The following is a 105,881-nucleotide window of genomic DNA, read 5'->3' as shown; positions in this document are numbered from 1 at the left end:
GGCCGGTTCCATCGGGCGTTGGCGGAGGTTTATGCCGGTGGTGCGTCGGTGGACTGGCGGCCCGCGTTCGCCGGTCGGCCGGGGCGTCTGGTCGACCTGCCCACCTACCCGTTCCAACGACAGCACTACTGGCCGCAGCCGTCCGCCCCGTCCGGCCCCGCCACGGCGGCGTCGGGGGCGATCGAGGTCGACGAGGTCGACGCCCGGTTCTGGGCCGCCGTCGAGGCGGAGGACCTGACCGCCCTCACCGCCGAGCTGGCCGAGGCGACCGACGCCGACGCGGTGCCCGAGGCGGCCTTCGCCGACGTGCTGCCCGTGCTCGCCGCCTGGCGGCGGCGTCACCGCGACCAGGCCACCGTCGACTCGTGGCGGTACCGCGACGCCTGGCTCCCGGTCGCCGAGGCCGCCGGGAAGCCCGCCCTCGCGGACACCTGGTGGCTCGTCACCGGCCCCGACGACACCGAGGCGGAGCAGGCCGCGTTCTGCCGGGACGCCCTGGAGCGGCACGGCGCCACGGTCGTACCCGTGGTTCTCGACGCCGAGCGGACCGACCGCGCCGCCCTCGCGGCCCGGGCGCGCGACCTCGCCGGGGCCGGCCCCGTCGCCGGGATCGTCTCCCTGCTCGCGCTCGACGAGACGCCGGCCCCCGCGCATCCGTTCGTGCCCGTCGGTTTCGCCGGCACCGTCACGCTGACGCAGGCCCTCGGCGACGCCGGCGTCCGCGCGCCGCTGTGGTGCCTCACCCGGGGCGCCGTCTCCACCGACCCCGCCGACCCGCTGCCGCACCCCGTGCAGCAGCTCGCCTGGGGCTTCGGGCGGATCGCCGCCCTCGAACACCCCGACCGCTGGGGCGGCCTCGTCGACCTGCCCGACGACCTCGACGACGCGGCCGGCCGGCGGCTCGCCCACGTCCTCGCCGGCACCGACGGGGAGGACCAGGTGGCGCTGCGGCGCGTCGGCGCGTTCGGCCGCCGGCTGCTGCGCGCCCCGCTGGGCGACGCCCCCGCCACCCGCGACTGGCGGCCCACCGGCACCGCCCTGGTCACCGGCGGCACCGGTGCCCTCGGCGGGCACATGGCCCGCTGGCTCGCCGCCAACGGCGTGCCCCACCTGGTGCTGCTCAGCCGCCGCGGCCGGCAGGCCGAGGGCATCGCCGAGCTGGAGGCCGAGCTGACCGCCCTCGGCACCCGGGTCACCGTCGCCGCCTGCGACGCCGCCGACCGGGCCGCCCTCGCCGCCGTCATCGACGACCTGCCGGCCGAGCACCCGCTGACCACCGTCGTGCACACCGCCGCCGTGCTCGACGACTCGGTGATCAGCTCGCTCACCCTCGACCAGGTCGACTACGCGCTGAGCGCCAAGGTCGCCGCCGCGGTCAACCTGCACGAACTGACCCGCGACCGGCACCTCGACGCGTTCATCCTGTTCTCCGCCATGGCGGGCACCGTCGGCAGCTCCGGCGTGGGCAACTACGCCCCCGGCAACGCGTTCCTCAACGCGCTCGCCGAGCACCGGCGCGGCCTCGGCCTGCCCGCCACCTCGATCGCGTGGGGCGCGTGGGGCGGCGGCGGCATGGCCGAGGGCGAGTTCGGCAGGATGCTGCACCGCCACGGCGCGCCCGAGATGCACCCGAGGCTCGCCGTGGCCGCGCTGCACCAGGCCGTCGAGCACGACGAGACGTTCCTGACCATCTCGAACATCGCCTGGGACCGGTTCTACGTCGCGTTCACCGCGACCCGGCCCGCGCCGCTGATCGCCGAGATCCCCGAGGCGCAGGCCCTCGCGGCCACCAAGGGCCTCGCCGAGGCCAGGGAGGCCGACGAGGCCGGCCCCGGCGCGTCCTTCGCCCGGATGGGCGCCGCCGAGCGCCAGCAGGCGCTGCTCGACCTGGTCCGCGAGCAGGCGGCCACCGTCCTCAAGTACGACGGCGGTCAGGCCGTCGACCCGCACCACGCGTTCCGGGACCTCGGCTTCGACTCGGTGACCGCCGTCGAGCTGCGCAACCGGCTCGCCACCGCCACCGGGCTGCGGCTGCCGGTGACCCTCGTCTTCGACTACCCGACCCCGACCGTGCTCGCCCGGCACCTGCACGAGGAGCTGGGCGGCGGGGCTGAGGCGGCCGTCGCCGCCGCACCCGTGGCGCTGGCCGACGACGAACCCGTCGCCATCGTCGCCATGTCGTGCCGGTTCCCCGGAGGCGCCAACGACCCCGAGGGGTTCTGGCAGATGCTGCACGCCGGCCGGGACGCCGTCTCCGGCCTGCCCGGCGACCGGGGCTGGGACATCGACCGGCTGTACGACCCCGACCCCTATTCCACCGGCACCTCCTACGTCCGCAGCGGCGCCTTCCTGTACGACGGGGCGGACTTCGACCCGGGGTTCTTCGGGATCAGCCCGCGTGAGGCGTTGGCGATGGATCCGCAGCAGCGGTTGCTGTTGGAGACGTCGTGGGAGGCGATCGAGCGGGCAGGGGTTGTTCCAGGGGTGTTGCGGGGTTCGCGAACAGGGGTGTTCGTGGGCACGAACGGCCAGGACTATGGGGCCCTGTTGTTGTCGGCCGGGGACGAGGCGGAGGGGTTCGGCGCTACGGGGAACGCCGCGAGTGTCTTGTCTGGTCGGGTGGCGTACGCGTTGGGGTTGGAGGGGCCGGCGGTGTCGGTGGACACGGCGTGTTCGTCATCGCTGGTGGCGTTGCACCTGGCGGTGCAGGCGCTGCGGCGCGGGGAGTGTGACCTCGCCCTGGCCGGCGGCGTGACGGTGATGGCGACGCCGGGCCTGTTCGTGGAGTTCTCGCGGCAGCGCGGGTTGGCGGCCGACGGCCGGTGCAAGGCGTTCGCGGCGGCGGCCGACGGCACCGGCTGGGGCGAGGGCGCCGGCATGCTGCTGGTGGAGCGGTTGTCGGATGCGCGGCGCAACGGCCACAGGGTGCTGGCGGTGGTGCGCGGATCCGCGGTGAACCAGGACGGGGCGTCGAACGGACTCACCGCCCCGAACGGCCCCTCGCAGCAGCGGGTGATCCGGCAGGCCCTGGCCTCGGCGGGCCTCGCCGCCGCCGAGGTGGACGTGGTGGAGGCGCACGGCACCGGCACCACGCTCGGCGACCCGATCGAGGCGCAGGCGCTGCTGGCCACGTACGGGCAGGACCGGGACGTGCCGCTGCTGCTCGGGTCGGTCAAGTCCAACATCGGGCACACGCAGGCCGCCGCCGGCGTCGCGGGCGTGATCAAGATGGTCCTCGCCATGCGGGAGGGCGTCGTCCCGGCCACGCTGCACGTGGACGCCCCGTCGCCGCACATCGACTGGACGGCCGGTGCGGTGGAGCTGGCGACGGAGGCGACGCCGTGGCCGGCGGTGGACCGGCCGCGCCGGGCGGCGGTGTCGTCGTTCGGCATCTCCGGCACCAACGCGCACGTCATCATCGAGCAGGCGGACGAGGTGGCCGGGCCTGCCGTGGAGGCGGCTCCGGGACTGGTCGCCTCGGACGTGGTGGTGTGGCCGGTGTCGGCGCGGTCGAAGGCGGCCCTGGCGGGTCAGGCGTCCCGGCTGGCGCGGCACGTCCGTGAGCACGGCGGGCTCGACCCGGCGGCGGTCGGCTGGTCCCTGGCGGCGATCCGGTCGACGTTCGACCACCGGGCCGCCGTCGTCGGTGCGAGCGTCGAGGAACTGCTTACCGGGCTCGACGCGCTGGCGGCAGGTTCCCCGTCGGGCAGCCTGGTGACGGGCACGGCGTCGGGTCACGGTGCGGGGCCGGTGTTCGTGTTCCCGGGTCAGGGGGCGCAGTCGGCGCGGATGGCGGCCGGTCTGGTGGGTCGTACGCCGGTGTTCGACGCGAGGCTGGCCGAGTGTCAGGCGGCGCTTGCCCCGTACCTGGACGTCGATCTGGTGTCGGTGCTGACCGGTGACGACGAGTCGTGGCTGGAGCGGGTGGAGGTCGTGCAGCCGGTGCTGTGGGCGGTGGGTATCGCTCTGGCGGCGGTGTGGCGGCACGTGGGTGTGGTTCCTCAGGCGGTGATCGGTCACTCGCAGGGTGAGATCGGTGCCGCGTGTGTGGCGGGGATTCTGTCTCTGGATGATGCGGCGAAGACGGTGGCGTTGCGGTCGCGGGCTCTGGCGGTGCTGCGGGGTACGGGGACGATGGCGTCGGTGGATCTGTCCGCCGAGGCGGTCGCCGAGCGTCTGGCCGCGTTCCCGGGTGTGGGTGTGGCGGCGGTGAACGGTCCGTCGACGGTGGTGGTGTCGGGGCCGCCGCAGCCGGTGGCGGATCTGGTGGAGTCCTGCCAGGCCGAGGGTGTGCGGGCGCGGTTGATTCCGGTGGACTACGCGTCGCACTCGCTGGCGGTGCAGGAGGTCGCCGAGCAGTTGCGCACGGACCTGGCCGACATCGCCCCGCAGCCCGGTCACACCCGACTGGTCTCCACGCTGACCGGCGACTGGGTCGACCCGGCCACGATGACGGCGGACTACTGGTACGACAACCTGCGGCAGACGGTCCAGTTCGACGCCGCCGTGCGGGTGGCGGTCGCGGCCGGGCACAGCACGTTCGTGGAGATCAGCCCGCATCCGGTGTTGACGATGCCGGTGACGGCGATCCTGGACGACACGGGCACTGCCGGGCACACGCTGGGCAGCCTGCGTCGGGGCGACGACGACCCGACCCGCCTGCTGACCAACCTGGCCACCGCGCACGCGATCGGCCTGCCCGTCGACCTCACGAAGGTCCTGGCGAAGACCCCGACCGTCGACCTGCCCACGTACGCCTTCGACCGTGCCCGGTTCTGGCCGAGCAGGGCGGCGGAGCCGGGCGAGGCACCCAGCGGAACGGATTCCGCGTTCTGGGCGGCCGTCGAACGGGAGGACCTGGCCGCGCTCGCGGAACTCACCGCGCAGAGCGCCACCGAGTCCCTCGAACGGCTGGGCGCCGCCCTGCCGGTGCTCGCCTCCTGGCGACGCCAGCAGCGGGACCGGTCCGCCCTCGACGACCTGCGCTACCGCAGCGTCTGGCAGCCGTACCCGGGCACGCCCGTCAGCTTCCTCCCCGGCGCCTGGTGGGTCGTCACCGACGAGCACCGCGCGGACGAGGGCGAGACCGCCGTGGCCGAGCTGGCCCGCCGCGGCGCCGACGCCCGGCTGGTGCTGCTGCCGGAGGCGCTGACCGAACGGGCGGCCGTCGCCGCGCACCTGGCCGCCGCCACCCGCACCGGCGACGGCGAACGCGCGCCGGTGGACGGCGTGCTGTCGCTGCTCGCCCTCGCCGACGGCCCCGTCGACGACACCCAGCCGGTGCCGCCCTTCCTGGCCCGATCCCTGGCCCTGGTGCAGGCCCTCGGCGACCTCGACGTGGCCGCCCCGCTCTGGTGCGTCACCCGGGGCGCCGCCGGCACCACGCGGGGCGCGACCCCGGCCCGACCGGAGCAGTCGCTGCTCTGGGGACTCGGCCGGGTCGCCGCCCTCGAACACCCCGAGCGCTGGGGCGGGCTGGTCGACGTGCCGGCCACCCTGGACGACCACGGCTGGGACCTGCTCTGCGCCGCGCTGGCCGGCCTCGACGGCGAGGACCAGCTCGCCGTCGACGGCGCCACGGTCCTCGTACGTCGGCTGGTCCGGGCGCCCGGCGGCGACGCCGTGCCCGACGAGCCCGACCACTCCGGCACGACGCTGGTCACCGGCGGCACCGGCGCCCTCGGCGCGGAGGTGGCCCGCTGGCTGGCCGCCCGGGGCGCCGAGCACCTGCTGCTGGTCAGCCGCCGGGGCGCCGACGCCCCCGGCGCGGCCGACCTCGTCCGGGAGCTGACCGCCGCCGGCGCGCGGGTGACCGTCGCGGCCTGCGACGTGGCCGACCGGTCGGCGCTGGCGAAGCTGCTCGGCGAGGTGCCGGCCGACGCGCCCCTGACCGGGGTGGTGCACGCGGCCGGGGTGCTGGACGACGGCGTCCTCGACGGTCTCACCGCCGACCGGCTCGCCGCCGTCCTGCGGCCCAAGGTGCTCGGCGCGCTGCACCTGCACGAGCTGACCGCCGCTCTGCCGCTGCGCGCGTTCGTGCTGTTCTCCGCGATGGCCGGCCAGCTCGGCGCCGCCGGGCAGGGCAGCTACGCCGCCGCGAACACGTACCTCGACGCGCTCGCCGAGCAGCGGCACCAGCAGGGCCTCCCGGCCACCTCGATCGCCTGGGGCCCCTGGGCGGCCGGCGGGATGGCCGCCACCGACCAGGCCGTGGAGGAGCGCCGCCGCCGCAGCGGCGTCGCCCGCCTCGACACCGCGACGGCGTTCGCCGCGCTCGCCCGGTGCGTGGCGCGACGGGAGCCGGCGACGCTGGTGGCCGGCATCGACTGGGCGCGGTACGTGCCGGGGTTCGTCGCCGTGCGGCCCAGCCCGCTGCTGACGGGCGTCGCGGAGGCGCAGCGGGCCGCCGCCGAGCGGGCCGACGACGCCGGGGCGTCGGCGGAGTCCCTCGCCGCCCTGCTCGCCGGGCAGACCGACGCCGAGCGGCGCAAGACCCTCCTCGAACTGGTACGCGGCCAGGCCGCCGCCGTGCTCGGACACGCCTCGGCGGACGCCGTCGAACCGGACCGGGCGTTCCGGGAACTCGGCTTCGACTCGCTCACCGCGGTCGAGCTGCGCAACCGGCTGACGGCGGCGACCGGCGTACGGCTGCCCGCCACGGTCGTCTTCGACTACCCGACCGCCGCCGGCCTCGCCGAGTACGTCCGGGCGGCGATCGTCGACGGCGGCGTGGTCGGCGTCGCGCCGGTCTTCGGGGAACTGGACAGGTTGGAAGCGGCGCTGGCCGGCTCGGTGCCGGACCGCAGCGCCCGGATTCGGATCACGGAGCGGCTGCGGGCACTGCTGGCCTCCCTCAACGAGGCCGACGCCCCGGCGGGCGGCGGGGACACCGTCGCCGAGAAGCTCCAGGACGCCACGCCGGACGAGGTCTTCGACTTCATCGACCGTGAGCTGGGGGTGTCCTGACGTGATCGCTGCTGCGTGCACGGCTCAACACAAGGAGAGCGCGGTCCATGGCTGACGAGGCGAAGCTTCTCGACTACCTCAAGCGGGTCACCGCCGACCTGCACCAGGTGCGGCAGCGCCTGCGCGAGGTGGAGGCCGGCGAACAGGAACCGGTCGCCATCGTCTCCATGAGCTGCCGCTTCCCCGGCGGGGTGCGGTCGCCGGAGGACCTGTGGGAGGTGGTCGCGTCCGGGCGGGACGTGATCTCCGACTTCCCGCAGGACCGGGGCTGGGACCTCGCGTCGCTGTACGACGCCGACCAGGAGCAGGGCGGGCTCGGCACGTCGTACACGGCGCAGGGCGGCTTCGTCCACGACCTGGCCGACTTCGACCCGGGCTTCTTCGCGATCTCCCCCCGCGAGGCCCTGGCCATGGACCCGCAGCAGCGGTGGCTGCTGGAGACCTCCTGGGAGGTCCTGGAACGGGCCGGCATCGACCCGCACTCGCTGAAGGGCAGCCGCACCGGCGTCTTCGCCGGCAGCACCGGCCAGGACTACGGCAGCGTGCTGATGGGCGCCGCACAGGGCCTCGAGGGGCACCTGATGACCGGCAACGCCGGCAGCGTCGTCTCCGGCCGGATCGCCTACACGTTCGGCCTGGAGGGCCCGGCGGTCACCATCGACACCGCCTGCTCGTCCTCCCTGGTCGCCCTGCACCTCGCCGCCCAGGCGCTGCGCCAGCAGGAGTGCACCCTGGCCATCGTCGCCGGGGTCACCGCGATGTGCACCCCCGCCGCGTTCGTCGAGTTCTCCCGCCAGCGCGGCCTCGCCGCCGACGGCCGGTGCAAGGCGTTCGCCGCCGCGGCCGACGGTACCGGCTGGTCCGAGGGCGTCGGCGTCCTGCTGCTGGAGCGGCTGTCCGACGCCCAGCGCAACGGCCACCCGATCCTCGCCGTCGTGCGGGGCAGCGCGGTCAACCAGGACGGCGCGTCCAACGGCCTGAGCGCCCCGAACGGGCCCTCGCAGCAGCGCGTCATCCAGCAGGCCCTCGCCAACGCCGGCCTCGCCGCCGGCGGCGTGGACGTGGTCGAGGCGCACGGCACCGGCACCCGGCTCGGCGACCCCATCGAGGCGCAGGCGCTGCTCGCCACGTACGGGCAGGACCGGGGCGCGGGCTCCGCCCCGCTGCTGCTCGGCTCGGTCAAGTCGAACATCGGGCACGCGCAGGCGGCTGCCGGCGTCGCCGGTGTGATCAAGATGGTGATGGCGATGCGGCACGGCGTCGTGCCGCCCACCCTGCACGTCGACGAGCCCACCCCGCAGGTCGACTGGACGGCCGGCGCCGTCGAGCTGGTCACCGAGGCGACGCCGTGGCCGGCCGTGGACCGGCCGCGCCGGTCCGCGGTGTCGTCGTTCGGCGTGTCCGGCACCAACGCGCACACCATCCTGGAGCAGGCCCCGGCCCCCGTCGAGGCCGACGCCGCCGCCCCGGCGGTGGAGCGTCCCGTCGTGCCGGTGACGGTGTCGGCCCGCGACGCCGCCGGGCTCGCCGCCCAGGCGGGCAACTGGGCCGCCCGGATCGCCGCCGACGAGACCCTGCGCCCCCTCGACGTGGCGTACTCGTCGGTGGCCTCCCGGTCCGCCCTGGACCACCGGGCCGTGGTCGCCGCCGCGAGCCGGGACGACCTGCTGGCCGGCCTGCGCGCCCTGGCGGCCGGGGAGCCGTCCGGCGCGGTGGTCGCCGGCCAGGCCGGGGACCGGGGCTCGCTCGCGGTGCTGTTCTCCGGTCAGGGCGCGCAGCGCGCCGGCATGGGCCGGGAGCTGTACGCGGCGTTCCCGGTGTTCGCGTCCGCCCTCGACGAGGTGTGCGGGCAGCTCGACGGGCTGCTGCCCCGGCCGCTGAAGACCGTGCTCTTCGCCGAGGCGGGCTCGGCCGAGGCGGAGCTGCTGGACCAGACCGTGTTCACCCAGGCCGGCCTGTTCGCCGTCGAGGTGGCCCTGTTCCGGCTCGTCGAGTCGTTCGGCGTCGTTCCCGACTTCGTGGGCGGCCACTCGATCGGGGAGATCACCGCCGCGCACGTGGCCGGGGTGCTGTCCCTGAGCGACGCGTGCGCGCTGGTCGCGGCGCGGGGCCGGCTGATGCAGGCGCTGCCGGCCGGCGGCGGGATGCTGGCCGTCAACGCGCCCGAGGCCGACGTGCTGTCCACCCTGGACGGGCTGACCGACCGGGTCGGGATCGCCGCCGTCAACGGGCCGACGTCCGTCGTCGTCTCCGGCGCGGTCGACACCCTCGACGAGGTGGAGCAGACCTGGAAGGACCGGGGGGCGCGCACCCGCCGGCTGACCGTCAGCCACGCGTTCCACAGCCCGCTGATGGAGCCGATGCTCGCCGAGTTCCGCACGGTCCTCGCCGGGCTGACCTTCGCCGAGCCGGTGCTGCCGGTGGTGTCGAACGTGACCGGCGCGCTGGCCGACGCCGAGGAGATCCGTAGCGTCGACTACTGGGTGCGGCACGTCCGGGAGGCCGTCCGCTACGCCGACGGGGTGGCCGCGCTGCGGGACGCCGGGGTGGGCACGTTCCTGGAGGTCGGTCCGCAGAGCGTCCTCACGGCGATGGCCGCGGACATCCTGCCCGGCGACGAGGGCGTGCTCGCCGTTGCCGCCCAGCGCAAGGATCGGCCGGAGGGGCACGCGCTGCTGGCGGCCCTGGCCGAGTTGCACGTCCACGGCGTCCCGGTCACCTGGGCGCGGTGGTTCGCCGACACCGGCGCGGCCCGGGTGGACCTGCCCACGTACGCGTTCCAGCGGCAGCGGTACTGGCCGGAGGCCGGCGTCGGGTGGACCGGGGACGTCACCGCGGTCGGCCTGCGCCCCGCCCAGCACCCCCTGCTCGGCGCGGCCGTCGGGGTCGCGCACGCCGAGGGTTTCCTGTTCACCGGCCGGCTGGCCCGGCGTACCCACCCGTGGATCTCCGACCACGTCGTGTTCGACACCGTGCTGCTGCCCGGCACCGGCTTCGTCGAACTCGCCCTCCAGGCCGGCGCCCACGTCGGGGCGGACCACGTCCGGGAACTCACCCTGGAGTCGCCGCTGATCCTGCCCGAGACGGGCGGCGTCGACATCCAGCTCTGGATCGGACCGGCCGACGAGACCGGCTGCCGCTCGGTGTCGCTGCACTCCGCCCCGGACGGCGAGCCGGCCGACAACCCCGGCGAGCGCGCCTGGACCCGCAACGCCAGCGGCGTGCTGGCCAGCGGTCCGGCGGCACCCGGTGGGCCGCTCGGCTGGTCCGACCTCACCGCCTGGCCGCCCCCCGGCGCGACCGAGGTCGCCACCGACGACCTGTACCTGAACCTCGCCGCCCAGGGCTACGACTACGGCCCGTCCTTCATCGCGCTGCGCTCCGCCTGGCGGCGCGGCGAGGACCTGTTCGCCGAGCTGGCGCTGCCCGAGACCCCCGCCGCCGAGGCCGGCGGGTACGGCCTGCACCCGGCCCTGCTCGACGCGGCCCTGCACACCCTCGGGCTCACCACCGCCGCCGGCCAGCCGTCGAGGGCGGACATCCCGCCCGGCTACGGCCGGCTGCCGTTCTCCTGGAACGACGTCGCCCTGCACGCCGCCGGCGCGGCGGCGGCCCGGGTCCGCGTCACGCACACCGGCACCGACAGCATCTCCCTGCTGCTGGCCGACGTCACCGGTGCCCCGATCATCTCCGTCGGCTCCCTCGTCCTGCGTCCCGTCTCCGCCGACCAGCTCCGGGTGGCCGGGGGCGGCGGCACCGAGTCGCTGTTCCGGATCGAGTGGGCGCCGCTCGCCCCGGCCGCCACCCCGGCGACCGCCGGCTGGGCGGTGGTCGGCGCCGACGCCGGCCTCACCGACGCGCTCGTGGCCGGCGGGACGGCCGCGGCGGCGTACCCCGACCTGGAGGCCCTGGCCGCGGCGCTGGACGACGGCGCGGACGTCCCCGGCGTGCTCGTCGTGCCCTTCCTCGAACCGCCCGGGCGGGACGACCTGCCCCGCGCGGTCGCCGCGACCACCCACCGGGTGCTCGACGTGCTCCAGCGGTTCCTCGCCGACGACCGGTACACGGACTCCCGCCTCGTGGTGCTCACCCGGGGCGCGGTCGCCACCGCCCACGACACCGACCTGACCGACCTGGCCGGCGCCGCCGTGATCGGCCTGCTCCGCTCCGCCCAGTCGGAGAACCCCGACCGGTTCGTGCTGGTCGACGTCGACGACGTGGCCGGCTCCGCCGCCGCCCTGGTGCCGGCGCTCGCCACCGACGAGCCGCAGGTCGTCATCCGGTCCGGCGTCGCCGCCGGCGCCCGCCTCACCCGGGTTCCCGCCGTGGCCGAGCCGCCGGCCGCCCCGTTCGACGGGGAGGGGACCGTCCTGATCACCGGCGCCACCGGCACCCTCGGCCAGCTCATGAGCCGGCACCTGGTGACCACGTACGGCGTCCGGCACCTCATCCTGACCAGCCGGCGCGGCCGGGCGGCCGGGGGCGTCGCCGAACTCTGCGCCGACCTGGAGGCGCTCGGTGCGACCGTCACCGTCGCCGCCTGCGACGTCGCCGACCGGGCCGCCGTGGCGGAGCTGCTGGCCGCCATCCCGGCGGAGCACCCGCTCACCGCCGTCATCCACGCCGCCGGCGTCCGCGACGACGGCACCATCCCCTCGCTCACCCCGGAGCGGATGGACGGCGTGCTGCGGCCCAAGGTCGACGCCGCCTGGAACCTGCACGAGCTGACCGCCCACCTCGACCTGAAGGCGTTCATCTCGTACTCGTCGCTCGCCGCCACCGCCGGCGGTCCCGGCCAGGGCAACTACGCCGCCGCCAACGCGTTCCTCGACGGGCTGGCCCAGCACCGCAAGGCGCACGGCCTCGCCGCGCTCACCCTCGCCTGGGGCCTCTGGGCCGACCGCAGCGGCATGACCACCGAGCTGGACGACGTCCACCTCAGCCGGATCTCCCGCTCCGGCGTCGCCGCGATGGAGGCCGAGGAGGGGCTCGCCCTCTTCGACGCCGCCTGCCGCACCACCGACGCCGCGCTCGTCCCGGCCCGGCTCGACCTCGCCGCCATGAAGGTGCAGTTCGCCGGTGGCACCGTCCCGCCGCTGTACCGCGCGCTGATCCGCAACCCCGCCCGCGCCGCCGCGGTGACCACGGGCGCGTCCCTCGTCCAGCAGCTCGCCGCCCTCGGCGACGCCGACCGGCTCGCCGCGCTGGTCGAGATCGTCCGGGGCCAGGCCGCCGCAGTGCTCGGCTACCCCGACCCGACCGCGATCGAGCCACGCCGGGCGTTCAGCGAGTTCGGCTTCGACTCGCTCACCGCCGTCGAGATGCGCAACCGGCTCAACAACGCCTTCGGCATGCGGCTGCCGGCCACCCTCGTCTTCGACTACCCGACCCCGCACGACCTGGCCGCCTTCCTGGGCACGGAGATCGCCGGCACCCCGGTCCCGGTCCGGCCCGCGACCACCACCGTCGCGGTCGGTGACGACGAGCCCCTCGCGATCATCGGCATGGCCTGCCGGCTGCCCGGCGGGGTGTGGTCCCCGGACGACCTGTGGCGCCTCGTCGCCGACGGCGTCGACGCCATCACCGACCTGCCCACCGACCGGGGCTGGGACCTGGACGGGCTGTACAGCCCCGACCCCGACGCCAGCGGGACGTTCTACGCCCGCGGCGGCGGCTTCCTCAGCGGCGTCGACCGGTTCGACTCCGACTTCTTCGGCATCAGTCCGCGTGAGGCCCTGGCCATGGACCCCCAGCAGCGGCTGCTGCTGGAGACCACCTGGGAGACCTTCGAGTCCGCCGGCATCGATCCCGCCGCCGCGCGGGGCAGCAGCACCGGCGTGTTCGTCGGCACCAGCGGCCAGGACTACGCCAACCTGCTCGCCTACGCGCCGGAGGGCACCGAGGGCTACGCGCTGACCGGGCTCACCAGCAGCGTCATCTCCGGCCGGGTGGCGTACACGTTCGGGCTGGAGGGGCCGGCCGTGTCGCTGGACACCGCCTGCTCGTCGTCCCTGGTGGCCCTGCACTGGGCCGGGCAGGCGCTGCGGCGCGGCGAGTGCGACATGGCCCTCGCCGGCGGCGTGATGGTGATGGCCACCCCGACCGCCTTCATCGAGTTCTCCCGGCAGCGGGGGCTGGCCGCCGACGGGCGGTGCAAGTCGTTCGCCGCCTCCGCCGACGGCACCGGCTGGTCAGAGGGCGTCGGCATGCTGCTCGTGCAGCGGCTCTCCGACGCCCGCCGGCAGGGCCGCAAGGTCTACGCCGTGGTACGCGGCTCCGCGATCAACCAGGACGGGGCGTCGAACGGGCTGACCGCACCGAACGGCCCCTCGCAGCAGCGGGTCATCCGGCAGGCCCTCGCCAGCGCCCGGCTCTCCACGGCCGACGTGGACGTGGTGGAGGCGCACGGCACCGGCACGACGCTCGGCGACCCGATCGAGGCGCAGGCTCTGCTGGCGACGTACGGGCAGGACCGGCCCGCCGAGCGGCCGCTGCTGCTGGGGTCGATCAAGTCGAACATCGGCCACGCGCAGGCCGCGGCGGGCGTCGCGGGTGTGATCAAGATGGTGCAGGCCATGCGGCACGGGGTCGTGCCCGCGAGCCTGCACGTGGACGAGCCGTCGCCGCACATCGACTGGTCGGCGGGCGCGGTCTCGCTCGTCACCGAGGCCACGCCGTGGCCGGCGGTGGACCGGCCGCGCCGGGCGGCGGTGTCGTCGTTCGGCATCTCCGGCACGAACGCGCACGTGATCGTCGAGCAGGCCGACGAGACCGAGCCGCCCGTGGACGCCGCCCCGGGGCTGGTCGCCTCGGACGTGGTGGTGTGGCCGGTGTCGGCCCGGTCCAGGGCTGCCCTCGCCGGGCAGGCCGACCGCCTCGCCGCGTACGCGCGGGAGCACGGCGACCTCGACCCGGCGGCCGTCGGCTGGTCCCTGGCGACGACCCGCGCGATCCTCGACCACCGGGCCGCTGTGGTCGGCGCGAGCGTCGAGGAACTGCTCGCCGGCCTGGAGGCCGTCGCGGCGGGTTCCCCGGCCGGCAACGCGGTCACGGGCACGGCGTCGGGTCACGGTGCGGGGCCGGTGTTCGTGTTCCCGGGTCAGGGGGCGCAGTCGGCGCGGATGGCGGCCGGTCTGGTGGGTCGTACGCCGGTGTTCGACGACCGTCTCGCGGAGTGTCAGCGGGCTCTGGCGCCGTACCTGGACGTGGATCTCGTCGCCGTCCTCACGGGGGAGGACGAGTCGTGGCTGGAGCGGGTGGAGGTCGTGCAGCCGGTGCTGTGGGCGGTGGGTATCGCTCTGGCGGCGGTGTGGCGGCACGTGGGTGTGGTGCCGCAGGTGGTGATCGGTCACTCGCAGGGTGAGATCGGTGCCGCGTGTGTGGCGGGGATTCTGTCTCTGGATGATGCGGCGAAGACGGTGGCGTTGCGGTCGCGGGCTCTGGCGGTGCTGCGGGGTACGGGGACGATGGCGTCGGTGGATCTGTCCGCCGAGGCGGTCGCTGCCCGTCTCGACGCGTTCCCGGGTGTGGGTGTGGCGGCGGTGAATGGTCCGTCGACGGTGGTGGTGTCGGGGCCGCCGCAGCCGGTGGCGGATCTGGTGGAGTCCTGCCAGGCCGAGGGTGTGCGGGCGCGGTTGATTCCGGTGGACTACGCGTCGCACTCGCCGGCGGTGCAGGAGGTCGCCGAGCGGTTGCGCGCCGACCTCGCGGAGGTCACCCCTCGGGCGGGTGATGTCCGGCTCGTGTCCACGCTGACCGGCGATTGGGTGCAGCCGGAGAGCATGACGGCGGACTACTGGTACGACAACCTGCGGCAGACGGTGCAGTTCGACGCGGCGGTGCGGGTGGCGGTCGCGGCGGGTCACACGATGTTCGTGGAGATCTCCCCGCATCCGGTGTTGACGATGCCGGTGACGGCGATCCTGGACGACACGGGCACTGCCGGGCACACGCTGGGCAGCCTGCGTCGGGGCGACGACGACCCGACCCGCCTGCTGACCAACCTTGCCACCGCGCACGCGATCGGCCTGCCCGTCGACCTCACGAAGGTCCTGGCAGGGACCGACACCGTGCCGCTGCCGACGTACGCCTTCGACCACCAGCGGTACTGGCTCGACGCGCCCGCGCACCGGGTGCAGGACGTCGCCTCCGCCGGCCTTCAGGACGCCGGACACCCGCTGCTCAGCGCCGCGTTGACCTTCCCGGACAACGAGCGGATGGTCTTCACCGGGCGGCTGTCGGTGCGTACCCACCCGTGGCTGGGCGAGCACCGGGTGATGGACAACATCCTGCTGCCCGGCACCGCCTTCGTCGAACTGGCCACGTACGCCGGGGAGCAGGCGGGCTGCCCGAGGCTGGAGGAACTGACCCTGCTCGCCCCGCTCGTCCTGCCCGAGCTCGGCGCGCTCCAGGTCCAGCTCCTGGTCGGCGACCGGGACGACGACGGCCGGCGCGGCGTCCAGCTCTACTCCCGGCCGTACCGGGACGGCTCGGACGAGATCCTGGCCGACGTCGCCTGGACCTGCCACGCCACCGGCCTGCTCGGCCCCCGTCCGGCCGACGGCGGTGCGCCCGCCTTCGACCTGGGGGTGTGGCCGCCATCCGGCGCGACCCCTGTCGACTCCGGCAGTTTCTACGCCGGCATCGAGGCGACGGTCTTCGGCTACGGCCCGGCGTTCCGCGGCCTGCGCGCCGCGTGGACGCGCGGTGACGAGGTCTTCGCGGAGGTGGAGCTGCCGGCCGACCACCACACCGAGGCGGGCCGCTTCGGCGTGCACCCCGCGCTGCTCGACGGCGCGTTGCAGGCCATGTCGATCGGCGGCTTCCTGGGCCGGATGGGCGACGGCGCCGACGCCAGCGTCCCCCGGCTCCCGTTCGCCTGGACCGGGGTCACGCTGCTGGCCGCCGGGGCGACCGCCCTTCGGGTACGCGTCGCCGCGGCCGGCGAGGTCGGGGTGTCCTTCCAGGTGGCGGACGCCACCGGCGCCCCGGTCATGCACGTCGACTCGCTGATCATGCGTCGGGTCTCCGGCGACTCGCTCGGCGCGGCCCGCTCCGGCCGGCACGAGTCGCTGTTCCAGGTGGACTGGCCGGCGCTGCCGCTGCCCACCGGCCCGGTGCCGGCGGCCGCCCGGTGGGCGGTGCTCGGCGGCGACGACCTCGCCCTCAGCGCCGCCTGCGAGTCGGCCGGCGCGCGGGTGCGTACCGACGTGGACCTGGACTCGCTCGGGGACCTGCTCGCCGGCGGCGAGCCCGCGCCCGAGGCGGTGATCGTCCCCGTCGGTGGGGCCGGCGACCCCGCCGACCCGGCGCTGGCCGGGCAGGCGCGCGCCACCACGCACCGTACGCTCGCGGGGCTGCGGACCTGGCTCGCCGACGACCGGTTCGCCGAGTCCCGCCTCGTGCTGGTCACCCGCGACGCGGTCGCGGCGGGGGAGCAGGACGCGGTGAACCTGCGCCAGGCCCCGGTGTGGGGTCTGCTGCGCACCGCCCAGCTCGAACACCCGGGCCGGCTGCAACTGGTGGACCTCGACGACGACCAGGACAGCGCGGCGGTGCTGGCCGCCGCGATCGCCTCGGGTGAGCCGCAGCTCGCCGTGCGGACCGGGCAGGTCCGCACGCCGCGCCTCGGGCGCGTCCCGGCCGGGGTGGAGCTGCGGCCCGGCGGCATCGACCCGGACGGCACCGTGCTGATCACCGGCGGCACCGGCGTGCTGGGCCGCCTGCTGGCCCGGCACCTCGCCACCACCCACGGCGTGAAACACCTGCTGCTGGCCGGCCGGCGCGGCGCGGCGGCCGAGGGCATCGCCGACCTCGTCGCCGAGCTGGCCGCCGTGGGCACGGCGGTGACCGTCGCCGCCTGCGACGCCGCCGACCCGGACGCCCTGGCGGCGCTGCTCGCCGGGGTGCCCGTCGAACGCCCGCTCACCGCCGTCGTGCACGCCGCGGGCGTCCTCGACGACGGGGTGCTGGAGTCGATGACCCCCGACCGCCTCGACGCCGTCGCCGTGCCGAAGATCGACGCGGCGTGGCACCTGCACCGGCTCACCGAGGGCATGGACCTCGCGGCGTTCGTGCTCTTCTCCTCGGCGGCGGCCACCCTGGGCAGCGCCGGCCAGTCGAACTACGCGGCGGCGAACGCCTTCCTCGACGCCCTCGCCGCACACCGGCGGGCCCGGGGGCTCGCGGGCATCTCCCTGGCGTGGGGCCTGTGGGAGCAGGCCAGCGGCATGACCGGTCACCTGGGCGACGCGGACGTGCGGCGGATGGCCGAGCAGGGCGCCGCGGGCCTGTCCACCGAGCAGGCGCTGGACCTCTTCGACGCGGCGTGGCGGCTGGACGCGGCGGCGGTCGTGCCGATGCGCCTGGACGTCGGGACGCTGCGGACGCAGGCCGAGGCCGGGTCGCTCGCCCCGATGCTCCGGGCTCTCGTCCGGGTGCCGCTGCGGCGCTCCGTCGACGCGGCCGGTGGCCGCACCGGCGGGGTGCCGCTCAGCCAGCGGCTGGCCGGTCTCGCCGGGCCGGAACGGCTCAAGGTGGTCCTCGACGCGGTCCGGGCGAACATCGCGGCCGTCCTCGGTCACGCCGGCGCCGACGCGATCGACCCCGGCCGCCTCTTCACCGACCTGGGTTTCGACTCGCTCACCGCCGTCGACCTGCGTAACCGGCTCAACGGTCTCTCCGGGCTGCGGCTGCCGGCGACGCTGGTCTTCGACTACCCGACACCGACGGCGCTCGCCGAGAAGCTGACCAGCGAGATCGCCGCCGACGCGGCGCCCTCCACCCAGCCCATCTTCCAGGGCATCGACGCGGTGGAGAGCCTGCTCACCACGATCCCGCTCGACGCGGCGGCCCGGGACCGGTTCACCGCCCGGATGCGGGACCTGCTGGCCAAGGCGTCCGACGTGGCCGCCGGGCCCGCCGCCGAGGAGGACCGGCCCGACCTCGAGTCGGCCAGCGACGACGAGATCTTCGACTTCATCAGCAAAGAGTTTGGAATCTCCTGAGATGACCGACTTCCGGATCGAGGAAGGTGTCACCCGATGAGCGACGACAAGCTGCGGTACTTCCTCAAGCGGGTGACCGCCGACCTGCACGACACCAAGCGGAAGCTGCAGACCGTCGAGGCGCGCGACCAGGAGCCCCTGGCCATCGTCTCGATGAGCTGCCGCTTCCCCGGCGGCGTCCGGTCGCCGGAGGACCTCTGGGAGTTGCTCGTCGACGGCCGGGACGCCCTCACCGAGTTCCCCGACGACCGCGGCTGGGACCTGGAGGGGCTGTACGACCCCGACCCCAACAAGCCGGGCAAGAGCTACACCCGCGTCGGCGGGTTCCTCGACGACGCCGGGGCGTTCGACCCGACCCTGTTCGGCATCTCCCCCCGTGAGGCGCTGGCGATGGACCCGCAGCAGCGGCTGCTGCTGGAGACGTCCTGGGAGGCCATCGAGCGGGCCGGCATCGACCCGCTGTCGCTGCGCGGCAGCCAGACCGGCGTCTTCGTCGGGCTGAGCACGTCCAACTACGGGATGGGCCTGCCGTACGTGCCCGAGGGCGTCGACATGTACCTCGGCACCGGCAACACCACCAGCGTCGCGTCCGGCCGGATCTCGTTCACGCTCGGCCTCAACGGGCCGGCCGTCACCGTCGACACCGCCTGCTCCTCCTCGCTGGTGGCGCTGCACCTGGCGGCGAACGCGCTGCGCCGCGGCGAGTGCGACCTGGCCATCGCCGGCGGCGTCACCGTGATGGCCACCCCCGGCGTCTTCATCGTCTTCTCCCGGCAGCGCGGCATGTCCGTCGACGGCCGGTGCAGGGCGTTCGCGGCCGGCGCGGACGGCACCGGCTGGGGCGAGGGCGGCGGCGTGCTCGTCGTGGAGCGCCTCTCCGACGCCGAGCGCAACGGCCACCCGATCCTCGCCGTCATCCGGGGCAGCGCCCTCAACCAGGACGGCGCGTCCAACGGCCTTACCGCCCCGAACGGCCCGTCCCAACAGCGGGTCATCCGGCAGGCCCTCGCCAACGCCCGGCTCGGCAGCGCCGACGTCGACATGGTCGAGGCGCACGGCACCGGCACCACCCTCGGCGACCCCATCGAGGCGCAGGCGCTCATCGCCACGTACGGGCAGGACCGCCCCGCCGACCGGCCGCTGTGGCTCGGGTCGGTGAAGTCGAACATCGGCCACACCCAGAGCGCCGCCGGCGTCGCCGGCATGGTCAAGATGGTGATGGCGGTGCGCAACGGCGTCATGCCGGAGACCCTGCACATCGACGAGCCGTCTCCGCACGTGGACTGGTCCGCGGGCGCGGTGTCCCTGCTCACCGAGACCCGGCCGTGGCCGGAGCTGGGCCGGCCGCGCCGCGGCGGGGTGTCCTCGTTCGGCGTGAGCGGCACGAACGCCCACGTGATCGTGGAGGAGTACCGGCCCGGCGTCGCCGGCCCCGAGGACGCGGACGGGGAGGCGGCCGTCGAGCCGGCGCGCCGGCCCGGCCTGATCGCCTCGGACGTCACCGTCTGGCCGGTGTCGGCGCGGTCGAAGGCTGCCCTGGCGGGTCAGGCGGCCCGCCTCGCCGCGCACGTCCGCGAGCACGGCGACGTCGATGCGGCGGCGGTCGGCTGGTCGCTGGTCACGACCCGGTCGACGTTGGACCAGCGGGCCGTGGTGGTCGGTGCGGGCGTGGAGGAGTTGCTGGCCGGTCTGGACGCGTTGGCTGCCGGGTCTCCGGCCGGCAACGTCGTCACCGGTACGGCCACCGGCTCCGGTGCCGGGCCGGTGTTCGTGTTCCCGGGTCAGGGGGCGCAGTCGGCGCGGATGGCGGCCGGTCTGGTGGGTCGTACGCCGGTGTTCGACGCGAGGCTGGCCGAGTGTCAGGCGGCGCTTGCCCCGTACCTGGACGTGGATCTCGTCGCCGTCCTCACCGGGGAGGACGAGTCGTGGCTGGAGCGGGTCGAGGTCGTGCAGCCGGTGCTGTGGGCCGTGGGCATGGCCCTGGCCGCCGTCTGGCGCGCGGCCGGTGTGGTCCCGGACGTGGCGATCGGTCACTCGCAGGGTGAGATCGGCGCCGCCTGCGTGGCGGGGATCCTGACCCTCGAGGACGCGGCGAAGACCGTCGCCTTGCGGTCCCGCGCACTCGCCGTGCTGCGCGGCACGGGCACGATGGCGTCGATCGACCTGTCCGCCGAGGCGGTCGCCGCCCGACTCGACGCCTTCCCCGGCGTGGGTGTCGCGGCGGTGAACGGCCCGTCCACCGTGGTCGTGTCGGGGCCGCCGCAGCCGGTGGCCGATCTGGTGGAGGCGTGCCAGGCCGAGGAAATCCGGGCGCGGCTCATCCCCGTGGACTACGCGTCGCACTCCCCGGCGGTGCAGGAGGTCGCCGAGCAGTTGCGCACGGACCTGGCCGACATCGCCCCGCAGCCCGGTCACACCCGACTGGTCTCCACGCTGACCGGCGACTGGGTCGACCCAGCCACGATGACCGCCGACTACTGGTACGACAACCTGCGGCAGACGGTCCAGTTCGACGCAGCCGTCCGGGTGGCGGTCGCGGCCGGGCACAGCACGTTCGTGGAGATCAGCCCGCATCCGGTGTTGACGATGCCGGTCACGGCGATCCTCGACGACACGGGCACTACCGGGCACACGCTGGGCAGCCTGCGTCGGGGCGACGACGACCCGACCCGCCTGCTCACGAACCTGGCCACCGCCCACGCGATCGGCCTGCCCGTCGACCTGACGGCGGTACTCGCCGAGACGGACGTGACGGCGCTGCCCACGTACGCGTTCGACCACCAGCGGTTGTGGCTGGACGGCAGCGGCGGCCCCGACCTGGAGAGCCTGCTCCAGGGGGCGGCCGACCCGGGCGACGCCAGCTTCTGGGCGGCCGTGGAACGTGGGGACCTGACCGCGCTCGCCGAGACCGTCGCCACGGAGGACACCCTCCCGGACGAGGCCCTCGACGCGCTGCGCCCCGCCCTGCCCCTGCTCACCTCGTGGCGGCGCAAGCGCCGCCGCCAGTCCGACATCGACAGCTGGCGCTACCAGGACACCTGGAAGCCGCTGACCGGCGTGCACAACCGGGGCATGGCCGGCACCTGGGTCGTGGTGCTGCCGACCGGCGACATCGTCGAGCCGTGGCAGGACGCCTGCGTCGAGGCGTTCGAAGCCGCGGGGGCGACCCTGGTCCCCGTCCCGGTCTCCACCGCCGACGCCGGCCGCGACCTGCTCGCCAAGCTGGTGCGGGAGGCGCTCGCCACCGTGCCCGGGCAGGGCGACGGGACGGCCGACGTCGCCGGCGTGGTGTCGCTGCTCGCCTTCGACGAGCTGGCCCACCCGCTGCATCCGTCCGTGCCGGGCGGCTTCGCGGCCACCGTCGCGCTCTTCCAGGCCCTCGGCGACATCGGCCTGCGCGCGCCCATGTGGAGCGTCACCTCCGGCGCGGCCTCGGTCGGCCTGACCGACCTGCTGCGCTCCCCGGTCCAGTCGCTGGTCTGGGGCTTCGGCCGGGTCGCCGCGCTGGAGCACCCGGAGCGCTGGGGCGGCCTCGTGGACCTGCCCGAGGCGGTCGAGGACCGGTCCGCGGACCTGCTGATCGCGGCCCTCACCGCCGCCGGCGAGGAGGACCAGCTCGCGGTACGCCCGGGCGGCCTGCTGGCCCGCCGGCTCACCCGGGTCCCGCTCGGCGACACCCAGCCGGCCAACCCGTGGAAGCCGTCCGGCACGGCGCTGGTCACCGGCGGCACCGGCGCGCTGGGCGGGCACGCCGCCCGCTGGCTGGCCCGCTGCGGCGCACAGAACATCGTCGTCGCCAGCCGGCGGGGCATGGCCGCGCCCGGCGCCCAGCAGCTCGTCGACGACATCACCGGGCTGGGCGTCCAGGTCACCGTGGCCGAGTGCGACGCCTCGGACCGGGACGCGCTCGCCGCGCTGATCGACGCGATCCCGGCGGAGCACCCGCTCACCACGGTCGTGCACGCCTCCGCCGTGCTCGACGACGCCATGATCAACGACATCCGGTTGGAGCAGATCGAACGGGTGCTCCAGGCCAAGGTCGACGTCGCGTACAACCTGCACGAGCTGACGCTGGACCTGGACCTGTCCGCCTTCATCATGTTCTCCTCCTTCGCCGGAAGCGTGTCCAGCTCGGGCGTCGGCAACTACGCGCCGAGCAACGCGTTCCTCGACGCGCTCGCCCAGCACCGACGCGGCCTCGGACTGTCCGGCACCTCCATCGCGTGGGGCGCCTGGGCCGGCGGGGGCATGGCCGAGGGGCCGTTCGGCGAGCTGCTGCACCGCCACGGCGTACCGGAGATGGCGCCCGAGGCGGCGATCGCCGCCCTGCACCAGGCCGTCGACCACGGCGAGGCGTTCCTCACCATCGCCGACATCGCCTGGGAACGGTTCTCCGTGGCCTTCACCGCCACCCGGCCCGGCCCGCTGATCAGCGACCTGCCGGACGTGCGCCGGCTCCAGGCGGCCGAGCGGACCGCCACCCTGGAGACCGGCGGCAGCCCCGACTCGTTGCAGGAGCACCTTGCCGGGCTCCCCGCGGCCGACCGGCTCGCCGTGCTGCTCGCCGTCGTCCGCAGCCAGGTCGCCGCCGTGCTGAACTACCCGTCCGCCGAGTCCGTGGACGAGCACCGGGCGTTCCGGGAGCTGGGCTTCGACTCGGTCACCGCCGTCGAGCTGCGCAACCGGCTCGGCGCGGCCACCGGCGTGGCCCTGCCGGTCACCCTGGTGTTCGACTACCCGACGCCGACGACCCTCGCCGAGTACCTGTTCGCCGAGGTCGCCCAGGACGACGTGGTCACCCCCACCGCACTGCTCGACGACCTCGACCGGATCGCCGACAGCCTCGACGTGGTGGCGCGGGACGAGGCGGCGCGGATGCGGGCCGCCGTCCGGCTCCAGGCGATGCTGTCCCGGCTCGGCCAGGACAGCGGCGGCGGCTCCGACATCGGCCGGCACCTGGACGGGGCCTCCGACGACGAACTCTTCGCGATGGTGGACAGGGACCTCGGCATCTCCTGACACCGCCCCCCGGCTCTCTTTCGTCCCTCCCCAGGAAGCGGCACTCCGATGGCCAATGAAGACAAGCTCCGCGACTACCTCAAGCGGGTAATGGCTGATCTCCACGACACCCGCCGCCGGCTCAGTGAGGTGCAGTCCCAGGAACTGGAGCCGGTGGCGATCGTGGCGATGAGCTGCCGCCTGCCCGGCGGGGTGCGCAACCCCGACGACCTGTGGGAGTTGCTGCGGGAGGGCCGGGACGCGGTCGCCCCGTTCCCCGACGACCGGGGCTGGAACCTGGAGCGGCTCTACCATCCCGACCCGGACCACCCGGGCACCTCGTACGCCCGCGAGGGCGGGTTCGTCGACGGGGCCGGCGACTTCGACTCGGCCTTCTTCGGCATCTCGCCCCGCGAGGCGCTGACGATGGACCCGCAGCAGCGGCTGCTGCTGGAGACGTCCTGGGAGGCCATCGAGGCCGCCGGGATCGACCCGGCCTCGCTGCGGGGGAGCCGGACCGGGGTGTTCGTGGGCACCAACGGGCAGGACTACGGCACCCTGCTCATGATGTCGCCGGACGGCGACGAGGGGCACTCGATGACCGGCGGCGCGGCGGCGGTCGCGTCGGGCCGGGTGTCGTACACCCTCGGGCTGGAGGGGCCGGCCGTCTCCATCGACACCGCCTGCTCGTCCTCCCTGGTGGCGCTGCACCTCGCCGTGCAGGCGCTGCGGGCGGGGGAGTGCGAGCTGGCGCTCGCCGGCGGCGTCACGATCATGGCCACCCCCGGCCTCTACATCGGATCGAGCCGGCAGCGAGCCCTGTCGCCGGACGGGCGCTGCAAGTCCTTCGCCGCCTCCGCCGACGGCGCCGGGTTCTCCGAGGGCGTCGCCTGGCTGCTCGTCGAGCGGCTGAGCGACGCCCGCCGCAACGGCCACCAGGTGCTCGCGGTGGTACGCGGCTCCGCCGTCAACCAGGACGGGGCGTCCAACGGCCTCAGCGCACCCAACGGACCCGCCCAGCAGCGCGTCATCAGCCAGGCCCTCGCGTCGGCCCGGCTGGCCACCGCCGACGTGGACGTGGTGGAGGCGCACGGCACCGGCACCACCCTCGGCGACCCGATCGAGGCGCAGGCGCTCATCGCCACGTACGGGCAGGACCGGGGCGACGCCGCGCCGCTGCTGCTCGGATCGGTGAAGTCGAACATCGGGCACACCCAGGCAGCCGCAGGGGTCGCCGGGGTGATCAAAATGGTCCTCGCGATGCGGCACGGCGTGGTGCCCGCGACCCTGCACGTCGACTCCCCGTCCCCGCACATCGACTGGACCGCCGGGGCGGTGGAGCTGACGACCGAGGCGCGGCCCTGGCCGGAGACCGGTCGGGCCCGCCGGGCCGGGGTTTCCTCCTTCGGCATCTCCGGCACCAACGCCCACGTCATCGTCGAGCTGCCCGACGAGCCGGATGCCGCCGACGCGGGTACCGACCGGGCCCCCGGCCTGGTCGACTCCGACGTCCTCGTCTGGCCGGTGTCGGCGGCGCGGTCGAAGGGTGCCCTGGCGGGTCAGGCGTCCCGGCTGGCGCGGTTCGTCCGCGAGCGCGGAGGGCTCGACCCGGCGGCGGTCGGCTGGTCCCTGGCGGCGACCCGGTCGACGTTCGACCAGCGGGCCGTGGTGGTCGGTGCGGGCGTGGAGGAGTTGCTGGCCGGTCTGGACGCGTTGGCTGCCGGGTCTCCGGCCGGCAATGTCGTCACCGGTACGGCCACCGGCTCCGGTGCCGGGCCGGTGTTCGTGTTCCCGGGTCAGGGGGCGCAGTCGGCGCGGATGGCGGCCGGTCTGGTGGGTCGTACGCCGGTGTTCGACGCGAGGCTGGCCGAGTGTCAGGCGGCGCTTGCCCCGTACCTGGACGTCGATCTGGTGTCGGTGCTGACCGGTGACGACGAGTCGTGGCTGGAGCGGGTCGAGGTCGTGCAGCCGGTGCTGTGGGCGGTGGGTATCGCTCTGGCGGCGGTGTGGCGGCACGTGGGTGTGGTTCCTCAGGCGGTGATCGGTCACTCGCAGGGTGAGATCGGCGCGGCCTGTGTGGCGGGGATTCTGTCCCTGGATGATGCGGCGAAGACGGTGGCGTTGCGGTCGCGCGCACTCGCGGTGCTGCGAGGCACGGGCACGATGGCGTCGGTGGATCTGTCCGCCGAGGCGGTCGCCGAGCGTCTGGCCGCGTTCCCGGGTGTGGGTGTGGCGGCGGTGAACGGTCCGTCGACGGTGGTGGTGTCGGGGCCGCCGCAGCCGGTGGCGGATCTGGTGGAGTCCTGCCAGGCCGAGGGTGTGCGGGCGCGGTTGATTCCGGTGGACTACGCGTCGCACTCGCCGGCGGTGCAGGAGGTCGCCGAGCGGTTGCGCGCCGACCTCGCGGAGGTCACCCCTCGGGCGGGTGATGTCCGGCTCGTGTCCACGCTGACCGGCGATTGGGTGCAGCCGGAGAGCATGACGGCGGACTACTGGTACGACAACCTGCGGCAGACGGTGCAGTTCGACGCGGCGGTGCGGGTGGCGGTCGCGGCGGGTCACACGATGTTCGTGGAGATCTCCCCGCATCCGGTGTTGACGATGCCGGTGACGGCGATCCTGGACGACACGGGCACTACCGGGCACACGCTGGGCAGCCTGCGTCGGGGCGACGACGACCCGACCCGCCTGCTGACCAACCTGGCCACCGCCCACGCGATCGGCCTGCCCGTCGACCTGACGAAGGTCCTCGCCCGGACCCCGACCGTCGACCTGCCCACCTACGCCTTCGACCATCGCCGGTACTGGCCCGCGGCGCCGGTCTTCCCCGTCGACCCCAACGCCGCGCCGGACATCGACCGGTGGCGGTACCGGGTCAGCTGGCAGGCACTGTCCGACCTGCCGCTGACCTGGCTCGCCGGCGCCTGGCTGGTCCCCGTGCCGGCAGGGCTGGGCGAGGACCCGCTCGTCGCCGGGGTGCTCGGTGCGCTCGCCAACTTCGGCGCGGACGTCGTACCCGTCGAGGTGGACGACGCCGGCGACCAGCAGGCCCTCGCGGACCGGCTGCGCGCGGCGCTCCCCGCCGGCGACGTGCCCGCCGGCGTGCTCTCGCTGCTGGCCCTCGACGAGCGCGCGCACCCCGAGCACCCCGCCACCTCCCTCGCGGCCGCCGGGACCGTCCTGCTCGTGCAGGCGCTCGGGACGCTCGGCGTCGAGGCGCCGTTGTGGTGCGCCACCCGCGGGGCCGTCGCCGTGGGTCCGGCCGACGGGCCGCCGCACCCGGTCGCCGCCTCGGTGTGGGGCCTCGGCCGCGCCGTCGCACTGGAACACCCCGCCCGCTGGGGCGGGCTGATCGACTTGCCCGACGAACTCGACGCCACGGCCGGCGCCCGGCTCTGCGGGCTGCTCGGCGACGCCGGTGGTGAGGACCAGCTCGCCGTCCGCGCCGACGGCGTGTTCGCCCGCCGGCTCACGCGGATCACCGGGCCCGAGCCGGCCACGGCCCCCGACGGGACGGCCGACGGCGGTTGGCGGATGCGCGGCACCGTGCTGATCACCGGCGGCACCGGCGGCCTCGGCGGGCACCTGGCCCGCTGGGCAGCCCGTTCCGGCGCCGAGCACGTCCTGCTGGCCAGCCGGCGCGGCGCCGACGCGCCGGGCGCCGCCGAGCTGGAGGCGGAGCTGACCGGCCTCGGCGTACGGGTCACCGTCGCGGCCTGCGACGTCGCCGAGCGGGACCAGGTGGCCGCCCTGCTCGCCGACGTGCCGCAGGACACCCCGGTCACCGCCGTGCTGCACACCGCCGCCGTGCTCGACGACGGCATCGTGGACACCGCGACCCCGCAGCGCCTGCACACCGTCGCCGCGCCCAAGTCCGCCGCCGCCGTCCACCTGGACGAGCTGACCCGCGACCTCGACCTGGACGCGTTCGTGTTGTTCTCCTCGGTCGCCGGCACCACCGGCAACGCGGGGCAGGGCGCGTACGGGGCGGCGAACGCGTTCCTCGACGCCCTCGCCGAGCGCCGCCGGGCCGCCGGCCTGCCGGCGCTCTCGGTGGCCTGGGGCGCGTGGAGCGGCGCTGGCCTGCCCGCCGACAACGAGCGCGCCCAGCAGCGGCTGCGCAGGGGCGGCATGGTCGGCATGGATCCCGAGCTGGCCGTCGAGGCCCTGGCCCGGGCGCTGCGCCGCGGCGACGCCACCGCCGTCATCGCCGACATCGACTGGCCCCGGTTCGCCCCCGCGTTCACCCTGGTCCGGCGCAGCCCGCTGCTCGGGGACCTGCCCGAGGTGGCCGAGGCGGCCCGCCCGGCAGAGCCGGAGAACGCCGAGGAGGGGGCCGCGGACGCGCCGTCGGCGCTGGCCCGCCGGCTCGCCGGGCTGTCCCCGGCCGAGCGCGCCGCGGCGCTGCTCGACCTGGTACGCCAGTGCGCCGCGACCGCCCTGGGCTACGGCTCGCCCGACGACGTCCCGGCCACCCAGCCGTTCCGGGACCTCGGCCTGGACTCGCTGACCGCGGTGGACATGCGGAACTTCCTGGCCACCGCCACCGACCTGCGGCTGCCCGCCACGCTCGCCTTCGACTACCCCAACCCGACCGCCCTCGCCGCGCACCTCGACGAGCTGCTCACCGGTGCCGCCCCGGACGCGGCCGCCCCGGCCCCCGCCGTCGCGCGCGTCGACGACGAGCCGATTGCCATCGTGGCGATGAGCTGCCGCCTCCCCGGCGGGGCGGACAGCCCGGAGCAGCTGTGGCAGTTGCTCGCCGCCGGCGGGGACGCGATCGGTGAGTTCCCCACGGACCGGGGCTGGGACCTCGACCGGCTCTTCGACTCCGACCCGGACAACGAGGGCACCAGCTACGCCCGCGAGGGCGGCTTCGTCACCGGCGTGGCCGACTTCGACCCCGGGTTCTTCGGCATCAGCCCGCGCGAGGCCCTGGCCATGGACCCGCAGCAGCGGCTGCTGCTGGAAGCGTCCTGGGAGGCGATCGAGCGGGCCGGGATCGACCCGCAGACGCTGCGCGGCAGCGCCACCGGTGTCTTCGTCGGCACCAACTACCAGGACTACCGCAACCTCATGTTCAACGCCGAGGGCGCCGAGGGACACCTGATGACCGGCAATGCCGGGAGCGTGCTCTCCGGCCGGGTGTCGTACACCCTCGGGCTGGAGGGGCCGGCCGTCTCCGTGGACACCGCCTGCTCGTCGTCGCTGGTCGCGCTGCACTGGGCCTGCCAGGCGCTGCGCCAGGCGGAGTGCTCCCTCGCCCTCGTCAGCGGCGTCACCGTGATGGCCACCCCCGGGGTGTTCGTCGGCTTCAGCCGGCAGCGCGGGCTGGCCCCGGACAGCCGCGTCAAGGCGTTCGCGTCCGCCGCCGACGGCACCAGCTGGGGCGAGGGCCTGGGCGTGCTGCTGGTCGAGCGGCTCAGCGACGCCCGGCGCAACGGCCACCCCGTGCTGGCCGTGATCCGCGGCAGCGCCGTCAACCAGGACGGCGCCAGCAACGGGCTCACCGCCCCGAACGGCCCGTCGCAGCAGCGGGTGATCCGGGCGGCCCTGGCCAACGCCGGCCTCACCGCCGCCGAGGTGGACGCCGTCGAGGCCCACGGCACCGGCACGAGGCTCGGCGACCCGATCGAGGCGCAGGCGCTGCTCGCCACGTACGGGCAGGACCGCGCCGCCGACCAGCCGCTGTGGCTGGGCTCGATCAAGTCGAACATCGGGCACACCCAGGCCGCCGCCGGCGTCGCCGGCATCATCAAGATGGTCCTGGCCCTCCGGCACGGCTACCTGCCGCAGACCCTGCACGTCGACGAGCCGACCAACCAGGTGGACTGGGGCGTCGGCGCGGTCGAACTGCTCACCGAGGGCCGGCCCTGGCCGCTGACCGACCGCCCCCGCCGGGCCGCCGTGTCCTCCTTCGGCATCAGCGGCACCAACGCGCACACCATCATCGAGCAGGCCCCGGAGGAGCCCGTGCCGACGGGCGAGCCGGGCCGGCTGCCCGTGGTGCCGGTGCTGCTGTCGGCGCGTACCCCGTCCGCCCTGGCCGCCCAGGCCGCCCCGTGGGCCGACCGGCTCACCGGACCGGAGGCCCCGCCGCTGGTCGACGTCGGCTGGTCGTCGGCGGTGTCCCGGGCCGCCCTGGAGCACCGGGCCGTCGTGCTCGCCACCGACCCGCTCGAGCTGCGCGCCGGGCTGCGCGCCCTCGGCTCCGGCGAGGAATCGCCGCTGCTGGTCACCGGCGTGGTGGCGGCCCGGCCGAAGGTGGCGTACCTGTTCTCCGGGCAGGGGGCGCAGCGGGCCGGGATGGGCCGCGGGCTGGCCGAGGCGTACCCCGTCTTCGCGGCCGCGCTCGACGAGGCCTGCGCCGCCCTCGACGAGCACCTGCCCGGCCCGCTGAAGCCGGTGTTGTTCGCCGAGCCCGGTACGCCCGACGCGGAGCTGCTGGACCGCACCGAGTTCACCCAGCCGGCCCTGTTCGCCGTCGAGGTGGCGCTGTTCCGGCTCCTCGAGGCGTGGGGCGTACGCCCCGACGTGGTCGCCGGGCACTCCATCGGCGAGTTCGCCGCCGCGCACGCCGCCGGCGTGCTGTCCCTGGCCGACGCCGCCGAGCTGGTCGCCGCCCGGGGTCGGCTGATGCAGGCGCTGCCGGACGGCGGGGCCATGCTCGCCATCGCCGCAGCCGAGGCCGACGTGGCCGCCTCCATCGGCGAGCGCGCCGGCCGGGTGGGCATCGCCGCCGTCAACGGCCCGACCGCCGTGGTGGTCTCCGGCGCCGGCGACGCCGTCGACGAGTTGGCCGCCGAGTGGTCCGCCCGGGGCGTACGGGTCAAGCGACTGACGGTCAGCCACGCGTTCCACAGCCCGCTGATGGACCCGGTCCTCGACGACCTCGCCGCCGTCGCCGCCCGGCTGACCCCCGGGACGCCCGCCGTGCCGATGGTCTCCACCGTCACCGGCGCGCCGGTCGACGCGGCCCGGATCGGCGCCCCCACGTACTGGGTGCGGCACGCCCGCGACGCGGTGCGTTTCGCCGACGCCGTCGCGGCGCTGCGGGAGCAGGGCGTCACCGCGTACGTCGAGATCGGCCCGGACGGGGTGCTCACCGCCCTCGCCCACGCCGTCCTCGCCGACGGCGCCCCGGCGGGCGGCCGGGCCCCGCTCGTCGTGCCCACCCTGCGCAAGGACCGCCCCGAGCCGGCCGCCCTGTTGCGGGCCGTCGCCGCGCTGCACACCCACGGCGTCTCCCCGGACTGGGCCGCCCTGTACGGGGGCGTCGGCGCCCAGCGCGCCGACCTGCCGACGTACGCCTTCGAACGGCAGCGCTACTGGCCGGAGCCGCCCCCGTGGCTCACCGCGGGCGCGCCCGACGCCACCGGCGAGGTCGAGCGCCGGTTCTGGGCGGCGGTCGAGGCCGAGGACGTCGACTCGCTGGTCCGCGAGCTGGACGTGGACCGGGACCAGCCGTTCGGGGCGGTGCTGCCGGCGTTGTCCGCGTGGCGGCGGCGCGGCCGCGAACGGTCGCTGGTGGAGGGCAGCCGGTACCGGGTGGTGTGGGAGCCGGCGGCCGAGCCGCCCGCGCCCGAGGCCACCGGCCGCTGGCTGGTGCTGCTGCCCGCCGACCGGGCCGACGACCTCGCCCTGGAGTCCTGCACCTGGAGCCTCGGCGCGGACGTCACGTCGGTGCCGGTGGACACCGCCCTCGACCCCGACGACCTGGCCGCGCGGCTGGCCGAGACGGTCGCCGGGGCGGTCGGCGACGGGCCGGTGTCGATCCTGTCCTTCCTCGGCCTGGACGAGGCCCCGCACGCCGAGCATTCGGCGCTGCCCCGGGGGCTCGCGGCCACCGTGCAGCTGCTCCAGGAGTTGGCCGACGCCGACGCCCCGGCCCGGCTGTGGTGCGTCACCCAGGGCGCGGTCGGTGTCGGCGACGGCGACGCGCCGGCGAACCCGCGGCAGGCCATGCTGTGGGGGCTGGGCCGGGTCGCCGCCCTGGAGCAGACCGGCCGCTGGGCCGGGCTGGTCGACCTGCCCACCGACATCGACAGCTGGACGGCGGCCCGCCTCGGGGCGGTGCTCACCGGGGGCGGCGCGGAGGACCAGGTCGCCGTCCGCGAGTCCGGCGTGTTCGTCCGCCGGCTGGCGCCGGCGGTCACCGCCGCCGACCCCGCCCCGTGGCGGCCGCGCGGCACGGTCCTGATCACCGGCGGCACCGGGGCGCTCGGCGGGCACGTCGCCCGCTGGGTGGCTGGCGCCGGCGCCGAGCGGATCGTGCTGACCAGCCGCCGCGGCACCGACACCCCCGGCGCCGCCGAGCTGCTGGCCGAGCTGGCGGGCCTCGGCGTCGACTGCCGGGTCGCCCGGTGCGACGCCGCTGACCGGGCGGCGATGACCGGCCTGCTGGCCGAGCTGCGCCGCGAGGGCCCGCCGCTGCGCGCGGTGGTGCACGCCGCCGGGGTCAGCGAGGTGGTGCCGCTGGCCGACAGCACGCTGGAGGACCTGGCGTACGTCATCGCCCCGAAGCTGGCCGGCGCCGAGCTGCTCGACGAGCTGCTCGACGGCGTCGAGCTGGACGCGTTCGTGCTGTTCTCGTCCATCGCGGCCGTGTGGGGCAGCGGCGGGCAGGGCGCGTACGCGGCCGGCAACGCGTACCTGGACGCGCTCGCCGAGGTGCGGCGCGGCCGGGGCCTGCCGGCCACCTCCGTCGCCTGGGGGCCGTGGACCGAGTCGGGCATGTTCACCGACGGCGCGCCGGAGCAGCTGCGCCGCCGGGGACTGCGGGTCATGCCGCCCGGCCTGGCGATGGCGGGGCTGCGGCACGCGCTGGCCGCCGGGGACGCCGCCGTCACCGTCGTCGACGTCGACTGGGCCACGTTCCACCCGCTGTTCACCGCGCTGCGGCCCAGCCCGCTGCTGGCCGACCTGCCGGCCGTACGGGCGCTGGCCGCCGCCCCCGCCGCCGCGCCCGACCCGGCCGCGCCGGCGGGCCGGGACCTGCTGACCGAGCTGCGCGGGCTGCCGGCCGAGGAGCGGCGGGCCGCGCTGCTGGAGATGGTGCGGGTCGACGCGGCGAAGGTGCTCGGCCACCCGTCCGGGGACGCGATCGACGCCGACCGGGGCTTCCTCGACCTCGGCCTCGACTCGCTCACCGCCGTGGAGCTGCGCAACCTGCTCACCGCGGCGACCGGGCACGAGTTGCCCACCACGGTCGTCTTCGACTACCCGACGCCGGCCGGTCTGGCCGACCACCTCTACGAGGAGCTGTTCCCCGACGGCGACGCGGAGGCCGGCGACGGCGGCGACGAGGAGTCGGTGCGCCGGGCCCTCGCCGCGATCCCGCTGGACGAGCTGCGCCAGGCCGGCCTGCTGGACCAGCTGCTCCACCTGGCCCGCACGGTCACCGGCCCGGCGCCGGCCGGCCCGCTGGCCACCACCCCCGCCGCGCCGTCCGCACCGGAGGCGGAGATCCGCGAACTCGACGTCGCCGGTCTGGTCCGGATGGCCCTGGAAGGCTCCGACTCGTGACCCGGCTGGCTGCAAGGAGCCCCCGATGAGCGTCTCACTGGACGAGGTCGTCAGCGCGCTGCGCGCGTCCCTGCTCGACAACCAGAAGCTCAAGCAGCAGAACCAGCAGCTCACCGCCGCGCTGAGCGAACCCGTAGCGATCATCGGGATGAGCTGCCGCTTTCCCGGCGGCGTCTCCTCCCCCGAGCAGCTGTGGGACCTGGTCGCGGCGGGCACCGACGCGATGTCGGCGTTCCCCGACGACCGGGGCTGGGACCTGGACGCGCTCTACGACACCGACCCGGACAGCCGGGGCACCTCGTACGTGCGGGAGGGCGGCTTCCTCTACGACGCCGGAAGGTTCGACGCCGCCTTCTTCGGCATCAGCCCGCGGGAGGCCCTGGCCATGGACCCGCAGCAGCGGCTGCTGCTGGAGACGGCGTGGGAGGCGTTCGAGCGGGCGGGCATCGACCCGACCACGCTGCGCGGCGCGCCCACCGGCGTGTACGCGTCGATCAGCAGCCAGGGCGACTACGCCGCCCTGCTGTCCGGGGTCGGCGGCGGCGTCGAGGGGTACCTCGGCACCGGCAGCGCCGCCGCCGTGGCCAGCGGACGCATCTCGTACGCCCTGGGGCTGGAGGGGCCGGCCGTCACCGTCGACACGGCGTGCTCGTCGTCGCTGGTCGCGCTGCACCTGGCCTGCCAGGCCCTGCGGCTCGGCGAGTGCACGCTGGCGCTGGCCGGCGGGGTGTCGGTGATGGCCACCCCCACCGTCTTCGTCGAGTTCTCCCGCCAGCGGGGCCTGTCCACCGACGGCCGGTGCAAGGCGTTCGCGGCCGCCGCCGACGGCACGGGCTGGTCCGAGGGGGTCGGCATGCTGCTCGTCGAGCGGCTCTCCGACGCCCGGCGCAACGGCCACCCGATCCTCGCCGTGGTGCGCGGCAGCGCGGTCAACCAGGACGGGGCGAGCAGCGGGCTGACCGCCCCGAACGGCCCCTCCCAGCGCCGGGTCATCCGGCAGGCCCTCGCCGGCTCCGGCCTGACCGCCGACCAGATCGACGTGGTCGAGGCGCACGGTACCGGCACCACGCTGGGCGACCCGATCGAGGCGCAGGCGCTGCTCGCCACGTACGGGAAGGAGCGGCCGGCGGACCGTCCGCTGCTGCTGGGCTCGGTGAAGTCGAACATCGGCCACACCCAGGCCGCCGCCGGCGTCGCCGGGATCATCAAGATGGTCCTTGCCATGCGGCACGGCGTGCTGCCGCCCACGCTGCACGTCGACGAGCCGACCCCGCACGTCGACTGGTCCGCCGGGGCGGTCACCCTGCTCACGGAGACGACGCCGTGGCCGGAGACCGGTCGGCCGCGCCGGGCCGGGATCTCGGCGTTCGGGGTCAGCGGCACCAACGCCCACACGATCATCGAGCAGGCCGCCCCCGAGGACACCGCGGTCGCCCGGCCCGCCGGGGCGCCCGCTCCGCCGGCCCCGTGGATCGTGTCCGCCCGCTCCGGGCCGGCCCTGGCCGGGCAGGCCCGCCGGCTGCTGGAGCACCTGGCCGCGCACCCCGACCTGACCCCGGCCGACGTGGCGTACTCCCTGGTCACCACCCGGGCGGCGCTGCCGCACCGGGCCGCCGTGACCGGCGCCGACCGCGACGACCTGCTGGCCGGCCTGCGCGCGGTCGCCGAGGATCGCCCCGCGCCCGGGGTGGTGCGCGGCGTGGCCCGTCCCGCCGGCAAGCTCGCCTTCCTCTTCACCGGCCAGGGCGCCCAGCGCGCCGGCATGGGCGCCGAGCTGCACCGCCGGTTCCCCGCCTTCGCCGCCGCCTTCGACGAGGTCGCCGCCGAACTCGACCGGCACCTGAGCCGCCCGCTGCGCGAGGTGGTGTTCGCCGCCCCGGGCTCACCCGAGGCGGCGCTGCTGGACCGCACCGAGTTCACCCAGCCGGCGCTGTTCGCGTACGAGGTGGCCGCGTACCGGCTCGTCACCTCGTGGGGGCTGCGCCCGCACCACCTGCTCGGCCACTCGGTCGGCGAGCTGGCCGCCGCGCACGTCGCCGGGGTGCTGTCGCTGGCGGACGCGGCGGCCCTGGTCGCCGCCCGGGGCCGGCTCATGCAGGCGCTGCCCGACGGCGGGGCCATGCTCGCCGTACGGGCGACCGAGGCCGAGGTGGCCCCGCTGCTCGACGAGCGGGTCTCCCTGGCCGCCGTGAACGGCCCCGCGTCCGTGGTGCTCTCCGGCGACGCCGACGCCGTGCTCGCCGCCGGCGAACGGCTCGCCGCCGAGGGCCGACAGACCCGCCGGCTGCACGTCAGCCACGCCTTCCACTCCGCGCGCATGGAGGCCGTGCTGGCCGACTTCCGGGTGGTCGCCGAGAAGGTCACCTGGCACCCGCCGACCCTGCCGGTGGTCTCCGACCGCACCGGCGCCCTGCTCACCGCCGCACAGGCCACCGACCCCGGGTACTGGGTCGACCACGTGCGGGACACCGTGCGCTTCCGCGACGGGATCGCCACGCTCGCCGCCGCCGGGACCGGGACGTTCCTGGAGCTGGGCCCGGACGCCGCGCTCACCGCGCTGGCCCGGGAGTGCCTGCCCGACCTGGACGCCGCCGCCTTCGTGCCGGTGAGCCGCCGGGACCAGGCCGAGGCCGCCGGCCTGCTCGCCGCGCTCGCCGCCGTGGACCTGCGCGGGGCCGGGGTCGACTGGGCGGCCCTGTTCGCCGGCACCGAAGCCGCCCGGGTCGAGCTGCCCACCTACGCCTTCCACCACGAGCGGTACTGGCCCGACCCCGTCGTCCTCGACCTCGGCGCCCGGCGGGCGCGGGCCGCCGCCGCGGACCGGGAGTTCTGGGCCGCCGTCGAGGAGGACCAGCCGGCCGCGCTCGCCGCCGTCCTCGGCCTCGACGCCGACCGGCGCGACGCGCTGACCGAGCTCCTGCCCGCTCTCGCCGCCTACCGGGGGCGGCAGCGCCGGCGGTCCGAGTTGGACGGGCTGCGGTACCGCACCGGCTGGGTGCGCCTCGACCCGCCGCCCGGCGGCACCCCGCCGACCGGCCCCTGCCTGGTGGTCGCCCGCGCCGGGGATTCGGCCGGGCCGGTGCTGGCCGTACTCCGCGCCGAGGGACTGTCGCCCGTACTCGTCACCGTGGGCGACGACCTGGGCGACCTCGCCCTGCCCGCCGGGGACGCCCCGTCGGTGGTGGTCTCGCTGCTCGCGGCAGGGGATCCGGACGATGTCGTCGGGACCGGCCCGCTGGCCGGCACGGTCGCGCTGGTCCGGGCCCTCGCCGACGCGGGCAGCCCCCGGGTGTGGTGCGTGACCCGGGGGGCGGTCGCCGTGGACGGCGACGACCCCGCGCCGGCCGTCGCCGGGGCGTACGTGTGGGGCCTGGGCCGGGTGCTCGCGCTGGAACAGCCGCGGCTGTGGGGCGGGCTGGTGGACCTGCCGGCCGACCCCGACGACGCGGCCCTCGCCGCGCTGGCCCGCCTCGTTGCCGCCGGCGGCGCGGAGGACCAGTTGGCGGTCCGTGCCGCCGGGGTGTACGCGCGGCGGCTGGAACACGCCCCGACCGGCCCGGCCGCCGGAGACGAGGACTGGCGGCCCCGGGGCGCGGTGCTGGTCCACGGCGCGGCGGGCGTACGGCAGGCGCACGTGCTGCGCTGGCTGGCCGACCGCGGCGCGACCCACGTCGTCCTCGCCGGCGCGGCGACGCCCGCCGCGCCGGCCGGTGTCCACGTCACGACGGTCGCCGACCCGACCGCGCTGCCGCCGGAGCTGGACCGGCTCGCCGCCGCCGGTACGCCGGTGCGCACCGTCATCCACGTCGCCGACTCCGGCGGGGCCGGCGAGCCGGTCACCGCCCTCGACCCGACCGGGCTGGCCGCCGCCGTCGCCGCCGGCACCGCCGCCGTGGAACTGCTCGACGCCGCCGTCGCGGGCCGGCCGGTTGACGAGTTCGTCGTCTTCTGCTCCACCGCCGCCACCTGGGGCAGCGGCGGGGCCGCCGTCACCGCCGCCACCGGCGCCGGCCTGGAGGCGCTGGCCGCCCGCCGCCGGTCCGCCGGCCGGCCGGCCACGGTCCTGGCCTGGGTGCCGTGGGCCGACGAGGTCGCCGACCCGGGGCAACTGCGCCGCCGGGGCGTCCGGCCGCTTCCCGCCGAGCTGGCCCTGGCCGCCCTGCAGCAGGCCGTCGGACGCGGCGACGACCTGCTCGCCGTGGCGGACGTCGACTGGCCCGTGTTCGTGCCGGCGTTCACCGCGGTGCGCCCCAGCCCGCTGCTGCGCGGCGTGCCGGAGGCCGCCGCCGTCCTCGGCGCGGACGCGCCGGCCGGCGGCGCCGTCGTCGACCCGGCGGGGGCACTGCGCGACCGGCTGAGCGCCGCCTCCGCCGCCGACCGGCACCGGATCCTGCTGGACCTGGTCCGCGCGCACGTGGCCACGGTGCTCGGGCACGCCTCGCCCGGGGCGATCGAGGCCGACCGGGACTTCCTGGAGCTGGGCTTCGACTCGCTGACGGCGCTGGAGCTGCGGGACGCGCTGCGCCAGGAAACGGGGGCGGAGCTGTCCGCCACCCTGCTGTTCGACCACTCCACTCCGACGGCGCTGGCCCGTCACCTGCTCGGCCAGGTCCTCGGGGCGGACGCGGCCGGCGAGGCGCCCGCCGGCGAGGGCGCGGGCACCCCGGAGGGCGCGGGCGGGATCCTCGGCGGGCTGTTCCGCCAGCCGAAGGCGCGTGCCGACGCCGCCGGGTACGCCGAACTGCTGGTCAAGCTGGCCCAGTTCCGGCCCAGTTTCACCGAGCCGGCGCAGCTCACCCGCCCGGCCGGGATCCTCCGGCTGGCCGAGGGCGGCCCGGGCGCCCCGCTCGTCTGCTGCTGCACGATGTCGCTGCTGTCCGGGGCGCACGAGTACGCCCGCATCGCCGCCGGCTTCCGCGGCCTGCGGGACGTCTGGGCGCTGCCCAACCCCGGCTTCGGGGTGGGCGAGGAGCTGCCCGCCGACCTGGACGCGCTGCTGCGGGTGCACGCCGACACCGTGCTGCGGACCGTCGGCGGCGGCCCGTACGTGCTGGCCGGACACTCCGGCGGGGCGATGGTGGCCAACGTGCTCGCCCGCGAGTTGGAACGCCAGGGCCGGCCGCCGGCCGCGGTGGTGCTGATGGACACCTACCCGGCCGACAGCGAGGTGCTCGGAGGCTGGGTGCCGCAGCTGCTCGACGGGATGGTCGAGCGGGACAGCGCGTACACGCCGATGGACGACTACCGGACCACGGCCTGGGCCGGGTACCTGCCCCTGTTCATGGACTGGAAACCGGCCCCGACGGCGTCGGCGACCCTGTTGGTCCGGGCCAGCGAACCGCTGGGGGAGTGGACCGGGGAGCCCGACGGCTGGCGGTCGGTGTGGCCGTACCCGCACGAGGCGGTGGACGCGGCCGGCGACCACTTCACGATGGTCGGCGAGCGGGGCCCGGAGCTGGCGGCCAGCGTGCAGGAGTGGCTGGCCGGGCGGGGCCTCTAGGAGCGGCCCCGGGGCAGCCCCTAACACCCCCTAACCCGACGATCGATATCTGTCGCAGCGGTGACCAGAACGGGAGCATGGCGACGTGGACGAGGCAGTGGTGGTCGAGGAGCTGGTCAAGCGGTACCAGCCCAACATGCCGGCGGCGGTGGACGGGCTGAGCTTCAGCGTCGCCGCGGGCGAGGTCTTCGGTCTGCTCGGGCCAAACGGCGCGGGCAAGACCACGACGATCGGCGTGCTGACGACGCGGGTGCGCGCCACCTCCGGGCGGGCCACCGTCTGCGGGGCGGACGTCGCGCGCGCGCCGGCCGTGGCCCGGCAGCTGCTGGCGGTCGTGCCGCAGCGGGTGAACCTGGATCGGGCGCTGACCGTCCGGCAGAACCTGCTGTTCCACGCGGCCTACCACCGGGTGCCCCGGGCGGAGCGCATCCGCCGCGCCGACGAACTGCTGGAGCAGATGGGGCTCAAGGAGTTCGCCAACGCCCGGACGGACTTCCTCTCCGGCGGCCTCGCCCAGCGCACCATGATCGCGCGGGCGCTGATGCACTCGCCCCGGGTGCTCTTCCTCGACGAGCCGTCCAGCGGCCTCGACCCGCAGTCCCGGCTCTTCGTGCACGACCGGGTCGCCGAGCTGAAGCAGGCCGGCGTCACGGTCGTGGTGACCACCCACGACATGGACGAGGCGGAGAAGCTCTGCGACCGGATCGGCATCGTCGACCACGGCAAGCTCCTCACGCTGGACACCCCCGCCGCGCTGACCCGTACCCTGCCCGGCAGCAGCACGCTGACCCTCGTGGTGGCCGCCGGCGCCCCCGCCGAGGAGGTGCGGGCCGCGCTCGGCGCCATCCCCGACGTGGAGCGGGTGGAGCACTTCAAGGCGAGCCCGGCAGCCCCCGTCGCAGTTCCGGCGTTCCCCGGCATGCCGCCGATGCCGACGCCCGCGCCGGCACCGGAGGCGCCCGCCGACTCCGCCGGCACGCTCTCCTTCCGGGTCTACACCGGCACCCAGCCGGCCAACGCCATCCCGATGGCGCTGAAGATCCTCGCCGACCTGGGTTGCGAGGTCCGCGACCTCAACATCGGCCAGCCCAGCCTGGAAGACGTCTTCATCCACCTGACCGGAAGGGAACTTCGGTGAGTGTCACCGCCCCCGCCACCCCGTCGGCGGCGCCGCCGCCGGTGCGCGCGATGGACCAGTTCGCCACGTTCCGCGCGGTGCTCTCGCGGGACCTGTTCGTCACCGGCCGGGAACTGGTGGGCTTCCTGCTCCAGGTCTTCATCCAGCCGCTGTTCATGCTGCTGATCTTCGGCAAGGTGCTCGGCGACCTGGGGTACGCCAGCGACGACTTCACCAACGTCCTGCTGCCCGGCGTGATCGCGTTGAACGCCTTCCTGATCGGGCTGGAGAACACCGCGCTGCCGATGGTGATGGACTTCTCCTTCACGCGGGAGATCGAGGACCGCCTCCTGTCGCCGATGGCGATCCCGCTGGTGGCCCTGGAGAAGATCGTCTTCGGCGGCATCCGTGGGTTGATCGCCGGCGTGGTGCTGATCCCGGTCGGCATGCTCATGCTCGACGTCACCTGGCCCTGGGCGGTGGTGCTCAAGGTGGTCGGGGTGCTGGTGGTCGGCGCGCTGGTGGGCGCGGCGGTGGGCCTGACCTTCGGCACCCTGGTCCCGACGCAGCACATCCAGATCATGTTCACCGTGGTGATGACCCCGCTGATGTTCACCGGCGCGACCCAGTTCCCGCTGCTCGGTCTGGACTCGCTGCGCTGGTACCAGGTGATCTGCTCGCTCAACCCGCTCACCTACGTCAGCGAGGCCACCCGGTCGCTGGTGGCACCGCCCGGGGTGGAGTCGGTGCCGCTCTGGCTCGACCTGCTCGTTCTCGCCGGGGTGTTCGTGGTGTTCACGGCGATCGGCATCCGCGGCTTCATGCGCCGGGCGATGGACTAGCCGGCACGAGAAGGGGCGCCGCCGCCGCGCTCACCGCCTGCTCGCCCGGCGAGCAGGCGGTGAGCAGATCGGCCAGGACCGTCGGGTCGAGCCTCGTGGCACTCCCGGCGCGGGACAGGTCGAGGCGGCGGCACGCCTCGTCCAACCAGCTCTGCTCGGCCTCCACGCCGATGAACTCCGCCAGCATGGTCAGCTGTGGCACCGGATCGGCCAGCAGCGTCTCGTAGCGCAGTGACATCCGCGACTGGGGCGGAACGTGCGACAGACTTTCCACCCCTTTCTCAACCAGCGACGACCACAGCCGACCGAATTCCGGTAACGGGAGATCGGCGCCCATGATGAAATCCGGGTCCAGTTGCCCCATGAACATCCTGGCGAAATCCGGAGGCAGCAGTCGGAGTTGCCGGGGTGGCAGCGGAACGTACTCTCCGTTGAATTCCTTCGGGGGCACGCCGGCGAGCCGCGCGGCCTCGATGGCAAGCATGATCATGCGGAAGCCGGCGTGACGGCTCATCGACAACGCACAGTCCGGCCCGTCGCGGTACATGTGGATGAATCGTGCTTCCGGGAATGTCGCCCGAAGCTGGCCCACCAGGGGCAGTGAGAGACCGGAGCGTTCCACGGTCACCGACCGGCCGAATCGGTCGCGGAACCACGCGAACAGGTGCCGGTAGTGCTCGGCCACCGGCCGGCGCGGCCAGCGCCGCACCTCCCCGGCGAGTTCGTCGTGCAGCGCGTCGGGGTCGTCCGTCAGCATCGGCAGGGTCATGTGGCAGATCGCCGGTACCCCGGTCTGCGGGCGGAAGCGACCGGAGCCGTAGGGGTAGAGGTGCTCCGGGACGCGCAGCCCGCTGCGCACCATTCCGTCGAGGTTCGGGTCGGGATTTGCCAGGAGTTGCCAGAACTGGAGGCCGTTGATCGGCCGCGGAGGGAACGCGCGAAGTCGAACCGTGGCGAAGAATTCACTGAGGCTCGATATTGCCGGATGGGTGTGCAGGATCCTTGACAGGAGTGTGGATCCGCAGCGTCCGGTCCCGACGATGAAGGTTAGCGTCATTGCCGCCCCGCTTCCCGTGCCGCCGGTTCGACGGCCGGTCGGCTCGATGCGTTGAAGCTCGCCGTCGAGCTTGAACCTACCGATTGCGAAGGGTTAAGTCCAGCACCGAGATCACCCTTCCCCGGCTTCCGACCTGCCCAAATGCTGGCATTTGTTCGACAAGCGTAAATGCAGCACTTCGGGCGCGAGTGCCGTGGACACGCCGAGGGGCGCGTCGGCGTGTCCACGGCGGTGGGCGGCACGTCGTGCCCGTGCCGCCCGCGCCGTCAGGACGCCTCGACCCGCGCGTCCTCCGTCAGCGGATCGGCGTGCGCCACGAGCCGGGCCGGCAGGTCCGTGCGTCGCTTCACGTCGAGCTTGCGGTACACCCTCGTCAGATGCTGCTCGACGGTGCTCACCGTGATGAACAGCTTGCTGGAGATCTGGCGGTTGGTGTGGCCCTGGGCCGCCAGCGCGGCCACCCGGCGCTCGGCCTCGCTCAGCCCGTCGTCCGGCTCCGGCGTGTCGGCGCCGGCCGGGTACGCCGGCACCACCTCGCCCGGCTCCCGCCGGATGAGCCGCTGGGCCAGCACCGACGCCCCGCAGTCCTGGGCCAACTGGTACGCCCGGCGGACCAGCAGCCGGGCCCGCGCCGAGTCACCGGCCCGCTGCAACGTCTGGCCGGTGTCGCCGAGGGCCCGTACCAGCTCCAGCCGGTCGCCGCACGCCTGCAACAGGTTGACCGCCTCGGAGAGCAGCTTCCGCCGGTGGTCCGGGGCGGCGGTGGTGGCGAGCAGCCGCAGCGTCCGACCCCGGGTCCGGTCGTCGACCCCGTGCGGCACCCGCAACTGCTCCTGGAGGAGCTGCGTGGCCTGCGCCTTGTTGCCGACGCTGAGCTGCACCCGGGCCAGCTCCAGCCGCCACGGCACCAGCCCGGCCGCGTCGATGCCCCAGGTGCGCATCAGTTCACCGCAGCGCCGCAGGTCGGTGATCGCGGCGTGGGGACGCCGTACGGCCAGGTGGTGCCGGGCGCGGGCGGCCAGGTAGTGCAGGCCCAGCGGGGTGCGGAACATGCCGGGCGGCACCGGGTGGGCGAGCCACCGGTCGGCCTCGGACAGCCGGGCCGCCTCGGTCGCGCAGGCGATCAGCGTGGCCAGCGGGCCCGCGACCGCCACGCCCCACGCCGCGGCGGGGATGTCCTCCAGTGCCGTACGGGCGTGGTGCTCGGCGCCGGGCAGGTCACCGACGCGCAGCGCCGCCTCGGCCCGGACCGCCCGGATGACGGCCCGCCACACCGGGGCGTGCCGGGCGGCCGGCCGGCCGAGCAGGACGTCTCCCCAGGCGGCGGCCCGGTCGGACCGGCCCGCCCACAGCAGCGCCAGCAGGGGAGCGGTCAGCATGCCCAACGAGCCGTCGTCCGTGTGGTGGCGCTGGAGGAGCTGCTCGGCGGTCGCCACGGTGTCGTTCTCGGCGGTCGGCGTGAGCGCGCTGTGCAGCACCGTCACCGCCTGCAGCAGCGGGCTGACCGTGGTCGGCGCGCTCGCCGCCCGGGTCCAGGTGTTCGGGGCCTCCCGCACCGTGGCCAGGTGGTCCGGGTGGGACAGGGCGACCAGCAGCTGCATCATCCGCAGCCGCGCGGCCGTCCCGCCCGGTCCCTGCTCGTCCTCGGTGGAGAAACCGCTGACTGCCTCGGTGGCCTCCTCGACGCGCCCCTGCCACAGCAGGTACGGCACGGCGGACAGGCCGACGTCGCCGGACCCTCCGCCGGCCCGCGCCGTCTCGACCAACTCGGTGAGCTGCCCGTTCACGGTCAGCGGGTTGACCTGCCAGCGGGCGCTCACCAGCATCTCGGTGGTGGCGCTCCGCTGCCGCTCGTCCACGCACACGCGGGAGACCAGGCGCAGGCAGGCGGCGGCCACGTCGGGGCGGCCCGAGGCGAGGGCGTGACCGGCGGCGTCCTGGAGCACCGGCACCACCCACGGCGCGTCCGCCCAGCCGGCGGCCACCAGGTGCTCGGCGACCACGCTCGGCTCGGCGCCGTGGTCGTGCAGCACCTCGGCGGCCCGCTGGTGCAGGCCGATCCGCTCGTCGGGCGACATGTCGCCGAGGATCGAGTGCAGGATGCGCGGGTGGCGCAGCTGGTCGGCCTCCATCAGGCCGGAGGTGCGCAGCACCCGCACCGCCGGGACCGTGGATTCGGGCGCCACGTCGAGGAGGTGACCGAGCAGCTCGGTCGGGGCGGGCCGGTTGAGCACCGCCAGCGCCTGCGCCACCCGGCGTACCCCGGGCTCGTGCCGGTAGAGGCAGCCGAGCACGGCCTGTTCGAACGCGTCGCCGACGGCCGGGCCGGAGTCGTCGCCCGTCCCGCCGCTGGCCCGCTCCTCGAGCAGCGCCCGGGTGAGCAGCGGATTGCCGCCGGTCAACTCCACGCAGCGCTCCGCCGTCTCCCGGGCCTCGGCGGTCTCGCTGTCGCCGCCGACGAGCCGGGCGATGGCGTCCACGGTCAGCGGCGGCAGGGCGATCCGGGCGAAGTGCGGCTGGCTGAGCAACTCGGCCCGGAACAACGGGTGCGGCGGGCGCAGCGTCGACGCCTCGGCGAGCACGACCATGATCCGGGTGTGGCGCAGCCGGCGGGTCACGTAGAGAAGGCAGTGCAGCGAGGCCGGGTCCGCGTGGTGCACGTCGTCGACGACGAGGACCAGGGGCCCGGTGCCGGTCAGGTCGAGCAGGGTGGCGAAGAGACCGTGCAGCAGGGGAGCCCAGGCCCGGTCGCCCTCGGCGGCCTCACCGCCGGGCTCGGGCAGGGACGTGGCGAAGGTGGCGTCGCCCATCAGCTTCTCGACCCGGGCCGCCGCGTCGGGTGCGAGCCGTGCACTGTGGAACAACTGCCCGACCACTCCCAGGTGGAGCCCGCGCTCCGCCCGGGAACCCGCAGCGCTCATCACCTGCCCGCCGTTGGCGGCCGCCCACTCGCTGAACGCCTCCAGCAGACTGGTCTTGCCGCTCCCCACCGCACCGGTGACCAGCGCGACGTGTCCTCGCTGCTGCTCCTCGCACGCGCGGAACGCCCGTTGGAGGCGGGTCGTCTGCTCCTCCTGCTGCACCAACACCAGCGTGTCAGCCCTTCTCGTACGCGGTGCGGAGCCGGAACCCCGGCGCTGCCCGACACCGCCTCCCCCCTTGCCGGACAGCCGCCCCTCCACCCCGCTACGGGTAGGGGTGGAGCGCACCGGGCCGCCGTGCCGGGTGGACCTGGAAATTCTTGGCCGCACCGCGCCGTTCACCAGACGGTCCGGGTGCTCAGGCGAGTCTGGCACCGGGGGGGTTGTGCGACAACGGGCGCGAGACCCCATCGTTTCGCGGGCAAACCTGCGGATCTTGTCCGTCATTAGGGGTTGCGCGATGCGCCACAAGGGGTGTCGAAGTTGGCCGGACGGCCGGAGATGACGACACCGTGAACGACGGATTTCCGCAGTACGCCTCGACGGTGCCATACGCGGTTCCCGCGCGCATGCCCGTCGGAGGGAGTGTGACCCGACGAACACCTGTCCCGGTCGGTGGGCAGCGGCCGTCCGCCGGCCGGGGCGGTGGGAGATGCGCGGGCCGGGACGGCGGCGGCGCCGTCCCCGCCGGCCTCTTCGCCGCCCGGGTGGACGGCGGGTGACGGTCAGCGGAACCGCGGCCCGGGGGGACGTCTCCCCGGTTCACCCTGGCCCGGCGACGGCGGGTGCAGCAGGGTCGCGCCGGGGCGGTGCAGCCGCAGTCGGGCGGCCAGCTCGTTGCGCGAGTTGACGTCCAGCTTCCGGTAGATCCGGGTCAACCGCTGTTCGATGGCGCTGACCGTCAGGAAGAGCTTCTCGGCGATCTCGCGGTTGGTGTGGCCCTGGGCGGCCAGGGTGGCCACCTGGGACTCCGCGTCGTTGAGCCCGTCGACCACCACCATGTCGGCGGGGCTCCCGGCCGAACCGGAGCCGGCGGTGGCCGTGCTGGCCCGCAGCAGCGGGATGCCGCACTCCTCGGCGAGGGCCCGGGCCGCCCGCACCGCGACGCGGGCCTCCCGCCGGTCGCCGGCCTGCTGGTAGGCGTGGCCGAGGTCGGTCAGGTTGTGCGCCAGCTCCACCCGGTCGCCGCACTGCCGCAGCAGCCGGACGGCGCTGCGCAGGTGGGCGATCCGGTCCGGCCCGTCCTCCGTGGCGGCCAGCACCCGCAGCGCGGCGGCCCGGTACCGCACCTGGACCGGCCGCAGCCGGGCCAACTCCTCCCGGACCAACTTCCTGGCCTGCTGGCGACGGCCCATCCGGAGCAGCGCCCGGGCCGACTCCGTCCGCCATGGGACGAGATTCGAGAAGTCCAGCCGCCACGAGGTCATCAGCTGCCCGCAGAGCTGGAAGTCGGCCAGCGCGCCCTCGGGGTTCTCCACGGCGAGAGCGTGCGTCCCGCGGGCGTGCAGGTAGTGCAGGCCGAAGGGGGTCTCGAACATCGCCGACGGGACCGGCACCTGGAGGCAGGCGGCCGCGGCGTCGAGCTGGTCCATGAAGGTGAGGGCCCGCAGGCGGACGGCGAGCGGCATCCCGATCACCACTCCCCAGCCCTTCGGCGAGAGCTGGTTCAGCGCCTCGTCGGCCAGCCGTACGGCGCGGGGCAGGTCGCCGAGCCGTCCGCTGACGGAGGCCCGGAGGGCCGCGAGCGTCGCGGAGGGCGAGGGATAGCGTCGGGCTGCCGGACTGCGGCCCAACCGGTCGCACCAGTCGCCGGCCAGGTCCAGCCGGTCGGCGTAGATCATGGCGATGATGGCGCAGACGCTGGTCCACATGCTCGCCTCATCGTCCGGCCCGCCCGTGGACAGCGTCCGCTCGGCGTGCTCGACCGCCGTGACGTCACCGCGTTCGAGCACGGCGGACAGCAGGCAGGCTCCCCCGAGCCCACGCTTGACCTTGGCCAGGGTGAGCGGGTCCCGGGCGACGGCGGTGGGCTTGGGTCGGCCGACCGTCACCCCGGGGTAGAGGGTGGACATCCAGCCGGTGGTGACGAGCAGCTCGGCCGCGGAGCGCGGATCCGCGCTGTCGGCCCGGTCGCTCAGGTGCTGGACGAGCTCGACGGCCTTGTCGACCTCACCGTGCCAGAGCAGGTACTGGATCGGCCCCGCCGCCTGCTGGCTGCCCAGGTGCCCGGCGCGTACGGCGGTGGCGACGCCGTTCAGGTGGGGGACCGCCGCCTGCGGGTCGAGCTGCCACTCGGCGCGGGCCAACGCGGAACGGATCCGCGCCCGCAGGCAGTCGTCGACGGCGTTCCGGTTCGCCCGGCGCAGGTACCGCAGGGCGGTCTCCACCTCGCCGTCGACCAACGCCTGCTCGCTGGCGTCCAGCAGGCTCTGCGCCATCCAGGGCTCGGTCAGCTCATCGACCTTGACCAGATGCGGCGCCGTCCGTGCCGGCGGCGCGCCCTCGTCGTGCAACAGGCAGGCCGCCTCCAGGTGCAGCCGGGCGCGTTCCTCGGCGGTCATCCCGTCGAGCACCGCCTGGCCCACCACCGGATGCCGCAGCCCCGCCTCGGTGACCAGCCCGGCGCTGGTCGAGCCGTCGATGGCGTCCAGCGCGGACCGCGACCGGGCGCCGACGAGCTGGGACAGCAGGTTGCCGTGCAGGGGTTCACCGGTCACGGCCAGCACCCGGGCGGCATCGAGCACCAGATGGTCGCAGCGGTACAGGCAGCTCAGCACGGCTTCCCGGAACGATTCGCCGGCGACGGGGTGGTCCGCGGGGCGGGGCGCGGCGGCCTGGTCGTCGGCGAGCGCGTGCACCAGCAGCGGGCTGCCGCCGCTGATCCGGTGGCTCTCCTCGGCGATGGTCCGGGCGACCGGGACGCCGAGGCGGTGGGCGAGCACCTGGAACGTCCCCTCGACGCTGAGCAGCGGGAGCCGGATGCGGTGCACCCTTGCCGGTTGCAGCAGCTCGGCGTAGACCTCGGGGCGCCACGGCCTGGTGCGCGGCGCCTCGGTCAGCAGGACCATGACGGGCAGGTCGGCGATCCGCCGGGCCACGTAGTCGAGGCACCGCAGCGACGCCACGTCGGCGTGGTGGACGTCGTCGACCGTGATGACGAGCGGGCCCTGGGTGGTCAGCTCGAGCAGGGATCCGCCGATCGCGGCGGTGCTGCGGGCCGTGTCCTCGTGGTCGGCGCCGTCGATGTCGGCCCAGGCGAGGGAGCCGGCGTCCAGCAGCCGCCCGACACGGGCCCGGTCGTCCGGACCCAGCGACGCGGCCCGGACGAGTTGGCGGACGACCTCCAGCGGGACGGTGCGTTCGGCGCGGGACGCGCTCGCGCCGAGGACGCGTGCCCCGGCGTCGCCGGCCCGCCGGGCGAAGGTCTGCAACAGTGCGGTCTTGCCGGAACCGACCGGGCCGGTCAGCACGGTCACCGTCCGGCCGGTGGGGGTGCCGCCGGTGGCGATCAGGTCCGCGAGCCGGCGCTCCAGCAGGTCGAGCTGACACGACCGCTCGGTCAGCTCCATCGACGCGGCCTCCGGGGGAGCGGGCGGCCCGCGGTCACCGGACACGCCACCTGCCCTGCGCGGCCCTGGCGCTCGACGAAATCGAAGACCGGCAAAATTCTCGACCCATTCCAGTTTTGGTTATATAGATCGCCGTCGAGGGAGTGGCGGGCAGCCATCGACCGACTTGACCGACTGGTGGCTTCGTGTTGCAGCGCACCAGTGCCGGCGATAATTCCCCAGTCCCTCTTGGCCGGTCTCCCCCTATCGACCGCCGTGATGGTGGGAGTATGGCAGTTCGGCAATTGGGCGGCAAGCCGAGGTTTGTAAAGGATGGGCAAACATCGGATCCGGCGTCCGCGCCGTCGCTGCCGCGCGTCGGGCGCATGACCGACAACAGAAAGTCGTCGCCTGGTCCCGTAACGTGACCAACCGTTGCGTCGGTCGTCGAGGTCACTTTTTATGCCGATCTCGGCTATTGGTTGTCGCGTCCTCGCGTGCTAGAAGTTCGCGAGCTGCCCGCCGGGACCGCGGGCGAGGGTCCTCCCGGCCCCGGTCCGGCTGACCGTTCGTCAGGTCGTTCCGGGGCCTGCCCGGTCGCGCCGTCGGCGGGCGGTGCGACCGCCCCCGGATCGGTTCCGGGAGCTGCCCGATGCGCGGGTTGGCCCGGGAATTTGTGAGAGATCCTCTGTTTGCTGGGGCGGTAATGCGTTCCGCCTCGAAGGCGTGACTCCTCCGTCGGGCGCGCCGGCCGGATGCAACGGGGCGTACTCGCGGCGCCGTCCCCGGCGCGCGCCCGATTCGGACCTTTGGGAGCATTAAGCGATTATGTTGTTAAAAATGAATTATGTTCCCAGGTTCTATCGGGGGTGGGCGTCGCGGTGGGTGTCAGACCCATTGAAGAATGAAATAAATAGGCTTGTGGAATTGATTTACCGGCGCTCCGCCCGATGGTCGGCCGCCAATTCCGCCGTCGCTGGTGCTCCATTGTTCACCGCTCCTGCCGGACGGTATTCTCTCCACAGTGCCGCGCGGGAACAACAAGGGTCCCACCGGCTGTCGCCAAGGGGGAGGCCACATCACATCCTACCTGGCCCGTCGTCGTCGGGCAGGGGACCGGGCCGGGTGGCTAGGGGTTGTGGTCGGACCATTGCGCGGCCTAATTTCGGGACACCCCGCGTCTATGGCGGGATGGCCGGATATGGGGCTGCCCGTACCCCATGACGTGAAGGGTCCAGTGGCCGTCGTGATGTCCCAGTTGCTGCCGCGACTCGTCCACGTCCCTGGCAGGGGATAACGGGGATGACGCTGCTGCCGGCGCTGCGGGGATCGGGCGCGGACCGGGCCGATGCGGTCAGGGTGGCCGGCGGCGCGCTTTCCAGTGAGGCCCTGCTCGGCTGCGTCACCGCGGTCGCCGACCGGATCAGGGGCGCGGGGGTGGTCGCGGTCGACGCCACGCCGACCCTCGAGACGGTCGTGGGCATGCTCGGCGCCGTCCACGCGGGCGTGCCGCTCGTGCCACTGCCGCCCGGCGCCGAGCAGGGCGAGCGGAACCGCATCCTGCGGCAGTCCGGGACGACGGTGGTCCTCGGAGCGGGCCCGCCCGGCAGCGACCGGCTGCCCACGGTTCCCGTCGACCTGCGCCAGCGCTCCTCGACGCACCATCCCGAGCCCGAGCCGGGCGCCGACGCGGTCATCCTCTACACCGGAGGAGCCGGCGGGCCGTCGCGCGGGGTGCGCATCTCGCGTCGCGCCATCGCCGCCGACCTCGACCTGCTGGCCGACGCCTGGCGCTGGAGCGCGGAGGACGTCGTGGTCCAGGGCGCACCGCTGTTCCGGGCGTACGGGCTGGTCGTCGGTCTGCTCGGCGCGCTGCGGGTCGGCAGTCGGTTCATCCAGCTCGACCGGAACGCCTGTGCGGGGCCGACCGGCACCATGTACCTGGCGCTGCCCGCGCAGTGGGCGAGGATCGCGCGGAACGGCCCGTGGGCCCGGTCGCTGGCCGCGGCGCGGATCCTGATCTCCGCGGACGCCCCGCTGGCCACCGCCGTGGCCGAGCGGCTCCGGCTGTTCACCTCGCACGCGCCGGTCCAGGCGTACGGCACGACCGAGACCCTCATCGCGGTGACCGGTCGCGCCGACGGCACACCGGCCGACGGCGCCGTCGGCACCCCCCTGCCCGGCGTGGAGACCCGGGTGCTGGACCGCGAGCACCGGCCCGTGCCGGCCGACGGCGAATCGGTGGGCGAGCTGAGCGTCTGCGGGCCGACGCTGTTCAGCGGTTACGTCGGTGGCCGCGGGCGCAGCGCGGCCGATCCCTGGCACGCGACCGGTGACCTGGCAACCGTGGCCGCCGACGGATCACACCGGATCATCGGCCGGCGGCGGTTCGACGTGGTGCACAGCCGGGGCCGGCGGGTGCACGCCGGCCAGGTCGAGGAGACGCTGATGAGCCTTCCCGGCGTCCGGGACGCCGCCGTCGTCGGCACGCCGCACCCCACGCTCGGCGAACAGGTCACGGCCTACGTCGTCGCCGCCGAGGGCCTGACCGCGCAGGTGCTGATCGACCACGTCGGACGGCACCTCTCGGCGGCCCAACGCCCCCGGCGGGTGCACTTCGTCGACGAGCTGCCCCGCACCGCGCTCGGCCGGATCAGGAAGTCCCTGCTGGTCGACGCCGGCTGACCCCGCCGCCCCACGTACCACGGCCGCACCTCGTGCAGACCGGTCCGCATCGCCGTGACCGGTCGCTCCGCGTACGCCGGCCGCTCCGCCACGGGGCGCCGGTCGTTGCGTGAGGTCGCCGATTGCCGGCGGTCAGCCCTCCACCCAGCCGTGCCGTCGGGCCAGGGCCAGCATCCGGGCCCGCACCGCCACGATCTGCGCCCCGGTCAGGTCCGGCACGGAGGTCACCAGCGCCTCGGTGGTCTCCGCGGCGAACGCCCGCTCGGAGAGCACGTCGCAGAGGCCCTCCTCGTCGTCCGCGCCGCCCGCGACCTGCCCGCTCTCCCGACTCCGCCCGCCGGCAACCGCCACGCCGCCCCGGGCCGCCCCGGGCCGCTCCACTCCCGCTGCGGCGCCGACCACCCGCACCAGCACGGCCTTGGGGCCGCGGTCGGTCTCCACCGCGTCATACTCCACCGGGACACCGGGCGCCAACGCCCACTTGTCACCATCCAGCATGTTCGCGTGCACGAACACGTCGTCGCTACCGTCGTCCGGGGCGATGAACCCGTAGCCCCGCACCTCGTCGAACCGCACCACCTTGCCAGTGAGCATTGCTTTCCCGCATCCATCCGACCTGTCCGCGTACCCCACCCGTGGGTCGGGGCACCCCCCAGACTGGCAGCCGCCCGCGCGGCCCGGCACCCGTACCCGACCCCTATGGTGCACCCTACGGCCCGCGTCGGGGCGGTGCGGGCCCCCGCAGCACCTAACATCGGCGATCGTGATCGAGCAGATCCTGCCCTCCACCGTGGCGGTGGCCGAGTCGTTCACCGACCCCGCCGGCCTGGCCCTGTTCCCCGAGGAGCAGGCCGTGGTCGCCGCGTCGGTGGAGAAGCGTCGTCGGGAATTCACCACCGTGCGACACTGCGCCCGCCGGGCGCTCGGCGAGCTGGGCTTCGCCCCGGTGCCGATCCTGTCCGGCGTGCGGGGCGCCCCGGTCTGGCCGGACGGCGTGGTCGGCAGCATGACGCACTGCGAGGGCTACCGGGCGGCCGTCCTCGGCCGTGCGGCGGCGTTCGCCACCCTCGGCGTGGACGCCGAGCCGCACGCGCCGCTGCCCGACGGGGTGCTCGACGCGATCGCGCTGCCCGGCGAGCAGGCCCGCACGGCGGCGCTCAGCGCCGCCAGCCCGTCGGTCTGCTGGGACCGCCTGCTGTTCAGCGCGAAGGAGTCGGTCTACAAGGCATGGTTCCCGCTCACCGGCCGGTGGCTGGACTTCGCCGAGGCGGACATCGTGTTCGACCCGGCCGGGACGTTCACCGCCCACCTGCTGGTGCCCGGCCCGGTGCTCGGCGGGGTGCCGCTGACCGCGTTCGCCGGCCGGTTCCTGGTCGACCGGAACCTGGTGGTCACCGCGATCAGCATCCCGGCAGCCACCTGACCCGCTCGCCCCACCGGGCTCGCACGGCCGGTCAGTCCGTCAGCAGCCTGTTCTTCTGCACCTTCCCGAGAGCGTTGCGGGGCAGCGCGTCGACCAGGCGCACCTCGCGCGGCCGCTTGTGCGCGGACAGGTGCCGGGCCACGAAGTCCACCAGCTCCGGCCCGTCCACCCCGTCGCCCACCACGTACGCGGTGACCTGCTGGCCGAGGTCCGGGTGCGGGATGCCCACCACGGCGGCCTCCCGGACTCCCGGATGCGCCAGCAGGGCGTCCTCCACCTCGCCGGCGCCGATCCGGTAGCCGCCGCTCTTGATCAGGTCGGTGGAGGCCCGGCCGACGATCCGGTGCCAGCCGTCCGGGTCGACGGTGGCGACGTCCCCCGTGCGGAACCAGCCGTCCGGGGTGCTGCTCGCCGCGTCGGCGTCCGGACGGTTGAGGTACCCGTCGAACAGGGTGGGGCCGCTGACCTGGAGCTCGCCCATCGCCGCCCCGTCGGCCGGCAGCGGCGCGCCGTGCTCGTCGACCAGCCGCGTGCGCACCCCGGGCAGCGGCAGCCCGACCGTGCCGGGCCGGCGCGGACCGTCCGCCCGGGCGCTCACCGTGATCAGGGTCTCGGTCATCCCGTACCGCTCGACGACCCGGTGACCGGTGAGCGCGGCGAGGTCCGCGAAGACGGCCGCCGGCAGCGCGGCGCTACCCGAGACGAGCAGCCGCGCCGGGCGCAGCGCCCGCGCCGCGTCGGGGTCCGCGGCGACCCGGGACCACACCGTGGGTACGCCGAAGTACATCGAGCCCCCGGCGGCCGCGTACCGCTCCGGACGCGGCCGGCCGACGTGGTGCAGCCGGCTGCCCAGCCGCAGCGGCCCGAGCACACCGAGCACCAGCCCGTGCACGTGGAACAGCGGCAGGCCGTGCACCAGCAGGTCGTCCGGCGTCCACGCCCAGGCGTCGGCCAGGCCGTCCAGGCACGCGGCGACCGCGCGGCGGGAGATCACCGCGCCCTTCGGCGCGCCGGTGGTGCCGCTGGTGTAGAGGATCAGCGCGGTGCGGGACGGGTCCGGCTCGGGGTGCGTGGCGTTCGAGCGCCGGGCCAGGTCGATCGGGACGACGGCCCGGCCCGCGCCGTCGGCCGGCCGCTGCGCGCCGGCGGGCACCAGCAGCGCCGTCGACCCCGAGTCGCGCAGGATGTGGTCGCGTTCCATGGGCCCGGCGTCCGGCGGCACCGGCACGACCGCCGCCCCGGTGGTCAGCGCGCCGACCACGCCGACCACCGTCTCCAGGGTCGCGGTCGCCTCGATCGCCACCCGGTCGACGCCGCGCAGCTCGTCCGCGACCGCCGCGGCCAGGCGGCGCAGCTCCACCCAGGACACCGCCCGGTCGTCGACGCGGATCGCGTCCGGACGCTCGTCGGCGCCTTCCGAGAGCCAGCTCAGCAGCGACATGGTGCGACCCTTCTCCAGCGGCTCGGGCCCGGCGTCCGAGCGGCCGGGCCGTGACCCGGTGTCGAACCGGCCGGGCGTGACCCGGGCCGGAGCGGCCGGGCGTGACCCGGCGGCGGCCCGGGGCGCCCGGGCGCCGGTAGGGTCGGCGGTGCGCCGGTGATCCAGGCGGGCGTGCGCCCGGCCGGCAGGCCCGGGACGACGATGCCGACCGTAGTCGGGGCGTCCCCCGGCCTGCCACCCCTACCGGCCGGCGAGGGGCGGACGGGTGGGAGGTGGCGTCGGTGGCGGGGGAGACGACGGGACGGGCGCCGGCGCCCGCGAGCGTCCGGGCCGTGGTGCTGGACCTCGACGGGGTGCTGGTCGACAGCCTCGCCGTGGCCCGGGAGGCGTTCGCCCTCGCGTACGCCGAGGTGGTCGGCGACGGCGTCGCCCCGGTCGACGAGTACTGCCGCCATCCGGGCCGGTACCTGCCGGAGGTGCTGGAGCTGATGGGCCTGCCGGCGGCGCTGGCCGAACCGTTCGTCCGGGAGAGCAACCGCCTCGCGCACCGGGTCACCCCGGTGGACGGGGTGGCGGAGCTGCTCGGCACGCTGCGGCGGCGGGGGATCGGGCTGGCCGTGGCGACCGGCCGCAGCGGCGTACGGGCCCGGGACCTGCTGGGCCGGCTCGACCTGCTGCCGCTCGTCGACCACGTGGTGGGCTCGGACGAGGTGCCCCGGCCCAAGCCCGCACCGGACATCGTGCGACGGGCGCTGCGGCTGCTCGGGGCCGGGCCGGCGGAGGCGCTCATGGTCGGTGACGCGCCGAGCGACCTGCTCAGCGCGCGGGCGGCCGGGGTGGTCGCGGTGGCCGCGCTGTGGGGTGAGTCCGACGAGGAGGCCCTGCGCGCCGCCGGCCCCGACGTCGTACTGACTCGGCTGGACGAGTTGCTGCGGCTCTGCCCGGCACCCGGACCGCCGACCCGCGCCGGCGGACACGCGCGGTGACCGACCGACACCCCTGTTCAGGGCCCGGCTGCCGGTCGACACCCCTGTCCCCGCGCGTTCTGCCGTGAGATACCCCCGATTCGTCAACTGATCGATTGATTCGTACCTCCGTTGGACGGATGATGTCGGGCGTCGGTCGACCTCGCGGGCGTGCCCGCGCCGGCACGTCACCGCAGCCGACGCCGCGATCAGCCGGGGGGCCCGCCCTTTCCGACGGCCGCCCGCACGAAGGAGGACCACGCCCATGCCGGTCATCGAAGTCGATCATCTGCAGAAACGGTACGGGGAGAAGGTCGCCGTCGCGGACGTCTCCTTCACCGTCGAACAGGGCGAGATCTTCGGCGTGCTGGGCCCCAACGGGGCGGGTAAGACCACCACCGTCGAGTGTGTGCAGGGGCTGCGTCGGCCCGACGGCGGCACCATCCGGGTGCTCGGGCTCGACCCGGTCCGCGACCGCACCGAGGTCCGGCAGCGCGTCGGCGCTCAGCTCCAGGAGAGCCAACTGCCCGACAAGGTGCGGGTGTGGGAGGCGCTGGACCTCTACCGGTCCTTCTACCGCAACCAGGCCGACATCGACGAGCTGCTGACCGACCTCGGCCTGGTCGAGCAGCGCAACACCTACTTCCAGAAGCTCTCCGGCGGGCAGAAGCAGCGGCTGTCGGTGGCGTTGGCCCTGATCGGGCGGCCCGAGGTCGCCATCCTCGACGAGCTGACCACGGGGCTCGACCCGCAGGGCCGCCGGGACACCTGGGACCTGGTCGAGCGGATCCGCGACCGGGGCGTCACCGTCGTGCTGGTCACCCACTTCATGGAGGAGGCGGAACGCCTCTGCGACCGGCTCGCGATCATCGACCAGGGGCGGGTGGTGGCGATCGACAGCCCGGCCGGTCTGCTCACCCGGGTGGGCACCGAGCACCGGGTGCACTTCCGGCCCGACGGGCCGGTCGAGGACGCGCTGCTGCTCGGGTTGCCCGACGTGACGGGGGTGTCCCGCGACGGCGCGGAGGTGACGGTGACCGGCACGACGGACGTGCTCCAGTCGGTCCTGTCCGCGCTCAACGGGGCCGGCATCCGCTACACCGCGCTCCGGGTCGAGCAGCCCAGCCTCGACGACGCGTTCGTGTCCATCACCGGCCGTGCCGGCCGGACCGCCACGCAGTCCCCGACCGACGAGAGGTCATCGTGAGCGCCCTGACGAAGCTGATCGCCGTCGAGACGAAGCTGTTCCTCCGGGAGCCGGTGTCGCTGTTCTTCGTCTTCGCCCTGCCGATCGGCCTGATGCTCGTCTTCGGGCTGCCGCAGCGCGGTGGCACCGCCGCCGCCACCGGGCAGCACGCCGAGCAGACCTTCCTGCCGTCGCTCGCGCTCTCCCTGACCATCGGGATGCTCGCGCTCTTCACCCTGCCGATGGCGCTCGGCATCTACCGCGAGCGCCGGGTCCTGCGACGCCTGGCGACCACCCCGGTGCAGCCCGCCCTCCTGCTGGTGGCGCAGGTCGTGGTCAACCTCGTGATGGGCGTCCTCGGCGCCGTGGTCACCGCCATCGCCGTACGGTTCCTGCTGGACCAGCCGGCGCCGGCCAACGTTCCCGGCTTCGTGCTGGCGTTCCTGCTCGGGGTGGCCTGCCTCTTCGCCGTGGGGCTGCTGATCGCGGCGCTGGCGCCGTCCGCCCGGGCGGCGCAGTCGATCGGCCCCACGCTGTTCTTCCCGCTGCTCTTCCTGGCCGGTGCCTGGCTGCCCCGCGACCGGATGCCGAGCTTCCTGGCCCTCATCGGCGACTACTCGCCGCTGGGCGCCACGGTGGACACCATCGGCGCGACGTGGGCGGGTGCCAGCCCCGAGTGGGGACAGCTGCTCGCCCTGGCCGTGACGGCCGTGGTCGGCGCCGTGGCGGCCACCCGGTTCTTCCGCTGGGAGTGAGCCGACCGGTGGCCGGCCGGCCGTGCGGGGGCATCGTCGCTGCCCAGGGCGGGTCCTAGGGGTCCGCTAAGGGTGTCCGGGCGGATGTGAGCTGGATTACGTTCGCTGCGGAACGGGCGGTCGGTCACCGGAACAACGACGTTCGACCCGGAGCGTCCGTTCACCCCGGCAACGGGTGTCGTCAGGCCTGTGTGGACGCGTCCGCCGGCAAGCGGTGGGCCCGTCCGAGGTGTGCGGAATGCGACGGAGGTCGTGCCATGAAGGACTTTTCGCAAGCTGATCCGGTCACCCGGGACGTCGCCGGCATCATCGATGCCGTCCTGGAGGGCGGCCCGGCCGATCTGCCGACCGACCTGCGCAGCCACCGGGTGGCGCGCGCGGAGGAGAAGATCAAGGTCCGGCACCACGGAGGGTACGAGCACTTCGAACGGGGCTCCTCCCCGGAGACGGCCGACGTGCCCGTGGTCTTCCGCTGGACCGGTCGGACCCGGATCGCCGAGTAGCGGAAGGGCGGCACGAGTCTCATGACGCCAGGGAACGACGGGTCGGGGCCACACCTCACGGTCGGCGACACGGCCGAGGCCATCGCCTTCTACACGGACGTCTTCGACGCCGTCCCGCTCCAGCGGGAGTGCCTGCTCGACGGTCGCGTCCTGCACGCGGAACTGGCCGTCGGCGGGCACCGGCTGACCGTCAGCGAGTGGCACGAGGCGGGGGCGTCGGCCGCGGCCGAGGGCCGGGACGACGTGCTGACCATCGAGCGGACCGACCCCGAGGCGGTGCTGCGGCGGGCGTTGGCCGCCGGTGCCCGCGTCGAGCCGTCGGCGGGTCCGTCACACCAGCCGACGCTGCGCGATCCCGCCGGCCTGTGCTGGACGGTCGTCGGGCCGCGGCGGCCGGCGTAGCGAACACCGCCGCCCGTCGGGCGACGTGACAGGGGCCCGCGCTCGTCCGAGCGCGGGCCCCTGTGGTGGTACGGCTGTCGAGGGATGTCGCCCTTGCGCCCCGGCCAGCCGGGAGCGGCGCTCATCGGGGGCGGGCGTTGCGCTTGCGTACGGCGAAGAAGAGCGCCGCGGCCCGGCGGACGTCGCCCGGTCGTCGCGGATCCGTGGCGACGTCGTGCAGCAGGTCCCGGTCGGCCCGGTCCGCGGCCAACGTCATGAGCAGCGCGAAGCACTCCCGCGCGGCGTCCCGGCCGGCGGGGCGGTCCGCGTTGCCGGCCCAGTGCGTCAGCAGCGCCGCGAGCACGTCAGCCCGGAACGAGAGCGCGCCGGCCCCGCCCGTGCCGGCGCGGCCGGCGAGCAGGTGACCGGCGGCGATCGCGCCGTCCGGCTCCGCCAGGCGGTCCCGCAGGAAGGCCGGCGCGACGGCGGCCCGGCTGATCGCCTGCAACGCGACGAACCGCGTCGAGCGGGTGTTCATCAGCGTCACCCACTCGTCGGGCCGCCAGTCCCGGGCGAGGGGCCCCGCCGCGAGGTATTCCACCAGGCTGGGCCAGACCGAGGCCAGGGTGTGCCGGTCGGCCCGGAAGAGGTTCGTGGCGAGCAGGATCTGCCGTACGTGGGCGGGCCAGTCGGGCATCACCCGGGCCGGGGGCGCCGGCGCGTGGGCCGCCGACCAGTCGACGACCGCCGCCACCGGATCGCCCCCGGCGACCGCGGCGGTCGCCGCCACCTCGACGAGTTCGGTGTGCCGCGCCACCAGCCAGGCGGCGATCGACTCGCCCTCGGGCGGGCAGCGCAGCAGCGCCTCGCAGGCGGCGTCGAGGCTGTCCCGGCCGCCGCGCAGCAGGGCGCGGACGAACTCGTCGAGCAGGGCCGCCGGGCCGGTCGGCGGAGCGGCTCCCGACTGCCCGCCCTCCCACACCAGCACGGCGATGGTGGCCGTGAGCGGGTTGTGCACCGGGCCGGTGATGCGCTGGGCGTGGGCCCAGTCCAGGAACCGGCGGGCCGTCGCGTCGTCCGCGAACCACCGGGCGGCCAGCAGCGCGACGTCGGCGTCCGTGAAGTGCGCCAGGTGGTACGCCGCATAGCCGTCGCTCAGCACGGCCAGCTCGTCCTCGGCCAGGTGCCGCGTGGTCACCAGGATCCGCCACGGCCTCGACGCCGCGGCCGGGCCGGGGGAGCGGGCCAGGGTGGCGAGGCGGTTGAGCACGACGGCCCGCTCGTCCGGGTCGGCGACGGCGTCGACGCCGTCGACGCAGATCAGCCACTGCCGCCCCGGCGCGGGCGGCTGCTCCACGTCCAGCGGGTCGCCGTCGCGCGGGTACGCCTCGGCGAGCGCGGCGGGCAACGGCTGGTGCACCAGGGCGGCGGCCGGCAGGCTCACCAGCACCGGACCGGGCGGGGAGCGCCGCCGCCGGCCGCGTCCGGCGAGCCAGCGCCGCGCCGACCGGGCGCTCTCGTAACGGATCAGCGCCGTCTTGCCGCTGCCCGGCTCCCCGATCAGCAGCACGTCGCCGGCGCCGGTGAGCAGGTCCGCCACGTCGACGCCGTCGCCGGCCGGGGCGAGTCGGGGCACCACCCGGCGCGGCACGTACACCTCGGACAGCGGCTTCACGTACCCGCCGAACCGGTGCGGGTGCACGATGCCGGCGTCCGCCTCCCGCTTCCAGACCGGGCTCAGCGCGGACCACCAGCCGCGCCGGTCCCGCTCCCGGGTGTACCGGCGGGCGGCGACGACCGCGCCGGCGAGCGCCAGCATGCCGCTGACGACGCCGGCGACCTGGTTGGGGATCTCCAGGTCCATCGGCGTCAGGGCCGGCCGGCGCCGGGCCGGTCCGCCGCCAGGTGGTGGGCCCCGCACCCCTCGCAGTACGCGCCCGTCTGCTCCTCGCCGCAGTGCCGCCACGGCGCGGGCGGGCCGGCCGGCGCGGCCCGCTGCGCCGGCGGCTCCTGCGGCCCCCAGCGGGAGGTGTGGTGGGACACGACCAGGGAGGACTGGGTCAGCCGGGCGTCCAGGTCGGGCTTGAGACGGACCCGGCCGCCGGCGGCGTCCAGGACGTCCACCACCCGGGCCAGCAGGACCACGTCGTCGTCGCGGCCCGCGGCGTGGGCGAGCGCCACCGCGTGTCCCAGGTGCTCCTCCGCCTCGGCGGCCCGGCCCGCCCGGGCGGCCGTCAGCCCGCGCTGCACCGCCGCCGCGTATTCCTGCTGCCGGGTGTAGTGGGCGACGCTCTCGTTGACCTCCGAGTACCGCAGGGCGTCCTCGGTCCACTCCACGGTGAGCGGCGCCTCGACCGGCTCGCCGTCCGCGTCGGCGTGGACGCTCACCCAGCCGATCCGCCGCCGCGCCCCCGGCGCCATCGGGTCGACCTCCAGGGCGACGTGGTAGTCCCGCTGGTCGTGCGGGCTCCACGCGCCGACCGGGTAGTCGGTGGTCAGCTCGCCGGCCGGCTCGCCGCGCCCGGTGAGGTCGGCGATCGCCGGGTGCACCTGCTTGACGAAACGGACCCGGGTCAGCCCGGTGGTGCGCACCCGGAGGCGCACGTCGGCGACCCGGCGGGACATCGCGCGCGTCAGCACGGCCCGGAAGTCGTCGGCGAGCCCGGCGAGGTCCTCCACCGGCACGACGGGGTTGGCCCCCAACGCCTCCGCGATGCCCAGCAGCTCCGCCGCGTCCCAGTCGTGCACGCCGTCGGCGGAGCCGATGGCGCGGCAGTCGACGGTGAAGCGCCCCACGCAGTCGTCCACCGCCGCCCGCAGGTCGGCCGGGCGCTGGGACTCGTTGCGGCCGTCGGTGAGCAGGATGACGTGCCCGATCGCGTCGGGCCGCGTGGCGAGCAGCCTGCGGGCCAGCAGCAGCCACGTGCCGATGGCGGTGCCGCCGTGCGGCGTCACGTGCCGCAGCGCGTTGCGGGCGGCGGCGCGGGTGCTCTCGTCGGCGACCGCCAGCCGCCGGTCGCCCGGGTAGACCATCGTGGCGATGGCGGTGCCGGCCACCACCGCGAACGCGACCCCGTCCGGCAGGGCGTCGATGGCCGCCGCGGTCGCCTGCCGGGCCGCGCGCATCTTGGCCTGCGGCGCCCCCATCGAGCCCGAGGAGTCGAGCAGGATCACCTCGGCCAGGCCGTCGTGGCGGACGTCCCCGTCGTCCGGCTCGACGCCCCGTACGGTGGCGACGACGTCGACGACCGCCCCGTCGGCGGGCACGTACTCGGTGTGGTGCACGCTCAGGCGCAGCGGCAGACCGTTGGCGGGGGGCACGGGTGACCTCTTTCCGTCGGGGCCGGCGGCCGGGCTCACCACCACGTCACCGGCCGGTACGCGTTGGCAAGGTCGACGAGCGCGATCCGCTCGCGCCGGTCGGCGGTGCGCCGGGCGCGGGACCGGCACCGCCGCTCGAACGCGCCGCGCAGGGCGTCCTCCTCGAGCGGGTGGCCGAACAGTCGCCGGCCGCCGTGGCGCCCGGCGGCGAGGTCGCAGTCCAGCGCGATCCGCAGGATGTGCGCCTCCACCTGCTCGCGTTCGTCGAACGGGGGCAGCTTGTCGACGATCCCGGCGGCGTCGAGCGCGGCGTCGAGCCGGCGCCCGTCGTCCGGCGCGTCGAGCAGGATCCGCACCGCGCAGGTCACCGCCACCGTCGAGGCCCGGGACGACTCCGGCACCTTCAGCAGGGCGTCGGCGGCGCTGCGCGCGTCGGCCGTCGCCAGCAGGCAGCGGGCCAGCCCGAAGGCCGCGCCCACCACGCCCGGGTCGGTGTCCCACACCCCCCGGTAGTGGTCGGCGGCGGTGCGCGGGTCGCCGTCGAGTTCGCAGGCCACCGCGTACGCGAGCCGGGTCGAGACCTCGCCCGGCAGCCACCCGTAGACCTGGTCGAAGCGGCGGCGGGCGGTGCCGAAGTCCCGGCTGACCAGGGCGACCAGGCCGCGGTGCCACCACAGCGACCAGTCCCGCAGCCCCTCCGGGAAGCCGGCGAGCAGCGGCTCCGCCTCGTCCGCCCGGCCGACGGCGAGGTGGGCTCGGACGGCGCGGTAGGTGACCTGCGCCGTCCGCTGCGGGGCGGTCTTCAGCAGCTCGATGAGCTCCGCCGGGTCGGCCGGGCCGAGCGAGGCGAGGAAACCGGCGGCCGGGTCGGCCCCGTCGACCAGGGGCGCGGGCAGACCGAGCCCGATCTCCACGACGTCGAGCGCGTCCGCGTCCGTGTGCAGGCCGAACGCGCACGCGGAGGGGCTGAACAGGGTGGACCGGGTCGGCCGGGGCACGCCGTCGCCCGCCGAGCTGACCTGCCGCCGCACCCCCCGGACCTGCTCGCGCATCTCGGCGGCGGAGGCGAACCGGTCGTCCGGCTCGGCGGCGGTGGCGCGGGCCAGCAACCGCAGGAACGGGTCGAGCCGCGCCGGCACGGGCAGCCGCAGCAGGTCCTGCCCGGGCGGGATCCGGGCCACGTCGATGGAGCGGGGCACCAGGGTCAGCGCCGCCAGGGTCCGGCCGACGGTGTAGAGGTCCGACCGCACGCTCGGGCCGGCCGGCCCGAGGCGTTCCACCTCCGGGGCGGTGAAGCCGGCGGTGCCCCAGGCCGGGCTCACCGTGTTGTCGATCCGGCGGGCGGCGCCGAAGTCGACGAGCTTGATCGGATCGTTGGCGCCCTGGCCGCCGACCCGCATCACGTTCTCGGGCTTCAGGTCGCAGTACAGCCAGCCCTGGTCGTGCAGGTACTCGAAGGCGTCGAGGATCTGCACGCCGTACCCGAGCGCCTGCGCCACGTCGACGGCGCTGGAGCCGCCGCCCGGCCCGGCGGTGCTGCGCGCCTCCTCGAGGGTGCCCCCGTTGACGTACTCCATCACCAGGTAGCCGCCGTCCCGGTCGGACTCGGGCCGCAGCGCGTGGGTGATCGTGACGATGCGCGGGTGGTTCAGCGCGATCAGCGCCTGCCGTTCGGCGACGAACGCCGCGACGGCCTCCCGGTCCTCCGGGTTGCGCTGCCCCTTCAGCACCCGCCACGCGCCGTCCATGTCCTCGTCGCGGGCGAGGAACACCCAGCCGACCCCGCCGTTGCCCAGGCAGCCCTCGATCCGGTAGCGCCCGGCGCGCAGGTCGCCGTCGGCCAGCGGCGGGGTGAAGGAGTACCGGGTGCCGCAGTCCGGGCAGTACCCGGCGACCCGGGGCAGCCGCCGCCGGCAGGTCGTCTTGGCGCAGTAGCGGGAGTGCTCGGGGACGACCGGCTGCGACACCACCGCCGACAGCGGGTCGTGGGGCCGGGCGGTGGGCAGCACGGCCGGCTGCTCCCACGGCCGGGACGCCGTCCGCAGCGGACGCCGGTCGAGGTCGGGGCCCGGGCTCGGCACCGCGCCCGTGGCGGCGCCGGCCCCGGCGCACTCGTGACCCCACAGCCGGCAGAACCCGTCGGGGTCCACGCTGCCGGGACAGTTGCGCTCCGCGCAGCCGCGGCTGACCGCCGTCATCGCGTACCCCCGTTCACGGCCTGCTGGTAGGCCCGGACCGCCCGGCTGGCGTCGGTCACGACGAAGACGTCGGGGCGCAGCGCGGCCCGGGCGTCCCGGTAGCTCTCCTCGACGTCGGGATGCTCGGCCCGGCCCACGTCGGCGGCCTTCTGCCGGTACGCCTCCAGCCGCCCTGCGAGCTCCAGGTGGCACCGGCGGCGGAGCCGGCGCCGCGCGGCGTCGGTCAGCTCGACCGCCCGGTCCACGGCTTCGGACAGCGTCCCGTCGTCCCCGTCCGGCCCGGCGTCGCCGCGCAGCCACCGCCCCCGGCCCGCCGCCTCGGCGGCGGCGACCTGCTCCAGCAGCCTGTCGACCGCGAGCGCGGCCACGGGGTCGGTCCCGTCGCCCAGTCCCTCGGCGGCGGCGTCCGCGGCCAGCCGCCGGAGCCGGTCCACCGAGGAGCGCAGCCGCTGCACCCGGACCGCCAGGCGGTCGCGGCCGTGCGCGTCGACGATCCGGCGGATCCGGGCCACGTGCTCGCGGGCCGCCGCCACGACCTGCTCGACGGTCATCTCCTCCAGCCGGACCGGCTCGCCGGTCGCCGCGGTGAACCGGACCTGGCAGGGGCCGGCCAGCAGCCGGGCCAGCGCGTCGTCGCCGGCGGGCGTGGACCGGTCGACGCCGTCGAGGTCGTCGACCAGGCGGTCCAGGGCCAGCGAGAGGCAGCCGAGCCGGTGCAGCAGGTCGCGGGCCTCGCGCGCGGACGCCTCGGCGGGGCCGGTCGGCTGCCGGAAGGCGTCGGTGACGAGCTGCTGCACCTCGAGCAGGCTCTCGCACACCCAGGCGTGCGCGGCCAGGGTGGCGTCGAGGCGTTCCCGGTGGGACATCAGGTGCCGCCCGTCAGTCGGTCGGCCGCGGCGTGACCGGCGGCGGGTCGGGGGGCGGCCACACGGTGGTCGGCGGCTCGGGTGACGGCATGCCCCTGTCCCGGTGCCCGGCGAGCCACCGGTCGTGGGCCTGCCGCCACACCGTCGCGGTGCGCGGCGACGCCAGCACGTGGTTCACGTACGCGGCCAGCTCCCGGCCGTCGTCGAGGTGGAACGCGAAGGCGTGCGGCTCGTCGGTGAACCAGGTGCAGTTCTCGTCCCGGTGGTACGCGCAGAACTGCCGGTCGCGGCGCGGCGGCTCGGTCACCAGCATCGTGTCCGGGGCCATCTGGGCGAAGCCCAGCAGGATGTTCTCGTCGGTGCTGACGCCCTCGACCTGGCCCTGGCGCAGCATGACGAGGCAGTCGACGGAGTGGAGGGCCTGCACCGGCACGGGCCGCTCGCCCGTCAGGGTGCGGTAGCTGGAGATCATCGCGAGCGAGGTCGTGTTCGCGCCGGCGCAGACCCGCTTGCCCCCGAGCTGCTCCATGCCGGCGTACTCCGGCACCCCCTCGGCGCGTTCGCGGACCAGCACGCTCTGACCGGAGTCGAGGTAGTCGTTGGAGAAGACGACCCGCCGCGCGCGTTGGCACGTCGCCGTGAGCGAGGTGGCGACGACGTCGATGTCGCCGTTCTCCAGCATGGTGAAGGCGCCCTGGCCGGGCGGCACCACCTTGAAGGTGAGCCGCTCGCGCGGGTCCTCCGTCGGCCAGATGGCCCGGGCGACCGCCAGCATCAGCTCGATGTTGAAGCCCTCGAACCGCTGGCTGCGGGCGTCCCAGTGGCTCATCGTGGCGTCGGACGGGTCGACGCCCACCACCAGCTCGCCCCGGTCGAGGATCCGGGACGGCGGGGTCGGGTCCGGGGGGAGGCTGCGGCGCACCGGGCAGATCACGTCCGCATCGTCGGTCGTCGGGACGGTCGCCACTCCCGGCGGCCGCGCCGGGGGCGCGGGGGGCGGCGTCGCCGGCGCGGCGCACCCGGCCAGGACGGTCAGGAGCGCGGCGAGCGTCGCCGTGCGACCACCGCGTCGCGTCGTCGGAGCCCTCCGGGTCGCGTTCACTGGTACTCCAGGTAGCGCTGGCGCAGCCCGGCGACCACCCCGGCGGCGGCGAGCAGCGTGACCCAGGCGGCCGTGCCGCCGAGATGGCGTGGCGCCTCGGGCAGGTCCGTCACCATCCGGGAGACCTCCTCGTTGCGGGCGGTCAGGTCGGCGAGGAGATGGCCCTCCGCGGCGACGAACGCCCGGCCCGCCGAACCCTCGCTGAGCACGGTGTCGACCGCGTTGCGGAACGCGTTGGGCGTCCGGCTCTGCCGGGCCGGCCAGACCGTCTCCGTCAGGGCGGTGCAGTCGATCCGGTCCTTCGGGGGCTCCTGCCCGGCGGGCGTGCCGGCGGGGCCGAGGCAGAGGTCCCGGCGGTCGAAGTCGGCCTTGTGTCCCGCCGGGTCGACGCTCGCCCCGAGCCCGAGGTAGACGTCGGCGCGGCCGGCCAGCAGGGTGCCGAGCCGCTGCTGGGTGGCGCTCTGCGCGTCGATCGCCCGTTCCAGCTCGGGGAACCTCCGGTCGGCGTCCGGCCAGTGCCACCACGACGAGACCAGCATGGCCAGCACGGCGGCGGTGCCCAGCGAGGCCAGCAGGAGGCCGGCGTTCAGCCGGCGCCGGGTCCGCCGGCGCAGCCACACCTGCACCACCACCAGGGCGGCGAGGGTGCCCAGCGGCACCAGTACGGACGCGGCGAGCCACGGCCGCGCGTCGGCGCGGGCGTCGAGCAGGCGCCGGGTGTCGTAGTTCCACAGGCCCTGCGCCGCGGTGAGCAGCTCGGTGGACATGTAGTGCGACGCCTCGCGGGCGTAGGCCGAGGCGAGCACGGCGCGGGCCGCCGCGTCGTCCGCCCCGGTCTCCTCCGTCGTCGTCTCCGCCGGCGCGCAGGGACGGCGCTGTTCGGCGCCGGGGGGCGCGGGGAGGGGGCCGGCCACCCGCAGCGCGGCGCACACCACGTCCCGGTAGACCTTCAGCCGCGCGGCGATCGTCGCCAGCCTGGTCAGCCGGTCCGGGTCGGCGGCGGCGTTGCCCATCGAGTCGGTCAGCGTGCGCTCCACCTCGTGCACCGCCGCGTCGTACGCGCCGACCAGTGAGGCGCGCCGCTCCTCGGTGGGCGGGAGCAGGAAGACGGCGCTGGCGGCGACGTCGGCGTCGGCGAGGCCCTGGTAGATCTCCCGGGCGGTCGTGCTGGTGCGCACGGCGGTCTCGGCGGACCGCTCGCCCAGCGTGGTGGCGGACGCCCGGGACTGCACGGCGACGGCGGCGGTCGCGGCGAGGGCGGCGACCAGCACGGCACCACCGACCACGATCAGCGCCGGGGTCGTCCGCAGCGCGTCGCGGAGCCGGCCCGCGCGGCCACGACGCCTCCGTCGGGTGGCCGGGGCCGACCGGTCGGCCGCGTGTCCGTCCCCCGTGTGCGGCGCCATGCACGTCCTCTCGCTCGCCGGGGCCTCGCCCGACGGCCCTCCTGGTGCGGGCGTCGCGGTGTCGCAATCGGCCCCGTTCCGCCCCGCCGCGCGGCGACCACCGGACTTGCCGGCGGCCGACGTGATGATCGCGGGCGAGGAGGGACCAGCGTGCCAGACGGAATCGACCGGCGGTACGGGTATGTCCGGTATCTGACCTGATCGTTCCCGCGCGGCGCGCCGAGCTTGACGCGCGTGCCGGCACCGACCTGGGCGGGGTCGGTGCCGCGTCCACGCGGACCCGAAGGTCCGATCAGGACGGCGGCTCCTCGGCCGCGTCCCGGGGCGGGAAGGCCAGCGCGAGGGTGAGGTCGAGGACGGTCGCCGGATCGGCCAGCCGGTCGCCGTACAGCTCGCGGAGCTTGCCCATCCGGTAGCGCACGGTCTGCGGGTGCACGAAGAGGTCGGCGGCGACGTCGTCGCGCCGGCCGTGGTGCAGCAGCCAGGAGCGCAGTGTCTCGGCGAGGCGGTCGGCGGTGCCGGACGGCAGCGACGCCAGCGGCGCCAGAACCCGGGCGCGCAGGTCGGCGAGCCCCTCCGGGTCGGTGCTCAGCACCAGCTCGGCGAGGTGCTCCTCGGTGTCCAGCGCCGCGCCGTCGTCGGCGGGGCGGAGGCCGAGTGTCAGGGCCCGGATCGCGCGCTGGTAGGAGGCGGCGACCCGGGTCCACGGGCGCGCGGGGCCCAGCACCGCGCGCCGCCCGCGCAGCACCCGGGCGAGCTGCCGCCGCCGCTCGCCGTGCGTGTCGGGCACCAGCAGCACCGCGAGGTCCTCGCCCGCCCCGGCCGCCGGCAGGTCGTCGCCACTCTCCAGGGTCTGCGAGGGCAGCAGCGCCAGCGCCGCCCGGAGGTTGGCCCGCGGCAGCAGGACGACGGTGAGGGTCTGCGGCGGCGGCCAGTCGGCCCGGTCGGCGCTGCGCAGCAGTGCCTCCTCGGGCTCGCCGGCGAGCAGTCGCTGGGTGAGCCGCTCCAGGTTCCGGCGCCGGGCCCGCCCGGCGCTGGCCAGCTCGTCGGCGTGCCCGGCCACGCTGGCGGCGGAGAGCTCGTCGATGTACGCGAACATCAGCTCGGCGAACTCCGCGACGGTGGCCGCGGAGAGCCCGCCCTGCACGGTGGTGGTCGACATCTCCCGCCACGACACGCGGGCGCCCACCCGGTACGCGGCCAGCAGCGCGTCCGCGCTCCGGCCGGAGCGCGCCTCGCCGCTGCCGAGGGCGTACGCGGCCTCCAGGGCGCCGACCAGCGGCGTGCTCGGGTCGGCGGACTGGGAGTGCTCGACGAGCTGGAGGAACGTGCCGAGCGCGATCTGCACCGCGGTCTCGATCTTCTCGCGCATCTGGCCGGTGAGGGCGCCGGAGTAGCTCGGGACCTCGGCGGTGATCGCGGTGACCGTACGCTCGGCGAGCAGCGGCAGCCGGTCGCGCAGCGCGCCGGCCACCCGCGCGTCCAGTTCGAGGCGGGCCGCGCGCCGGGTGGCCTCGGATCGTTCCGACACGTTTGTTCCCTCCGCACAAAAAGCCTGGATCGGTTCACCTTCGCAGGCCAAGACTTTATGCCAGGCTGCCGCGACCATCGAATCATGACCACCACCGCTCCGCGCCCACCCGCGAAGGCGACCCTGCGGGGCCGCATCCTGCGGCTGGCCGCGTCGGTCACCACCCCGCTGCTGCCCGACGACTACCTCGACATGGTGGCCCCGCTGCGCTCCGGGGCGGACCTGCGCGGCCGGATCGTCGCCGTCCACCCCGAGACCGCCGACGCGGCGACGCTGGTGATCCAGCCGGGCCGCGACTGGCGGGGGCACACCCCCGGCCAGTACGTCCGTCTCGGCGTCGACGTCGACGGCGTGCGTCTGTGGCGGGCGTACTCGGTCACGTCGGCCCCGACCGTTCGTGGGCCCATCTCGATCACCGTGAAGGCGATCCCGGACGGCGTGGTCAGCAACCACCTCGTCCGCCGGGCGCGCCCCGGGACGCTGGTCCAGCTCGACCAGGCCCAGGGCGACTTCGTGCTGCCGGGACGGCCACCCGCCCGGGTGCTCTTCGTGACCGCCGGCAGCGGCGTCACCCCGGTGATGGGGATGCTGCGCTCGGACGTGCTGGCCGGCGCCGACGTCGTCGTCGTGCACTCCGCGCCGACCCCGGCCGACATGATCTTCGCCGCCGACCTGCGGGACCTCGCCGCCCGGGGCGCGATCCGGCTGGTGGAGCGGCACACCGAGGCCGACGGGCTGCTCACCGTGGACGACCTCGCCGGCCTCGTGCCCGACCACCTCGACCGGGAGACCTGGGCCTGCGGCCCGGTCGGCCTGCTCGACGCGCTGGCGGAGCACTGGACGGCCCGGGGGTGCGGCGAGCGGCTGCACACCGAGCGGTTCCGGCCCACCGTCGTCTCGCCCGGGGAGGGCGGCACCGTCACCTTCGCCCGCTCGGGGGTGACCGTGGCGGCCGACGGCGCCACCCCGCTGCTCGACGCCGGCGAGAACGCCGGGGTGCTGATGCCCTCCGGCTGCCGGATGGGCATCTGCTTCGGCTGCGTCCTGCCGCTGCGCCAGGGCGCGGTCCGCGACCTGCGCAACGGGGACGTCACCACGGCGGTCCCCGGCGACGGCGTCCTCATCCAGACCTGCGTGTCGGCCGCGGCCGGCCCCTGCGACATCGACCACTGACCGGAGTACCCGACGTGACCGTGATTGAGAAGAAGCCCGTCAACCCGATCGCCCACCTGACCGCCGAGGACATCGAGACCCTCGGCAAGGAACTCGACGCGATCCGCGACCGGGTGATCGCTGACCGGGGCGAGCGGGACGCCGCGTACATCCGCCGGGTCATCTCGACGCAGCGCAAGCTGGAGCTGGGCAGCCGGGTGGTGCTGCTGTTCTCGCTCTTCCCGCCGGCCTGGATCGTGGGCACCGCCGGCCTGACCGTGGCCAAGATCCTGGAGAACATGGAGATCGGCCACAACGTCCTGCACGGCCAGTGGGACTGGATGCGGGACCCGAAGATCCACTCCACCACCTGGGAGTGGGACCACGTCTCGCCGGCCGACCAGTGGAAGCACTCGCACAACGAGCTGCACCACCGGTACACGAACGTGATCGGCAAGGACAACGACCTCGGCTACGGCATCATGCGCGTCGACGAGGACCAGCGGTGGCAGCCGTTCCACCTGGGCCAGCCGCTGTGGAACTTCATCAACGCCTGCTTCTTCGAGTACGGCATCGCCGCGTACGACCTGGAGCTGGGGCGCAACCTGCGCAAGGGCCGGCACAAGGACCCGGGGTTCCGGGCCCGGGCCCGCGCGGTGGGGCGGAAGATCCGCCGGCAGGTGCTCAAGGACTACGTCCTGCACCCCCTGCTGTCGGGGCCGTCGTTCCTGCACACGCTGGCCGCCACGTTCACCGCCAACCTCCTGCGCAACCTGTGGAGCCACTCGGTGATCATGTGCGGGCACTTCCCGGAGGGCGTGGAGACCTTCTCCCGGCGCTCGATCGTGGGGGAGACGCGCGGCGAGTGGTACCTGCGGCAGATGCTCGGCTCGGCCAACATCAGCGGCAGCCGTCTGATGCACATCATGACCGGCAACCTGTCGTACCAGATCGAGCACCACCTCTTCCCCGACCTGCCCAGCAACCGCTACCAGGAGATCGCCCCCGAGGTGCGGGCCCTGTTCGACCGGTACGGGCTGAAGTACACCACCGGCTCGCTGCCCCGGCAGGTGTTCTCCGCGTGGAAGAAGGTCTTCCGGCTGTCCCTGCCCAACCGGAAGACCCCGGACCCGGTCGACGACCGTCCCGCCCCGACCCTCGCCTCCGTGGGTGCCTGACTCTTCCCGACGCCGCCGCCGGGGCGCGAAACGCGCTGGGCGGCGGCGTCGTCGTCCCCGTACAGTCGGGGGCATGGAGATCAGGTGTCCCTTCGCCGCCGCGGCCGCGCGAGCTTCGCGCTCGTCGGTCGCCGCCGCCTGACCTCACCACCTCCCGCCGGCGACCGGAAACGGTCCGCCGGCGTTCCGCTCCGTCGCCCCGGCCCGCCGGTTTTCGGCGGTGGACCCTCTCCGGTCGCCCCACCCGGAAAGGCCGTCCGCCATGACGTACGACCCGATCAGCCGCACCTTCGTCGACTTCTTCCGTGAGCGCGGGCACGAACTCGTGCCGGACAGCTCGCTGGTCCCGCCGCCGGGCGACCCCGTGCTGTTCACCACCTCCGGCATGCACCCCCTGACGCCCTACCTGGAGGGCCGGCCCCACCCGTTGGGCCGACGCCTGGTCGGCGTGCAGCGCTGCCTGCGCACCACCGACCTGGACGAGGTCGGCGACTCCACCCACCTGACCGTGTTCCGGATGCTGGGTTCCTGGTCGCTCGGCGACTACGACCTTCCGCAGAGCCTGCGCTGGGGCTACGAGCTGCTGCGCGACGGCTTCGGCGTCGACCACGACCGGCTGCACGTGACGGTCTTCGGCGGCGACGACCAGGTCGGCCCGGACGAGTCCTCGTTGCGCACCTGGGGTGAGCTGGGCCTGCCCGTGGAGCTGACCGGGGAGGAGAACTGGTGGTCCAACGGCCCCACCGGGCCGTGCGGACCCGACACGGAGATCTTCGTCTGGACGGGGGACGGGCCACCCCGAGGCACCCCCGGCACCGACGACCGGTGGATGGAGGTCTGGAACCACGTGCGGATGCGCTACCGCCGGCACCCGGACGGCAGCCTGACGCCGCTGCGCCAGCCCGACGTGGACACCGGGATGGGCCTCGAACGCCTGGAGATGGTGCTGCGGGGTCACCGCTCGGTCTTCGAGACCGAGGGGCTGGTGCCGTGGGTCCGCGGCGTCCGCGACGTGTGGGACCTGCGGGACGGGCCGCTGCGCCTGGTCGGCGACCACCTGCGGTCGAGCGTGGTGGTGGTCGGTGACGGCGTCCGGCCGTCGAACACGGGTCGCGGCTACGTGCTGCGCCGGCTGCTGCGCCGCGTACTCACCACCCTGTGGCGCGACGAGCCGTCCCGGAGCCTGTCCGACCTGCCCACCGGGCCGGTGCGGCACACCCTCGACGGGTTCCGGCAGGGCGTCACCGTGGACGAGGTGCGCGAGGTGCTCTCCGGCGAGGAGCGGCGGTTCCGGGAGCTGCTGCGGCGCGGACGCCCGGTGGTCCGGCGCCGCCGGTCCAGGGGGCCGCTGACCGACGAGGACTACCGCGACCTGCACGACACCCACGGGCTGCCGCGCGACCTGGTCGACGGCCTGCTGAGCGAGGTGGGATGAGCCGGCCGGCCCCGGTCCCCGGCCGGGCACGGTCGCCGGGTCACCGTGGGTTTCCCGCCGGCTCCATTTAGCGAAGTCGGTATCCGCGCGTCAATAGACCTACGTGCATGAAAATGGAGGCGAACGCCGTTCCGGCCCGTCACCGTCGATGATGGTCGTGACACGTGCCGTGGTGCCAGGATGGCTCGCGTAACAACCGTTGACGCGCTGTTACGCACCCTTTCCGCCGCGACCTGGAGGCGCTGTCGTGACCCGACCCTGCGGGAAGCCGTGACCGCCGCGCGTGCCGGTCAGCACCGCCCCGCCACGGTCCCCGCCCAGGTGCTGCGCGCCGCCCGGACGCACCCCGATCGACCGGCGGTCGTCGACAGCCACGGCACGCTGCGCTACCGGGACCTCGTCACCGCCGCCGCGACGCTGGCCGGGGCGCTGGCCCCGACGCTGGACGCCGGCGGCGCCGAGGGGCGAGTCGTCGCGGTGCTGCGGCCCCGCACCGCGGACGCCGTCGTCGGGCAGCTCGCCGCCTGGTTCTGCGGCGCCGCGTTCCTCCCGCTGGACCCGGCGCTGCCGGCGGCCCGGGTCGCCCGGATCCTCACCGACGCCGGCTGCCGCGTCGCCGTCACCGCCGAGGAGTGCGGCGACCGGCTGCCCGCCGGGGTCACCCCGGTACGCGCGGGCCGGGAGGAACACCTGCGGCTGCCCGACGCCGAGGACCTCGCGTACCTCATCTCCACCTCCGGCTCCACCGGCCGGCCCAAGCAGGTCGAGGTCGCCCACCGCAGCCTGTGGACGGTCCTCGACTGGTACGCGACAGCCTTCCGCCTCGGGCCGGGCGTGCGGACCGCCGCCTTCGCCGGGCTGGCCTTCGACGCCGCCCTGCTCGACCTCTGGGCGCCACTGATGCGCGGCGCCACCGTGCTGCTCGCCGACGAGTCGGTGGCCCGCGACCCGGAGCGGGTGGCGGCGACGGTACGCGAGGTCGACCACTGCTTCCTCACCACCCCGCTCGCCGAGCACCTGCTGCGCGCCGGGGCCGACACCGGCCGGCTGCGCAGCCTGGCCACGGGCGGCGACCGGCTGCGCACCTGGCCGCCGGCCGACTTCGGCGCCGCCGTGCACAACCTCTACGGACCCACCGAGGCGACCATCCTGGTCACCGCCACGTCGGACCTGCGCCGGCACACCGACCGGACCGGTCCGCCGCCGATCGGACGGCCGGTCGCCGGCGCCCGGCTGACCCTGGCTCCGACCGGCCCGGAGGACGACGGCGAGCAGGGCGAGCTGGTCGTCGCCGGGCCGGTGCTGGCGCGCGGCTACCGGTCCGCGCCCGCCGAGACCGCCGCCGCCTTCGGCGTCGCCGACGGGGAGCGGCACTACCGCACCGGGGACGTCTGCCGGCGCGACCGCGAGGGCGAGCTGCACTTCGTCGGCCGCACCGACGACCAGGTCAAGGTCCGCGGCCACCGGATCGAGCCGCGGGAGGTGGAGTTCGCCCTGCTCGCCATGCCGGGGGTTGGCCAGGCCGCCGCCGGCACGCTGGACCGGGACGGGCAGACGCTGCTGGTGGCCTGGGTGGTCGGCGCGGTCGACGCCGACGCCGTACGGGACTGGCTGCGCTCCCGGCTACCCGCCGCGATGGTGCCGCACCTCGTGGAGCGGTGCGACGCCCTGCCGCTGACCACCACCGGCAAGCTCGACCGGGCCGCGCTGCGCGCCGGCACCGCCCAGCGGCTGGCCGGCGAGCGCCGCGACGACGTGCCGGGGTCCGGCCCCGCCGCGCCGGAGGAGGCCGACGTGCTGGGGGACCCGCCCGTCCCGGCGGGGGAGGCCGGGACGGCGGTCGCCGAGGCGTGGCGGGCCGTGCTCGGCGCGCCGCCCCGCCCCGACGACGACTTCTTCACCGTCGGCGGGGACTCGTTGCTCGCGGTGCGGCTGACCGCCCAGGTCCGGCAGGGCCTACGGGTCGACGTGCGCGCCGCGCTGCTCTACGAGCACCGGCGCTTCGCCGACTACCTCGCGGCCGTCGAGGCGCTGCGGGCCGGCGGGCCGGTCGCGCCCGACGGGGTCGGGGCGGCCCGGTGACCGGCACCCTGCTCACCCACCTGCTCGCCGCCGCCGACCGGAGACCGGACGCGGTCGCCGTGCACGCCGAGGACGCCGTCGTCACCTGGGCCGGGCTGCGTGAGCTGGCCGGCCGTTACGCCGCCGGGTACGCCGCGCGCGGCGTCGGCGCCGGCGACCGGGTCGCGCTGCTGCTGGAGCCGGGCGCGCACGCAGTCGCCGCCGCCGTCGGCGCGTTCGCGGTGCGGGCGGCGTACGTGCCGCTGGACCCGCGCCAGCCGCCGGCCCGCGTCGCCGCGCTGCTCGACGCCGCCGAACCGGCGCTCGTGGTGGCCGGGTCCGCCCCGCCCGGGTGGCCCGCCCTCACGCCGGCCGCCGTCGGGGCCCGGCCGGCCGCGCCCCTCGCCGACGTCGGCGAGCCGTCCGACGTCGCGTACGTGGTGCACACCTCCGGCTCGACGGGCACGCCCAAGGCCGTGCAGGTGGAACACGGCAGCCTGCTCAACCTCCTCGCCGACCTCGACGACCGGGCGCCGGCGCCGGACGGGCACACCGGCACGTGGTGGACCCGCCCCTCCTTCGACGTGGCGGTGTGGGAGTGCTTCGCCCCGCTCGTGCGGGGCGGGACGGTGCGGGTCGTGCCGGACGGGGCCCGGCACGACGGCGCCGCGCTCGCCGGGTTCCTGGACGAGGCGGGGGCGGGCAGCGCGTACGTGCCGCCGGCGTTCCTGCCCGAGCTGCGGGCGTTGCTGCGCGCCGAGCCGGGGGCGCTGTCCGGGCTGCGCCGGCTGCTGGTCGGCGTCGAGCCGATCCCGCGCCCGCTGTTGCAGGACATCGCCCGCAGCCGGCCGGCCCTGACCGTCGTCAACGGGTACGGACCGGCCGAGGCGACCGTCTGCTGCGCCCTGTACGTGGTGCCCCGCGACGGCGCCGTGGCCGGCGAGCGCACGCCGATCGGCACCGCCGTGCGGGGCACCCGGCTGCTGCTGCGCCAGCCGGACGGGTCGTGCCGCCCGACCGGCACCGGCGAGCTGGTCGTCGCCGGCGCGGCGGTGGCCCGCGGCTACCTGCGGGACCCGGACGGGGAGCCGGCGTTCGACCCGGCGGCCGACGGCACCCGCCGCTACCGGACCGGCGACCTGGCGCGCACCCTGCCCGACGGCAACCTGCTCTTCCTCGGCCGGGTCGACCGGCAGGTCAAGCTCCGCGGCTACCGGATCGAGCCGGCCGAGGTGGAGTCGGTGCTGCGCCTGCTGACCGGGGTCCGCGACGTGGTGGTGGCGGCCCGGCGGTGGGACGGGCTCGGGGACGTGCTGGTGGCGTACGTGGCGGCGGAGCCGGGTGCCGGGCTGACGGAGCGGGCGGTACGGGACCACGCCCGCGACCGGCTCCCCGGGTACGCCGTGCCGGCGGTGGTGGCCCTGCTGCCCCGGCTGCCGCTCACCCCGCACGGCAAGTACGACCACGACCGGCTCGCCGCGCTGCCCCTGCCCGCCGCCGGCTCGACCGATCCCGGGGAACCGGCCGACGTGCCCGGCCCGGCCGACGCGCCCGATCCGGCCGATGCCGCTGGCCCGGTCGGTGTGGTGCTCGACGCCTGGCGGCGGGTGCTGCCGGCCGGGGAGATCCGGCCCGGCGACGCCTTCCTGCCGCTCGGCGGCACCTCGCTCGCCGCGGCCCGGGTGGCTGCCCGGCTCACCGAGCGCACCGGCATGCGGGTGACCCCCGCCGACGTGCTGCGTGCCCCCGACGCGGCGGCCCTCGCCGCCCGGCTCCGGGCGGCGTCGACCGAGCGCCCGCCCGACGCCGCCGGGCGGGCCGCGCCGAGGGCCGCGACCCCGCCGGAGGTGGGGGTGCGGCGCGCGCCGCTCACCCCCGAGCAGCTCGGGCTGTGGCTGCACGACGAGCTGAACCCGGGCACCGACCTCTACGTGGAGCCGGTCTGGTTCAGCACCACGTCCCGGGTGGACCGGAGCCGGCTGGCCGCCGCGCTGCGCCGGGCGGTCGCCGCCCACCCCGCGTTCGGCGCCGGGCTGCGGCTCGTCGACGGCCTGCCCGAGCTGGTGCTCGACCGGCACCCGCCGACCGTGGAACTGGTCGAGGTCGCCGACGGCCCGGCGCTCGACGCGGCCGTGCGGGCCCGCGCCCGCCGCCCGTTCGACACGGCGGCCGAGCCGCTGTTGCGCTGCGCCGTGCTCGGTTCCGGCGACCGCACCGACCTGCTGCTGGTCTGGCACCACCTGGCGGTCGACGCGTGGTCCCTGCGGCTGTTCCTGACCGACCTGGCCCGCTGCCACGACGACCCGGCCTGGTCGCCCCCACCGCCCGCCACCACGCTGTGCGACCTGAACCTGCGCCGGTCGGCCCGGGTCGCCGACGCCGCCGTCCGGGAGGCCGTCCGCGCCACCGCCGCCCGGGTGCGCGGGATCGCCGAGCCGCCCCCGGTGCCCGGCGGCACCGGCCGGACCGTGGTGACCCGTCCGGTGCGCGCCACGGCCCGGGCGCTGACCCGGGCGGGCGACGGCACCGCGACCGAGCTGGCCGCCGCCGCGTACGCGCGGGCGCTCGGCGCGCTGCTCGAGCGGGACGCGGTGGTCGTCGGCTGCGCCACCACCACCCGCCGGGCCGCCGACGAGTTCGACGTCGCCGGGTACGCGGTCAACACCGTGCTGCTGCCCTGCACGGACCTGCGCAAGCCTTGGGCCGACATCCTCGGCCGGGTCCGGACGGAGCTGCGTCGGGCGGTGGCCGAGCAGGCCCCGTTCCGGGAGGTGGCCGGCGAGGTGCAGCGCGGCACCGGCGCGCCGCCGGGCGCGTACCCGACCTGCTATCTCGACTCCGTGGAGGAGCCGGAGCTGGTCACCGGCCCGGTCACCTGGCGGCGGCGGGAGCTGCCCCGCTCCGCCAACCGCTTCCCGATCTGCCTGACCCTGCGGCAGCACCCGGGCGGGGCGCTGTCCGTCCTCGTCGAGGCCGACGGGCGGGCGCTCACCCCGGACGCCGCGGCCACGCTCGCCGCCGCCGTCACCGACCAGCTCGACGCGTACGCACAAGGAGACCCCGATGGCACGGACGATCGCGTTGCGCCAGGTGAGCGAGGGACGGTTCGGGTGCCTGCTGACGGTTGAGTTCGCCGGGGACTCCGCCGGCCCCGGCCTCGCCGCGGCGCTCGCGGCGGCCGAGGCCGCCGGGGCGGCGGGCTCGGGCGGCGACCTGCCCGGCCCGGTCGTCACAGGGCCGGACGTCCAGCACGAGATCTGGCGGCTCGACCCGGTGACGACCCTGGAGCTGCACCCGGGGCTGCCCGGCCACCGCGCCCTGGCGGACGCCTGCGCGGCGGAGTTCCTCCGGCTGCGACCCGCCGACGCCGGCGCGGTGACGGTCGTCGGCTACTGCAGCGCGGCGGTCTTCGCCCACCACCTGGTCCGCGCCCTCGCCGACGCCGACGGGCCACCGGTCGACCTGGTCCTGGTCGCCGCGACCGTGCCGGACGAGGAGACGGTCCGCCGCGAGTACGCGCTGCTGCACCGCAAGCTCACCGGCGAGCCCGCGCCGGCCGACCCGACGCCGCTGCTCGCCGACCCGGCGGCCACCGTGGACGGGCTGCGGGACGAGCTGACCCGGCTCGCCCGCGCCTTCGTCACCACGAACGGGTTCGACCCGGCCGAGGCGGCGACCGCGGCCGACGAGATCGCTGGACGGTACCTGGCCTGGCTCTGGTTCCTGCTGGACGCCGCCCGCAGCGGCCCGGTCCCGGCGCCGTTGGCCGAGGCCGCCGACGACGAGGAGGCCATCGACCTGCTGCGGGCGCGGATCTTCGAGCTGGAAGTCGACGCCGGCGCCACCGGCGCCGGCGCGGACAACGGGGGGACACGATGACGACGGACGGATCGCGGGACGGGGTCGCGGAGGTCGTGGCGGACGCCTGGCGCGCCGCGCTGCGGGCTGACCACGTGACGGCGGAGGACAACTTCTTCGTGCTCGGCGGCGACTCCCTGGTGGCCGCCCGGATGGCGGCCCGGCTGCGCGCCGCCCTCGACGTGCGGGTGCCGCTGGGCGCCGTCTTCGAGCATCCCACGCTGGGCGAGTTCATCGCCGCGCTGCGCGCCGAGCACGGTCCCGCCGTGGACGAGGCCGCCGCGCTCTACCTCAGCGTGCTGGCCTGCTCGGACGCCGAGGCCGAGACGATGCTCGGGCGCCTCGATGACTGAGGTGCTCTCCCCGCGCCAGGCCGCGCTGCTCGCCGCCCTGCGCGCCCGACGCGCCGCTGCCGCCGCCGGGGACGCGGCCGTCCCCGGCGCGGACGCGATCACCCCCGGCGGCGGGGACGCCGGCCGCGTCGCGTCGGCCGGGCAGCGGCAGATGTGGTATCTGGCGCAGGCCGATCCGGGCGATCCGGCGTACCTGGCGCCGGTGGCGTGGCGGCTGCGCGGCCCACTGGACCTGTCCGCCCTGAGCGCGGCGCTCGACGCGGTGGTCGCCCGGCACGAGCCGCTGCGCACGACGCTGAGCGTCGACGGCGACCGGGTGGTGCCGGTGGTCGCCGAACCGCCGACCGGCCTGCTGGCCGTGCTGGACCTGACCGGGCTGGCCGCGTCCGCGCGGGAGGACGAGCTGGCCGCCCGCCTCGCCGCCGAGGCGGCCACCCCGATCGACCTGGGTGGTGGCCCGGTGCTGCGGGCCCGCCTGCTGCGCCTCGCCGACACCGACCACGTGCTGGTGCTGACCGCGCACCACGCGGCGGTGGACGAGTGGTCGCTGCGGATCGTCGCCGACGAACTCTCCGAGGCGTACGCCGCCCGGCTGGCCGGCCGGTCCGCCGAGCTGCCGGCGCTGCCCGTCACGTACGGCGACTACGCGCAGTGGCAGCGCCGGTGGCTGGCCGGCCCGGAGGCCGAGGCGCAGCGGCGCTGGTGGCGGGAGCGGCTCGCGGGCGCGCCGCCGGTGCTGGAGCTGCCCACCCCCGGCCCGCGGCCCGCCGCGCCGTCGCACGCCGGCGCCACGGCCACGTTCCCGCTGGACGTCCCGCCCGACGTGCTGCGTGCGCTGTGCCTGCGGCTCAACGTCACCCCGTACCTGCTGCTGCTCGCCGCGTTCCAGGTGCTGCTGGCCCGGTGGACCGGCCGGTACGACGTGCCCGTCGGCACCCCGGTGGCCAACCGCGGCCGCCCGGAGACGGAGCCGCTGGTCGGCCTGTTCGTCAACACCGTGGTGATCCGGACCGACCTGACCGACGACCCGACCTTCGCCACCTGCGTCGCCCGGGTCAGGGCCGAGGTGCTGGCCGCGCAGGAGCGGCAGGAGCTGCCTTTCGGAAGCGTGGTCGAGGCGGTGCGTCCGGCCCGGCACGCCGGGCACAGCCCCCTGTTCCAGGTGATGTTCGTGCACGCCGACGCGCCCGCGCCGCTGCGGCTGCCCGGGATCGACGCGACCTGCGTCGAGGTGCCGACCCGCACCGCCAAGTTCGACCTGACCGTGGCCGTCCGCCCCGGCGCCGACGGGCTCGACGCCGTGGTCGAGTACCGCACCGACGTGTTCGACGCGGCGACCGTGGCGCGGCTCGCCGGACACTTCCGGACCCTGCTGGCCGACCTGCTGGCCGACCCCGACGTCCGGATCCGCGACGCCCGGCTGCTCGCCGCCGGGGACCGCCGGCGGATGCTGGTGGACTGGAACGACACCGCCGCCGCCCGGCCGGACGACAGCGTCCACGCGCTGGTCGGCCGGTGGGCCCGGGAGTCGCCCGACGCCCCGGCGGTCGCCGACGACGTGCGCACCCTGAGCTACGGGGAACTCGACGCCCGCGCCGACGCGCTCGCCGCGAGCCTGCGCGCCGAGGGGATCGGCGTCGGCGACCTCGTGGGCGTCCTGCTGGAGCGGTCCGCCGCGCTGCCGGTGGCGCTGCTCGCGGTGCTGAAGGCCGGGGCCGCGTACGTGCCGCTCGACCCCACCCACCCACCGGCCCGGCTCGGGCACCTCCTGGCCGACAGCGGCGCACCGGTGGTGCTCACCTCCGCCCGGCTGCGGCACCGGCTCCCCGCGGGGGCGGCCCGCCCGGTCGAGGTCGACCGCGACCCGACGCCGCCGACCGGGGCGGCTCCGGTGTCCGTGCCGACCGGCCCGGACGACCTCGCCTACGTCATCCACACCTCCGGCTCGACCGGCCGCCCCAAGGGCGTGATGGTGACCCACCGGGGCGTGGTGAACTACCTGCGCTGGGCGGGCGCCGCGTACCGGCTGGGCCCGGGCGACGAGGTGCCGGTGCACTCCTCGATCGGCTTCGACCTGACGGTGACCAGCCTGCTGGTGCCGCTGGCGGCCGGCGCGACCGTCCAGCTGCTCCCCGACGACCTCGGGCCGGCGGGGCTCGGCGAGGCGCTGCGCGCGCGACGCACGCCGTACGGGCTGGTCAAGATCACCCCCGCCCAGTTGGAGATCGCCAACCGGCAGATCGGGGCGACCGGGGCGGCGGGCCGGACCCGGGCGTTCGTCATCGGCGGGGAGAACCTGCGCGCCGACCAGGTGGCGCTGTGGCGGGACCACGCCCCCGGCACCCGCCTCGTCAACGAGTACGGCCCGACCGAGACCGTCGTCGGCTGCGCGGTGTACGAGGTCGGCCCCGGCACCGCGCGGACCGGCTCCGTGCCGATCGGCCGGCCGATCGCCAACACGACCCTGTACGTGCTGGACGACCGGCTCGACCCGGTCCCCGTCGGCGTCACCGGCGAGCTGTACGTCGGCGGTGCGGGCGTGGCCCGCGGCTACCTGAACCGGCCAGGGCTGACCGCCGAGCGGTTCCTGCCCGACCCGTTCGCCGCCGAGGGCGGGCGGCGGCTCTACCGCACCGGTGACCTGGCCCGGTGGCGCCCCGACGGCGTCCTGGAGTTCCTCGGCCGCGCCGACAGGCAGGTCAAGCTGCGCGGCTACCGCATCGAGCCCGGCGAGGTGGAGGCGGCGTTGCGCCGGCTTCGGCCGGACGCCGACGTCGCCGTCGTGCTGCGCCGCGACGACCCCGACGACCCCCGGCTGGTCGCCTACCTCACCGGCGACCCGGACCCGGCCGCGCTGCGCGCCGGGCTGCGGGCGGAGCTGCCCGGACACCTGGTGCCGGCCGCGTTCGTCGGCGTCGACGCGCTGCCGCTGACCGGCAACGGCAAGCTCGACCCGGCCGCCCTCCCGCCGCCCCCCGGCGGCGGGCCGGAGCCGGCGGTCGAGGCGGAGGGTGTCGACCCGGCGACCGTGGCGGGGCGCGCGGGCCCGGCCGGGCCGCCGATGGAGCCGTCGGCGGTGGCCGGGCGCGCGGCGGTCCCGGGCGGCGTGCCGGCCACGGAGCGGCCGGCCGGGGACGTGCCGGTGCCGCCGGTCGGCGACCTCGCCGCCGCCGAGCGCCTTGTCGCCGAGGTGTGGCGGGAGGTGCTCGGCGTCGACCGGGTCGGCGCCCGGGACAACTTCTTCGACCTGGGCGGGCACTCGCTGCGGCTGCTGGCCGTGCACCGGCTGCTGGTCGAGCGGCTCGGCCCGGTGCTCACCGTGACCGACCTGTTCCGCCACACCACCGTCGCCGCGCTGGCCGGGTTCCTCGCCGGCGTCACCGCGCCGCCGTCCGTCCCGGCGCCGCGCGCGGCGCCGGCGTCCGCGCGCACGGGCGTGCCCGGGGACGCGATCGCGGTCGTCGGCATGGCCTGCCGCTTCCCGGGCGCCCGCACCCCGGAGGAGTTCTGGCGGCTGGTCCGCGACGGCGTGGAGGCCGTCCGCGAGTTCCGCACCGAGGAACTGCTCGCCGACGGAGCCGACCCGACGCTGATCGGCGACCCGGCGTACGTGCGGTGGGGCACCGAGCTGCCGGACGTGGACCGCTTCGACGCCGAGTTCTTCGGCTTCACGCCCCGCGAGGCGCAGGTGCTCGACCCGCAGCACCGGCTGCTGCTCGAGTGCGCCTGGGAGGCCCTCGAACGCGCCGGCCACGACCCCGAGGCGTACGCGGGGCAGATCGGGCTGTTCGCCGGCTCCGGCCGGGCCGACTACCTGTCGGAGCACCTGCGCGACGCGCCGGAGGAGATCCGGGCGCTCGGGGAGTACCAGCTCGCCCTGAGCAACGACAAGGACTTCCTGGCGACCCGGGCGTCGTACAAGCTGAACCTGACCGGGCCGAGCGTCAGCGTCGGCACCGCCTGCTCCACCTCCCTGGTCGCGGTGCACCTGGCCCGGCAGAGCCTGCTCGCCGGCGAGTGCGACCTGGCGCTGGCCGGCGGGGTGAGCGTCTTCCCCGCCCCGCGGCAGGGCTACCTGTACCACGACGGCGGGCTCTTCTCCCCGGACGGGCACTGCCGCCCGTTCGACGCCGACGCCCGCGGCACCATCGCCTCCAGCGGCGTCGGCATCGTGGTGCTGCGCCGGCTCGCCGACGCCCTCGCCGACGGCGACCTGGTGCACGCGGTCATCCGCGGCTCGGCGGTGAACAACGACGGCGCCCGCCGGGCCGGCTACTCGGCCCCCGGCGTCGCCGGCCAGGCCGAGGTGGTCAGCCGGGCCCTCGCCGTGGCCGGGGTGGACCCCCGCACGGTCGGCTACGTCGAGGCGCACGGCACCGGCACCAGCCTCGGCGACCCGATCGAGGTCGCCGCGCTCACCGAGGCGTTCCGCCGCGGCACCGCCGACACCGGGTTCTGCGCGCTCGGCTCCGTCAAGGCCGCCATCGGGCACACCGACGCGGCGGCCGGGGTCGCCGGGCTGATCAAGACCGTGCTGGCGCTGCGGCACCGTACCCTGCCGCCGGTGGTCAACCTGCGCCGGCCCAATCCCGCCATCGACTTCGCCGCCAGCCCGTTCCACCTGCCGACCCGGGCCCGGCCGTGGCCGGGCGACGGGGGGCCGCGCCGGGCCGGGGTCAGCTCCTTCGGGATGGGCGGCACGAACGCCCACGTCGTGCTGGAGGAGGCCCCGCCGGCCGCCGCCGTGCCGCAGGCCGCCGCGCCGCCGGCCGGCCCGCACCTGCTGGTGCTGTCCGCGCGTACGCCCGCCGCGCTGGACCGGGCCACCGACGCGCTGCGCGCGCACCTCGACGCGTACCCCGCGCTGCGGCTGGCGGACGTGGCCGCGGGCCTGGGCCGGCGGCGGCAGATGGCGCACCGGCGGGCCGTCGTCTGCGCCGACCGCGCCGACGCCCTCGACGCGCTCGGCGACCCGGCGCGGCTGCTCACCGCCGCGACCGACGGCGACGCCGGCCTGGCCTTCGTCTTCCCCGGCCACGGCGCGCAGCACGTCGGCATGGGCGCCGGCCTGTACCGGGCCGAGCCCGGCTACCGGGCCGTCGTGGACCACTGCGCCGACCTGCTGCGCGAGCCGCTCGGGCTGGACCTGCGCACGGTGCTCGACCCCACGCCCGCCGGCCGGGCCGAGGCGGAGCGCCTGATCGCCGAGCCCCGGATCAACCAGCCGGCGCTCTTCGTCACCGAGTACGCGCTGGCCCGGCTGCTGGTCGACCGGGGCCTGCGCCCCGAGGCGGTGGCCGGGCACAGCCTCGGCGAGTACGTCGCCGCCTGCCTCGCCGGGGTGTTCTCCGTCGCGGACGCGCTGCGGCTGGTGTGCGCCCGCAGCCGGCTCGCCCAGACCACCGAGCCGGGCGCGATGCTCGCCGTGTCCCTGCCGGAGGCCGAGGTGGGCGCGCTGCTCGGCGACGACCTGGACCTCGCCGCCGTCAACGCGCCCGGCCTGTGCGTCGTGTCCGGCCCGCCCGACGCCGTCGCCGCCCTGCGCCGGCGGCTCGACCGCGACGGGGTCGAGACCCGCCCGCTGCCCGCCGATCGAGCCTTCCACTCCGCGCTGCTCGACCCGGTGCTCGACGACTTCCGCGCCGAGGCGCGGCAGGTCCGCTACGCCGAGCCGACGACGACGTTCCTGTCGAACGTCACCGGCGCCGTCGTGGGGCCCGGGCAGGTCACCGACCCGGAGTACTGGGTGCGGCACCTGCGCGGCACGGTCCGCTTCGCCGACTGCGCGGCGCTGCTGGCCGACCGGGGCCTCGTCGTCGCCGAGGTCGGCCCCGGGCACACCCTCGGCGGGCTGCTGCGCCAGAGCGGCGCGCGGCCCGAGCGGGTGGTGCAGGTCATGCGCCACGTCCGCGCCGACGCCGACGACCACCGCGTCGCGCTCGACGCCGTGGGCCGGCTCTGGCTCGCCGGCGTACGCGTCGACTGGTCCCCCTTCCACACGGGGCCGCACCGCCGGGTGGAACTGCCCACCTACCCGTTCGAGCGGCAACGGCACTGGGTCGACCGCGGCGTCCCCGCCCCGCGCCCGGCTCCGCCGCCCGGCGTGCCCGCCGGGCCGCCCGGCGCGGAACCCGCGTCCCTCGGGGACGGCGGCGCCCCGTACGGCGGCGTGGACTCGCCGGACCGGGGGAACCGACCGCCGCTGACCACCGCCTACCTAGCCCCCCGCACCGAGGCGGAGCGGGCGGTGGCGGAGATCTGGTCCGAGCTGCTCGGCGTCGCTCCGGTCGGCGCGCACGACGACTTCTTCGCCCTCGGCGGCCACTCGCTGCTCGCCACCCAGGTCGTCGCCCGGGTGCGCGCCCGGCTCGGCGTGGCGCTGCCGATCGAGGCGGTGTTCGCCCGGCCGACCGTCGCCGGGGTCGCCGCCGCCCTGCCGGCCGCGCCGGAGCCGGTGGTGCCGCCGATCCCGCGCGGCACCGACCCCGGGCCCGCCCCGGTCTCCTCCGGGCAGCGCCGGCTGTGGTTCCTGGAGCAGGTGCACGACCAGGTCGCGTACGCGGTGCTCACCGCCCTGCGGCTGCACGGCGACCTGCGGGTCGACGTGCTCGCCGACGCGCTGACCGAGCTGGTGCGCCGGCACGAGGTGCTGCGCACCGTCGTCCGCCCGGGCCCCGACGACGGCGACCCGGTGCAGGTGGTGCTGCCCGCCGCGCCGGTCGACCTGCCGGTGGTCGACCTGGCCGCCGGGGGCGCCGACGACGCGGACCTCGCCGAGCGGGAACGCGCGGCGCTGGTCGCCGAGGCCCGCCGCCCGTACGACCTGCAACGGGGGCCGCTGTTCCGGCCGGTGCTGTTCCGCTCCGGGCCGGGGCGGCACGTGCTCTGCCTCGCGATGCACCACATCGTCTCCGACGGCTGGTCGCTCGGCGTGATCCGGGCCGACCTGGGCGCCCTCTACGACGCCTTCGCCGCCGGCCTGCCCTCGCCCCTGCCCGAGCTGCCGGTCCAGTACGCCGACTACGCCCGCTGGCAGCGGGAGCGGGCCGCCGCCGACTCCGCCGACCTGGCGTACTGGACCGAGCGGCTGGCCGGCGCGACGGGTGCCCTGGAACTGCCCACCGACCGGCCCCGGCCGCCGGTGCAGACCTTCGACGGGGCGGTGGCCCGGCTGACCCTGCCGCCCGCGCTGACCGAGCGGGTCCGCGACCTCGGCCAGCGGCACGGCGCCACCCTCTACATGACGGTGCTCGCCGCCGTGCAGGCGCTGCTGTTCCGCTACACCGGGCAGCGCGACATCTGCGTCGGCTCCCCGGTCGCCGGCCGGGTCCGCGCCGAGCTGGAGCCGATGGTCGGCTTCTTCCTCAACAGCATCGTGCTGCGCACCACCCTCGACGGCGACTGGAGCGTCGCCCGGCTGCTCGACGAGACCCGCCGCACCGCCCTGGCCGCGTACGACCACCAGGAGACGCCCTTCGAGCGGGTGGTGGACGCCCTCGACGTGCCCCGCGACCTCAGCCGCAACGCCCTGTTCCAGGTGATGGTGAACCTGCTCAACCTGCCCGAACAGGACCTGGCGATGACCGGCCTGCGGGTCGAGCAGCTCACCGTCGAACCCGGCACCGCCCAGGTCGACCTCGCCCTGTACGCGTACGACCGGCCGGACGGGCTGCTCTGCTGCCTGGAGTACAACACGGCGCTGTTCGACCCGGGCACCGCCGAGCGGATGCTGGCCCACCTGGAGACGCTGCTGACCGCGTTCGTGGCGGACCCGGACGGCCGGCTCGCCGACGTCGAGATCCTGACCCCCGCCGAGCGGCACCGGCAGCTGGGGGAGTGGAACGCCACCGCCACGCCGGTGCCGGCGGTCGGGCTGGCCCGGCTGGTCGAGGAGCAGGTCGCCCGCACCCCGGACCGCCCCGCGGTCACCTTCGCGGGCCGCACCCTCAGCTACGCCGAACTGAACGTGCGCGCCAACCGCCTGGCCCGGCGGCTGCGCCGGGTCGGCGTCGGGCCGGACGTGACGGTCGCCGTGTCGATGGAACGCTCGGCCGACCTGCTGGTGGCGCTGCTCGGCGTGCTCAAGTCCGGTGGCGCGTACGTGCCGCTGGACCCGTCGTACCCGCTCGACCGGCAGCGCTGGGTGCTGGACCACAGCCGCGCGGCGGTGCTGGTCACCGAGCCGGGGCTGGCCGACCGGTTCGCGGACTTCGCCGGCCCGGTGCTGCGCGTCGACGATCCCTCGCTGGCCGTCGAGTGCGCCGCCGACCCCGAGCCGGTCACCATGCCCGGGCATCTGGCGTACGTGCTCTACACCTCCGGCTCCACCGGCCGGCCGAAGGGCGTGCGGGTCAGCCACGCCTCGGTGGTCAACCTGCTCACCGCGATGCGGCACGCGCCGGGCCTGACCGCCGACGACACCCTGGTCGCGCTGACCACCTTCGCCTTCGACATCTCCGTGCTGGAGCTGTTCCTGCCGCTGGTGGTCGGCGCCCGGGTGGTGGTCGCCGGCCGGGACGTCGGCTACGACGGCGCCGGGCTGGCCGCGCTGCTGCGCGCCGAGGGGGCCACCGTCGTGCAGGCCACCCCGGCCACCTGGCGGCTGCTGCTCGCCTCCGGCTGGGCCGGGATGCCGGGGCTGAAGGCGCTCTGCGGCGGGGAGGCGCTGCCCCCGCCGCTGGCCCGGGACCTGGCCGCCCGGGTCGGCGAGCTGTGGAACATGTACGGCCCGACGGAGGCCACCATCTGGGCCACCGCCGCCCGGATCGCGCCGGACGCGCCCGAGGTCACCATCGGCCGGCCGATCGCCAACCTGCGGGCGTACGTGCTCGACGAGGCGCTGCGGCCGGTGCCCGTCGGGGTGGTCGGGGAACTCTGGCTCGGCGGCGCCGGGGTGGCCCGCGACTACCTCGACCAGCCGGGCCTGACCGCCGACCGGTTCCGGCCCGACCCGTACGCCGACCGGCCGGGAGCCCGGCTCTACCGCACCGGCGACCTCGCCCGGTGGCGTCCCGACGGCACGATCGAGTGCCTCGGCCGCAACGACTCCCAGGTGAAGGTGCGCGGCCACCGCATCGAGCTGGGCGAGATCGAGGCGGCGCTGCAACGGCACCCGGCGGTGCGGGAGGCGGCCGTCGTGGTGCGCGACCTCGACGGCGAGCCGGCGCTGGTCGCGTACCTCGCGCCGCCCCCCGAGCAGCCCGACGAGGGGGCCGGCCGGTGGCGGGCGTTCCTGCGCGACTGGCTGCCCGACTACATGGTCCCGACGACGTACGTGCCGCTCGACGCCCTGCCGCTGACCGACAACGGCAAGGTCGACCGTCGGGCCCTGCCGGCGCCCGAGCGCGGTGGGCCGCGCGACGTCGACGGCGGCGCGGCGCCAACCACCCCGCTGCAGGCCGCCCTCGCCGAGCGCTGGGCGCAGGTGCTCGGCTACGACCGGGTCGGCATCGACGACGACTTCTTCGACCTCGGCGGGGACTCGTTCACGGCGATCCGGGCGCTCAGCGGCATCGCGCCGCCGATCAGCGTGCTGGACCTGTTCCGCCACCCGACGATCCGCGGCCTGACCGGGCACGCCGATGCCGCGGCGGGCGAGCCGGACCGGCTGCTGCACGAGCTGACCCCGCCCCGGGCGGCCGCGCCGGCGGTGACGGTGCTCTGCGTCCCGTTCGCCGGGGCCGGCGCGGTGACCTACCAGTCCCTGGCCGCCGCGATGCCCGCACACGTCGCGCTCTACGCCCTGCAACGCCCCGGGCACGACCTCAACCGGCCGGACGAGCCGGCCCTGGGCATGGCCGAGCTGATCGAGCGGTGCGTGGCCGAGGTGACCGCCGGCATCTCCGGGCCGGTGCTGGTCTACGGCCACTGCATGGGCGGCGCCACCGCCGTCGAGCTGGGCCGGCGGCTGGAGGCGGCCGGGGTGGACGTACGCCGGGTGGTCGTCGGCGGACACTTCCCGGCGCCCCGGCTGCCGGGCCGGTTCGCCCGCTGGTTCCGCCGTGCCTTCCCCATGGAGCGCTGGACGTCGAAGCGGCACGCGCTGGACTTCCTGCGCGCCATGGGCTTCTTCACCGACGTGCTCGACGAGCGGGAGAAGGAGTTCCTGATGGGGGTCTTCCTGGCGGACACCCGGATCGGCGAGGACTACTACACCGACGTCTACGCCCAGGGGCTGCCCCGGCGGCTGGCGGCCCCGATCGTCTGCGTGGTGGGCACCGGCGACCGCGCCACAGAGCTGTACGAGGAGCGCTACCTGGAGTGGGGGTACTTCTCCGACTCGGTCTGCCTGCGCACGATCGAGGGCGCGGGGCACTACTTCCAGAAACACCAGGCCACGGAGCTGGCCGACATCATCCTGGCCGACCCGCCGGACGCGGCGGTCGTCGCCGAGCCGGCCGACGCCGAGCCGGCCATTGTCGGGCCGGCCGTCGGGGAGGGGGTCTCCGGCGAGGTGGCGGCCTCGGCCGAACCGTCTGGGGCGTCGGGCGGTGCGCCGCCGCCCCGAACGGCCGGCCCGGTGGCCGGGTCGTCCGCCGCGCCGCCCGGCCGGCGCGTGCCCCGGACGGCCGCCCCCGCGCCGACTCCGCCGGCCCGCTCCGGGCTGACCACGTTCTTCCTGGTCGCGTTCGGGCAGCTCGTGTCGCTGGTCGGCACGGGGCTGACCGGGTTCGCCCTGTCGCTGTGGGTCTACCAGCGCACCGGCTCGATCTCCTGGTTCGCGCTGGCCTCCGTGCTGGCGCTGCTGCCGGCGGTCGTCCTCTCGCCGATCGCCGGCGCGCTGGCCGACCGGTGGGACCGCCGTCTGATCATGGTGTGCGCCGACTCCTTCGCCGCCTGCGGCACGGTCGTCCTCGCGGTGCTGCTCTGGACCGGCCGGGCGCAGCTCTGGCACGTCTTCGCCGCGCTCACGGCCAGCGCGCTGGCCACCGCGTTCCAGCAACCGGCGTACCTCGCGGCGGTGACCCAGCTCGTGCCCAAGCGGTACTACGGCCGGGCCAACGGCCTCGTCTCGCTGGGCACCGCGACCAGCACCGTGCTCGCCCCACTGGTCGGCGGCGCGCTCGTCGTCGCGATCGGCCTCCGCGGCATCGTCCTGATCGACCTGGTCAGCTTCGCCGTCGCGGTCGGCATCACCCTCGCCGTACGCTTCCCCGACACCCTGTTCAAGAAGCGGGAGGAGTCGTTCGGGCAGGAGGTCCTCGGGGGCTGGCGGTTCATCGCCCGCCGGCACGGCCTGCTCGCGATGATCGTCCTGACCGCGCTGCTCAACTACTTCTTCGCCGTCGTCGAGGTGCTGGCCACCCCGCTGACCCTCTCCTTCGGCGATCCCTCCGTGCTCGGCGTGGTGCTCGCCGCCAGCGGCGCCGGGCTGCTGCTGGGCAGCATCCTGATGGGCGTGTGGGGCGGTACGGCGCGGCGGACCACGGGCATCCTGACCGCCGTCGTGCTGCTCGGCGTCGCGATGGTCACCGTCGGGCTGCGGCCGGACCCGGTCTTCCCGGCGGTGGGCCTGTTCGGGCTGGGGCTCGCCTCGGCGCTGGTCAACACGCACTGGCTGGCCATCGTGCAGGCCAAGGTGGGGCTGGAGTTGCAGGGCCGGGTGCTCTCCACCACGCTGATGCTCTCCTGGCTGATGGTGCCCGCCGGGTTCCTCACCGCCGCCCCGCTCGCCGAGGGGGTCTTCGAGCCGCTGATGGCCTCCGGCGACGGCGTCGCCGGGACGCTCGGCGCGGTGATCGGGCACGGGCCCGGGCGGGGGATCGCGCTCACCGCCGTCGTCGCCGGGCTGTGCACCCTGGCGCTCGCCGCCGCCGGGTGGGCGTACCGGCCGATCCGGCGGCTGGAGGACGAGCTGCCGGACGCCGACCCGGGCACGGTGATCGTCAGCGACAAGGACCGCATCCAGGAACTCGCCGACCGACGGCTGGCCGAGCTGACCGCCGCCCGCTGACGGATCCGCCCGGGACGAGACCGGTGCCGGCGCATGGATGCCGTCGCGTCACCCCCTGCGGCGCAGACGCCCGGTGTCCGGGTGGATCACCGTGCCGTCATGCCTGGATGCCGTGGATGTCGCGCCAGAGATCCGGGACCACGTCGTTACCCCACAGCACTGCCCGCCCGGCACCGGCGGCGATCGTGGCCACAGTGCGTACGAACGACAGGCTCACGTCCTGCCACTCGCACCTCGTCGACCGGGCACGTCTCCACAGGTACGCCATGGCGGCGAACGTGGGCTCGTACCGGGGCAGGTCCAGTCGGGCGAGACGCGCCGACAGTTCGGCGGTCTCGGCGACCGTCAGCCAGCCGTGGATGCCCTCCGTGCCGCCGAACTGGAAGCCCAGCGCCGCACCGCGCGTGGCAAGCGCGGCGAGCAGCGCCCGCAGCGGATCGTCGGCGGACACGCCCTGACGTTCCAGCACCGGCAGGTAGTAGTCCGGGGTGACGGAGCGGCCGACGAACTGTGACGGCCCCAGGCAGCACACCGCGACCAGCGCCTCGTGCAGCGCGTTCAGTTCCTCGACGGCGTGCGGGTCATTATCCCGATGGAACGGGCACCGCACGCGCTCCGGGCACGTGCGCGACGGGCAGGTGAGCTGCTCGCCGGTCGCGCGGTTCACCCGGTCCTCCCCGACGTACCGCAGGTCGGGGCCGAGCCACGTGCAGTACCGGGCGAGATCCGTGGGCCGCTCCCGCAGTCGCGCGGCCAACCGCGGCCACAGTACGTCGTAGCCCTGCCCGCCCATCGGTGTCGCGGCCCGGAACACGCCGTCGAGCCACGGCACGACCTCACCGGTGCGCAGCAGCTCCAGCAGCGCCGGCACGACGTCGCCGCGGTAGCGCCCGTAGTCGAACACGAAGATCTCAGCGTCCGCGCCCACGATCACCCCTCCGGACATCTTCCGGTCGCGGCGGTGGGCTTGCTCCCCGGCCGGTCACCGCCCGGCCGAATCGTTCGGCGACGTCCTGGATCAGCCGGTTCGACGGGGTGCGGAAGTCGTCGAATCGACCGCCGATCGATCGGTCGAGCAGTGGTTTGTGCCGCTCGGACGGTAGGCCCGCCAAGCCGAGGAACCAGCCGAGCACCTGCCGGCAGTGCCACTCCCAGGGGCCGTCGGCGCAGGTCCGGTCGACCACCACGGTGACCAGGTGCGCCACCGCCCGTTCCCAGGCGGCCGGGTCCGCGCGGTCGGCGGCGATCAGTGGCAGGAACCGTTCGAAGCGCTCGGCCAGCTCCTCCAGCCACCCCCGCCACTCGACCAGCGCCTCGGTGACCACGCCGAGCGTCTGCTCGGGGTCACCCATGCTGTCGGCGGGGCAGCACCAGGCGTGGACGGGGCCCCCGCCGAAGTCCGACTCGCCGACGCCCCACCGCCAGCCCGATGTCCAGTGCCCGTAGTGACCGACGATCGCGAAGCTCATCTCGTCGGCCCACCGCATGCCCTGCCGCTGCCCCCATTCGTGGACCTCGGGCCGGCCCGACCGGCCGCGTGGACGGGTAGGGACAGTGGCGGCCGGCGGCAGCGAGCGGACGACGGCCGGGGCGGTGTCCGGATCGAACGGCTGCCGGGCAGGGTCCACCTCCGTCCAGGTCAGATGCCAGGGCACGATCATCGGATTGAAGCTGGGCAGGTACGGCTCGGCGGACGGCGCGTCGGACAAGGAAGCGTCCTCCGGTGGCTCGGCGATCCGACCGGTCCACCGTAGTGGAGCCCGCCGCGGCGCGCCGCCACGTTTCAGCCCGCCTCCGGTCGCGCGGCCCGGCGCCCGGCTCGACCAGCGGGAGGTGTCGGGCCGGTGCGACCCCGTCACGACATGCCGCAGGGCGCGGGATGGTGCGCCTACCGGCCGGATCGGTCAGGATGACCTGCGCGAGGACATCGCCGGGGCACGCGGCCAGCGGCGCGCCCGCCGACGGAAGGAGACCCGTGTCGTCGTCCGCTCTGCTCTCCCGTCGCGACCTGCGGTTCCTGCTGCACGACTGGCTGGAGGTGACCCGGCTGACCGAGCGGCCCCGCTACGCGGAGCACTCCCGGGAGACCTTCGACGCCGTGCTGGACCTCGCGGAGCGGGTGGCCACGGAGCGGTTCGCCCCGCACACCCGGGCCGCCGACCTTACTTGGTAGTAGTGGCGGACACAGGTCGGGAAACTGTTGACGCATCCCGGCGGGTGGTCACGAAGACCAAGTTTGCGTGCAGGGTGAACGCAGTGTCTGCCGGTGCGGATGTTTCCGGAGTTGGTCATAGGCCATTGCTAGGTTGTCCGGTGTGCAGTTGCGGTACAACTACCGCGTCTATCCGACGCCGGTCCAGCGGGAAGCGTTGGCGCGGGCGTTCGGGTGCGCGCGGGTGGTGTTCAATGACGGGCTGCGCGCACGTGAGCAGGCCCGTGAGCGGGGCTTGCCGTACGTGTCGGACGCCGAGTTGTCCAGGCGGGTCATCACCGAGGCCAAGCGCACCCCGCAACGGGCGTGGCTGGGTGAGGTTTCGGCGGTGGTGTTGCAGCAGGCTCTTGCGGACCTGAACGCCGCCTACCGCAACTTCTTAGCCTCGGTCACGGGCAAGCGCACCGGCCGCAGGGTGGCGCCGCCGCGGTTGCGGTCGCGCAAGGACAACCGGCAGGCGATTCGTTTCACCAGCAACGCCCGCTTCTGTGTGCTGGACAACGGCCGGTTGCGGCTGCCGAAGATCGGTGACCTGCACGTGCGGTGGTCGCGTCAGCTGCCGGCCGCACCGTCGTCGGTGGCGATCATCCAGGACGCGGCAGGCCGGTATTTCGCCTCGTTCGTCGTGCGGGTGGACGACTCGCCGTTGCCGCCGGTCGCATCCGAGGTGGGTATCGACCTCGGGCTGACGCATTTCGCCGTGCTGTCCGACGGCACGAAGGTCGCCGCGCCGAGGTTCCTGCGCCGCGCGGCCCGCAAGCTGCGCCGGTTGCAGCAAGACCTTTCCCGCAAGGCTAAGGGCTCGGCCAACCGCAAGAAGGCCGTGGTCAAGGTCGCCCGCGCGCACGCGAGGGTGGCCGACACGCGCCGGGACTGGCAGCACAAGCTCTCGACTCGGATCGTCCGCGAGAACCAAGCGGTGTACGTCGAGGACCTGTGCGTCGTCGGTCTCGGCCGGACCCGGCTGGCGAAGTCCGTGCACGATGCGGGCTGGGCGTCCTTCGTCGGGATGCTGGAGTACAAGGCCGCCCGCGCCGGGCGCATCTTCGGCAAGATCAACCGGTTTGCGCCCACGAGCCAGACATGCTCGCAGTGCGGCCGGCTCGACGGACCGAAGCCGCTGTCGGTCCGGTCGTGGACCTGCCCGTGCGGGACGGTCCACGACCGGGACGTCAACGCAGCCATCAACGTGTTGGCCCAGGGACGCTGGGACAACTCAAACGCCTGTGGAGCGCAGGTAAGACCGGCACCCGTGCCGGCACCGCGCCGAGAAGCAGGAATCCACCCGGGCGCTGCGCGCTGTTCTGCGCGCAGCGCGGAGGGAATCCCCGTCCTTTAGGACCGGGAGAACGTCAAACCCGCGACTACGACGCGCGCGTCGAGCAGCACTGGCGCGACAACCGGCTCAACCCCATCCACGAGGGCACCCACGGCATCCAGGCGCTGGACCTGCTGGGCCGCAAGGTGACCATGCGCGGCGGGGCCGGGCTGGCGCTGCTGGTCGAGACGGCCCGCGCCACGGTCACCCGGGCGTGGAAGGCCGAGGGCGAGGCCGCCGAGCTGGCCGCCCCGCTCGGCGCGGCCCTGGACCGGATCACCCTGGTCACCCGGCGGTTGTGGAGCGCCGGCGACCCGGAGGTGGCGCTGGCCAACGCGACCGTCTACCTGGAGGCGGTCGGCCACGTGGTGATCGCCTGGATGTGGCTGGAGCAGCTGCTCGTCGTCGAGGCGGCCGGTGGCCCGGGCGACGGTCCGGACGCCGACCTGCACGCCGGCAAGCGGCAGGCCGCCCGGTACTACTTCCGCTACGAGCTGCCCCGCACCGGGCCGCAGTTCGACCTGTTGGACAGCCTCGACCGCACCACGCTGGAGATGCGCGACGACTGGTTCTGACCGGGCGGCGCCACCGCCCGCCGGGGCCGGCCCGCGCGTGGCGGTGCGGGTGGCCCGCCTGACCGGGCGCGCCCGTCTCAGCCGTCGGCGAACCGCCGGTCGCGGGCCTCGGTGACCCACCGTCGCGTAGGGGTCCGTCGGGGTCCCCGGCGGACGGGCGCCGGCCGTAGACTCCGACGATGCGGAATCGGCGGGTGGCGGCGCTCTGGTCGGTCTTCGTCGCTGCCGCCGCGGTGTCGTCCGCGCTCGTGACGCTCCGCCCGGACCGCCTCTCCGACCTGCACATCTACCGGGGCGCGCTGCTGCACCTGCACGCCGGCCGACCGCTCTACGACTTCGCCGCCGAGAACGGCGGGCCCTTCACCTATCCGCCGTTCGCGGCCCTCGTGCTCTGGCCGGTCGCCGCGGTTCCCGAGGGGGTCGCGCAGGGCGTCTGGCTGGCGCTGACCTGCCTCGCGGTGGTCGCCATCGCGGTGCCGGTGGGCCGCCTGCTCGCCGGCCCCGGGCCCCGGCGGTCCCTCGTCGTGCCGGCCGTCGCCTGCGCCCTGATGCTCTCCGCGCCGGTGCAGAGCAACCTCCGCTTCGGCCAGGTCAGCATCTTCATCGTGCTGCTCGCGCTGCTGGACGGCATGGGCGTCGTCCCGGCCCGGCTGCGGGGCGTGCTCGTCGGGGTGGCCGCCGCGGTCAAACTGACCCCGCTGCTCTTCGTCGTCTACTTCCTCGCCACCGGCCGCTACCGGGACGCCGGGCGGGCCCTGGTCACCTTCCTGGCCTGCGCCGCGCTGGGCGCGGCGGTCCTGCCGGCGGCGAGCTGGACGTACTGGACCGAGGCGATGCGCGACACGTCGCGGATCGGCAACCTCGCCTCGCTCGGCAACCAGTCGGTGCACGGCATGCTGCTGCGGGTCGGGCTCGACGAGGCGTCCCTGCCGCTGCTCTGGGCGGCCCTGGTGGCCGTCCTCTGCGGGGTGGCCCTGCTGCGGGCGCGGCACCTGGCCGCGCAGGGGCGGCCGGGGCACGCCGCCGTGCTCGTCGGTTGCGCCACCGTCGCTGCCTCGCCGGTGTCCTGGACCCACCACCAGATCTGGCCGGTGCTGGCGGCGATGCTGCTGATCGGCGCCGAGGGGATCGCCCGGCGGGTGGCCGGCGGCGCGCTGCTGGTGACGATGGTGGTCTCGCTGGGGGTGGTGCTCGCCCCGGTCTCGACGACCCCCGGGATCCAGTTCCTCTTCGAGAACGCCCGGGCGCTCGGCGTCGTGGTGCTCTGCCTGGCCGGCTTCGGCGGCGCGGCGCTGGCGGTGGCCGGGGCGGGCCGGCGGACGCCGGCGGCCCGTGGCTGGCTGCGGGTGGGCACCACCGCCGCGCTGGCCGTGGCGTTCTTCGCCGTGCAGCCGCTGCCGGCGGGCGCCGACCCGACGTTCAAGGCGTACACGCTGTCCGACGTGGACAACCCGCGCTACTTCTTCGTCTGCCGGGGCCCCGTCCAGTGCGCCGCGTACGGCACCGACGCCCCGGTGACCTTCGGCACCCGTCGGGAGAAGACCAAGGTCCGGGTCAACGGGGTGGTGTCGCCGGCGGTCGCCCGCCTGGAATACCACTCCGCCCCCGGCGGCGCGCCCCGGGTCATCCCGCTGCTGGCGGCCCACCCGGGACCCCGGACGTTCTCGTTCCGGTCGGCGACCATGGCCCACGGCCGGCTCGTCGCCTACGCCGCCGACGGGCGGCCGATCGCGACCTACGACGAGGAACTGGCCGCCGCGCTCGACGTCACCGGCGCCCGGCGGAGTGGTGCATCGCCTGCCGCCCCCTGACTGCCGCCAGCACGACGACCGCGAGCAGCGCCACCGCGCCGATGATCACCAGCCAGCGCGCCGCCTCGAGGAGCAGCCCGAGCAGGACGAGCGCGCCGGCGATGACGGCGACGACCCAGAGCATGGCCCGCATGTCCACCTCCCGTGACTCCGGCCGCTCGCGCGGCCCCGTCCGCCTTCCCGGTACGGCCCGCGCCATGCGGTCGCGGGCCGCCGAAAAACGCCTGGTCAGGGGCCCTTTCAGCGCTGCGCGACGTACACGGTGTTGCTCGACTCCCCGCCGGTCAGCGGGTTGGCGAACGGGACGACGTGTGCCCGCGCGGTGCGGAACACCGCGGCGAGCGCCTCCTCGAACGCGGCGTCGGGCGGGTCGTCCGACCAGAGCGCGAACACCCCGTCCGGGTGCAGATGGGCGGCGAGCCGGCGCAGGCCGTCCGGGGTGTAGAAGGCGGCGTGGGTGGGGTGCAGCACGTTGCGCGGCGAGTGGTCGACGTCGAGGAGCACGGCGTGGAACCGCCGTCCCGGCGCCTGCGGGTCGAAGCCGGTGCCGTCGGCGACGGCGGCGAAGAAGTCGGCCCGCACGAAGCGGGTACGCGGGTCGGCGGCCAGCCCGGCGGCGAACGGCAGCAACTCCCGGCGGTGCCAGTCGATGACGTCCTCGATCGCCTCCACCACCAGCAGCGAGCCGACCCGGTCGTCGGAGAGCGCCGTGCGGGCGGTGTAGCCGAGGCCGAGGCCGCCGACGACCACGTCGAGGTCGCGCCCGGCCAGTGGGGCCAGCCCCAGCCGGGCCAGCTCGATCTCCGCGACGGGGAAGAGGCTGGACATCAGGAACTCGTCGTCGAGCTTGACCTCGTACACCTCGACGTCGAGCGACGGGTCGCGGCGCCGGCGCAGGCTGATGAGGCCGATCGGCGTCTCGCGCCAGGCCAGTTCCTCGAATCGCACGCCCACGGGCCGGGATGCTACCGGGCGGCGACCCGGGGGCGGGCCGCCGGTGCGCATTTCTTCCGCCCGGCCGGGTATGCGTGCTCGCCGAGGCCGCCGACCGGGGGCCGGACAGGGAGCGCGCAGAGTGGCGGACATGCTGGCCGGCCGGCTGCACGTGGCGGACCGGGTGCTGCGGATGGAGTCGGTTCCGGTGCCGGAGCCGGAGCGCGGGCAGGTGCGGATCAGGGTCGAGGCGGCGGGGGTCTGCCTGTCGGACGTGCACCTGATCGACGGCACCCTGACGCCGCTCTACCTGCCCGGCGACGTGGTGACGCTGGGCCACGAGGTCGCCGGGGTGGTCGACGCGTTCGGTGACGACGTCGTGGGGTGGGAGCCGGGCCAGCGGGTGCTGCTCCAGGCGGGGGAGCGGGACCGGAGTGGCACGGTGTTCACCCGGGGCGTGGACTACGACGGCGGCTGGGCCGAGTATGCGGTGGCCCGCGAGGACACGGTGGTGCCGATCCCGGACGACCTGCCGTTCGAGCAGGCCTGCATCATCCCGGACGCGGTCTCCACCCCTTGGGCGGCGGTGACGGACACCGGGCGCACCCGGCCCGGGGAGGCGGTCGCGGTGTGGGGCGTGGGCGGCCTGGGCGCGCACGCCGTCCAGTTGCTGCGCCTGGTGGGCGCGGCCCCGGTGATCGCGGTCGAGCCGCTGGCGGCGGCGCGGGACCGGGCGACGGCGCTGGGCGCCGACGCGGCGCTCGACCCGGCCGACCCCGGGTTCCGCGACGCCGTGCTGGAGTTGACCGGCGGGCGGGGGCTGGACGTCGCGTTCGACTTCGCCGGGGTGACCCCCGTCCGCGAGCAGGCGCTGACCGTGCTCGGACGCCGGGGCCGGCTCGTGCTCGCCGGGATCGCCAACAAGCCGGTCACGATCGCGTCGGACAGCCCGTTCAACTACCTCCAGCAGGCGCTGCTCGGCCACTACGGCTCGGAGTCCGAGCACGTCGAGCAACTGGTGTCCCTGGCCCGGCAGAAACGGCTCGACCTGAGCGCGTCGATCAGCGACGTGCTGCCGCTGGCGGAGGCGGAGGAGGCGGTGCGGCGCGTGCACACCAAGGAGGGCAACCCCATCCGGCTGATCCTGCGTCCCTGACCGGCATTGCCCGGCGCGGCGACCGCCGCGACGGCCGTCACCGCCGCCACGACGACCCGGACCGGTCAGGCGTTTCCGCTCATCGTGACGCCGGCTGCACCGGCCCGGCCGAACCGGTCGTCGATCACGACGACCTCTCGGCCCGCGTTGGCCAGCAGCGACGCCGCGACGGTGGCCCGGTAGCCGGAGCCGCAGTGCACCCAGACCGCGCCCTCGGGCACGTCGGCGAGCCGCTTCGGCAGGTCCGGCAGGGGAACGTGCACGGCGCCCTCGACGTGACCCGCGCGCCACTCGTTGGTCATCCGGACGTCGAGCACGACGTCCGGGGCGGGCAACCCCTCCGGGGTGTTCCCGGCGCGGGCGGCGGCCAGCGCGGGGAAGTCGGTCCTCCGCAGCACCCGCAGCTGCCCCGGCTCGGCGGCCCACTGCTCGGCGTCCCCGGTGGCCTGGGCGGCCGGCCGGTCGATGCCGACGCGCACCAGCTCCCGCTGGGCGTCGGCGACCTGCTCCGCCGTCTCCGCCAGCAGGGTGATCGGCGCACCCCAGTCGATCAGCCAGCCGAGCCACGTGGACATCGGCCCGTCGAGGCCGAGGCCGACCGTGCCGGCCAGGTGCGAGGCGGCGTACGCCTTGCGGTGCCGCAGGTCGACGACCCACTGGCCGGCGGCGATCCGGCGGCGCAGCTCGGCGGCGTCGGCCCGGGTCACCGGGGTGAGGTCGACCGGCGCCGGCCCGGCGAGGTTCGCCACGCCCATGTGGGCGTAGTACGCCGGGTAGGCGTCGAGCCCGGCCAGGGTCTCGGTGACGAACTCGTCGGCGGCCAGCCGCAACACGGGGTTGGCCCGTTTCTCCCGGCCGATGGTCGACTCGGGCGCGTCGGACTGGCTGGCGGTGCAGAAGCTGCCGAATCCGTGAGTCGGCCACACCTCGGCACCGTCGGGCAGCAGGTCCGCCAGCCGCCGCGCCGACGCGTGCTGTTGGTGGGCGAGCTCGTGGGCGTGCTGCTCGCCGAGCAGGTCGGTGCGGCCGGTGGTGCCGAAGAGCAGCGAGCCGCCGGTGAACACCCCGACCGGCTGCCAGCCGCCGTCGCCGGCCTCGTCGAGCACGTACGACAGGTGGTGGAAGGTGTGCCCCGGCGTGGCGATCACCCGCAACCGCATCGAGGCGGAGACGGGCACCGTGTCGCCGTCGACGGCCGGTGCGCGGTCGAATTCGACCTCGTCGTCCGCGGCGACCAGGTAGCGGGCACCGGTCAGCCGGGCCAGTTCCAGGCCCCCGGAGACGTAGTCGTTGTGGAGGTGGGTCTCGACCACGTGGGTGATGCGCACGCCCTTCGCGCCCGCGAGACACATGATCCGGTCGATGTCGCGCTGCGGGTCGACCACGATCGAGACCGTGCCGTCGGAGGCCAGGTAGCTGCGGTCGCCGAGCGAGGACGTCGCGACGACGAGGACCTCGACTGCCATGTCCTGCTCCTTCGGAGTCTCCGTACCCCGGGCGGTCACGACGCGCACACGTCTGCGGGTGCTTGCCCCTTACCCGCCCACGCCGCGGTCACGCGACGTGGGCGGCCGGGTCAGCGCACCGTCCCGTCCCACCGCCAGGCCGTTCGCCGGGGACGCCCGGGCAACGCGCTCCGGCCGGTGCACCAGAGCAGGGTGTCCGACGGGCGCTGCCCGGCCGGCGCGTCGGGGAACAGCCGGGCCACCGCGGCGGCACTGGCCTCCTCCGGCAACGCCCAGGTGAGGCCGAGGGCGCGGGTGATGTCGTACGTGTGCGCGGTCAGCTCGACGATCCCCATCGCGGCGAATCCGGCCGGGTCGGAGTGGCCCCACGCGTGCCAGGCCCGCACCTGCTCATCGCTGTGGCCGACCGTGGTGGACAGCAGCGTCGCGGCGATCCCGATGCCCTCGAGGCAGGCCGGGATCTCCGCCTGCGGATCGAGAGCGGCGAACAGGGTGATGTAGCGGTTGGTGGGGCGGGCGATGAGCAGGCCCGCGTACCCGACCACGCCCAGGGCCAGGTGGTCCAGGGTCTCGCGGCAGCTCCAGTCGAGACCGGCGGCGCGGACCGACCAGTCCCGGTCGGCGCCGGTGGCCAGGACCGCCCGGCACTCGTCGGCCGTGGCCGAGACCAGCTCGGCCCAGGCCCGGGTGTCGCCGGGGAGCGCCGGTGTCGTGCCCGCGGCCGCCGCAGGTGTGGAGGACGGGGTCATGGTCACCTCGTCCCGGCTGACGGACGCAGGACCGTGACCAGGCTCGCGTAGCTGTCCGAGCCGTGACCGCCGGCCTCGGCCTTCCGCATCATGGCCTGCAACAGCTCGGGCAGCGCGTTGTCGACGCCCCGGTCGGCGGCGGCGTGGATGAGGTGGTCGATGGCCGCGATCTGGATGTCGACGGTCGCGTCGTCGCCCGGGTACCGCCCGGCGTCCACCTGTGCGGCGTACCGGGTGAGGAAGGTCCCCACCGTGCCCAGCCAGCGGAGCGCGACCGGCGTGAAGTCGGTGGCCGGCGTTCGCTCCGCGCCGACCAGGGCCGTGCCGTGCAGCCAGCCGGTCATCGTCGACCACATCAGGCCGAGCAGCGCGACGTCGTAGAGCGAGGCCAGTCCCGGGTCGGTGCCCAGGTGCAGCGGGTCACCCATCGCCGCCAGGGCCGACCGGTGGGTCGTGAAGACCTCCTCCGCGCCGCCGAACAGGAACATCACCTCGGGGCTGCCGACCCCCGGCGGCGTGGTCATGATCGCGCCGTCGAGGTAGTCGACGCCGTGCCTGCCGGCCCAGGCGGCCGTGTCCCGGGCCTGCTCGGGCGAGCCGGAGGTGAGGTTGACCAGCGTCCTGCCGGCGAGGTGGTCGACGACCGGGTCGAGGACGGCGCGCAGACCGGGGTAGTCCCGCACGCAGGCGATGACGAGTGGGCTCGCCGCGACCGCCTCCTGGGGTGTGTCCGCCAGGCGGGCTCCCCGGTCCACCACCGCCCGGGCCTTCTCGGCGGAACGGTTCCAGACCGTGACCGGGTAACCGCGTTCCACGAGCGCGCCGGCCAGCGCGGAGCCCATCTGGCCCAGCCCGATGACGGTCACCGGTGTGCGTCCGGCATCCATGCCACATCTCCTTGTCGTCGGTGACTGCGTTGATCAGGTACGCGGCAACCCTCGCAGCGCCGGACGCGACCCGACAGTGACAGTGGGGACGGCTATCGCCAAATTCCTGCCATAGGATCGACGGCGTGAGCGTCCGATCTGTCGCCGTGGTGGTCGCCGAGCCGATCGGGCTCCCCTCGTGGGACCTCTACGAGCTCGCCATCCCCTGCACGGTCTTCGGCCAGCCGCAGCCCGACCTCGCCGACCCCTGGTACGAGCTGCGGCTGTGCGGGACGGGTGCCGAGCGGGCCGACCGTCCGGTGGAGCCCGGGTTCGTGTTGCGGAGCCCGTACGGGCTCGACGACCTGGTCGGGGCCGACACGGTGATCGTGCCGTCCGTGCCGGACTCCTGCGTCGAGGACGGCGAGCCGCTGCCGGAGGATCTCATCGCGGCGCTGCGCCGGGCGTACGACGCGGGCGCCCGGATGGTGTCGCTGTGCACCGGCGCCTTCGCCCTCGCCGAGGCGGGGCTGCTCGACGGTCGCCGCGCCACCGCGCACTGGATGCACACCGCGCAGCTCGCCGAGCGGTACCCCAAGGTCCAGGTCGACGACTCGGTGCTCTACGTCGACGAGGGCGACGTGCTGACCAGCGCGGGGCTGACCGCCGGGCTCGACCTGTGTCTCCACCTGGTCCGCCGGGACCTGGGCGCGCACGTCGCCAACCAGCTCGCCCGGCGGATGGTGGTGCCCGCTCACCGGCCGGGCGGCCAGGCACAGTTCATCGACCTCTCGGTGCCGGTCGAGGACGACGCGAGCCTGGCGCCGGTGCTCGAGTGGGCCCGCGCCCACCTCGACCGCCCGCTGACGGTCGAGGACCTGGCGCGCCGGGCGGCGATGAGCCCCCGCACGCTCTACCGCCGCCTCCAGGCGGCCACCGGCTCGACCCCGTTGCAGTGGCTGCTCCACCAACGCCTGGCCCGGGCGCAGGGCCTGCTGGAGATGACCGACCTGCCGATGGAGAAGGTCGGGGAGTTGAGCGGGCTCGGCACGGCCAACAACCTGCGCCACCACTTCCTCAAGCAGATCGGCGTGTCGCCGCGCGAGTACCGGCGGGCCTTCTCGCGAGCGGTGCGCCAGCCGGTCGTCGCGTGATCCGGCGGCGCCGCCCGCCCACCGCCGCCGCGTGGTCCACGGCCGGCGGTCCCGCCCCGGCCGGTGCGGACGCCGGGACCGAGGCCGTCGCCTGACGGGGGACGCCCGCACCGCCGCGACGCAGGGTCCTCGGGACATCGACGGAACGCTTATCCTGTGCCCCGACCGCACCACCGGAAGGGATCCCATGCCGTCGCGGCAGGACCAGCTGCACTCGTACCAGTTCACCGTCCAGCGGGCGGTCGCCGCCCTCGTGATGCGGGAGACCGACCCGGCGCAGTCGCCGTTCCGGCGGCTGGCCGGCGCGGCCCTGGCCAGCGTCCTGGTCGCGGCCATCGGGCTGGGCGGCTTCGCCCTCTACGGCCTCTTCGCCGGCGGGGGCGACACCTGGCGCGACCCGGGCGCGGTGATCGTCGAGAAGGAGTCCGGGGCCCGCTTCGTCTACCGGGAGCAGAAGCTGCACCCGGTGCTCAACTACGCGTCGGCACTGCTGATCATCGGCGCGGACCGGCCGAAGACCGTGCTCGTCTCCCGCCGCGCCATCGACGGGGTGCCGCGCGGGCTGCCGCTGGGCATCGCCGACGCCCCCGACTCGCTGCCCGCCCCGGGACGGCTGTCGACCGCGCCGTGGACGGTCTGCTCCCTGGCCGCCCCCGAGGACAGCCGGTCGGCGCCGCGGTCGGCGCTGCTGATCGGCGCGGCCGGCGACGGCGGCCGGGCGCTCGGCGAGGACGCGCTGCTGCTGCGCCACCCCGACGGCGCGCTGCACCTGGTCTGGCACCAGCGTCGCTACCTGCTGCGCGACCCCGACCGGGTGCTGGCTGCCCTGGCGGCCACCCGGGCCCGGGCGGTCCCGGCGGCGCCGGCGCTGCTCAACAGCCTGCCCGCGGGCGCCGACCTGGCCCCACTGGCCCTGCCCGAGGAGGGGGAGCGCTCGGCACGGGTGTCCGGGGCGCGGATCGGGGACGTCTACCTGGTACGCAACTCCGGCGGGGGCCGGCAGTACGCCGTCGCGTTGCGGGACGGCCTGGCGGGCATCACCGAGTTGCAGGCCGGCCTGCTGCTCGCCCGCACCGGGCAGGGCGAACCGGAACCGATCACCCTCGGGCGCTTCGCCGCGCTGCCGAAGCTGCCCGATCTCGCGCCGACCGGGCCGACCGCGCCGCCGACCGCGCCGCCCCGACTGGCCGCGCCCGACGGGTCCGCGCTCTGCGTCCGGGTCGGTGACGACGGCGGCGCGACCGAGGTCAGGCTCGGCGTGGGGCTGCCCGACCTCGCCGCCGCGCCGCGCACCCCGCCGCCGGCGTCCGGCGACGGGGTGCGCGCGGACCACGTCGTGGTGGAGCCGGGCCGGGGCGCGGTGGTCGAGTCGGTCGCCGCGCCGGGCGCGTCCGGCGGCGCGGTCTCCGTGGTCACCGACCTGGGCCGGCGGTACGTGCTCGCCGGCGGCGAGGTGCGCGGGATGCTCGGCTACCGCGACGTCCGGCCGCTGCGGCTGCCGGCCGGCCTGGTCAGCCTGGTGCCCGCCGGCGCCACGCTCGACCCCGCCGCCGCACGGGTCGTCGCCACCCCCGCCTGACCCGGCCGGCGACGTCGCGGGTCAAGGCGGCGGGCGGTCGGGCGGCGGGCGGTCGGGTGACGCCGTGGCTCAGGCGGCGGGGCGGCGCAGCACGGTGACGGCGAAGTCGGCGTCGTCGCGCCAGGGGCGCAGGTCCCAGGTGGCGAAGCGGTGCTCCAGCCGCAGCCCGGCGGCGACGGCGTCGGCGTCGAAGTCGGCGAGCGGGTAGCCCCGGTCGGTCCCGAAGCCCACCGCGATCACGCCGTCGGGTCGCAGGTGAGCGGCGATCCGACGAAGCACCTCCCGTTCGGTGCCGGGGGCCACGAAGGCCAGCACGTTGCCGGCGACGACCGCCGCGTCGAACGGCTCCGGCTCCCCGGCCGCCGCCAGGTCCAGCTCGGCCAGGTCGGCCAGCAGCCAGCGGGGGCCCGGGTGGTCGACGCTGGCGGCCTCGACCAGCGCCGGGTCGGCGTCCACGCCGACGACCGCGTGCCCGCGGGCGGCCAGCGCCGCGCCCACCCGGCCCGTGCCGGAGCCGGCGTCGAGGATTCGTGACCCCGGCGCGACGAGGGCGTCCACCAGCCGGGCCTCACCGGCCAGGTCCGCCCCCTCGGCGGCCAGCCGGCGGAACCGGTCGATGTACCACTGCGAGTGCTCCGGACCGGTCTCGGTCACCCATCGGGTCGGCTTTCCCATGCCGCCACCGTAGCCGGGTCCCGGTCCGCCCTCCGCCGACGGGCACACCTGCGCCGACGTGACGACGCTCCCGGGTGCCGAATGCGGGCCCACCGCGCGGCGGATGCCGAGGGGCGGGCCAGCGCGCGGCGGATACCGACGGGCGGGTGCGCCGCGCAGGCGTCCAGGAGCCGGCGGGTCCGCCAGCCGCCGAGCGGCCGGGGCGGCGGGTGCACGGCGCGGGCCGGCGCCCGGGTCGTGGCGTGGGTCGGCGCGGGTCAGGCGAGCGCGAGGAAGGTCGCGGCGGTGAGCGGGGCGCCGGCGGCCGCCCCGGCGACCACCTGGGCCACCGTGTGGTCGCGCAGGCGCACCCGCGACCAGGCCACCGCGACGACCAGCGGCCAGAGCGCGTGCAGCGCGGGGCCGAAAACCAGGACGAGGACGGCCACCGAACCGGCGGCGGTGGCGGCGTGCACGCTGAGCTTCCACCAGTGGTTCACCGCCGTGACGACCGCCCCGTTGACGAGGGTGGCGACCATCAGGGCGACCAGCAGCCGGGGCGCGTCGAGGGCGGCCAGCAGCGCGATGCCGACCGCGACCGAGGCCAGCCCGAGGGCCAGGGGGCGCAGCCGTTGCGTGTGGTCGCCGATGTGCCGGTCGGTCAGCCAGCCCCGGCGTACGCCGTACAGCACCACGCCGACCGGGACGGCAGCGCCGAAGACCAGGGCGGCGCCGCCCCAGCGCAGCACGCCGCCGGGGCTGCCGGTGGCCCGGGCCGCCACCACCAGCGGCATGACGGTGACCAGCACGCTGGGCGCGAGGACCTCCGTGACCAGCCGGGCCAACCGGCGGCCGGGGCTCCGGTCGACCGGCTCCGCCCCGACCGACTCGACCCCGACCGGCTCTACCCCGACCGGCCCGGCGCCGCCCAGGTGGGCGCCCAGCGGAGCGGCGCCGGGCGGGGCCACGGCCGGCGGGGCCACCGCGGGCGGGAGGCCGGCGTCGGTGTCGGGGGAGGCTTCCACCCCGGACATCCTTGGCCAGCGGCCGGCGCGCGGCAACCCCGCCCCGCCTCAGCCCTTCTCGGCGCCGCTGGTGAGCCCCTCCGTGAGCAGCCGCTCGCTGGCGAAGAAGAGGATCACGATGGGCAGGGTGAGGATCACCGAGCCCGCCATCAGCACGGTCTTCGGCACCTCGACCCCGTCCGCCAGTTGCGCCAGCCCCAGCGACACCGTCCACCGGTTCGGCTTGTCGACCAGGAAGAGCAGGGCGAAGAGGAACTCGTTCCAGGCGATCATGAAGTCGTACAGGGCGACCGCCATGATGGACGGCGCCGCCAGGGGCAGGCTGACCCGGCGGATGATGCCGAGCCGTCCCGCCCCGTCGATGGCCGCCGACTCCTCGAGGCTGACGGGGATGGTCTCGAAGTAGTTGCGCAGCATGTAGACCGAGACCGGCAGGGTCTGCGAGATGTAGACCAGCACCAGGCCCAGCAGCGAGCCGCGCAGCCCGGCCCGGGTGAACACCACGAAGAGCGGGATCGCGATGACGATCGACGGGAACAGGTAGACCGCCAGGAAGAGGAAGTCGACCTGCCGCCGGCCGAAGAACCGCAGCCGGGCGACGGCGTACGCGCCGGGGATCGCCACGGCCAGCGTCAGCAGCGTCGCCGCGACGGCGACCAGGCCGCTGTTGCGCATGAAGGTGAGGAAGCCCTGGCCGCCCTCGTCGGCGGCCCTGACCACCTCGGCGTACGTGTCGAAGGTCAACTCGCCCAGGCCCACGACCAACGAGCCGGGGTCGAGCAGGAGCCGCTCGATGGGGCGCACCGAGAGCACCAGCATGTAGTAGAAGGGGAAGACGGTGACCAGCAGGAACGTGGCGATCACCAGCCGGCGCAGCCAGCGAAGCCCCACCGTCTCGATCCGGTCCCGGTCCATCAGTCGACCCTCCGTCCACCGAAGAAGCGCAGGTACACCAGCACGAACACGATCAGCACCACCGCGAGCACGACCGCCTGCGCCGCCGCCGCGCCGATGTCCGTCCGCGCGGTCAGGAACTCGTAGACCCGGACGCTGACCACCTCGGTGCCGGCCGCCCCGCCGGTGAGCAGGTAGACGTCGTCGAACTTGTTGAACGTCATGATGAACCGCAGCACGCCCAGCAGGCCGATCA

The 105,881-nt window shown here is 75.6% G+C and carries 52 protein-coding genes (1 of these 52 only partly in view); 29 read left to right on the top strand and 23 right to left on the bottom strand.

What is annotated here, in order from left to right; genetic code table 11:
• The 7 genes from ACFY23_RS29265 to ACFY23_RS29235 form a co-directional block, all read left to right on the top strand.
• A partial coding sequence (locus ACFY23_RS29265; RefSeq protein ID WP_387039113.1) for a type I polyketide synthase occupies positions 1-6,966 on the top strand: 6,966 nt, incomplete at its 5' end.
• Positions 6,967-7,013: 47 nt separating this feature from the next.
• Entirely contained in the window at positions 7,014-17,972 is a 10,959-nt protein-coding gene (locus tag ACFY23_RS29260) for an SDR family NAD(P)-dependent oxidoreductase (protein WP_387051304.1), read from the top strand.
• 36 nt (positions 17,973-18,008) lie between these two features.
• Positions 18,009-22,991, top strand: coding sequence for a type I polyketide synthase (locus tag ACFY23_RS29255; protein ID WP_387039124.1), 4,983 nt, complete (start codon positions 18,009-18,011; stop codon positions 22,989-22,991).
• A gap of 48 nt (positions 22,992-23,039) precedes the next feature.
• On the top strand, positions 23,040-32,495 hold the full coding sequence (locus ACFY23_RS29250; protein ID WP_387051301.1) for a type I polyketide synthase: 9,456 nt from the start codon (positions 23,040-23,042) through the stop codon (positions 32,493-32,495).
• 25 nt (positions 32,496-32,520) lie between these two features.
• Complete coding sequence (locus ACFY23_RS29245) at positions 32,521-37,995, top strand: type I polyketide synthase (RefSeq protein ID WP_387038690.1); 5,475 nt, start codon at positions 32,521-32,523, stop codon at positions 37,993-37,995.
• Positions 37,996-38,080: 85 nt separating this feature from the next.
• Positions 38,081-39,133, top strand: coding sequence for an ABC transporter ATP-binding protein (locus ACFY23_RS29240; RefSeq protein WP_350684356.1), 1,053 nt, complete (start codon positions 38,081-38,083; stop codon positions 39,131-39,133).
• Complete coding sequence (locus tag ACFY23_RS29235) at positions 39,130-39,954, top strand: ABC transporter permease (RefSeq protein WP_350684355.1); 825 nt, start codon at positions 39,130-39,132, stop codon at positions 39,952-39,954. Before ACFY23_RS29240 ends, ACFY23_RS29235 begins: the two co-directional genes overlap by 4 nt.
• Here the strand turns inward: ACFY23_RS29235 and ACFY23_RS29230 are convergent.
• From ACFY23_RS29230 to ACFY23_RS29220, 3 genes are all read right to left on the bottom strand, one after another.
• Positions 39,932-41,011 carry a hypothetical protein gene (locus tag ACFY23_RS29230; RefSeq protein ID WP_350684354.1) on the bottom strand — a complete coding sequence of 360 codons (1,080 nt, stop codon included), beginning with the start codon at positions 41,009-41,011 and terminating at the stop codon, positions 39,932-39,934. The genes ACFY23_RS29235 and ACFY23_RS29230 overlap by 23 nt on opposite strands.
• 266 nt (positions 41,012-41,277) lie before the next feature.
• On the bottom strand, positions 41,278-44,094 hold the full coding sequence (locus ACFY23_RS29225) for an AAA family ATPase (protein ID WP_350684353.1): 2,817 nt from the start codon (positions 44,092-44,094) through the stop codon (positions 41,278-41,280).
• A gap of 563 nt (positions 44,095-44,657) precedes the next feature.
• Complete coding sequence (locus ACFY23_RS29220; RefSeq protein WP_350684352.1) at positions 44,658-47,546, bottom strand: AAA family ATPase; 2,889 nt, start codon at positions 47,544-47,546, stop codon at positions 44,658-44,660.
• A gap of 1,236 nt (positions 47,547-48,782) precedes the next feature.
• On the opposite strand from ACFY23_RS29220, the gene ACFY23_RS29215 reads away from it, so the two are divergent.
• On the top strand, positions 48,783-50,165 hold the full coding sequence (locus ACFY23_RS29215) for an AMP-binding protein (protein WP_350684351.1): 1,383 nt from the start codon (positions 48,783-48,785) through the stop codon (positions 50,163-50,165).
• Between the two features lie 132 nt (positions 50,166-50,297).
• On the opposite strand, the gene ACFY23_RS29210 is transcribed toward ACFY23_RS29215, so the two are convergent.
• Positions 50,298-50,759: a cold shock domain-containing protein gene (locus tag ACFY23_RS29210; RefSeq protein WP_350684350.1), complete on the bottom strand. Its 462-nt coding sequence runs from the start codon at positions 50,757-50,759 to the stop codon at positions 50,298-50,300.
• 169 nt (positions 50,760-50,928) lie between these two features.
• Between ACFY23_RS29210 and ACFY23_RS29205 the strand changes: the two genes are divergently transcribed.
• The gene (locus tag ACFY23_RS29205; protein WP_350684349.1) at positions 50,929-51,588 is read left to right on the top strand and encodes a 4'-phosphopantetheinyl transferase superfamily protein; all 660 of its coding nucleotides are present in this window, start codon (positions 50,929-50,931) and stop codon (positions 51,586-51,588) included.
• A gap of 31 nt (positions 51,589-51,619) precedes the next feature.
• Here the strand turns inward: ACFY23_RS29205 and ACFY23_RS29200 are convergent, their stop codons facing one another.
• Positions 51,620-53,029, bottom strand: coding sequence for an acyl-CoA synthetase (locus tag ACFY23_RS29200; protein ID WP_350684348.1), 1,410 nt, complete (start codon positions 53,027-53,029; stop codon positions 51,620-51,622).
• A 281-nt stretch (positions 53,030-53,310) separates the two neighbouring features.
• On the opposite strand from ACFY23_RS29200, the gene ACFY23_RS29195 reads away from it, so the two are divergent.
• From ACFY23_RS29195 to ACFY23_RS29175, 5 genes are all read left to right on the top strand, one after another.
• Positions 53,311-54,015, top strand: coding sequence for an HAD-IA family hydrolase (locus ACFY23_RS29195; protein ID WP_350684347.1), 705 nt, complete (start codon positions 53,311-53,313; stop codon positions 54,013-54,015).
• A gap of 244 nt (positions 54,016-54,259) precedes the next feature.
• The gene (locus ACFY23_RS29190; RefSeq protein WP_350684346.1) at positions 54,260-55,201 is read left to right on the top strand and encodes an ABC transporter ATP-binding protein; all 942 of its coding nucleotides are present in this window, start codon (positions 54,260-54,262) and stop codon (positions 55,199-55,201) included.
• The gene (locus ACFY23_RS29185; protein ID WP_350684345.1) at positions 55,198-55,935 is read left to right on the top strand and encodes an ABC transporter permease; all 738 of its coding nucleotides are present in this window, start codon (positions 55,198-55,200) and stop codon (positions 55,933-55,935) included. Before ACFY23_RS29190 ends, ACFY23_RS29185 begins: the two co-directional genes overlap by 4 nt.
• A 257-nt stretch (positions 55,936-56,192) precedes the next feature.
• Complete coding sequence (locus tag ACFY23_RS29180; protein WP_350684344.1) at positions 56,193-56,438, top strand: DUF5988 family protein; 246 nt, start codon at positions 56,193-56,195, stop codon at positions 56,436-56,438.
• 21 nt (positions 56,439-56,459) lie between these two features.
• Entirely contained in the window at positions 56,460-56,840 is a 381-nt protein-coding gene (locus ACFY23_RS29175) for a VOC family protein (RefSeq protein WP_350684343.1), read from the top strand.
• 121 nt (positions 56,841-56,961) lie between these two features.
• On the opposite strand, the gene ACFY23_RS29170 is transcribed toward ACFY23_RS29175, so the two are convergent.
• The 7 genes from ACFY23_RS29170 to ACFY23_RS29140 all read right to left on the bottom strand — a co-directional run bounded on the left by ACFY23_RS29170 (position 56,962) and on the right by ACFY23_RS29140 (position 67,243).
• Positions 56,962-58,683 (bottom strand): hypothetical protein, encoded by a 1,722-nt coding sequence (locus ACFY23_RS29170; RefSeq protein ID WP_350819514.1) that lies wholly within the window; start codon positions 58,681-58,683, stop codon positions 56,962-56,964.
• Between the two features lie 5 nt (positions 58,684-58,688).
• Positions 58,689-60,140 (bottom strand): VWA domain-containing protein, encoded by a 1,452-nt coding sequence (locus ACFY23_RS29165; protein WP_350687072.1) that lies wholly within the window; start codon positions 60,138-60,140, stop codon positions 58,689-58,691.
• A gap of 35 nt (positions 60,141-60,175) precedes the next feature.
• Complete coding sequence (locus ACFY23_RS29160; protein WP_350687071.1) at positions 60,176-62,338, bottom strand: tetratricopeptide repeat protein; 2,163 nt, start codon at positions 62,336-62,338, stop codon at positions 60,176-60,178.
• Entirely contained in the window at positions 62,335-63,204 is an 870-nt protein-coding gene (locus ACFY23_RS29155) for a hypothetical protein (RefSeq protein ID WP_350819512.1), read from the bottom strand. Before ACFY23_RS29155 ends, ACFY23_RS29160 begins: the two co-directional genes overlap by 4 nt.
• Before the next feature lie 13 nt (positions 63,205-63,217).
• Positions 63,218-64,138, bottom strand: a complete 921-nt coding sequence (locus ACFY23_RS29150) for a transporter substrate-binding domain-containing protein (RefSeq protein WP_350819510.1) — start codon at positions 64,136-64,138, stop codon at positions 63,218-63,220.
• A gap of 164 nt (positions 64,139-64,302) precedes the next feature.
• Complete coding sequence (locus ACFY23_RS29145) at positions 64,303-65,712, bottom strand: hypothetical protein (RefSeq protein WP_350687194.1); 1,410 nt, start codon at positions 65,710-65,712, stop codon at positions 64,303-64,305.
• Between the two features lie 292 nt (positions 65,713-66,004).
• The gene (locus ACFY23_RS29140; RefSeq protein ID WP_350819508.1) at positions 66,005-67,243 is read right to left on the bottom strand and encodes a helix-turn-helix domain-containing protein; all 1,239 of its coding nucleotides are present in this window, start codon (positions 67,241-67,243) and stop codon (positions 66,005-66,007) included.
• A gap of 84 nt (positions 67,244-67,327) precedes the next feature.
• Between ACFY23_RS29140 and ACFY23_RS29135 the strand changes: the two genes are divergently transcribed.
• The 8 genes from ACFY23_RS29135 (at position 67,328) to ACFY23_RS29100 (ending at position 89,233) form a co-directional block, all read left to right on the top strand.
• Positions 67,328-68,416: a ferredoxin reductase gene (locus ACFY23_RS29135; RefSeq protein ID WP_350685060.1), complete on the top strand. Its 1,089-nt coding sequence runs from the start codon at positions 67,328-67,330 to the stop codon at positions 68,414-68,416.
• 14 nt (positions 68,417-68,430) lie between these two features.
• The gene (locus tag ACFY23_RS29130; protein ID WP_350685061.1) at positions 68,431-69,573 is read left to right on the top strand and encodes an acyl-CoA desaturase; all 1,143 of its coding nucleotides are present in this window, start codon (positions 68,431-68,433) and stop codon (positions 69,571-69,573) included.
• Positions 69,574-69,835: 262 nt separating this feature from the next.
• Complete coding sequence (locus tag ACFY23_RS29125; protein WP_350685062.1) at positions 69,836-71,008, top strand: alanine--tRNA ligase-related protein; 1,173 nt, start codon at positions 69,836-69,838, stop codon at positions 71,006-71,008.
• 270 nt (positions 71,009-71,278) lie between these two features.
• Positions 71,279-73,090, top strand: coding sequence for a non-ribosomal peptide synthetase (locus ACFY23_RS29120; protein WP_350685063.1), 1,812 nt, complete (start codon positions 71,279-71,281; stop codon positions 73,088-73,090).
• Positions 73,087-76,197: an AMP-binding protein gene (locus ACFY23_RS29115; RefSeq protein WP_350685064.1), complete on the top strand. Its 3,111-nt coding sequence runs from the start codon at positions 73,087-73,089 to the stop codon at positions 76,195-76,197. Before ACFY23_RS29120 ends, ACFY23_RS29115 begins: the two co-directional genes overlap by 4 nt.
• Complete coding sequence (locus tag ACFY23_RS29110; protein WP_350685065.1) at positions 76,133-76,948, top strand: hypothetical protein; 816 nt, start codon at positions 76,133-76,135, stop codon at positions 76,946-76,948. Before ACFY23_RS29115 ends, ACFY23_RS29110 begins: the two co-directional genes overlap by 65 nt.
• On the top strand, positions 76,945-77,280 hold the full coding sequence (locus ACFY23_RS29105; RefSeq protein WP_350685066.1) for a phosphopantetheine-binding protein: 336 nt from the start codon (positions 76,945-76,947) through the stop codon (positions 77,278-77,280). Before ACFY23_RS29110 ends, ACFY23_RS29105 begins: the two co-directional genes overlap by 4 nt.
• A complete protein-coding gene (locus ACFY23_RS29100) occupies positions 77,273-89,233 on the top strand; it encodes a non-ribosomal peptide synthetase/type I polyketide synthase (protein WP_350819506.1) in 11,961 nt (3,986 codons plus the stop codon). The genes ACFY23_RS29105 and ACFY23_RS29100 overlap by 8 nt, the downstream gene beginning before the upstream one ends.
• Positions 89,234-89,330: 97 nt before the next feature.
• On the opposite strand, the gene ACFY23_RS29095 is transcribed toward ACFY23_RS29100, so the two are convergent.
• Together ACFY23_RS29095 and ACFY23_RS29090 are read right to left on the bottom strand one after the other, a co-directional pair.
• Entirely contained in the window at positions 89,331-90,161 is an 831-nt protein-coding gene (locus ACFY23_RS29095) for a hypothetical protein (protein ID WP_350684509.1), read from the bottom strand.
• Positions 90,145-90,942, bottom strand: coding sequence for a hypothetical protein (locus ACFY23_RS29090; RefSeq protein WP_350684508.1), 798 nt, complete (start codon positions 90,940-90,942; stop codon positions 90,145-90,147). The genes ACFY23_RS29095 and ACFY23_RS29090 overlap by 17 nt, the downstream gene beginning before the upstream one ends.
• A 266-nt stretch (positions 90,943-91,208) precedes the next feature.
• On the opposite strand from ACFY23_RS29090, the gene ACFY23_RS29085 reads away from it, so the two are divergent.
• From ACFY23_RS29085 to ACFY23_RS29070, 4 genes are all read left to right on the top strand, one after another.
• Positions 91,209-91,406, top strand: a complete 198-nt coding sequence (locus tag ACFY23_RS29085; protein ID WP_350684507.1) for an acyl-CoA dehydrogenase N-terminal domain-containing protein — start codon at positions 91,209-91,211, stop codon at positions 91,404-91,406.
• Positions 91,407-91,548: 142 nt separating this feature from the next.
• Positions 91,549-92,784, top strand: coding sequence for a transposase (locus ACFY23_RS29080; protein ID WP_350684506.1), 1,236 nt, complete (start codon positions 91,549-91,551; stop codon positions 92,782-92,784).
• Between the two features lie 131 nt (positions 92,785-92,915).
• The gene (locus ACFY23_RS29075) at positions 92,916-93,338 is read left to right on the top strand and encodes an acyl-CoA dehydrogenase C-terminal domain-containing protein (RefSeq protein WP_350684505.1); all 423 of its coding nucleotides are present in this window, start codon (positions 92,916-92,918) and stop codon (positions 93,336-93,338) included.
• Between the two features lie 179 nt (positions 93,339-93,517).
• On the top strand, positions 93,518-95,149 hold the full coding sequence (locus tag ACFY23_RS29070) for a glycosyltransferase 87 family protein (protein WP_350684504.1): 1,632 nt from the start codon (positions 93,518-93,520) through the stop codon (positions 95,147-95,149).
• Here ACFY23_RS29070 and ACFY23_RS29065 read toward each other — a convergent pair.
• Together ACFY23_RS29065 and ACFY23_RS29060 are read right to left on the bottom strand one after the other, a co-directional pair.
• Positions 95,106-95,282, bottom strand: a complete 177-nt coding sequence (locus ACFY23_RS29065; protein ID WP_350684503.1) for a hypothetical protein — start codon at positions 95,280-95,282, stop codon at positions 95,106-95,108. The two genes, ACFY23_RS29070 and ACFY23_RS29065, sit on opposite strands and share 44 nt — an antisense overlap.
• Positions 95,283-95,389: 107 nt before the next feature.
• A complete protein-coding gene (locus ACFY23_RS29060; RefSeq protein WP_350684502.1) occupies positions 95,390-96,103 on the bottom strand; it encodes a spermidine synthase in 714 nt (237 codons plus the stop codon).
• Positions 96,104-96,233: 130 nt separating this feature from the next.
• Here ACFY23_RS29060 and ACFY23_RS29055 point away from each other — a divergent pair, with 130 nt between their 5' ends.
• Positions 96,234-97,238: a zinc-binding dehydrogenase gene (locus tag ACFY23_RS29055; protein WP_350684511.1), complete on the top strand. Its 1,005-nt coding sequence runs from the start codon at positions 96,234-96,236 to the stop codon at positions 97,236-97,238.
• A 65-nt stretch (positions 97,239-97,303) separates the two neighbouring features.
• Here ACFY23_RS29055 and ACFY23_RS29050 read toward each other — a convergent pair whose 3' ends face one another.
• The 3 genes from ACFY23_RS29050 to ACFY23_RS29040 form a co-directional block, all read right to left on the bottom strand.
• Positions 97,304-98,704, bottom strand: coding sequence for an MBL fold metallo-hydrolase (locus ACFY23_RS29050; protein WP_350819504.1), 1,401 nt, complete (start codon positions 98,702-98,704; stop codon positions 97,304-97,306).
• Between the two features lie 110 nt (positions 98,705-98,814).
• Complete coding sequence (locus tag ACFY23_RS29045; RefSeq protein WP_350684500.1) at positions 98,815-99,453, bottom strand: hypothetical protein; 639 nt, start codon at positions 99,451-99,453, stop codon at positions 98,815-98,817.
• 2 nt (positions 99,454-99,455) lie between these two features.
• A complete protein-coding gene (locus ACFY23_RS29040) occupies positions 99,456-100,340 on the bottom strand; it encodes an NAD(P)-binding domain-containing protein (RefSeq protein WP_350684499.1) in 885 nt (294 codons plus the stop codon).
• Positions 100,341-100,465: 125 nt separating this feature from the next.
• Between ACFY23_RS29040 and ACFY23_RS29035 the strand changes: the two genes are divergently transcribed.
• A complete protein-coding gene (locus ACFY23_RS29035; RefSeq protein ID WP_350684498.1) occupies positions 100,466-101,473 on the top strand; it encodes a helix-turn-helix domain-containing protein in 1,008 nt (335 codons plus the stop codon).
• Positions 101,474-101,660: 187 nt separating this feature from the next.
• On the top strand, positions 101,661-103,052 hold the full coding sequence (eccB, locus tag ACFY23_RS29030) for a type VII secretion protein EccB (RefSeq protein ID WP_350819502.1): 1,392 nt from the start codon (positions 101,661-101,663) through the stop codon (positions 103,050-103,052).
• A gap of 69 nt (positions 103,053-103,121) precedes the next feature.
• Here eccB and ACFY23_RS29025 read toward each other — a convergent pair whose 3' ends face one another.
• The 4 genes from ACFY23_RS29025 to ACFY23_RS29010 all read right to left on the bottom strand — a co-directional run.
• Positions 103,122-103,727, bottom strand: a complete 606-nt coding sequence (locus ACFY23_RS29025) for a methyltransferase domain-containing protein (protein WP_350687468.1) — start codon at positions 103,725-103,727, stop codon at positions 103,122-103,124.
• A 257-nt stretch (positions 103,728-103,984) separates the two neighbouring features.
• Positions 103,985-104,731: a phosphoesterase PA-phosphatase gene (locus ACFY23_RS29020; RefSeq protein WP_350819500.1), complete on the bottom strand. Its 747-nt coding sequence runs from the start codon at positions 104,729-104,731 to the stop codon at positions 103,985-103,987.
• Positions 104,732-104,779: 48 nt separating this feature from the next.
• Positions 104,780-105,646 carry a carbohydrate ABC transporter permease gene (locus ACFY23_RS29015; protein WP_350687112.1) on the bottom strand — a complete coding sequence of 289 codons (867 nt, stop codon included), beginning with the start codon at positions 105,644-105,646 and terminating at the stop codon, positions 104,780-104,782.
• Positions 105,646-105,881, bottom strand: the end of a protein-coding gene (locus tag ACFY23_RS29010; protein WP_350687110.1) for a sugar ABC transporter permease. Its footprint extends 727 nt past the window's final position; 236 of the gene's 963 nt are visible here — the last part of the coding sequence; its start codon lies off the right edge, out of view — the gene reads right to left on this strand; it ends in the stop codon at positions 105,646-105,648. The genes ACFY23_RS29015 and ACFY23_RS29010 overlap by 1 nt, the downstream gene beginning before the upstream one ends.

It is taken from the genome of Micromonospora sp. NPDC000121 (genome assembly GCF_042899165.1).
Lineage (GTDB): Bacteria > Actinomycetota > Actinomycetes > Mycobacteriales > Micromonosporaceae > Micromonospora.
This window is presented reverse-complemented; position numbering and strand designations above follow the sequence as displayed.

Coding starts and splice junctions, on each gene's coding strand:
- ACFY23_RS29170 (WP_350819514.1), bottom strand. CDS start 58,683: ATGGACCTGGAGATCCCCAACCAGGTCGCCGGCGTCGTCAGCGGCATG.
- ACFY23_RS29245 (WP_387038690.1), top strand. CDS start 32,521: ATGAGCGTCTCACTGGACGAGGTCGTCAGCGCGCTGCGCGCGTCCCTG.
- ACFY23_RS29025 (WP_350687468.1), bottom strand. CDS start 103,727: ATGGGAAAGCCGACCCGATGGGTGACCGAGACCGGTCCGGAGCACTCG.
- ACFY23_RS29190 (WP_350684346.1), top strand. CDS start 54,260: ATGCCGGTCATCGAAGTCGATCATCTGCAGAAACGGTACGGGGAGAAG.
- eccB (WP_350819502.1), top strand. CDS start 101,661: ATGCCGTCGCGGCAGGACCAGCTGCACTCGTACCAGTTCACCGTCCAG.
- ACFY23_RS29065 (WP_350684503.1), bottom strand. CDS start 95,282: ATGCGGGCCATGCTCTGGGTCGTCGCCGTCATCGCCGGCGCGCTCGTC.
- ACFY23_RS29040 (WP_350684499.1), bottom strand. CDS start 100,340: ATGGATGCCGGACGCACACCGGTGACCGTCATCGGGCTGGGCCAGATG.
- ACFY23_RS29160 (WP_350687071.1), bottom strand. CDS start 62,338: ATGACGGCGGTCAGCCGCGGCTGCGCGGAGCGCAACTGTCCCGGCAGC.
- ACFY23_RS29210 (WP_350684350.1), bottom strand. CDS start 50,759: ATGCTCACTGGCAAGGTGGTGCGGTTCGACGAGGTGCGGGGCTACGGG.
- ACFY23_RS29075 (WP_350684505.1), top strand. CDS start 92,916: ATGCGCGGCGGGGCCGGGCTGGCGCTGCTGGTCGAGACGGCCCGCGCC.
- ACFY23_RS29070 (WP_350684504.1), top strand. CDS start 93,518: ATGCGGAATCGGCGGGTGGCGGCGCTCTGGTCGGTCTTCGTCGCTGCC.
- ACFY23_RS29260 (WP_387051304.1), top strand. CDS start 7,014: ATGGCTGACGAGGCGAAGCTTCTCGACTACCTCAAGCGGGTCACCGCC.
- ACFY23_RS29175 (WP_350684343.1), top strand. CDS start 56,460: ATGACGCCAGGGAACGACGGGTCGGGGCCACACCTCACGGTCGGCGAC.
- ACFY23_RS29200 (WP_350684348.1), bottom strand. CDS start 53,029: ATGTCGCTGCTGAGCTGGCTCTCGGAAGGCGCCGACGAGCGTCCGGAC.
- ACFY23_RS29180 (WP_350684344.1), top strand. CDS start 56,193: ATGAAGGACTTTTCGCAAGCTGATCCGGTCACCCGGGACGTCGCCGGC.
- ACFY23_RS29045 (WP_350684500.1), bottom strand. CDS start 99,453: ATGACCCCGTCCTCCACACCTGCGGCGGCCGCGGGCACGACACCGGCG.
- ACFY23_RS29145 (WP_350687194.1), bottom strand. CDS start 65,712: ATGGCGCCGCACACGGGGGACGGACACGCGGCCGACCGGTCGGCCCCG.
- ACFY23_RS29215 (WP_350684351.1), top strand. CDS start 48,783: ATGACGCTGCTGCCGGCGCTGCGGGGATCGGGCGCGGACCGGGCCGAT.
- ACFY23_RS29050 (WP_350819504.1), bottom strand. CDS start 98,704: ATGGCAGTCGAGGTCCTCGTCGTCGCGACGTCCTCGCTCGGCGACCGC.
- ACFY23_RS29155 (WP_350819512.1), bottom strand. CDS start 63,204: ATGTCCCACCGGGAACGCCTCGACGCCACCCTGGCCGCGCACGCCTGG.
- ACFY23_RS29135 (WP_350685060.1), top strand. CDS start 67,328: ATGACCACCACCGCTCCGCGCCCACCCGCGAAGGCGACCCTGCGGGGC.
- ACFY23_RS29255 (WP_387039124.1), top strand. CDS start 18,009: ATGAGCGACGACAAGCTGCGGTACTTCCTCAAGCGGGTGACCGCCGAC.
- ACFY23_RS29110 (WP_350685065.1), top strand. CDS start 76,133: ATGGCACGGACGATCGCGTTGCGCCAGGTGAGCGAGGGACGGTTCGGG.
- ACFY23_RS29100 (WP_350819506.1), top strand. CDS start 77,273: ATGACTGAGGTGCTCTCCCCGCGCCAGGCCGCGCTGCTCGCCGCCCTG.
- ACFY23_RS29230 (WP_350684354.1), bottom strand. CDS start 41,011: ATGACGCTAACCTTCATCGTCGGGACCGGACGCTGCGGATCCACACTC.
- ACFY23_RS29250 (WP_387051301.1), top strand. CDS start 23,040: ATGGCCAATGAAGACAAGCTCCGCGACTACCTCAAGCGGGTAATGGCT.
- ACFY23_RS29125 (WP_350685062.1), top strand. CDS start 69,836: ATGACGTACGACCCGATCAGCCGCACCTTCGTCGACTTCTTCCGTGAG.
- ACFY23_RS29055 (WP_350684511.1), top strand. CDS start 96,234: ATGCTGGCCGGCCGGCTGCACGTGGCGGACCGGGTGCTGCGGATGGAG.
- ACFY23_RS29105 (WP_350685066.1), top strand. CDS start 76,945: ATGACGACGGACGGATCGCGGGACGGGGTCGCGGAGGTCGTGGCGGAC.
- ACFY23_RS29015 (WP_350687112.1), bottom strand. CDS start 105,646: ATGGACCGGGACCGGATCGAGACGGTGGGGCTTCGCTGGCTGCGCCGG.